This is a genomic window from Aromatoleum petrolei, assembly GCF_017894385.1.
Classification (GTDB): domain Bacteria; phylum Pseudomonadota; class Gammaproteobacteria; order Burkholderiales; family Rhodocyclaceae; genus Aromatoleum; species Aromatoleum petrolei.
Genome location: NZ_CP059560.1, coordinates 1,484,026 through 1,594,379, shown reverse-complemented (window position 1 = coordinate 1,594,379; position 110,354 = coordinate 1,484,026). Strand labels below are relative to the sequence as shown.

110 protein-coding genes and 4 tRNA genes (2 of these 114 only partly in view) are annotated in these 110,354 nt (G+C 66.6%); 69 read left to right on the top strand and 45 right to left on the bottom strand.

Features of this window, described 5'->3' with window-relative positions:
- The 18 genes from ToN1_RS07360 to rpoS all read left to right on the top strand — a co-directional run.
- Positions 1-381, top strand: the 3' portion of a protein-coding gene (locus ToN1_RS07360; protein ID WP_169207851.1) for an Lrp/AsnC family transcriptional regulator. 102 nt of this gene lie to the left of the window's left edge; only the last 381 of its 483 coding nucleotides appear in the window; its start codon lies off the left edge, out of view; the stop codon is at positions 379-381.
- On the top strand, positions 381-887 hold the full coding sequence (gene ahbB / locus ToN1_RS07355) for a siroheme decarboxylase subunit beta (RefSeq protein WP_169207852.1): 507 nt from the start codon (positions 381-383) through the stop codon (positions 885-887). The genes ToN1_RS07360 and ahbB overlap by 1 nt, the downstream gene beginning before the upstream one ends.
- 89 nt (positions 888-976) lie before the next feature.
- Positions 977-2,182, top strand: a complete 1,206-nt coding sequence (gene nirJ, locus ToN1_RS07350) for a heme d1 biosynthesis radical SAM protein NirJ (protein WP_169207853.1) — start codon at positions 977-979, stop codon at positions 2,180-2,182.
- Between the two features lie 12 nt (positions 2,183-2,194).
- Positions 2,195-3,787 (top strand): nitrite reductase, encoded by a 1,593-nt coding sequence (locus ToN1_RS07345; RefSeq protein WP_169207854.1) that lies wholly within the window; start codon positions 2,195-2,197, stop codon positions 3,785-3,787.
- A gap of 104 nt (positions 3,788-3,891) precedes the next feature.
- A tRNA-Val gene (locus ToN1_RS07340) sits at positions 3,892-3,968 on the top strand.
- 154 nt (positions 3,969-4,122) lie between these two features.
- Positions 4,123-6,039: a threonine--tRNA ligase gene (gene thrS, locus ToN1_RS07335; protein WP_169207855.1), complete on the top strand. Its 1,917-nt coding sequence runs from the start codon at positions 4,123-4,125 to the stop codon at positions 6,037-6,039.
- A gap of 28 nt (positions 6,040-6,067) precedes the next feature.
- A complete protein-coding gene (gene infC, locus ToN1_RS07330; RefSeq protein WP_169207877.1) occupies positions 6,068-6,592 on the top strand; it encodes a translation initiation factor IF-3 in 525 nt (174 codons plus the stop codon).
- Positions 6,593-6,738: 146 nt separating this feature from the next.
- On the top strand, positions 6,739-6,936 hold the full coding sequence (rpmI, locus tag ToN1_RS07325) for a 50S ribosomal protein L35 (RefSeq protein ID WP_076602261.1): 198 nt from the start codon (positions 6,739-6,741) through the stop codon (positions 6,934-6,936).
- A 12-nt stretch (positions 6,937-6,948) separates the two neighbouring features.
- Complete coding sequence (gene rplT, locus ToN1_RS07320; protein ID WP_018988925.1) at positions 6,949-7,308, top strand: 50S ribosomal protein L20; 360 nt, start codon at positions 6,949-6,951, stop codon at positions 7,306-7,308.
- A 67-nt stretch (positions 7,309-7,375) separates the two neighbouring features.
- Complete coding sequence (gene pheS, locus ToN1_RS07315; RefSeq protein ID WP_169207856.1) at positions 7,376-8,407, top strand: phenylalanine--tRNA ligase subunit alpha; 1,032 nt, start codon at positions 7,376-7,378, stop codon at positions 8,405-8,407.
- A 7-nt stretch (positions 8,408-8,414) separates the two neighbouring features.
- Positions 8,415-10,793 (top strand): phenylalanine--tRNA ligase subunit beta, encoded by a 2,379-nt coding sequence (gene pheT / locus ToN1_RS07310; protein ID WP_169207857.1) that lies wholly within the window; start codon positions 8,415-8,417, stop codon positions 10,791-10,793.
- A 7-nt stretch (positions 10,794-10,800) separates the two neighbouring features.
- On the top strand, positions 10,801-11,112 hold the full coding sequence (locus ToN1_RS07305; protein WP_076602264.1) for an integration host factor subunit alpha: 312 nt from the start codon (positions 10,801-10,803) through the stop codon (positions 11,110-11,112).
- Positions 11,093-11,473, top strand: a complete 381-nt coding sequence (locus tag ToN1_RS07300) for a MerR family transcriptional regulator (protein WP_169207858.1) — start codon at positions 11,093-11,095, stop codon at positions 11,471-11,473. The genes ToN1_RS07305 and ToN1_RS07300 overlap by 20 nt, the downstream gene beginning before the upstream one ends.
- A gap of 48 nt (positions 11,474-11,521) precedes the next feature.
- Positions 11,522-11,598, top strand: a tRNA-Pro gene (locus ToN1_RS07295).
- A gap of 167 nt (positions 11,599-11,765) precedes the next feature.
- Positions 11,766-12,509 (top strand): 5'/3'-nucleotidase SurE, encoded by a 744-nt coding sequence (gene surE, locus ToN1_RS07290; protein WP_169207859.1) that lies wholly within the window; start codon positions 11,766-11,768, stop codon positions 12,507-12,509.
- A complete protein-coding gene (locus ToN1_RS07285) occupies positions 12,506-13,162 on the top strand; it encodes a protein-L-isoaspartate(D-aspartate) O-methyltransferase (RefSeq protein ID WP_169207860.1) in 657 nt (218 codons plus the stop codon). The genes surE and ToN1_RS07285 overlap by 4 nt, the downstream gene beginning before the upstream one ends.
- Entirely contained in the window at positions 13,159-14,091 is a 933-nt protein-coding gene (locus tag ToN1_RS07280) for a peptidoglycan DD-metalloendopeptidase family protein (protein WP_169207861.1), read from the top strand. Before ToN1_RS07285 ends, ToN1_RS07280 begins: the two co-directional genes overlap by 4 nt.
- Positions 14,092-14,101: 10 nt before the next feature.
- Positions 14,102-15,037 (top strand): RNA polymerase sigma factor RpoS, encoded by a 936-nt coding sequence (gene rpoS / locus ToN1_RS07275; RefSeq protein ID WP_169207862.1) that lies wholly within the window; start codon positions 14,102-14,104, stop codon positions 15,035-15,037.
- 43 nt (positions 15,038-15,080) lie between these two features.
- Here the strand turns inward: rpoS and mltB are convergent, their stop codons facing one another.
- Genes mltB through ToN1_RS07255 form a run of 4 tightly spaced genes read right to left on the bottom strand, consistent with a single transcriptional unit; the run spans position 15,081 to position 19,975 of the window.
- Positions 15,081-16,094 carry a lytic murein transglycosylase B gene (gene mltB, locus ToN1_RS07270; protein ID WP_169207863.1) on the bottom strand — a complete coding sequence of 338 codons (1,014 nt, stop codon included), beginning with the start codon at positions 16,092-16,094 and terminating at the stop codon, positions 15,081-15,083.
- Positions 16,091-18,040, bottom strand: a complete 1,950-nt coding sequence (locus ToN1_RS07265) for a transglutaminase TgpA family protein (RefSeq protein ID WP_169207864.1) — start codon at positions 18,038-18,040, stop codon at positions 16,091-16,093. The genes mltB and ToN1_RS07265 overlap by 4 nt, the downstream gene beginning before the upstream one ends.
- Positions 18,033-19,058, bottom strand: a complete 1,026-nt coding sequence (locus ToN1_RS07260) for a DUF58 domain-containing protein (RefSeq protein WP_169207865.1) — start codon at positions 19,056-19,058, stop codon at positions 18,033-18,035. Before ToN1_RS07260 ends, ToN1_RS07265 begins: the two co-directional genes overlap by 8 nt.
- Positions 19,058-19,975, bottom strand: coding sequence for an AAA family ATPase (locus tag ToN1_RS07255; RefSeq protein ID WP_169207866.1), 918 nt, complete (start codon positions 19,973-19,975; stop codon positions 19,058-19,060). Before ToN1_RS07255 ends, ToN1_RS07260 begins: the two co-directional genes overlap by 1 nt.
- A 135-nt stretch (positions 19,976-20,110) precedes the next feature.
- Here ToN1_RS07255 and ToN1_RS07250 point away from each other — a divergent pair, with 135 nt between their 5' ends.
- From ToN1_RS07250 to bamC, 3 genes are all read left to right on the top strand, one after another.
- Positions 20,111-21,037, top strand: a complete 927-nt coding sequence (locus ToN1_RS07250; protein WP_169207867.1) for a histone deacetylase family protein — start codon at positions 20,111-20,113, stop codon at positions 21,035-21,037.
- Positions 21,038-21,170: 133 nt separating this feature from the next.
- Positions 21,171-22,049, top strand: coding sequence for a 4-hydroxy-tetrahydrodipicolinate synthase (gene dapA, locus ToN1_RS07245; RefSeq protein ID WP_169207868.1), 879 nt, complete (start codon positions 21,171-21,173; stop codon positions 22,047-22,049).
- 24 nt (positions 22,050-22,073) lie between these two features.
- Positions 22,074-23,213 carry an outer membrane protein assembly factor BamC gene (gene bamC, locus ToN1_RS07240; protein WP_169207869.1) on the top strand — a complete coding sequence of 380 codons (1,140 nt, stop codon included), beginning with the start codon at positions 22,074-22,076 and terminating at the stop codon, positions 23,211-23,213.
- A 162-nt stretch (positions 23,214-23,375) separates the two neighbouring features.
- On the opposite strand, the gene ToN1_RS07235 is transcribed toward bamC, so the two are convergent.
- Positions 23,376-23,630, bottom strand: a complete 255-nt coding sequence (locus tag ToN1_RS07235; RefSeq protein ID WP_169207870.1) for a hypothetical protein — start codon at positions 23,628-23,630, stop codon at positions 23,376-23,378.
- A 155-nt stretch (positions 23,631-23,785) separates the two neighbouring features.
- Complete coding sequence (locus tag ToN1_RS07230) at positions 23,786-24,274, bottom strand: DUF7931 domain-containing protein (RefSeq protein ID WP_169207871.1); 489 nt, start codon at positions 24,272-24,274, stop codon at positions 23,786-23,788.
- A 143-nt stretch (positions 24,275-24,417) separates the two neighbouring features.
- On the opposite strand from ToN1_RS07230, the gene rlmD reads away from it, so the two are divergent.
- The 11 genes from rlmD (at position 24,418) to motD (ending at position 35,455) form a co-directional block, all read left to right on the top strand.
- On the top strand, positions 24,418-25,722 hold the full coding sequence (gene rlmD / locus ToN1_RS07225) for a 23S rRNA (uracil(1939)-C(5))-methyltransferase RlmD (RefSeq protein ID WP_169207872.1): 1,305 nt from the start codon (positions 24,418-24,420) through the stop codon (positions 25,720-25,722).
- Between the two features lie 35 nt (positions 25,723-25,757).
- Positions 25,758-25,845 (top strand) — tRNA-Ser (locus ToN1_RS07220).
- A 60-nt stretch (positions 25,846-25,905) separates the two neighbouring features.
- Positions 25,906-26,562 (top strand): rRNA large subunit pseudouridine synthase E, encoded by a 657-nt coding sequence (locus ToN1_RS07215; protein ID WP_169207873.1) that lies wholly within the window; start codon positions 25,906-25,908, stop codon positions 26,560-26,562.
- Between the two features lie 54 nt (positions 26,563-26,616).
- Positions 26,617-27,072 carry a DUF192 domain-containing protein gene (locus tag ToN1_RS07210; RefSeq protein WP_169207874.1) on the top strand — a complete coding sequence of 152 codons (456 nt, stop codon included), beginning with the start codon at positions 26,617-26,619 and terminating at the stop codon, positions 27,070-27,072.
- A 171-nt stretch (positions 27,073-27,243) separates the two neighbouring features.
- Positions 27,244-28,383, top strand: a complete 1,140-nt coding sequence (gene flhB, locus ToN1_RS07205; protein WP_169207875.1) for a flagellar biosynthesis protein FlhB — start codon at positions 27,244-27,246, stop codon at positions 28,381-28,383.
- Positions 28,384-28,421: 38 nt separating this feature from the next.
- Positions 28,422-30,524, top strand: a complete 2,103-nt coding sequence (gene flhA, locus ToN1_RS07200) for a flagellar biosynthesis protein FlhA (protein ID WP_169207876.1) — start codon at positions 28,422-28,424, stop codon at positions 30,522-30,524.
- A gap of 120 nt (positions 30,525-30,644) precedes the next feature.
- Positions 30,645-32,102: a flagellar biosynthesis GTPase FlhF gene (gene flhF / locus ToN1_RS07195; RefSeq protein WP_169208877.1), complete on the top strand. Its 1,458-nt coding sequence runs from the start codon at positions 30,645-30,647 to the stop codon at positions 32,100-32,102.
- 1 nt (position 32,103) lies between these two features.
- Positions 32,104-32,919 carry a MinD/ParA family ATP-binding protein gene (locus ToN1_RS07190; protein WP_169208876.1) on the top strand — a complete coding sequence of 272 codons (816 nt, stop codon included), beginning with the start codon at positions 32,104-32,106 and terminating at the stop codon, positions 32,917-32,919.
- Between the two features lie 110 nt (positions 32,920-33,029).
- The gene (locus tag ToN1_RS07185; protein WP_169208875.1) at positions 33,030-33,809 is read left to right on the top strand and encodes an RNA polymerase sigma factor FliA; all 780 of its coding nucleotides are present in this window, start codon (positions 33,030-33,032) and stop codon (positions 33,807-33,809) included.
- 25 nt (positions 33,810-33,834) lie between these two features.
- Positions 33,835-34,575, top strand: coding sequence for a flagellar motor protein (locus tag ToN1_RS07180; RefSeq protein WP_169208874.1), 741 nt, complete (start codon positions 33,835-33,837; stop codon positions 34,573-34,575).
- A 10-nt stretch (positions 34,576-34,585) separates the two neighbouring features.
- A complete protein-coding gene (gene motD, locus ToN1_RS07175) occupies positions 34,586-35,455 on the top strand; it encodes a flagellar motor protein MotD (protein ID WP_169208873.1) in 870 nt (289 codons plus the stop codon).
- Positions 35,456-35,473: 18 nt separating this feature from the next.
- Here the strand turns inward: motD and ToN1_RS07170 are convergent, their stop codons facing one another.
- From ToN1_RS07170 to parC, 3 genes are all read right to left on the bottom strand, one after another.
- Positions 35,474-36,364 (bottom strand): universal stress protein, encoded by an 891-nt coding sequence (locus tag ToN1_RS07170; protein ID WP_169208872.1) that lies wholly within the window; start codon positions 36,362-36,364, stop codon positions 35,474-35,476.
- A 26-nt stretch (positions 36,365-36,390) separates the two neighbouring features.
- The gene (locus ToN1_RS24715) at positions 36,391-36,861 is read right to left on the bottom strand and encodes a cation:proton antiporter domain-containing protein (RefSeq protein WP_244860990.1); all 471 of its coding nucleotides are present in this window, start codon (positions 36,859-36,861) and stop codon (positions 36,391-36,393) included.
- 141 nt (positions 36,862-37,002) lie between these two features.
- Positions 37,003-39,357, bottom strand: coding sequence for a DNA topoisomerase IV subunit A (gene parC / locus ToN1_RS07160; protein WP_210148050.1), 2,355 nt, complete (start codon positions 39,355-39,357; stop codon positions 37,003-37,005).
- Positions 39,358-39,583: 226 nt separating this feature from the next.
- Here parC and ToN1_RS07155 point away from each other — a divergent pair, with 226 nt between their 5' ends.
- The 6 genes from ToN1_RS07155 (at position 39,584) to ToN1_RS07130 (ending at position 45,480) form a co-directional block, all read left to right on the top strand.
- Positions 39,584-40,483 (top strand): LysR family transcriptional regulator, encoded by a 900-nt coding sequence (locus tag ToN1_RS07155; protein ID WP_169208165.1) that lies wholly within the window; start codon positions 39,584-39,586, stop codon positions 40,481-40,483.
- A gap of 153 nt (positions 40,484-40,636) precedes the next feature.
- Positions 40,637-41,455 (top strand): putative hydro-lyase, encoded by an 819-nt coding sequence (locus tag ToN1_RS07150; RefSeq protein WP_169208164.1) that lies wholly within the window; start codon positions 40,637-40,639, stop codon positions 41,453-41,455.
- 72 nt (positions 41,456-41,527) lie between these two features.
- The gene (locus tag ToN1_RS07145) at positions 41,528-42,760 is read left to right on the top strand and encodes an MFS transporter (RefSeq protein WP_169208163.1); all 1,233 of its coding nucleotides are present in this window, start codon (positions 41,528-41,530) and stop codon (positions 42,758-42,760) included.
- A gap of 113 nt (positions 42,761-42,873) precedes the next feature.
- On the top strand, positions 42,874-43,641 hold the full coding sequence (gene pxpB / locus ToN1_RS07140; RefSeq protein ID WP_169208162.1) for a 5-oxoprolinase subunit PxpB: 768 nt from the start codon (positions 42,874-42,876) through the stop codon (positions 43,639-43,641).
- Entirely contained in the window at positions 43,638-44,717 is a 1,080-nt protein-coding gene (locus tag ToN1_RS07135) for a 5-oxoprolinase subunit C family protein (RefSeq protein WP_169208161.1), read from the top strand. The genes pxpB and ToN1_RS07135 overlap by 4 nt, the downstream gene beginning before the upstream one ends.
- Positions 44,710-45,480 (top strand): LamB/YcsF family protein, encoded by a 771-nt coding sequence (locus tag ToN1_RS07130; RefSeq protein WP_169208160.1) that lies wholly within the window; start codon positions 44,710-44,712, stop codon positions 45,478-45,480. The genes ToN1_RS07135 and ToN1_RS07130 overlap by 8 nt, the downstream gene beginning before the upstream one ends.
- On the opposite strand, the gene ToN1_RS07125 is transcribed toward ToN1_RS07130, so the two are convergent.
- Positions 45,481-46,272, bottom strand: a complete 792-nt coding sequence (locus ToN1_RS07125) for a TIGR01458 family HAD-type hydrolase (RefSeq protein WP_169208159.1) — start codon at positions 46,270-46,272, stop codon at positions 45,481-45,483.
- A gap of 217 nt (positions 46,273-46,489) precedes the next feature.
- Between ToN1_RS07125 and ToN1_RS07120 the strand changes: the two genes are divergently transcribed.
- Entirely contained in the window at positions 46,490-46,969 is a 480-nt protein-coding gene (locus ToN1_RS07120; protein ID WP_169208158.1) for a VOC family protein, read from the top strand.
- Positions 46,970-47,071: 102 nt separating this feature from the next.
- On the opposite strand, the gene ToN1_RS07115 is transcribed toward ToN1_RS07120, so the two are convergent.
- Entirely contained in the window at positions 47,072-49,045 is a 1,974-nt protein-coding gene (locus ToN1_RS07115) for a DNA topoisomerase IV subunit B (protein ID WP_169208157.1), read from the bottom strand.
- Positions 49,046-49,210: 165 nt separating this feature from the next.
- Between ToN1_RS07115 and ToN1_RS07110 the strand changes: the two genes are divergently transcribed.
- Positions 49,211-49,642, top strand: coding sequence for a gamma-glutamylcyclotransferase family protein (locus ToN1_RS07110; protein WP_169208156.1), 432 nt, complete (start codon positions 49,211-49,213; stop codon positions 49,640-49,642).
- A 32-nt stretch (positions 49,643-49,674) separates the two neighbouring features.
- Here ToN1_RS07110 and ToN1_RS07105 read toward each other — a convergent pair whose 3' ends face one another.
- Together ToN1_RS07105 and mutL are read right to left on the bottom strand one after the other, a co-directional pair.
- Positions 49,675-50,616 carry a hypothetical protein gene (locus ToN1_RS07105; protein WP_169208155.1) on the bottom strand — a complete coding sequence of 314 codons (942 nt, stop codon included), beginning with the start codon at positions 50,614-50,616 and terminating at the stop codon, positions 49,675-49,677.
- Positions 50,617-50,696: 80 nt separating this feature from the next.
- Positions 50,697-52,583, bottom strand: coding sequence for a DNA mismatch repair endonuclease MutL (gene mutL, locus ToN1_RS07100; protein ID WP_169208154.1), 1,887 nt, complete (start codon positions 52,581-52,583; stop codon positions 50,697-50,699).
- Between the two features lie 232 nt (positions 52,584-52,815).
- On the opposite strand from mutL, the gene purN reads away from it, so the two are divergent.
- The 5 genes from purN to ToN1_RS07075 are packed head-to-tail and all read left to right on the top strand — an operon-like array spanning position 52,816 to position 57,854.
- Positions 52,816-53,496 (top strand): phosphoribosylglycinamide formyltransferase, encoded by a 681-nt coding sequence (purN, locus tag ToN1_RS07095; protein WP_169208153.1) that lies wholly within the window; start codon positions 52,816-52,818, stop codon positions 53,494-53,496.
- The gene (locus tag ToN1_RS07090) at positions 53,475-54,665 is read left to right on the top strand and encodes a DUF3108 domain-containing protein (RefSeq protein WP_169208152.1); all 1,191 of its coding nucleotides are present in this window, start codon (positions 53,475-53,477) and stop codon (positions 54,663-54,665) included. The genes purN and ToN1_RS07090 overlap by 22 nt, the downstream gene beginning before the upstream one ends.
- A 9-nt stretch (positions 54,666-54,674) precedes the next feature.
- A complete protein-coding gene (locus ToN1_RS07085) occupies positions 54,675-55,958 on the top strand; it encodes an RsmB/NOP family class I SAM-dependent RNA methyltransferase (protein WP_169208151.1) in 1,284 nt (427 codons plus the stop codon).
- Positions 55,945-56,529, top strand: a complete 585-nt coding sequence (locus ToN1_RS07080) for a phospholipase D family nuclease (protein ID WP_169208150.1) — start codon at positions 55,945-55,947, stop codon at positions 56,527-56,529. Before ToN1_RS07085 ends, ToN1_RS07080 begins: the two co-directional genes overlap by 14 nt.
- A gap of 2 nt (positions 56,530-56,531) precedes the next feature.
- The gene (locus tag ToN1_RS07075) at positions 56,532-57,854 is read left to right on the top strand and encodes a mechanosensitive ion channel family protein (protein WP_210148049.1); all 1,323 of its coding nucleotides are present in this window, start codon (positions 56,532-56,534) and stop codon (positions 57,852-57,854) included.
- A 13-nt stretch (positions 57,855-57,867) separates the two neighbouring features.
- On the opposite strand, the gene queD is transcribed toward ToN1_RS07075, so the two are convergent.
- A complete protein-coding gene (gene queD, locus ToN1_RS07070; protein WP_169208149.1) occupies positions 57,868-58,323 on the bottom strand; it encodes a 6-carboxytetrahydropterin synthase QueD in 456 nt (151 codons plus the stop codon).
- 104 nt (positions 58,324-58,427) lie between these two features.
- On the opposite strand from queD, the gene ToN1_RS07065 reads away from it, so the two are divergent.
- Positions 58,428-59,282, top strand: a complete 855-nt coding sequence (locus ToN1_RS07065) for a radical SAM protein (RefSeq protein ID WP_169208148.1) — start codon at positions 58,428-58,430, stop codon at positions 59,280-59,282.
- Between the two features lie 24 nt (positions 59,283-59,306).
- Here ToN1_RS07065 and ToN1_RS07060 read toward each other — a convergent pair whose 3' ends face one another.
- Positions 59,307-59,609 (bottom strand): helix-turn-helix domain-containing protein, encoded by a 303-nt coding sequence (locus tag ToN1_RS07060; RefSeq protein WP_169126150.1) that lies wholly within the window; start codon positions 59,607-59,609, stop codon positions 59,307-59,309.
- 260 nt (positions 59,610-59,869) lie between these two features.
- Here ToN1_RS07060 and ToN1_RS07055 point away from each other — a divergent pair, with 260 nt between their 5' ends.
- The 3 genes from ToN1_RS07055 to ToN1_RS07045 all read left to right on the top strand — a co-directional run bounded on the left by ToN1_RS07055 (position 59,870) and on the right by ToN1_RS07045 (position 61,619).
- The gene (locus tag ToN1_RS07055) at positions 59,870-61,096 is read left to right on the top strand and encodes an aspartate kinase (protein ID WP_169208147.1); all 1,227 of its coding nucleotides are present in this window, start codon (positions 59,870-59,872) and stop codon (positions 61,094-61,096) included.
- A 51-nt stretch (positions 61,097-61,147) separates the two neighbouring features.
- Positions 61,148-61,241, top strand: a tRNA-Ser gene (locus tag ToN1_RS07050).
- Between the two features lie 180 nt (positions 61,242-61,421).
- Positions 61,422-61,619, top strand: coding sequence for an NF038104 family lipoprotein (locus ToN1_RS07045; RefSeq protein ID WP_169208146.1), 198 nt, complete (start codon positions 61,422-61,424; stop codon positions 61,617-61,619).
- A 104-nt stretch (positions 61,620-61,723) separates the two neighbouring features.
- Here ToN1_RS07045 and rplS read toward each other — a convergent pair whose 3' ends face one another.
- From rplS to rpsP, 4 genes are all read right to left on the bottom strand, one after another.
- The gene (gene rplS, locus ToN1_RS07040) at positions 61,724-62,101 is read right to left on the bottom strand and encodes a 50S ribosomal protein L19 (protein WP_169208145.1); all 378 of its coding nucleotides are present in this window, start codon (positions 62,099-62,101) and stop codon (positions 61,724-61,726) included.
- 82 nt (positions 62,102-62,183) lie between these two features.
- Positions 62,184-62,972: a tRNA (guanosine(37)-N1)-methyltransferase TrmD gene (trmD, locus tag ToN1_RS07035; RefSeq protein WP_169208144.1), complete on the bottom strand. Its 789-nt coding sequence runs from the start codon at positions 62,970-62,972 to the stop codon at positions 62,184-62,186.
- 7 nt (positions 62,973-62,979) lie between these two features.
- Positions 62,980-63,486 (bottom strand): ribosome maturation factor RimM, encoded by a 507-nt coding sequence (gene rimM, locus ToN1_RS07030; protein ID WP_169208143.1) that lies wholly within the window; start codon positions 63,484-63,486, stop codon positions 62,980-62,982.
- A gap of 22 nt (positions 63,487-63,508) precedes the next feature.
- Positions 63,509-63,760 (bottom strand): 30S ribosomal protein S16, encoded by a 252-nt coding sequence (gene rpsP / locus ToN1_RS07025; RefSeq protein WP_169208142.1) that lies wholly within the window; start codon positions 63,758-63,760, stop codon positions 63,509-63,511.
- A 197-nt stretch (positions 63,761-63,957) separates the two neighbouring features.
- On the opposite strand from rpsP, the gene ToN1_RS07020 reads away from it, so the two are divergent.
- On the top strand, positions 63,958-65,469 hold the full coding sequence (locus ToN1_RS07020; protein ID WP_169208141.1) for a hypothetical protein: 1,512 nt from the start codon (positions 63,958-63,960) through the stop codon (positions 65,467-65,469).
- Here ToN1_RS07020 and ToN1_RS07015 read toward each other — a convergent pair.
- Positions 65,466-66,671, bottom strand: coding sequence for a YihY family inner membrane protein (locus ToN1_RS07015; RefSeq protein ID WP_169208140.1), 1,206 nt, complete (start codon positions 66,669-66,671; stop codon positions 65,466-65,468). The genes ToN1_RS07020 and ToN1_RS07015 overlap by 4 nt on opposite strands.
- 87 nt (positions 66,672-66,758) lie before the next feature.
- Between ToN1_RS07015 and wrbA the strand changes: the two genes are divergently transcribed.
- Together wrbA and ToN1_RS07005 are read left to right on the top strand one after the other, a co-directional pair.
- Complete coding sequence (wrbA, locus tag ToN1_RS07010; protein WP_169208139.1) at positions 66,759-67,361, top strand: NAD(P)H:quinone oxidoreductase; 603 nt, start codon at positions 66,759-66,761, stop codon at positions 67,359-67,361.
- Positions 67,358-67,717 (top strand): DUF2069 domain-containing protein, encoded by a 360-nt coding sequence (locus tag ToN1_RS07005; protein ID WP_169208138.1) that lies wholly within the window; start codon positions 67,358-67,360, stop codon positions 67,715-67,717. The genes wrbA and ToN1_RS07005 overlap by 4 nt, the downstream gene beginning before the upstream one ends.
- 62 nt (positions 67,718-67,779) lie before the next feature.
- Here the strand turns inward: ToN1_RS07005 and ToN1_RS07000 are convergent, their stop codons facing one another.
- The 4 genes from ToN1_RS07000 to ToN1_RS06985 form a co-directional block, all read right to left on the bottom strand.
- Positions 67,780-69,315: a 2-isopropylmalate synthase gene (locus ToN1_RS07000; protein WP_169208137.1), complete on the bottom strand. Its 1,536-nt coding sequence runs from the start codon at positions 69,313-69,315 to the stop codon at positions 67,780-67,782.
- Positions 69,316-69,669: 354 nt separating this feature from the next.
- The gene (locus ToN1_RS06995; protein ID WP_169208810.1) at positions 69,670-70,398 is read right to left on the bottom strand and encodes a cytochrome b/b6 domain-containing protein; all 729 of its coding nucleotides are present in this window, start codon (positions 70,396-70,398) and stop codon (positions 69,670-69,672) included.
- Positions 70,395-70,910, bottom strand: a complete 516-nt coding sequence (locus ToN1_RS06990; protein ID WP_169208809.1) for a diheme cytochrome c — start codon at positions 70,908-70,910, stop codon at positions 70,395-70,397. Before ToN1_RS06990 ends, ToN1_RS06995 begins: the two co-directional genes overlap by 4 nt.
- A 20-nt stretch (positions 70,911-70,930) precedes the next feature.
- Positions 70,931-71,344, bottom strand: coding sequence for a DUF1924 domain-containing protein (locus ToN1_RS06985; protein ID WP_169208808.1), 414 nt, complete (start codon positions 71,342-71,344; stop codon positions 70,931-70,933).
- A gap of 201 nt (positions 71,345-71,545) precedes the next feature.
- Here ToN1_RS06985 and ToN1_RS06980 point away from each other — a divergent pair, with 201 nt between their 5' ends.
- Genes ToN1_RS06980 through ToN1_RS06965 form a run of 4 tightly spaced genes read left to right on the top strand, consistent with a single transcriptional unit; the run spans position 71,546 to position 74,897 of the window.
- Positions 71,546-71,875 (top strand): PepSY domain-containing protein, encoded by a 330-nt coding sequence (locus tag ToN1_RS06980; protein ID WP_169208807.1) that lies wholly within the window; start codon positions 71,546-71,548, stop codon positions 71,873-71,875.
- Positions 71,875-72,537, top strand: a complete 663-nt coding sequence (locus tag ToN1_RS06975) for a response regulator transcription factor (RefSeq protein ID WP_169208806.1) — start codon at positions 71,875-71,877, stop codon at positions 72,535-72,537. The genes ToN1_RS06980 and ToN1_RS06975 overlap by 1 nt, the downstream gene beginning before the upstream one ends.
- Complete coding sequence (locus tag ToN1_RS06970; protein WP_169208805.1) at positions 72,525-73,892, top strand: ATP-binding protein; 1,368 nt, start codon at positions 72,525-72,527, stop codon at positions 73,890-73,892. Before ToN1_RS06975 ends, ToN1_RS06970 begins: the two co-directional genes overlap by 13 nt.
- 54 nt (positions 73,893-73,946) lie before the next feature.
- Positions 73,947-74,897, top strand: coding sequence for a YcjF family protein (locus tag ToN1_RS06965; RefSeq protein ID WP_169208804.1), 951 nt, complete (start codon positions 73,947-73,949; stop codon positions 74,895-74,897).
- 36 nt (positions 74,898-74,933) lie between these two features.
- On the opposite strand, the gene ToN1_RS06960 is transcribed toward ToN1_RS06965, so the two are convergent.
- The 8 genes from ToN1_RS06960 to ToN1_RS06925 form a co-directional block, all read right to left on the bottom strand.
- Positions 74,934-76,202, bottom strand: coding sequence for a sensor histidine kinase (locus tag ToN1_RS06960; protein WP_169208803.1), 1,269 nt, complete (start codon positions 76,200-76,202; stop codon positions 74,934-74,936).
- A gap of 57 nt (positions 76,203-76,259) precedes the next feature.
- Positions 76,260-76,931 carry a response regulator transcription factor gene (locus tag ToN1_RS06955; protein WP_169208802.1) on the bottom strand — a complete coding sequence of 224 codons (672 nt, stop codon included), beginning with the start codon at positions 76,929-76,931 and terminating at the stop codon, positions 76,260-76,262.
- Between the two features lie 46 nt (positions 76,932-76,977).
- Complete coding sequence (locus tag ToN1_RS06950) at positions 76,978-78,858, bottom strand: sulfatase-like hydrolase/transferase (RefSeq protein WP_169208801.1); 1,881 nt, start codon at positions 78,856-78,858, stop codon at positions 76,978-76,980.
- 162 nt (positions 78,859-79,020) lie between these two features.
- The gene (gene pssA / locus ToN1_RS06945; RefSeq protein WP_169208800.1) at positions 79,021-79,824 is read right to left on the bottom strand and encodes a CDP-diacylglycerol--serine O-phosphatidyltransferase; all 804 of its coding nucleotides are present in this window, start codon (positions 79,822-79,824) and stop codon (positions 79,021-79,023) included.
- A 104-nt stretch (positions 79,825-79,928) separates the two neighbouring features.
- Entirely contained in the window at positions 79,929-80,579 is a 651-nt protein-coding gene (locus tag ToN1_RS06940) for a phosphatidylserine decarboxylase (protein WP_210148048.1), read from the bottom strand.
- 69 nt (positions 80,580-80,648) lie between these two features.
- On the bottom strand, positions 80,649-81,665 hold the full coding sequence (gene ilvC, locus ToN1_RS06935; protein WP_018988850.1) for a ketol-acid reductoisomerase: 1,017 nt from the start codon (positions 81,663-81,665) through the stop codon (positions 80,649-80,651).
- 112 nt (positions 81,666-81,777) lie between these two features.
- A complete protein-coding gene (ilvN, locus tag ToN1_RS06930) occupies positions 81,778-82,269 on the bottom strand; it encodes an acetolactate synthase small subunit (protein WP_050417078.1) in 492 nt (163 codons plus the stop codon).
- A 20-nt stretch (positions 82,270-82,289) separates the two neighbouring features.
- Positions 82,290-83,999 (bottom strand): acetolactate synthase 3 catalytic subunit, encoded by a 1,710-nt coding sequence (locus tag ToN1_RS06925; protein WP_169208440.1) that lies wholly within the window; start codon positions 83,997-83,999, stop codon positions 82,290-82,292.
- Between the two features lie 93 nt (positions 84,000-84,092).
- Between ToN1_RS06925 and ToN1_RS06920 the strand changes: the two genes are divergently transcribed.
- The 5 genes from ToN1_RS06920 to pepN all read left to right on the top strand — a co-directional run bounded on the left by ToN1_RS06920 (position 84,093) and on the right by pepN (position 88,743).
- Complete coding sequence (locus tag ToN1_RS06920; RefSeq protein WP_210148124.1) at positions 84,093-84,689, top strand: RNA polymerase sigma factor; 597 nt, start codon at positions 84,093-84,095, stop codon at positions 84,687-84,689.
- The gene (locus tag ToN1_RS06915) at positions 84,686-85,057 is read left to right on the top strand and encodes a DUF3619 family protein (protein ID WP_169208441.1); all 372 of its coding nucleotides are present in this window, start codon (positions 84,686-84,688) and stop codon (positions 85,055-85,057) included. The genes ToN1_RS06920 and ToN1_RS06915 overlap by 4 nt, the downstream gene beginning before the upstream one ends.
- Positions 85,030-85,479: a DUF3106 domain-containing protein gene (locus tag ToN1_RS06910; RefSeq protein WP_169208442.1), complete on the top strand. Its 450-nt coding sequence runs from the start codon at positions 85,030-85,032 to the stop codon at positions 85,477-85,479. Before ToN1_RS06915 ends, ToN1_RS06910 begins: the two co-directional genes overlap by 28 nt.
- A gap of 65 nt (positions 85,480-85,544) precedes the next feature.
- Positions 85,545-85,982 carry an RDD family protein gene (locus ToN1_RS06905; RefSeq protein ID WP_244861039.1) on the top strand — a complete coding sequence of 146 codons (438 nt, stop codon included), beginning with the start codon at positions 85,545-85,547 and terminating at the stop codon, positions 85,980-85,982.
- 73 nt (positions 85,983-86,055) lie between these two features.
- Positions 86,056-88,743, top strand: coding sequence for an aminopeptidase N (gene pepN, locus ToN1_RS06900; RefSeq protein WP_169208444.1), 2,688 nt, complete (start codon positions 86,056-86,058; stop codon positions 88,741-88,743).
- Positions 88,744-88,835: 92 nt separating this feature from the next.
- On the opposite strand, the gene ToN1_RS06895 is transcribed toward pepN, so the two are convergent.
- From ToN1_RS06895 to ToN1_RS06850, 10 genes are all read right to left on the bottom strand, one after another.
- Positions 88,836-89,288 (bottom strand): CBS domain-containing protein, encoded by a 453-nt coding sequence (locus ToN1_RS06895; protein ID WP_169208445.1) that lies wholly within the window; start codon positions 89,286-89,288, stop codon positions 88,836-88,838.
- A gap of 133 nt (positions 89,289-89,421) precedes the next feature.
- Positions 89,422-90,249 carry a pantoate--beta-alanine ligase gene (gene panC, locus ToN1_RS06890; RefSeq protein ID WP_169208446.1) on the bottom strand — a complete coding sequence of 276 codons (828 nt, stop codon included), beginning with the start codon at positions 90,247-90,249 and terminating at the stop codon, positions 89,422-89,424.
- Positions 90,250-90,273: 24 nt separating this feature from the next.
- Positions 90,274-91,089, bottom strand: a complete 816-nt coding sequence (gene panB, locus ToN1_RS06885) for a 3-methyl-2-oxobutanoate hydroxymethyltransferase (RefSeq protein ID WP_169208447.1) — start codon at positions 91,087-91,089, stop codon at positions 90,274-90,276.
- A gap of 78 nt (positions 91,090-91,167) precedes the next feature.
- Positions 91,168-91,809: a deoxynucleoside kinase gene (locus ToN1_RS06880; protein WP_169208448.1), complete on the bottom strand. Its 642-nt coding sequence runs from the start codon at positions 91,807-91,809 to the stop codon at positions 91,168-91,170.
- Between the two features lie 15 nt (positions 91,810-91,824).
- Complete coding sequence (locus ToN1_RS06875; protein ID WP_169208449.1) at positions 91,825-92,187, bottom strand: DMT family protein; 363 nt, start codon at positions 92,185-92,187, stop codon at positions 91,825-91,827.
- 24 nt (positions 92,188-92,211) lie between these two features.
- Complete coding sequence (gene folK, locus ToN1_RS06870) at positions 92,212-92,724, bottom strand: 2-amino-4-hydroxy-6-hydroxymethyldihydropteridine diphosphokinase (RefSeq protein ID WP_169208450.1); 513 nt, start codon at positions 92,722-92,724, stop codon at positions 92,212-92,214.
- Positions 92,721-94,079, bottom strand: a complete 1,359-nt coding sequence (gene pcnB / locus ToN1_RS06865) for a polynucleotide adenylyltransferase PcnB (protein WP_169208451.1) — start codon at positions 94,077-94,079, stop codon at positions 92,721-92,723. The genes folK and pcnB overlap by 4 nt, the downstream gene beginning before the upstream one ends.
- A gap of 87 nt (positions 94,080-94,166) precedes the next feature.
- Positions 94,167-94,829, bottom strand: coding sequence for a histidinol-phosphatase (locus ToN1_RS06860; protein ID WP_169208452.1), 663 nt, complete (start codon positions 94,827-94,829; stop codon positions 94,167-94,169).
- Between the two features lie 34 nt (positions 94,830-94,863).
- Complete coding sequence (gene hda, locus ToN1_RS06855; RefSeq protein ID WP_169208453.1) at positions 94,864-95,544, bottom strand: DnaA regulatory inactivator Hda; 681 nt, start codon at positions 95,542-95,544, stop codon at positions 94,864-94,866.
- Positions 95,541-96,632 carry an AI-2E family transporter gene (locus ToN1_RS06850; protein WP_169208454.1) on the bottom strand — a complete coding sequence of 364 codons (1,092 nt, stop codon included), beginning with the start codon at positions 96,630-96,632 and terminating at the stop codon, positions 95,541-95,543. The genes hda and ToN1_RS06850 overlap by 4 nt, the downstream gene beginning before the upstream one ends.
- A 140-nt stretch (positions 96,633-96,772) precedes the next feature.
- On the opposite strand from ToN1_RS06850, the gene purM reads away from it, so the two are divergent.
- The 4 genes from purM (at position 96,773) to ToN1_RS06830 (ending at position 103,538) form a co-directional block, all read left to right on the top strand.
- Entirely contained in the window at positions 96,773-97,819 is a 1,047-nt protein-coding gene (gene purM / locus ToN1_RS06845) for a phosphoribosylformylglycinamidine cyclo-ligase (protein WP_169208455.1), read from the top strand.
- A 154-nt stretch (positions 97,820-97,973) separates the two neighbouring features.
- The gene (locus ToN1_RS06840; RefSeq protein WP_425305828.1) at positions 97,974-99,113 is read left to right on the top strand and encodes an efflux RND transporter periplasmic adaptor subunit; all 1,140 of its coding nucleotides are present in this window, start codon (positions 97,974-97,976) and stop codon (positions 99,111-99,113) included.
- Between the two features lie 10 nt (positions 99,114-99,123).
- Positions 99,124-102,198, top strand: a complete 3,075-nt coding sequence (locus ToN1_RS06835; RefSeq protein WP_169208457.1) for an efflux RND transporter permease subunit — start codon at positions 99,124-99,126, stop codon at positions 102,196-102,198.
- An 11-nt stretch (positions 102,199-102,209) separates the two neighbouring features.
- Complete coding sequence (locus ToN1_RS06830; protein ID WP_169208458.1) at positions 102,210-103,538, top strand: hypothetical protein; 1,329 nt, start codon at positions 102,210-102,212, stop codon at positions 103,536-103,538.
- On the opposite strand, the gene miaA is transcribed toward ToN1_RS06830, so the two are convergent.
- Both miaA and ToN1_RS06820 read right to left on the bottom strand, forming a co-directional pair.
- Entirely contained in the window at positions 103,530-104,480 is a 951-nt protein-coding gene (miaA, locus tag ToN1_RS06825; RefSeq protein ID WP_210148047.1) for a tRNA (adenosine(37)-N6)-dimethylallyltransferase MiaA, read from the bottom strand. The genes ToN1_RS06830 and miaA overlap by 9 nt on opposite strands.
- Positions 104,481-104,567: 87 nt before the next feature.
- Entirely contained in the window at positions 104,568-105,758 is a 1,191-nt protein-coding gene (locus ToN1_RS06820; protein WP_244860989.1) for an MFS transporter, read from the bottom strand.
- A 164-nt stretch (positions 105,759-105,922) separates the two neighbouring features.
- On the opposite strand from ToN1_RS06820, the gene ToN1_RS06815 reads away from it, so the two are divergent.
- Positions 105,923-107,083, top strand: a complete 1,161-nt coding sequence (locus ToN1_RS06815; RefSeq protein ID WP_169207636.1) for an NnrS family protein — start codon at positions 105,923-105,925, stop codon at positions 107,081-107,083.
- Positions 107,084-107,090: 7 nt separating this feature from the next.
- Here ToN1_RS06815 and ToN1_RS06810 read toward each other — a convergent pair whose 3' ends face one another.
- Positions 107,091-108,149 carry an RNA methyltransferase gene (locus ToN1_RS06810; protein ID WP_169207635.1) on the bottom strand — a complete coding sequence of 353 codons (1,059 nt, stop codon included), beginning with the start codon at positions 108,147-108,149 and terminating at the stop codon, positions 107,091-107,093.
- 297 nt (positions 108,150-108,446) lie between these two features.
- On the opposite strand from ToN1_RS06810, the gene ToN1_RS06805 reads away from it, so the two are divergent.
- The 3 genes from ToN1_RS06805 to ToN1_RS06795 form a co-directional block, all read left to right on the top strand.
- Positions 108,447-108,839 carry a hypothetical protein gene (locus tag ToN1_RS06805; RefSeq protein WP_169207634.1) on the top strand — a complete coding sequence of 131 codons (393 nt, stop codon included), beginning with the start codon at positions 108,447-108,449 and terminating at the stop codon, positions 108,837-108,839.
- Positions 108,840-108,916: 77 nt separating this feature from the next.
- A complete protein-coding gene (locus tag ToN1_RS06800; RefSeq protein WP_169207633.1) occupies positions 108,917-110,068 on the top strand; it encodes a rhodanese-like domain-containing protein in 1,152 nt (383 codons plus the stop codon).
- Between the two features lie 16 nt (positions 110,069-110,084).
- Positions 110,085-110,354, top strand: partial view of a tetrathionate reductase family octaheme c-type cytochrome gene (locus ToN1_RS06795; RefSeq protein WP_169207632.1) — the 5' portion only. The gene runs 1,347 nt beyond the window's last position; the window shows 270 of its 1,617 coding nt (coding positions 1-270); it begins with the start codon at positions 110,085-110,087; its stop codon lies off the right edge, out of view.

Here is a 110,354-nt window from a genome sequence, read left to right as displayed (position 1 = left end):
CCGTTCGCCGACGTCGGGGCACGTCTTGGGCTCCCGGAGGAGGAGGTCCTCAGGCGTCTGCAGCGGCTCCTCGACGAGCGCGTGCTGACACGCTTCGGCCCCATGTTCCAGATCGAGCGCATCGGCGGGGCGTTCTGCCTTGCTGCGATGAGCATCCCCGAAGCGGACTTCGACCGTGTGGCCGCGCAGGTCAATGATTTTCCCGAAGTTGCGCACAACTACCGGCGCGAACACGCTCTCAACATGTGGTTCGTGCTCGCTACCGAGCGGCCCGACGGCATTGCCGACAGCGCGCGCCGCATCGAGGCGGCGACGGGGGTGCCCGTGTTCCTGTTTCCGAAGGAGCGCGAGTACTTCGTCGAAATGAAGCTGGAGGCGTGATGGCCAGGACCGCAGCAGACGAATTGGAGCGCCGCATCATCGTCGCGACCCAGGGAGGACTGCCCCTTGTGTCCGATCCTTGGGGTACGGTCGCGCGCGACCTCGGGATTACCCCGGAAGAACTGCTCGCGCAAATCCGGTCCATGCTCGATCGCGGTGTGATCCGGCGCATCGGCGCCGTGCCGAACCATTACGCCATCGGTTACACCGCCAACGGCATGAGCGTGTGGGATGTCGCCGACGGAACGATCGACGCCGTCGGTGAGTGGTTGGGTTCGCTTGCCGCCGTTACACATTGCTATCGCAGGCCGCGCAGCCTTCCTGACTGGCCCTACAACCTGTTCGCGATGCTCCACGGCCGCAGTCATGACGCCGTGCGTGCCGAACTCGAAGACATCGCTGCCCGGCTCGAGGCGCGCTTCCCGGGGGCTTGCCGTGCCCGCGACGTGCTGTTCTCGTCAGCGATCCTAAAAAAAACCGGCCTGCGCATCGCCGCATCGGGCTGATCCCCTCTGGCGGTTTCAGCCCGCTTGATGAGCGTCATTTCTGTGCCCGCATGTCCGCGCTCTAATGGCCGGGACCTCGGAGAGAAACCATGTTCCGCATCTCGAACTTCATTCGCGAACTCGACCACCCGACGCCCGTCGCGCCGCGCCGTAATCCGCCCGGCCCCGTCGTCATCTGGAACCTGATCCGACGCTGCAACCTCACCTGCAAGCACTGCTATTCGATCTCGGCCGACAAGGATTTCCCCGGCGAGCTGTCGACCGCCGATGTCTTCCGCGTCATGGACGACCTCAAGGCCTTCCGTGTGCCGGTGCTGATCCTCTCCGGTGGTGAGCCGCTGCTGCGGCCCGATATCTTCGAGATCGGCCGGCGTGCGAAGGGAATGGGCTTCTATGTCGGGCTGTCCAGTAACGGCACGCTGATCGACGAAGGCAATATCGACAAGATTGCCGATACCGGCTTCGACTATGTCGGGGTCAGCCTGGACGGTATCGGAGCAACGCACGACAAGTTCCGGCGCCTGGAAGGCGCCTTCGAGGCCTCGATGGCGGGCATTCGCCTGTGCCTCGCACGAGGCATCAAGGTCGGCGTGCGCTACACGATGACCGAGGACAACGCGTACGACCTGCCGGCGCTACTGCGCCTCGTCGAGGACGAAGGCATCGACAAGTTCTATTTCTCGCACCTCAACTACGCCGGCCGCGGCAACAAGCACCGCGCAGACGACGCCCGACACCAGACCACGCGCGACGCGATGGAGCTGCTTTTCGAAACCTGCCTCGACCTGCATCGGCGTGGTATCGAAAAGGACTTCGTCACCGGCAACAACGATGCCGACGGCGTCTATCTGCTGCACTGGGTCGCCCGACGCTTTCCGGAACATGTCGAGCATATTCGCGGCAAACTCGCGCAGTGGGGCGGCAACGCTAGCGGCGTGAACGTCGCCAACATCGACAACCTCGGCGTCGTCCATCCCGACACCATGTGGTGGCACGTGCCGCTCGGCAACGTCCGCGAGCGAAAGTTCTCGGAGATCTGGAGCGATCTTGCCAATCCGCTGATGGCAGGACTCAAGCAGCATCCGCGGACCCTGTCCGGACGCTGCGGTGCCTGCCGATACCTCGATATCTGCAACGGCAGCTCGCGCGTGCGGGCGCAGCAGATTACCGGCGACCCTTGGGCCGAGGATCCCGGCTGCTACCTGGACGACACCGAAATCGGCATTGCAGCGGGCGAGGTCGTCGGCGAGCGTGTCGTGACCACCCCTTTCGTTCCGCAGCGGCGCACCGCCTGATCCGGGGGCACCATGAAATCCATGCACGCGCTAGCGTCGCCCATCCGCCGCATCCTGATCCTGTCCGGTTTTCTCGTCGGCGCGGCGCTCGCGCTGCATGCTGCCGACTCTAAGGGAGAGGACGGCCCGGCAGCGCTCTATCGGCAGCACTGCGCCGCCTGTCACGGCCCCGACCGGCTCGGCGCCACCGGTCCCGCGCTGCTGCCTGAAAACCTCGCCCGCCTGCGCAAGGAGGAGGCGGCGACGGTGGTGCGCGACGGCCGCACTGCAACGCAGATGTTGCCCTTCGGCGCCCTGATCCCACAAGAGCAGATCGCCGCACTCGTGTCCTGGATATACACCCCCGTGGTTCCCGCGCCGAGCTGGAGCGAGGCCGACATCCGCGCCTCGCGCATCGCCCATGTCGATGCGGCCTCGCTCCCCGCTAAGCCGGTGTTCGATGCCGATCCGCTGAACCTCTTCCTCGTCGTTGAAACCGGTGATCACCACGTCTCGGTGCTTGATGGCGACAAGCTCGAGCCCATCCATCGTTTCCAGAGCCGCCTTGCGCTGCACGGTGGCCCGAAGTTCACCGCCGACGGTCGCTACGTGTTTTTCGCCTCCCGCGACGGCTGGATCACGAAGTACGACCTGTGGAACCTCAGGGTCGTCACCGAGATTCGCGCCGGCATCAATACGCGTAACATCGCCGTGTCGCCCGACGGCAAGCACGTCGCCGTTGCCAACTACCTGCCGCACACCCTCGTGTTGCTCGACGGCGAACTGAATCTGCTCAAGTCCATCCCCGTCACCGACCGCGACGGCAAGACGAGTTCGCGCGTGTCGGCCGTCTACGAGGCCACCTCGCGCAACAGCTTCGTCGCTGCGCTCAAGGACGTCCCGGAGATCTGGGAGATCAGCTACGATCGCCACGCCGAGGACATTCCCGCTGGCTACGTGCACGACTTCAAGTACCGTGAAGGCGCTTTCGTCCCGGGCTACCTCAATCCGCGCCGCACCACGCTCGCCGATCCGCTCGATGACTTCTTCTTCACCCAGGACTATTCGACCGTCCTCGGTGCCTCACGCGAGGGGGTAGGGCAGGTCGTGCATCTCGACGTGCGGCGCAAGATTGCCGACCTGGCCCTTGACGGCATGCCTCATCTCGGCTCCGGCATCTCGTGGGACTGGCAGGGTCGGCGCGTGATGGCGAGCACCAACCTGAAGGCCGCCGAAGTCACGGTCATCGATCTCAAGGATTGGAGCGTTGTGAAGCGCATCCCCACACGTGGGCCGGGCTTTTTCCTGCGCAGTCACGAGAACAGTCGTTACGCATTCGTCGATTCGATGATGAGTCGCGAAGCCAAGAACACACTGCAGGTCATCGACAAGCAGACCCTCGAGATCGTCCGGGAGCTTAAGGCCGCACCCGGGCAGACCCTCGCGCACATCGAATTCACTCGCGACGGCCGCTACGCGCTTGCGAGCCTGTGGGAGATGGACGGTGCGTTGATCGTCTATGATGCCAGGACGCTGGAGGAGGTGAAGCGTCTGCCGATGAAGAAACCGGTCGGCAAGTACAACGTCTGGAACAAGATCACGCGCGAGGAAGGCACCAGTCATTGAATGGCCGGGAATGAGGCCGGATCGACCGGGCCACGTTTTCGAAGAAATTTTCATAAGGGTGTTGCGCACCTCGAATATGGTGCCTATAATGCGCAGCTCTTAGCAGGCGCGTAGCTCAGCTGGTTAGAGCACCACCTTGACATGGTGGGGGTCGTTGGTTCGAGTCCAATCGCGCCTACCAACGTATGGAGCAGGAAGATGTTCTTCCGAACTACTACTGAAGCCGGAAACTGAAAAGTCGGGCTCCGCTGTAGTGTTCCAGGAAAAAAGTGCGGCCCGTCCGCACTTTTTTTTCGTCCACGTTTTTTGTAACTCCTGTCCGAGGCCTAGAGATCATGCCGAACATCACGCTCCCTGACGGTTCCGTACGCAGTTTTGACCATCCGGTGACCGTGCTGGAGGTGGCTGCGTCGATTGGCGCCGGACTGGCGAAGGCGTCCCTTGCCGGCAAAGTCGACGGCAAGCTCGTCGATGTCTCGCATCGCATCGAGAATGACGCGTCGCTCGCGATCGTTACCGACAAGAGCGAAGAGGGCGTGGAGATCATCCGCCACTCGACGGCTCACCTGCTGGCGCATGCGGTGAAGGAGCTCTTCCCGGACGCGCAGGTCACGATCGGGCCCGTGATCGAAAATGGCTTCTACTACGACTTCTCGTACAAGCGCCCCTTTACTCCCGAAGATCTCGAGAGCATCGAAAAGCGCATGGCCGAACTCGCCAAGCGCGAGATCTCCGTCGCGCGCGAAGTATGGTCGCGCGACAAGGCGGTCGAGTTCTTCAAGTCGCAGGGCGAGAACTACAAGGCCGAGATCATCGCGTCGATCCCGCAGGGCGAGGACGTTTCGCTCTATCGCCAGGGCGACTTCATCGATCTGTGCCGCGGCCCCCATGTGCCGTCGACGGGCAAGCTCAAGGTCTTCAAGCTGACCAAGCTTGCGGGCGCCTACTGGCGTGGCGATTCGAAGAACGAGATGCTCCAGCGCGTCTATGGCACCGCTTGGGCGAAGAAGGAAGACCTCGAAAGCTATCTCCATATGCTCGAGGAAGCCGAGAAGCGCGACCATCGCAAGCTCGGCCGTCTGCTCGACCTCTTTCACCTGCAGGAAGAGGCGCCCGGCATGGTGTTCTGGCATGCCAACGGCTGGACGCTGTGGCAGCAGGTAGAGCAGTACATGCGCCGCACGATCCTCGACAACGGCTACCAGGAGGTGAAGACGCCGCAGATCGTCGATCGCTCGCTGTGGGAGAAGTCCGGTCACTGGGGTATGTACTCCGACCTCATGTTTACGACGCAGTCGGAGAAGCGCGACTACGCTGTGAAACCGATGAACTGTCCGTGCCACATCCAGATCTTCAACCAAGGGCTGAAGAGCTACCGAGACCTGCCGTTGCGGATGGCCGAATTCGGCTCCTGCCATCGCAACGAGCCTTCCGGCTCGCTGCACGGCATCATGCGTGTGCGCAATTTCGTGCAGGACGATGCTCACATCTTCTGCGCCGAAGATCAGGTGCAGTCCGAATCGGCGGCGTTCATTAGCCTGCTCCAGAAGGTCTATGCGGATTTCGGCTTCAACGACATCCTGATCAAGCTGTCGACGCGGCCGGACAAGCGCGTCGGTACCGACGAGCAGTGGGATGCGGCCGAGGCGGCGCTTGCTGCCGCGCTCGATGCGCAGGGCCTCGCCTATGAGCTGCAGCCGGGCGAAGGCGCTTTCTACGGGCCGAAGATCGAGTTCTCCTTGAAGGACTGTCTCAATCGCGTGTGGCAATGCGGCACGCTGCAGCTCGACTTCAATCTTCCGGTCCGTCTCGGAGCCGAATATGTCGCCGAGGACAATACGAAGAAATTCCCCGTGATGCTGCATCGTGCGATCCTCGGCTCGCTCGAGCGCTTCATCGGCATTCTCATCGAGCACTTCGCCGGGGCCCTGCCGCTGTGGCTCTCGCCGGTGCAGGCGGTCGTGCTGAATATCTCGGAAGGGCAGTCGGAGTATGCGACGGAAGTCACGAAACGCTTGAAGCGGGCGGGTTTCCGGATCGAGGCGGATTTGCGTAACGAGAAGATTACCTATAAAATACGCGAACATAGCGTGCACAAGCTACCCTACCAGATCGTCATCGGCGAAAAGGAAAAGGCAGCAGGCCTCGTTGCCGTGCGTGCCCGAGGGGGCCAGGATCTTGGCCAGATGACCCTCGATACCCTGATCGAGCGTTGGCAGCGCGAAGTGGAAGCGCGGTCGGCCTCGATTTGATTTTTTGGCATTCGTGGAGAACTGAACCATCGCTCAAGAAAAAAAGCAGCGCGTCAATGAGGAGATCAGCGCGCCCGAAGTTCGTCTGCTCGGTGAAGAGGGCGAACCGATCGGTATTGTTTCCCTGAGAACGGCTCTCGAGGCTGCGGAAGAAGCAGGTCTCGATCTTGTCGAAATCGCGCCGATGGCGCAGCCGCCCGTATGTCGGGTTATGGATTTCGGCAAGTTCAAGTACCAGGAACAGAAAAAGGCCCACGAAGCCAAGCTCAAGCAGAAACAGGTGCAGATCAAGGAGGTCAAGCTCCGGCCTGCCACCGACGAAAACGACTACCAGATCAAGTTGCGCAACCTCAAGCGCTTCCTTGAAGAAGGTGACAAGTGCAAGGTGACGCTGCGTTTCCGCGGTCGGGAAATGGCGCACCAGGAATTCGGTCTGCGTCAGCTCGAGCGGATCAAGGCCGATCTGGAAGAGCAGGGTCAGGTCGAGCAGATGCCCAAGATGGAAGGGCGTCAGATGGTCATGGTTATCGCCCCGATCAAGAAGAATCGCTGATCGCGGCTGCAGGATCTGTCTCCCGTCCCCGGGTGGGAGGCAAACCCCGGCGTAAGTTTTGTGTGCCGGAAAACAAGTGGTGTCGGGTTGAAAATGCGCCGCATGGCGACGCTACCTGATGTCATTCATAAACTTTGGAGTTAGCAATGCCGAAGATGAAGACCAAGAGCGGGGCCGCGAAGCGGTTCAAGGTCCGCTCGAGCGGTGGGATCAAGCGGTCCCAGGCGTTCAAGCGCCACATCCTTACCAAGAAGACCACCAAGAGCAAGCGCCAGCTGCGCGGCATGACGGAAGTCCACGCCGCCGACGAGAAGCTGATTCGCGCCATGCTGCCGTACGCTTGATAGGAGACCGCAATGCCCCGAGTTAAACGTGGTGTAACCGCCCGCGCGCGTCACAAGAAGGTTCTCGATCAGGCCAAGGGTTACCGCGGCCGTCGCAAGAACGTATACCGCATCGCCAAACAGGCGGTGATGAAGGCCGGTCAGTATGCCTACCGTGACCGTCGTCAGCGCAAGCGCCAGTTCCGCGCCCTGTGGATCGCCCGTATCAACGCCGCTGCGCGTGAAGTGGGTCTGACCTACAGCACCTTCATGAACGGTCTGAAGAAGGCCGCCATCGAAGTCGATCGCAAGGTGCTGGCCGACCTGGCCGTCTTCGACAAGCCCGCCTTTGCGGCGCTTGCAGACCAGGCCCGGGCCAAACTCGCTGCGTAATCAAACGCAGCACGAAAAAAGGAGGCCTGGCCTCCTTTTTTTTTCCTGAATTTTCCACGGCAGGCAAATGGATAAGCTCGATCAACTCGTTCAACAGGCTGCGGCCGAGTTCGCCGCGGCAGCGGACGGCGTCCAGCTCGAACAGGCCAAGGCGCGCTTTCTCGGCAAGACGGGCGTGCTCACCGAACAGCTCAAGGGGCTCGGAAAACTCGCGCCCGAAGAGCGCCGCGCAGCCGGTGCCGAGATCAACCGCGCCAAGGACGCGATCGAGGCGGCGCTCGAAGCCCGCCGCAATGCCCTGCGCGAAGCCGCCCTGCTCGCCCAGCTGGCCGCCGAAGCGCTCGATGTGACGCTTCCCGGTCGCGGAAGCTCGGTCGGCGGGTTGCACCCGGTGAGTCGCACGCTGGAACGCATCGAAGGCCTCTTCCGCTCGATCGGATTCGTTGTTGCCGACGGCCCCGAGATCGAGACTGACTGGCACAACTTCACCGCGCTCAACACGCCGGAAAACCACCCGGCGCGTTCCATGCACGACACCTTCTACCTCGAAGGCAACGACGAGGTGTTGCTGCGAACGCATACCAGTCCCGTGCAGGTGCGCGCGATGCTCGATCACGCTGCTCGCCATGCCGGAGCCGAGCACTTGCCCGAGCTGCGCATCATTGCGCCCGGCCGGGTGTATCGCGTCGATTCGGACGCCACGCATTCGCCGATGTTTCACCAGGTCGAAGGCCTATGGGTCGGCGAGAACGTCAGCTTCGCGGACCTCAAGGGCGTGATCGCCGACTTCCTGCGCAAGTTCTTCGAAACCGAAGATCTGCAGGTGCGCTTCCGTCCCTCCTTCTTCCCGTTCACCGAGCCCAGTGCCGAGATCGACGTCGCGTTCATGAGCGGCGCGCTCAAGGGGCGCTGGCTCGAGATCGCCGGCTGCGGCATGGTGCATCCGAACGTGCTGCGTTTTGGCGGCATCGACCCCGAACGCTACACGGGCTTTGCCTTCGGCATGGGGCCGGACCGCCTCACGATGCTGCGCTATGGGGTCAACGATCTGCGCCTGTTCTTTGAAGGCGACCTGCGCTTCTTGAGCCAATTCAGGTAATCGAATCATGCAATTCTCGGAACAGTGGCTGCGGAGCCTCGTCAATCCTCCGCTCGACAGTGAGGCGCTCGGACATCTCCTGACGATGGCCGGCCTTGAGGTGGAAGAGTCCGCGCCGGTTGCGCCGCCCTTTACCGGCGTCGTCGTCGCCCGCATCGTCGAGGCGGAAAAACATCCCAATGCCGACAAGCTCAAGCTGTGCAAGGTCGACGCCGGGCAGGGCGAACTGCTGCAGATCGTCTGTGGCGCCCCCAATGCCGCCGTGGGCATGAAGGTCCCGTGCGCCATCGTCGGTGCGAAGCTGCCGGGCTTCGAGATCAAGGCCGCCAAGCTGCGTGGCGTGGAGTCCTTCGGCATGCTGTGTTCGGCTCGCGAGCTCGGGCTGTCCGAAGATCACTCCGGCTTGATGGATCTTCCCGAGGACGCGCCGATCGGCACGAACCTGCGCGACTACCTTGCGCTCGACGACACGCTGTTCACGATCAAGCTCACGCCCAACCGCTCCGACTGCCTGAGCCTGCTCGGGGTTGGACGCGAGGTCGCGGCGCTGACCGGGCAGCCCTTGTCGGCGCCGCAGATCGTGACGGTTCCGCCGACGATCGACGACCGTCGCGCCATCGTTCTGGATGCCCCGGCCGGGTGCCCGCGTTACTGTGGGCGCATCGTGCGCGGTGTCGATGCGAAGGCGCCGACGCCGGACTGGATGAAGCAGCGTCTGCAGCGTTGCGGCGTACGCTCGATCAGCGCGCTCGTCGATGTCACCAACTACGTGATGCTCGAGCTCGGTCAGCCCCTGCATGCTTTCGATGACTCGCGTCTGGCCGGTGCGATCCACGTGCGCTATCCGCGCGAGGGTGAGCAGGTGCTGTTGCTCAACGAGCAGACAGTGACCCCGGCGGCGGACACGCTGCTAATCGCGGACGAGGCGCGTGCGTTGGCGCTTGCGGGCATCATGGGCGGTGAGGAGAGCGGGATCACGCTTGAGACGACGGATATGTTCCTCGAGAGCGCCTTTTTCGCCCCCGATGCGATTGCGGGTCGGGCGCGCAACTACGGTTTCGTGTCCGACGCGTCGCACCGCTTCGAGCGCGGCGTGGACTTCGAGCTCGCCGCGGGTGCGATTGAGCGTGCGACCCAGTTGATCCTCGAGATCTGCGGCGGCGCAGCGGGGCCGGTGGTCGAGGCAGTCTCGAAAGAACATCTGCCAGCGCGCAAGCCGGTCCGTCTGCGCCCGGCACGCGCGCGCCGCCTGCTCGGCATCCGCCCCGATGACGCCGAGATTGTGAAGCTCCTCAGTGGAGTCCATCTCGGTGTCCGCCAGGAAGGGGAGGATCTGCTGGTCGAGCCTCCTTCCTTCCGTTTCGACATCGAGATCGAAGAGGATCTGATCGAGGAGATTGCGCGACTCTACGGCTACGACAACATCCCGGCCGTGCCTCCGCAGGGCGGTCTGGCGATGCTGGACCGTTCCGAGTCCGGCCGCAGTACCTGGGACGTCCGGCATCTGCTGGCCGGACGCGACTACCAAGAGGTCGTCAACTACGCATTCGTCGAAGAGGCGTGGGAGCGTGATTTCTGTGCCAACGAGACGCCGATCCGGCTTGCGAACCCGATTGCCAGCCAGATGAGCGTGATGCGCAGTAGTCTGGTTCCCGGGCTTGCCGGCACTCTCGTCGCCAACCGCAAGCGCCAACTTAACCGCGTGCGCGTGTTCGAGATCGGGCGCTGCTTTGAACGCAAGGCGGACGGTGAGCCTGTTGTGGGTTTCCATCAGCCGGTGCTTGTCGCCGGTCTCGCCGCCGGGCCGGCGCTGCCGGAGCAGTGGGGGGCGTCGACGCGCAACGTCGACTTCTATGATGTGAAGGGCGACGTCGAGGCGCTGTTCGCACCGCGCACCCTGAGGTTCGAGCCGGTATCCGACCCCGCACTTCATCCCGGCCGTGCCGCAGCGGTGCTGCTCGACGGGCGTCGCATCGGCGTCGTTGGTGAGCTGCATCCGGTGTGGGTGCAGCGTTACGACCTGGGTGCTGCGCCGGTAGTGTTCGAGTTCGACATGGATGCGGTGCTGCTCGCGGATCTGCCCGCGTATGTCGAGATCTCGCGGCAGCCCGCGGTCACCCGCGACCTCGCGCTTGTGGTCGAGCAGGCGCTGCCGGTGGGGCGCGTTATCGAGGTGCTGAACGAATCAGCGCCCGCCATGGTGAAGGGGGTCGAGCTCTTCGATGTGTACCATGGCAAGGGCATCGATCCGGGGAAAAAGAGCCTTGCGTTCAGGGTGTTGATGCAAGATACTCAGCGGACGCTTGAGGATGCAGAGGTGGATGCCGCAGTCACGGCGATTGTGCGCCACGCTGAAACTGTGCTCGGCGCCCGCTTGCGTGGATAGTCTTAGAATGAACGTGACCCTGACCAAAGCAGAGCTGGCCGACATGCTGTTCGAGCGTGTCGGCCTCAACAAGCGTGAAGCCAAGGACATGGTGGAAGGCTTCTTCGAGGAGATTCGCCTGGCTCTTGAGAAGGGCGAGTCGGTTAAGCTCTCCGGGTTCGGCAATTTCCAATTGCGCGACAAGCCGCAGCGGCCCGGACGCAATCCGAAGACGGGCGAGGAGATTCCGATCACCGCCCGCCGTGTGGTCACCTTCCATGCCAGTCAGAAGCTGAAGGCAGCCGTGGAGCAGCTGAGCGATGCAGGCAAGCAGCCATAACGAGGCCTCCGGGCCTCTGCCGCCGATTCCGGCCAAGCGCTACTTCACGATCGGTGAGGTAAGCGAGCTGTGTGCGGTGAAGCCGCATGTGCTGCGCTACTGGGAGCAGGAGTTCACTCAGCTCAAACCGGTGAAGCGGCGCGGCAATCGCCGCTACTACCAGCATCACGAAGTGCTGCTGGTGCGCCGCATCCGCGAGCTCCTGTACGACGAGGGCTTCACCATCTCGGGTGCGCGCAACAAGCTCGGCGAATCAGCAATCCATCAGCAGGAAGAGGCCGAGGAATCCGATCGGCTGCGTGAAACGCTCGCCGATGTGCGAGCGGAGATTGTTGCGACGCTCGCCGTGCTGAAAGCGTGATTTGGTGCTGGCAAATTCCGATTGTGCTGCTATAATGGCGGCTTGTGTCGGGGCGTAGCGCAGCCTGGTAGCGCACTTGCATGGGGTGCAAGGGGTCGCGAGTTCGAATCCCGCCGCCCCGACCAATAAATTCAAACAAGAACCGGCCGCTGGCCGGTTTTTGCTTTTCTGCACTCCGTCGGGCTGACCGGGTGACCGGGCGGGGGTGTGTCGGTGTGCTAAGATGCTTCGCCGCTTCTGCGATACATCCGGCCTCGCATCGTGGCTTGTATCCCTCCGAACGGAAGAAAACATGCGCATTCTGGTCAGCAACGACGACGGTTATTTTGCTCCTGGTATCGCCGCCCTGGCGGCAGCCCTTGCCGAGGTTGGGGACGTGACCGTCGTGGCGCCCGAGCGCGACCGCAGCGGCGCAAGCAACTCGCTGACCCTCGATCGTCCCCTGTCGTTGCGCCGTGCGGCCAATGGATTCCATTTCGTCAATGGCACGCCTACCGACTGCGTGCATCTTGCCGTGACCGGAATGCTCGATCACCTGCCGGACATGGTCGTGTCGGGTGTCAATCATGGCGCCAACATGGGCGACGACACGCTGTATTCAGGCACCGTCGCGGCGGCCACCGAGGGCTACCTGCTCGGCGTGCCGTCGATCGCGATTTCTCTGGTGAGCAAGCAGGCGAGCGATTTTTCCGCAGCGGCGCGGGTGGCGCGGGACCTTGCCGCGCGCTTCCAGTGCCAGCCGTTCCGGCAACCGGTGCTCCTCAACGTGAACGTCCCGGACCGACCGTACGAGGAACTGCGCGGACACAAGATCACGCGGCTGGGCAAGCGCCACAAGGCCGAGCCGGTTATCCGCAGCGTCACGCCGCGCAACGAGACGGTGTATTGGGTCGGGCCCGCAGGCCAGGCCGCCGACGCGGGTGAAGGAACTGACTTCCACGCCGTGACGGAAGGCTTTGTGTCGATTACGCCGCTGCAGATCGACCTGACGCACTACAACATGATGTCGGGGGTCTCGGAGTGGCTGGCGCGATGAGCCTGCGCCGCCCGGATGCGGGCCAGGCCGCGACGCGCGCGCGGGCCCGCATGGTGGAGCGGCTGCGCGCCCAGGGCATCCGGGATGAAAGGGTGCTCGCTGCGATGATGCAGGTGCCGCGGCACGCCTTCGTGGAAGAGGGTCTGGCGTACAGCGCGTATGACGACACGGCCCTGCCCATCGGCTATCAGCAGACTATTTCGCAGCCCTTCGTGGTGGCGAAGATGATCGAGACGCTGCGCGCCGGCCGCGAACTCGGGCGGACGCTGGAGGTCGGAGCCGGTTGTGGTTACCAGGCCGCGGTGTTGTCCTTCATTGCTACTGAGGTCTATGCGGTGGAGCGGATCCGGCCCTTGCTCGATGTCGCGCGCGAGAATCTCCGCCCCCTGCGCTTACCCAACGTTCGCCTGAAATGTGCCGACGGCACGATGGGTTTGCCCGAGGCGGCTCCATATGACACGATTATCGTTGCGGCTGCCGCGGCGAGCGTGCCGACCTCGCTCAAGGAACAGCTTGCTCCGGGCGGACGGCTGATGCTGCCGGTCGGTGGCACGGAGCAAAGGCTCGTGATGATCGAGCGGCAGGGGAATGTTTTCAGGGAGAGTCGCCTCGAAGCTGTGCGGTTCGTCCCATTATTGACTGGTACGGAATGAGTGATTCAGTGAAGTTTGGTCATGTGCGTCGTTGGCTGACGTTGTGCGGCCTCGTCGCCGTCCTGGTGGGATGTGCGGCACCTCGGCCCGCCCCCGTCAGGGACGGTACGCCCCCTCCGCCGGGAGCCGAGGCTGCCGCCGGTACCGTGTCGAAGACGGAGGCCCCGACGCACGTGGTGCGCCCCGGCGACACCTTGCTGGGAATTGCGCGCCAGTATGGCGTCACGGTGAAGGATTTGGTCGGCTGGAACGGTCTTGCGGATCCCAATCAGATCCATGTTGGTCAGGCCTTGCGGGTGGGCGCGGCGCCGGCTGCGACTCCTGCGGCTGCGGCCGGTGCGGTGTCCGGCGCCATCGCCCAGCCGATCGCCATCACGCAGCCGGTGGACGTCCAGCCGGTGAAGACACCGGGCGATGCTGTGCCCGCTGCGGGCGGCTTCAAGCAGGAACCGCGCGGAGGCAAACAGCCATATAGTGACGAGGCATGGGCCTCACTGAATCCGCGCGCGATCACGCCAGCTGCGCCGGTCCCTGCTGCGCCGGAGCCGGACAAGGCGACGGGCAACACGTCGTGGTTGTGGCCGGCTTCCGGCCAGGTGATCGAGACTTTCGACGAAAGCACGAACAAGGGCGTCGACATCGCCGGCAAGGCGGGGGATCCCGTGGTGGCCTCGGCCGGCGGCAAGGTGGTGTACTCTGGGAGCGGCTTGCGTGGCTATGGAAAACTGGTCATCATCAAGCACGATGCGAACTACCTGACAGCCTATGCGCATAACCAGCAGCTGCTGGTGAAGGAAGGTGATTCGGTGTCGAAAGGCCAGAAGATTGCAGAACTCGGAAGCACCGACACCGATCGCCCCAAGGTGCATTTCGAGATCCGCAAGCAGGGCCGTCCCGTGGATCCGTTGAAGTATTTGCCTGCACGCTGACGAGGAGGCTATGTACGATCCGGCAAGTCATGACGATGTAGAGAGTCAGGAACCGGATCTGCCCCTCGAGGTGGAGGTTTTTGTCGAGCGGGCTGCGCCGGCGTTCGAGAACGAGTTCCTCAGCGACGTTACCCAGATCTATCTCAATGAGATCGGCGCCAATCCGCTGCTGACTGCCGACGAAGAGGCGGCGTTGGCGCGGCGGGTGAGGACGGGTGATTTCCAGGCCCGCCAGACGATGATCGAGCGCAACCTGCGCCTCGTCGTCAACATCGCCAAGCATTACCTGAACCGCGGCATCCCGCTGCTCGACCTGGTCGAGGAAGGCAACCTCGGCCTGATGCACGCGCTGGAAAAGTTCGACCCCGAGCGCGGGTTCCGTTTCTCGACCTACGCGACTTGGTGGATTCGCCAGAACATCGAGCGGGCGATCATGAACCAGTCGCGCACGATCCGCCTGCCCGTCCACGTGGTGAAGGAGCTCAATCAGGTCCTGCGTGCTCAGCGCAGTCTGGAGGCGGCCGGCAATGGCGAGTTCACGCTGGAGCAGGTCGCGACGATGCTGGACAAGTCGGTCGACGAAGTGCGGGCGATCCTGTCCCTGAGCGAGCACACAGCCTCGCTGGATGCGCCGCTGGATATCGACCCGACGCTGTCGATCGGCGAGTCGCTGGCCGATGATCAGGCTGCGTCGCCCGATCTGTCCATTCAAGATGCCGAGGTCGAGGCGCTGATCCGTGAGTGGATCGGCATGCTCAACGAGAAGCAGCGCCTGGTCATCCGTCACCGCTACGGGCTGGATGAGTGCGAGGTGATGACGCTGGAAGAGCTCGCCGCACGTCTGTCATTGACGCGCGAGCGGGTGCGCCAGATCCAGCTCGAGGCGCTGAGCCAGTTGCGGCGCACGGTCAAGCGGCGCGGTATTTCGCGCGACGAACTGCTCTGACTCTTGTCCTCCGGCGCCGGCTCCCGTAGGCGGCGCGTTTCTCCTACCGCTCAGTGGTCGCGCTTGCGTACTGGTCGCGCAAGGCGCGCGCGAGTTCGTACACGGCCATCGCATAGAAGCTGCTCTTGTTGTAGCGCGTGATCACGTAGAAGTTGCGGTAGCCGAGCCAGTATTCGGTGGGGGCACCCGGGGTGGCGAGGTCGACCAGCGTTGCCGGCGCTGCCGGGGGATTGGCGCTGGCGGCGACGATCCCCGCTGCGGTGAGCGTTTCGGGCGTCAACGCGGGTTCGATGCCGGCATCGATGAGCGTCTGCGCGTTTGCATCGGAAGGCACTAGGGCGGGAACAGCGACGGCTTCGCCGCGCACCCATCCGTGGCGCGCGAGGTAGTTTGCGACACTGCCGATGGCGTCCTCGGGTTCGTTGTCGAAATCGATCTGGCCGTTGCCATCGAAGTCCACAGCATAGTTGCGGATGCTGCTGGGTAGGAATTGAGGATAGCCGAGCGCGCCGGCGTAGGAGCCGTAGTATGAGAGCGGGTCGCGGACCTGTTCGCGGGCGAGCAGGAACAATTGTTCGAGTTCCCCGCGGAAGAGCACCGCGCGTGGCGGGTAGTCGAAGGCCAGGGTGGCGAGGGCCGAGACAGTCTCGAAATTGCCCGTGTTGCGCCCGTAATAGGTTTCGACGCCGATGATGGCGACGATGATCTCGGGTGGAACCCCGTATTGGTCAGCGGCTTTCTGCAGCGCGGCTGCGTGCGCCTGCCAGAAGGCGATGCCATTTTCGATGCGCTTCCCGTCGAGGAAGCGTGCGCGGTAACGCTGCCACGAGCGGGCGCTGGGTGTTGTCGCTGGGGGGCGGATGAGTTCGATGACGCGGGATTCGTAACGGGCCTGTCCGAGTGCTGAAAGCACTGCATCGCGATCGAAGCCGTGTTTTTCCTGCATCGAATCCGCGAAGCGCTGTGCCTCGGGGTGCTCGGCATAGGTGCCGCTGGCGAGCCCCGGCAGCGATATCAGTCCGAGGCTCAGGGTTGCGGCGGCAAGGGTTCGTTTCATTTCAGCTTCAGTCTCCGGATGGATCGGGCGAGCAGGCGAACACTGCGCGGGTCGGCTGTTTGCGCGCCGTAGCGCAGCCTCGCGTAGCCTTCGCTGATCTCACGCAGCGGTTTGGCTCGCCCGGGGAAGATCGTCGCCAGCCGCTTGCCGTAATCGAGCGGCCCTTCCCACGGGTGCCTGCCGGCGCCGTGGTGGGCGAGTTTGCGGGAAAAGCGTGACCAGGCGGCGTCGAGCGGGTCGTGACGTCGGCGTTGCGCAAAGGCCCAGGCCATGAGCAGCAGCATCAGGGTTGTCGCCGAGACGCCCAGGAGCATGGCCAGCATGCGCCAGTCGGGCTGCGGGAATCCGAACCACTCGAGCAGGTCGCGCTGCCTGTCCGAATTGTATCCAAGAACCCACTGGTTCCACGTGTTCGACAGTGCTTCCCAACGGTGTCGCATGTCGCGCAGCCAGTCGAGGCCGGGGCGCCGGAGCAATGGCAGTGCGTCCCATTCCTGCAGGGCAGCGCTCAAGCCGGATTCGATGCGGGCCGGGGCGGACAGTGCGGTGGGGTCGACCCGAACCCAGCCGCGTCCGGCGAGCCACACCTCAGCCCAGGCGTGCGCATCCGACTGCCGCACGACCAGGCTGCCGTCCACGGGGTTGATCTCTCCACCCTGATAACCGGTGACGACGCGGGCCGGCACACCGGCCGCGCGCATCAGGAACACGAAGGCCGAGGCGAAATGCTCACAGAAGCCCTGTCGAGTGTCGAACAGGAACTCGTCGACCGCGTGGGTGCCGAGAAGGGGCGGGCTGAGGGTATACGTCAGGCTCATTCCGCGTAGGTGTTCGAGGGTGCCGGAGAGGATTGCCGCCGGGTCGACGCTCTTTGCCGCAATCTCGAGAGCCAGGGCCCTGCTGCGCGGGTTGAGGTCTGCCGGCAGTCTTCGCGCTTCTGCGAGCACGAAGGCGTTCTCGTCCTTGCCTACGGTTGTTGCCGGATACGAGCGCAGTTCGACGCGGGTGCGCATGCGCACCGGTTGTTCGGCGAGCAGGCGGTAGTCGCCGGCATAACGTGCCCTGGGGATGTTTGCGGCGGGGAAGTCGAGCGCGAGGAGCCAGGGCTGATTGTGCGGTTCGAGCGTGAGACGGTATTTGTAGGCGCGGCCCGAAGTTTCGTAGGGGGGCGCTGCGGCGAGCGTGCTGAATCCCGGTCGCCAGCTTCGCCCGTCGTAGCGGGAGAGCACCGGACCGCGCCAATAGCGCTGGGAAGGCGGCGGTGGCATGCCGCTGAACTCGGCGCGGAAGGCAATGGCATCGGACAGGCCGAGCTGGCTGATCGAACCCGGGCTCATGGTGTCGGAGAGGCCGGTCATGCCGCTGTAGGCGTCGGAAGGTAGGCCCCACAGCGGTCCCTGCACGCGCGGGAACAGCACGAACAGGACCAGCATGAAGGGCAGCCCCTGGGCGATGAGGACCGCGCTGGTCCGCAGTTGCGCGGCGGGCCGCGCGGCGGCGTCCTCGAGACTGAGGAGGGTCGTGGTGGTGAGTAGGGTTCCGGCAAGCGCGAGCGCGGCAATGCCCGGCGTCTGGTTGTAAAAGAACAGGCCGAGTTGCAGGAAATAGGCGAGCAGGACGGCGGCACGCAGGTCGCGCGCGGTGCGTGATTCGAGGAGCTTCAGGCACAGCAGCACGGCAAGTAGTGCAACGCCGGGATCCTTGCCGAAGAAATGGCCGAATTCGAACCGCACGCCGACCCCGGCTGCGATGGCGACCAGCAGGATGAGGAGCTGGCGGGGAGGCTTGCCGCGCCGCCACAGCAGTGCGGCGCGGATGGCGATGAGGCCGGCGCACAGGGCGATGAGCCAGTAGGGGAGTTCGACTGCGTGCGGTGCGAGGGTTGCGGCTGCTGCTGCGAGCAGCCAGCCGAACTGGGCGGAAGTGGGCGCCCGCGTGTCACGCATCGGCCGGCCCCTCCGTTCCGAAGAGGGCGAGATGGCGCAGGCAGTTCGCACTGTGCTCGGATCCTTGTCCGGGGGCGATGCTGACCGTGGGCAGCGTTAGGGCGAAGGCGAGCCCCCGCTGCTCGGCGGCCACGATCCATGCAGTCATGCGCGACAGGCGCGCTTCGGTGCCAAGGTCAGCGGGGAGATCGTTCCAGTCGAGATGGATCTTCCCCCCATCCATGCCGGTGAATTGTTTGGTGAGCATGGGGCCGCCGCGGGCGAGCGTCTTCCATGCCACTTGCCGCGGGGAGTCGGCGGGCTGGTGGCGGCGAAGGCCGGAAAAATCGTCGTCGCCGGCCGACCCAGCCCTCCGCCCCGGCGTGCTCGACGGGCCTTCCGGCAGCGGCGGCGGGCTTGGTTCGGGAGTCGGGTAGACGAGGCAGCGCTGATCGGGTACCAGCACGCTCCAGGCCCGGATCAGGCCGAGGGGGTAGGTCGTTTCGATGCGCACGCGACCGAGCGTCATCCAGCCGCGCGCCGTCGTCGCGACCGGTATGTTCACGTCGGCGCGGTCTTCCGCATCGATCTCGAATGGCACCACCGCCCCGTGTGCTCCGAGGCGCAGCGATGGCCGTCGCGCGTTCCGGTGGTTGGCTACGATGACGTGGAAGCCCGCGCGTTCGCCGGAGAAGACAGGTTCGGCGCGTCCCGGCGTGAAGGACAGGTGCAGCAAGTTGCGAAAGGCGTGGACGATGCTTGCGACCGACACTCCGCCGAGAAGGAATACCAGCGCATGGCCGAGGCTCAGGTTGTAGTTGATCGACGCGATCAGCATGACCAGGAGTGCCGCCGCGAAGGCCAGGCCGGCAGGTGTCGGCAGCACGTAGATGCGCCGCTGACCGAGCACGATCGGCGCGGGCTCCGGTGGTCCGATGTGAAAGAGCACGCGATCAAGCGTGGCGCGCAGCGTGACGAGATGGCGACGCCAATCGCCGAGGCCGTGGCGGTGACGCAAAGCGTCGGGGCGAGGGAGCATCAGATGACGGGCACGTCATGCACGAGCTGGTCGAGCACCTGAGATGTGATGCTGCGCCCGTCGCCCGCGGTGTGCAGGCGATGGGCGGCGACGTGCGGGAAAACGGTTTGGATGTCCTCGGGGAGGACGTGGTCGCGCCCCTCGAGGAGCGCCCAGGCGCGGGCCGCAGCGATCAGGCCCAGGCCGGCGCGCGGGCTCAGGCCGGTGGCGAGCTCAGGGCTGTGGCGGGTGCGGGCGAGGAGCGCCTGGACGTAATCGACGAGCCGTTCGGATACGGTGATGGCGTGCGCGGCTTGCTGCATCGCGAGCAGGTCTTCGGGCTGGATTACGGTCTGCTGGCGTTCGAGCAGTTCGCGCCGGTCCTCGCCCATCAGCAGCGCCCGTTCCGCGCTGCGGTCGGGGTAGCCCAGGCGGATGCGCAGCAGGAAGCGGTCGAGCTGGCTCTCCGGCAGCGGGAAGGTGCCGATCTGATGGGACGGGTTCTGCGTCGCGATGACGAAGAAGGGCTCGGGGAGCGGATGCGTCTCGCTATCCGCCGTGACCTGGCGTTCCTCCATGGCTTCGAGGAGGGCGCTCTGGGTCTTGGGTGTGGCGCGGTTGATCTCGTCGGCGAGGATGAGCTGGCTGAAGATCGGGCCGGGATGGAAACGGAAGCTGCCCGCTTCGCGATCGAAAATCGAAACCCCGACGATGTCTGCGGGCAGCAGGTCGCTCGTGAACTGGATGCGCTGGAAGTTCAGTCCGATGAGGCGTGCGATGACGTGCGCGAGCGTCGTCTTGCCCACGCCGGGGAGATCCTCGATCAGCAGATGTCCGCGCGCGATGAGGCAAGCCAGCGCGAGCCGCAGCTCACGATCCTTGCCGAGGATGATGCAGTTGGCGGCTTCTAGAACGCGAATTGCGTAACGATGGGGCATGGCGCGGGCGCACTGTGAAATTCACCGGGAAGCGGTGATAATAGAGCAAAGACAGACAGGACGCGCCCTTCAAGGACGCGCCGATTTCAGGGCAGGGATGCGGGACGCTTGGCCCGCACGCGAGAGAGGGGGGGTATGACGACGACTGCGTTCATCACGCACCGCGATTGCTGGCTGCACGACATGGGTACCTTCCATCCGGAATGTCCGGATCGGCTGGCGGCCATCAATGATCGGCTGATTGCTGCCGGTCTCGATATGTACCTTTCGTTCTACGATGCCCCGCTGGCGACCGAGGAGCAGATCGTCCGGGTGCATCCGGCGAATTATCTCGCGGAGCTCAATGCCAGCGTGCCCGACCACGGCATCCGCCACCTCGACCCCGATACCGCGATGAGCCCGGGAACGATGAAGGCTGCACTGCGTTCGGCCGGCGCCGGCGTGCTGGCGACGGATCTGGTGCTGAAGGGCGAGATCGAGAATGCGTTCTGTGCCGTGCGTCCGCCGGGCCACCACGCAGAGCGCGGCAAGGCGATGGGGTTCTGCTTCCTGAACAACGTGGCCATCGCGGCACGTCATGCGATCGAGGCGCACGGCCTGGAGCGCGTGGCGATCGTCGATTTCGACGTGCACCACGGCAACGGCACGGAAGACGCCTTCCGCGACGATCCGCGGGTGTTGATGGTGAGCATCTTTCAGCACCCCTTCTATCCGTACAGCGGCGCGGACTGTAATGCGCCGAACATGGTCAATGTGCCCGTGCCCGCCGGCACGCGCGGCGACGGCTTCCGTTCCATCGTCTCCGAGCGCTGGATCCCGGCACTGAGGGAGCACAAGCCCCAGATGCTCTTCATCTCGGCGGGCTTCGACGCGCATTACGAGGACGACATGGGTTCGGTCGGGCTGGTCGAATCGGACTATGTGTGGGTCACCCAGCAGATCAAGGCAGTGGCAGAGGAATGCGGGCACAAGAACATCGTGTCCATCCTCGAGGGCGGTTATTCGCTGTCATCGCTGGCGCGCTCGGTGGTCGCGCACGTCAAGGCGCTCGCGGACCTTTGAGCGCCGGATCGCGGGGCGCCCGTAGCGGATCCTGCGGGCGCGTGCCGGATCCTCGGGGCGGTCCCGAGAGCAAGCCACTGGTCGTCGGGCTTCGATCAGGTAGAATCGGTTCTTTTAATTTTCGGCCGCTTCCATGATTACCGGATCGATTGTCGCCATCGTCACCCCGATGAACGAAGATGGCAGCCTGGACATTCCGCGCCTGCGCGCCCTGATCGACTTCCACGTTGCCGAGGGGACCGACGGTATCGTCATCGTCGGAACGACCGGCGAGTCGCCCACGGTGAATGTCGAAGAACACTGCGAGCTGATCCGCGTCGCGGTCGAGCATGCCGCAGGACGCATCCCGGTCATCGCCGGTACCGGTGCCAACTCGACCGCCGAGGCCGTCGAGCTCGCCCGCTTCGCGCAGAAGGCCGGCGCCGTGGCGCATCTGTCGGTGGTGCCGTACTACAACAAGCCGACTCAGGAAGGCCTGTACCGCCACTACCGTTCGATCGCCGAGGCGGTCGAACTGCCGCTGATCCTGTACAACGTGCCGGGGCGCACCGTGGCGGATCTGTCGAACGACACCGCGCTGCGTCTGGCACAGATTCCCAACATCGTCGGCATCAAGGATGCGACAGGCAGCATCGACCGTGCCTGCGACCTGATCGAGCGCGCGCCCAAGGACTTCGCGTTGTACACCGGCGACGACATGAGCGGCATGGCCTTCATGCTGCTGGGGGGGCATGGGGCAATCTCGGTGACGGCCAACGTCGCCCCGCGCGCAATGCACGAGATGTGCGCCGCAGCCATCGCCGGCGACGCGATCAAGGCGCGCGAGATCAATGCGCGGCTGGTCGGTCTGCATCGCGACCTGTTCTGCGAGGCCAACCCGATCCCGGTGAAGTGGGCGGTCGAGCAGATGGGCCTGATCAGGTCGGGCATCCGCCTGCCGCTCACGTCGCTGTCCGAGGGCTTGCACGAGCGTGTGCGTGCGGCAATGCGTCGTGCCGGCGTGAATGTCTGATTTTTCCTGGAATTATCGAAACTCATGAATCGTACCTTGCGTACTGCGGCTTCGCTGCTCGGCGCGGCCATCGCCTTGTCGGGTTGTTCCGGCTCCCTCGTCGAATCCAAGAAGATCGATTACAAGAGCGCACGGCAGCTGCCGTCGCTGGAAATCCCGCCAGACCTCACGGCGCCGACGCGTGACGATCGTTATGTGGTGCCGGATGTTTCGCCCAAGGGCGTGGCGACCTATTCGGCGTATGCGACCGACCGCGCACAGCCTCAGGCGAGCGCCAACCAGCTGCAGGTGTTGCCCAAGGTCGAGAGCATGCGTGTCGAGCGTGCCGGCAGCCAGCGCTGGCTGGTCGTCGAGGGCTCCGCGGATGCGATGTGGCCCAAGGTTAAGGACTTCTGGCTTGAGACGGGCTTCATCCTCAACGTCGAGCGTCCTGAAGTGGGCGTGATGGAGACGGATTGGGCCGAGGATCGCGCCAAGATCCCGCAGGACTTTATCCGCTCGGCGTTGGGCAAGGTGCTCGACGGCGTGTTCTCGACACCGGTGCGCGACAAGTTCCGCACGCGGCTGGAGGCGGGCAAGGATCCCGGCACGGTCGAGATCTACATCAGCCATCGCGGCATGATGGAGATTTATCCCAACGAAGCCAAGGACACGACCGTGTGGCAGCCGCGCCCGGCCGATCCCGAGCTCGAGGCGGAAATGCTGCGTCGCCTGATGGTCCGCCTCGGCGCGGCCGAAGAGCGCGCGGCCGCGATCGTCGCGGCAGCTCCGACGACCGACCGCGCGGCGCTAAAGGGGGCGAACGGCGGCAGCGTCACGCTGGCGATGGACGAGTCCTTCGACCGGGCGTGGCGTCGCGTGGGCCTGGCGCTGGACCGCATCGGCTTCACGGTCGAGGATCGTGATCGCTCGAAGGGGCTCTACTTCGTCCGTTACGTGGATCCGGATGCGGACGTGCAGACGAAGAAGTCCGAGGGCCTCCTGTCCAAACTCGCTTTTTGGCGCAGTAATGATCAGGTGGTGCAGAAGGGTGGCGAATATCGCCTGCGAGTCCGCGGCGAGGGCGAAAAATCGGTGGTCAGCGTGATGACCCGCGAGGGGGGGGAGGATTCGTCCGAAACCGCCCGCAAGATCCTGGGGCTGCTGCAGGAGCAGTTGCGCTGAGGGGCGCGGTGCGGCTTGCGGCGCCGACAGGCCCGCAGGCCGTGCCGCGAAGCATGCGGCCAGGGGGCCGCGAGGCTTGGTCGAGGCGGCAGCGAATGCCGCGGCGGACAACAAAAAAGCCGGCTCGAGAGCCGGCTTTTTTGCGTCGCTGCGAGAGCGAAATTACTTCTGCGCGCCGTCCTTCGGAGCTTCGGCGGGGGCAGCAGCCGGAGCAGCTTCCTGAGCGGCAGCGGGGGCAGCAGCCGGGGCGGCTTCCTGAGCCGGGGCAGCGGCCGGGGCGGCAGCCGGAGCAGCTTCCTGGGCGGGAGCGGCGGCCGGGGCAGCAGCGGGGGCTTCAGCCTTCGGAGCTTCGGCCGGCTTGCCGCAGGCGGCGACGGCGAGGGCGAGCAGGGAAGCAACGAGGAGCGACTGTTTCATGTTCGATGTCCTTTCTTATGGGGCTAGGTGGGTGATCAGTTCCTGTCGGGCGGGCCAAGAAGGATTCACCACCCGATGAACCTCAAGAAATTCTAGCATGTGATTCAAGGGTGCCAATAGCCTGTTGATGCAATGCAACAACTAAAAACGACAGGTCAAAGGGCAAGCGGCGTGCCGACTGCACTCGCCTCCCCATTCATCCAGAATGTTTCAAATTGCGTAGCGAGGAGTGCCAGCCCGCCGATCGCGTCGCTGCCGATCTTTCCCCGTGGCAGATCCTGGTGGAAGCGGGTGACGACGTGGTGCTCGTCTGCGATCAGGAAGGGTTGGCTCCAGCTGCGCGCCCCCGGATCTGCCGTGCGCACGCTGGCGCAGTGCGAATGGTGGGCGAGCAGGCGGGTCAGGCGCGGGCATTCCCGCGCGATCCAGCCGGTGGTGTGCACAAGGATGCGGACCGCGTCGCGGCGCGTGCTCTGCGCGCACAGGCGCTCGAGCAGCGCGATGCCTTGCGGGCTCTCCAGTCCGGTCTCGCGCAGGTCGGGGTCGAAGATGAGCAGTGTCTGCCGTGCGCTCCCGATGGCGGCGAAGAGGGCCGCGCGATAGTCGCCATAGCTGTCGAAAGTCTGTTCGCGTGGGGTATCCATGGTCCGGGCCTGCACGTCGCGTCGGGCGGGGGCGGTGGCGGATGCGAGCGCCCGTTTGTCGTCCGGTCGGGGGAATTATAGGAGCCCGTGGCGGCAAGTACTTTGCGAGCAGGTAAAATCACGCTCTTTTGGGCGGACGCTTGATGCCTGTTGCTGTCATCGAATCTCTGGACCACGAAGGGCGGGGCTTCACCCGTGTGGATGGCAAGGCAGTGTTCGTCGATGGCGCATTGCCGGGCGAGAAGGTCGAATACCGGGTGGTGCGCGAGCGGCCGAGCTACAATTTGGCCGAGCTGGAGCGCGTGCTCAAGCCCAGCGGGCAGCGGGTGGTGCCGCCTTGCCCGCATTACGGCACCTGTGGCGGCTGCTCGATGCAGCATTTCGATTCGGTGGCGCAGGCGGCGACCAAGCAACGTGTGCTGGAAGACGCGCTGTGGCACATCGCCAAGGTGACGCCCGAAGTGGTGTATCCGGCAATCCACGGGCCGGCATGGGGCTATCGGTACCGTGCGCGTATCGGCGTGCGGATGGTTCCGTCGAAGGGCGGGGTGCTGATCGGTTTTCATGAGCGCCGCAGCAGTTACATCGCCGACCTGCAGAGCTGCGCGGTGCTGCCTGCGCATGTATCGGCATTGTTGCCGGCGTTGCACGAACTGGTCGCGGGACTTTCGATCCCGGATCGGTTGCCGCAGATCGAGATTGCGGTGAGCGAGGACATCACGGTGCTGGTGTTCCGCAACCTGCTGCCATTCACGCCGCAGGATATGGCGCGCCTCGCGGCGTTTGCCGATGCGTATGGCGTCCAGGTTTGGCAGCAGCCGGGTACCAGCCCGGCAACGGCCAAGCCGCTGCACCCGAAGAAGGGGCCGGGGCTCGCCTACACGCTGCCCGAGTTCGATGTGACGCTGGATTTCCTGCCGACCGATTTCACGCAGGTGAACGTCGACATCAATCGGCTGCTGATCCGGCGCTCGATGCAGCTGCTGGACCCTCGCCCGGGCGAGCGTATCGCCGACCTGTTCTGCGGCCTGGGGAACTTCAGCCTGCCGATTGCGCGCCGCGGCGCGCATGTGATCGGGGTCGAGGGCAGCGATGCACTGGTCGCCCGGGCGCTGAAGAACGCGCGGCGCAATGGCCTGGCCGACCGCACCGAGTTCCACGCGGCGAACCTGTTCGAGGCGACCGAGGACAGCCTCGCCGCACTCGGCCGGCTGGACAAGCTGCTGATCGATCCGCCGCGCGAGGGGGCGATCGCGGTGGTGAAGGCGCTGAGCGATCAGCAGATGCCGCCGCGCATCGTGTATGTGTCGTGCAGTCCGGCGACGCTCGCGCGCGATGCAGCGGTGCTGGTGCGCGAAAAGGGTTACGTGCTGCGCGGCGCGGGGATCGCGAACATGTTCCCGCAGACCTCGCATGTCGAGTCGATCGCGCTGTTCGAGCGGGGATGACATGCGAAGGCGGGGTGATATACTCCGCCGCTTCCGGAGGTGTGGCAGAGTGGTCGATTGCACCGGTCTTGAAAACCGGCAACGGGCAACCGTTCGTGAGTTCGAATCTCACCGCCTCCGCCAGATCCTGTCCATGTTCTCCGCATTGTCTGGCGGCCGGATCTTTCCCCCACCATTCCCCGTATGTCGCGCGTCATTCTCCTGAACAAGCCGTATGGCGTGATCTGCCAGTTTACGGCGGAGCCGGGGCGGCCGACGCTCAAGGATTTCGTGCCGGTGCCCGGTGTTTATGCGGCGGGGCGGCTCGATACGGACAGCGAGGGCCTGCTGCTGCTGACCGATGACGGTGCATTGCAGCACCGCATCGCGGATCCGCGCCACAAACTGCCCAAGACCTATGTCGTGCAGGTGGAGGGGGAGGCGGACGATGATGCGCTGGCGCACCTGCGCGCGGGACTGGATCTCGGGGATTTCGTGACGCGGCCGTGCGAGGCGCGGTGCATTGCGGAGCCGGACTGGCTGTGGCCGCGCGATCCGCCGGTGCGTTTTCGCAAGAGCGTGCCGACGTCGTGGCTGGAGATCGTGCTGCGCGAGGGGAAGAACCGGCAGGTGCGGCGGATGACCGCGAAGGCGGGTTTCCCGACGCTGCGCCTGATCCGGGTGGCGATCGGCGGGTGGTCGCTCGCAGGGCTGGCGCCGGGGGCGTGGCGCGCCGAGGAGGTGGAGGGCGAACATCCCGGCGGTGCGATGAGTTCCCGCAGGGCCGCACCCGAGCGAACTGCGCCCGACGCGAGGCGCAGGCCGCAGGCGGCAGGTTCCGCGCGCAGACGGCGTTCTTGAGCGCGGCGCGGTAGAATCGCGCTTCCCCATTTATTCTTTACGGGTTTGCCGGTGATGAAACTCCCATCCCTTTTCGGCCGCTGTGCGGTGATCGTGGCGACCGCCGTGGCGTGCCTGTCCGCTGCCCGGGCGGAATTGCCAATGGTCGAGCTGGGGGCAGGGATGCACCGCATCGAGGCGGAATTGGCGCATACCGATCAGGCGCGCCAGATCGGCCTGATGAACCGCAGGGCGATGCCGCAGCAGCGCGGCATGGTGTTCGTCTTCACGCAGGAGGCGCGCCATTGCATGTGGATGAAGAACACGCTGATTCCCTTGTCGGTGGCATTCATGGATCGCGATGGGCGCATTCTGAACATTGCTGACATGCAGCCGCAATCCGAGGTCAGCCATTGCGCCGCGGCGCCGGCGCGTTTTGCGCTGGAGATGAATGCGGGGTGGTTCGCCGCGCGCGGCATCGGTGCCGGGGCGGTGATCCGCGGCGTCGACCGGCTGCCTGCCGGACGCTGAGGCCCGGAGGGCGGGGCGTCGTCCGCCCCGTTGTTTCCAAGTCGCGATTTAGGGCTGTTTTCCCGCGCTTATCCGGCGGCGGGGCTTGCCGGTGTGCGGCGATAATTGCCGCACGTCGCCGAACGTCCGTGCTGAACGGAGCGCATCCGGCGTGCAGGCAAGGAGTCGGCCGTGGCCGAAGACAGCGATCTCGAGAAAACCGAACAGCCATCGCCACGACGGTTGGAGCAGGCCCGTGAGGAGGGCCAGGTTCCGCAGTCGCGCGAGCTGTCGACCTTTCTCGTGCTGATCACGGGTATCGGTGCGTTGTGGATGATGGGAGAGTGGATCTCGGGGCGCATCCTCGGGATGTTGCGCGCGGGTTTCGCGATCGAGCGGGAGCGTGCGTTCGACTCCACGCTGATGCTGGAGAGCTTCGGCGATCTGTTCACCGATGCGCTACTGACGATGATGCCGCTGTTCGCGATCCTGATGGTGGCGGCGATCGCGGCACCGGTGCTGATGGGCGGTTTCGTGTTCGCGCCCAAGATGTTGGGGCTGAAGCTGGAGCGCATGAATCCGCTCCAGGGTATCGGTCGCATGTTCTCTGTGCACGGGCTGGCGGAACTGGTGAAGTCGCTCCTCAAGGCGGCGGTGGTCGGCCTGATGGGTGTTTTCGCAGTGTGGCGCGAGCATGAACACATCTTTGGCCTGACCGGCGAAACGGTGGATGCGGCAGTACCGGATTTTCTTCAGATGGTGTTGTTCGCGACGCTTCTGATCATCATGGGGCTCGCGATCCTGGCGCTGATCGACGTGCCCTTCCAGTTGTGGCAGTACAACAAGAAGCTGCGCATGACGAAGGAAGAGGTCAAGCGCGAGAGCAAGGAACAGGATGGCGACCCGCAGGTGAAGGGGCGCATCCGTGCGATGCAGCGCGAGATGGCGCGTCGGCGCATGATGGCGCAGGTGCCGAAGGCGGATGTGGTGGTGACGAACCCGACGCACTTCTCGGTGGCGCTGAAGTACGACGCGAACAAGATGCGCGCCCCCATCGTGGTTGCGAAGGGGCGCGGCGAGGTCGCGCTGAAGATTCGCGAGCTGGCGAAGGAGCACAAGGTGCCGATGCTGGAGGCGCCGCCGCTGGCTCGTGCGCTGTACAAACACTGCGAACTGGAGCAGGCAGTGCCCGGTGCGCTGTACACGGCGGTGGCCGAGGTGATGGCCTACGTGTATCAGCTCAACCACTGGATGGCTCACGGCGGACTTCCGCCGGCGGCGCCCGGCAAGCTACCGGTGCCCGCCGACATGGACCCTGGCGCGCCCGATTGAGCGGGCGTGCGGAACGGACGATGCGATAGAGGCTGGCAATGAACGATGTCCTCAACCTGCGTGCGCTGCTGACGCCGACGAACCTGCGGCTGCTGGGCGCCCCGATCTTCATCATCATGGTGCTGTCCATGATGGTGTTGCCGCTGCCGCCGTTCGCGCTCGATGTGTTCTTCACCTTCAATATCGCCGTGTCAGTGATGGTGATGCTGGTGGCGATGTATACGCGCCGCCCGCTGGAGTTTTCGGTGTTCCCGACGGTGCTGCTGGTGACGACGCTGCTGCGCCTGGCGCTGAACGTCGCGTCGACGCGCGTGGTGCTGCTCGAGGGGCATACGGGACCGGATGCGGCGGGCAAGGTCATCGAGGCCTTCGGTCACTTCCTCGTCGGCGGTAACACGGCGATTGGCCTCGTCGTATTCGTGATCCTCGTGGTCATCAACTTCGTCGTCGTGACGAAGGGCGCGGGACGAATCGCGGAAGTGAGCGCCCGCTTCACCCTGGACGCGATGCCCGGCAAGCAGATGGCGATCGACGCCGACCTGAACGCAGGTCTGATCGATGAGGCCGAGGCGAAGCGCAGGCGCAAGGAGGTGGCGCAGGAGTCGGAATTCTTCGGCGCGATGGACGGTGCGTCGAAATTCGTGCGCGGCGATGCGGTGGCGGGCATCGTGATCCTGCTGATCAACATCGTCGGCGGCCTGATGGTGGGCATCGTGCAGCACGACATGCCAGCCGGTATCGCGGTCGAGACCTACACGTTGCTGACGATTGGCGACGGCCTGGTCGCGCAGATCCCGGCGCTGATCATTTCCGTCGCGGCGGGTATGGTCGTTGCGCGTGTCGGCGACGACGCCGACGTGGGTGGCTTGGTGATCAGTCAGGTGTTCTCGAATCCGCAGGTACTGATGCTCACCGCGGCGATCATCGGGGTGCTGGGGCTGATCCCCGGCATGCCGAACCTGGTGTTCATCCTGATGGCCGGTTCGCTCGGCTGGTTGGCGTGGCGGCGGCTGGGGATAGTGCGCAGGGAAGCGGCCGCGGCCGCAAGGGTGGCTCCCGAGGCCGCGGCGGCGGTGCCGCCTGCCGAAAGCCAGGAGGCGAGCTGGAACGACGTTGCGCCGGTAGACGTGCTCGGGCTGGAGGTCGGTTACCGCCTGATCCCGATGGTCGACAAGGGGCAGGATGGCGAGCTGCTCAAGCGCATCCGTGGCCTGCGCAAGAAGTTCGCCCAGGACGTTGGTTTCCTGTCGGCGCCGGTGCATATCCGCGACAACCTCGAACTCAAGCCGAACGCCTACCGCATCGCGCTGAAGGGCGTGGAGATCGGTGCCGGAGATGCCTACCCGGGGCAGTATCTGGCGATCAATCCGGGCCGGGTGACCGGGGCGCTCGCGGGGCGCGAGACGCGCGATCCCGCATTCGACCTGCCGGCGTACTGGATCGATGCGAGCCAGCGCGAACAGGCACATGCGCTCGGCTACACGGTGGTCGATGCGAGCACGGTGGTGGCGACGCATCTCAACCATCTGATCCTCAACCACGCGGCAGAGCTGCTCGGGCGTCAGGAAACGCAGGCACTGCTCGACCACATCAGCAAGACGACGCCGAAGCTCGTGGAGGATCTGGTGCCGGCGCTGCTGCCGGTGGCGACGGTGCAGCGCGTGCTGCAGAACCTGCTCGAAGAGGGGGTCAATATCCGCGACATGCGCACGATCATCGAGACGCTTGCGGAGAATGCCTCGCGCACGCAGGATCCGCTCGAGCTCACGTCGCGCGTGCGTCAGGCGCTGGGGCGTTCGATCCTGCAGAGCCTGTTCCCGGGCAATTCGGAAATCCAGGTGATGGCGCTGGATCCGGCGCTCGAACGCATCCTCATGCAGGCGATGTCGACGGGTGGTGGCGACGGCGGTGTCATCGAGCCGAGCCTCGCCGACGGCATGCTGCGTCACGCTGCCGAGGTGTCGCAGCGGCAGGAGGACATGGGGCTGCCTCCGGTACTGCTGGTGCCGCCGCAACTGCGCTGGCTGCTGTCGCGCTTCCTGCGCCGTGCCGTGCCTTCGCTCAAGGTCATCGCGAATTCGGAAGTGCCCGAGACGCGTACGATCCGCGTCACGGCGATGGTGGGCGGGGCCGCGCGCTGAGTCTTTGGCGGGCGGGATTAGCGGGGGGAAACCGGGTCTATTCCGGGCTATCGATCCACCTCCCCGCCGCCATAATCGGTTCCATGCTGCGCACAGAGCGCGGTAGTCGGGAGAACCAGCATGAACGTCAAGCGCTACTTTGCCCCCTCCGCCCGTGAGGCCCTGCGTGCCCTGAAGGCCGAACTCGGTGCCGATGCCATCGTGCTGTCGAACCGCGCGGTCGAAGGCGGCGTCGAGATTCTGGCCCTGCCGGCGGACGACGTGGGAGCGCTTCCGGGGACGCCCCGTGCGGCCGCGCCTGCCGCCCGGCCGGCTGCGCAAGCCCCCGCACCGGCAGCCGAGGATGACGACTTTCAGGTGAGTCTGTCCGGGCGCTCGCTCGCGACCCCGGTGGCGGCGAAGCCGGCGAAGATCATCCGTCCGTTCAACCCGCCGCGCATGGAGACGGCCGACTACGTGATGCGCACGCGGGCGGCGGCATTGAGCGAGCAGTATTCGATCGACGACTGGGAGGCTCCCGAGGCCGCGGCCCGTCCGCTTGCCGCGGAGAAGGCGCCTGCCCCGAGGAAGCCGGCCCCGGCCGCGCCGCAGGTCCGCGCCGCCGAACCCGCTCGCGCGATGGAAGATGAGCGCATACGTTCGCTGCAGGAGGCGAACGTCCAGCTGATGAAGGAAATGGCCGGCATCCGCAGCATGATCGAGCGCCAGCTCGCCGGCTTTGCGTGGGGCGAGACCCGGCGCCGGGCACCCGCACGCGCGGACATCGTCGGCGAGCTCCTCGAAGCAGGCTTCTCCGGCGTGCTCGCGCGTCGCCTGGCCGAATCCGTGGATGAAGAGGCATCGCCGGAGGATGCCCGTGCCGCGGTGAAGAACGCACTCGCGCGCGATCTGCGTGCGGTTGCGTCTGATGCGGACATCATTGACCGTGGGGGCGTGTATGCGCTGGTGGGGCCGACGGGCGTGGGCAAGACGACGACGACGGCGAAGCTCGCGGCACGCTGCGTCGTGCGCCACGGTGCTGACCGGCTGGCGTTGATCACGACCGACGGCTACCGCATCGGGGCGCAGGAGCAGCTGCGCATCTACGGGCGCATCCTCGGCGTGCCGGTGTTTTCCGTACGCGACGCCGCTGACCTGCGCCAGACCCTTGCCGAGCTGCGCAACAAGCACATGGTGCTGATCGACACGATGGGCATGAGCCAGCGCGACAAGATGGTCGCCGAGCAGGCAGCGATGCTGACGGGCGCCGGCGATGTTCGTCGCTTGCTGCTGCTCAATTCGACCTGTCGCGGCGACACGCTCGCGGACGTCGTGCGCGCATACAACGGGCCGGACCTGGCCGGTTGCGTGCTGACCAAGGTGGACGAGGCTGCATCGCTCGCCCCCGCCCTCGATGTGGCCGTGCGCAACGAGCTCAACGTCTTCTATGTCGCCAACGGCCAGCGAGTGCCGGAGGACCTGCACCTGCCTAATCGTGCCTACCTGCTGCATCGCGCGCTGCGCGAGCAGTCCGACGAGTCGCCGTGGAAGCTGCAGGGCGACGAGGCGGCCCTGATGCTGGCGGCCTGCGGAGTCTGACATGATCGACCCGCGTGAAGACCAGGCAGCCGGGCTGCGGCGCCTGTTCCGGCGCGCACCTCCGACGGTCGTCGCGCTGTACGCGACCGGGCGCCGGCGTGCGCATGTGGCGCTGCAGGCGGCGCACCGCATCGCGGGGCACGGCCGGCGCGTGCTGTTGCTCGACGAGGCGCAGGGCGAGGATTCGCTGGCCGGGGTGCTCGGCCTGCCTACGGGAGGCGACCTGCTGGGCGTGCTCGGCGGTCGCAGTTCGGCGCGGGAACTCGTCCAGCCGGTGCCGGGCCTGCTCGGGCGCGTGCCGGTGGCGGCCTGCGCGCTCGCACTGCCGCTTCTCGACGGCGAGCGGCGCGACTGCGTGCTCGACGCACTGCGGACGCTGCAACGCCCTGCGAGTTTCATCCTGATCCACTCGGCGTGTGAGAGCGCCGCCGATCCGTCACCCTTCGCGCTGGCGGCGCCGCGCCGTCTGGTGGTCGCCGAGGCGAGCCGCAGCGGCGCGACCGACGCCTACCAGGTGATCAAGCGCCTCGCCGCGGCTGGCGCGGGTTCGCTGCATGTGGCGGTGTGCGGAGCGCGCGGGCGAGCCGACGCCACGGCCTTCTTCCACAGCCTGAGCGAGCTCGTGCGCCGCCACGTCGGCGTGCCGCTCGCCTGGCTAGGCGAGGTCGAGCGCGATGAGTTGGCGGCGGGTTTGGGGCAGGGCGCAGCGGAGGCTTCTCCGCGCGATGCCGAGGCCGCCTTCCTGCGCCGCCTCGCGACGTTCGGCAATGTACAGGCCGGCGCGGCGGCTGGCAGGGGGGCTCCGACATGGGACTGAGTGCCTACCCGTTTGGCAAAAGCGGGCCGGCTGCGGGACAATGGACGTCCGCCGGTTTGCCCCCATGTCCGGAACCCCGTCCAGGACGGAAGAAGATACAGGCGAAGTGGATGTACGACGCAGCGGGTAATCTCGACAAGAACCATCTGGTGGAGGCCTATGCCCCGCTGGTCAAGCGCATCGCCTACCACCTGATGGCGAAGCTGCCGGCCAGCGTGCAGATGGACGACCTGATCCAGAACGGCATGATGGGCCTGCTGGATGCGATCGGCCGCTACGAGGACGGACTGGGCGCGCAGTTCGAGACCTATGCCGTGCAGCGCATCCGCGGCGCGATGCTCGATGGACTGCGCGAGAACGACTGGCTGCCGCGCAGCATGCGGCGTGACATGCGCCGCATCGAGTCAGCGGTGCACGAACTGGAACAACGCCACGGACGCCAGCCGTCCGAGGCGGAGCTCGCTGAACTGCTGGGCATGCCGCTCGCCGAGTACCAGCGCATGCTGCAGGACGCGCGCGGTTACCAGCTGGTGCATTTCGAGGACTTCACCGACGGCGAGGGCGAGGACTACTTCGAGCGGCATCTCGGCGAGCACGAATCGAATCCGGCCGACATCCTCGAGGAGGCCGACATGCGCAGCGCGCTCGTGCGGGCGATCGAGGATCTGCCCGAGCGCGAGAAGCTGATGATGGCCCTGTACTACGACGAGGAGCTCAACCTGCGCGAGATCGGCGAGGTGCTGGGCGTGTCCGAGTCGCGCGTGTGCCAGCTCCACAGCCAGGCTGTGGCGCGGCTGCGGGCGCGCATCCTGGGCAGCGCAGGGCCGGCGGGAACCCCGACCCGGGCGCGCCGCGGACGGCCGCCCAAGAATCCTCCGTCCGGCGGCTGAGCGGGCCGGCCGAGGGACTGCGGACATGGACAAGATCAGCGTCGTAGGACTCACCCTGGGCATCGCCGCCCTGATCATGGGGCAGGTGATCGAGGGGGGGCATATCGCATCCCTCCTGCAGCCCACCGCTTTCCTCATCGTGATCGGCGGCACACTGGGTGCCGTGATGCTGCAGAGCCCGCTGAAGGTCTTCCGCGAGGGCATGCGCATGACCCGGTGGGTCTTCATGCCGCCGCCGGCCAGCCATGCCGCGCTGATTCGCCAGGCGACGAGCTGGAGCCAGATCGCGCGCAAGGAAGGGCTGCTGGCGCTGGAGGCGCAGATTCCGCGCATCAGCGATTCGTTCACCCGCAAGGGGCTGCAGCTCCTCGTCGATGGCGTCGAGCCGCAGCGGCTGCGCGAGGTGCTGGAGGTCGAGATCGACGCGTGGGCGGCGCAGATGCGCCAGGGGGCGCGCATCTGGGAGGCGGCCGGCGGCTACGCGCCGACGCTGGGCATCCTCGGCGCGGTGCTGGGCCTGATCCACGTGATGGAGAACCTGACCGATCCGTCGAAGCTGGGGGCCGGCATCGCGGTGGCTTTCGTCGCCACGGTGTATGGCGTGGGTTTCGCCAACCTGGTGTTCCTGCCGATGTCGAAGAAGCTCATGGCCTACGTGGCCGACGGGGTGTCGCAGCGCGAGATGCTCGTGGACGGGCTGGTCGGCATCGCCAATGGCGACAATCCGCGCATCATCGAGAGCCGCATGCAGGGTTACATCGCCTGAGCGTGCCCCGATGCGACGCCACCGCAGACACCGCCAGCTGGACGACGCGAACCACGAGAATCAGGATCGCTGGCTCGTGTCCTACGCGGACTTCATCACCCTGCTGTTCGCCTTCTTCGTCGTGATGTATTCGCTGTCATCGGTGAATGAGGGCAAGTACCGCGTGCTGTCCGATTCGCTGATCAACGCCTTCCGCAACATCACCGTGAATGTGCCGGGCGACCCCGTCATCGCCCCGCCGCCGGCCGTCGCGCCGCCCAAGCCCGCGCCCTTGTCGCCGAACCCGGACGAGGAGGTCGAGAAGCGGCGTCGGGCCGAGTACAAGCGCATGACGACGATGGCCGAGGACATCCGTCGCGTGCTGGAGCCGCTGACCCAGGGCGGGCAGGTCCGTGTGGCGGAAGGGGCGCGCGGGATCTCGGTGGAGATCAACGCCAGGGTGCTGTTCGCGCCGGGCGATGCGGTCCTCGCGGCGCCCGCGGTGGCGGCGCTGCGGGCCGTCGCCGAGGTGCTGGCGCGTGCCGAGTTTCCGATCACGGTCGAGGGCCACACCGACAACGTGCCGATCCGCAATGGACGCTTTCCGTCGAACTGGGAATTGTCGGCGGTGCGCGCATCAACCGTGGTGCGCCTATTCATCGAGTCGGGCGTGCGCGGAGGCCGCCTCACGGCGGCCGGCTACGCGGACCAGCGGCCGCTCACCGACAATACCAACGAGGAAGGCCGCGCGCGCAACCGCCGCGTGACGATCCTGATCGAGTCGATGGTCGGCGAGCCGCCGCCACGTGCACCGGGGCAGATTCGCGAGGGCGATCCGATCCGCTCCATCCTTCCCCCGGGCGAGGCTGCGGGCAGCGCGGAAAAGCAGCCCGCCCGCTGAGTAGCGTCGCGAGCGCGCTCAGATCGACACGAGCACGTCGCACTGCGACTCGACCAGCACGTGCTTGGTGACGCTGCCGAGGATCAGGTCCTCGACGACGTTCTCGCCGTGTTTGCCCATCACGATGAGGTCGCAATCCTGCTCCTGTTCCTGCTCGATGATGGTGCGCGATGGGTCGCCGTGCATGACGATGATGCGCGCGCATTCGGGCGGAATGCCGGCTTCGTCGCGCAACCGGCGTAGCTGCTGGAGCGCCTCCTGGCGTGCGGCAATGCGATAGCGGTGGATCAGGTCCTCGTCCACTCCGGCGTAGTGGAGCTTGCCCTCGAACGGCACCTCGAAGGCATGCAGCAGGATGAGGTTGGCCTGCGGTGCGAGCCGGCGCGCGTCGTGCAGTGCCGCCACCGAGTAGAGGGAAAAGTCCACCGGCACGAGCAGCGTGCGGTACGGCTCGTGCGGAGGCTGCTTCACGATCAGCATCGGTCGTACTGTCTTGCGCACCATGCGTTCCGCGGTCGATCCGAGCAGGAGGTGGCGCATGAAGCTGCTGCCGCGCGCACCCAGCACCAGCAAGTCCGCCGCGATCGCATGGGACCCGGTCGTCAGCTCCTGCAGCAGCGGGCCGGATGCGACATGCACACCCGCGGCGAGGCCATGATGTCGCTGCAATGCCGCGGCCAGTTGATCGAGGTCTGCCTGCGCCGATTCGAGCACGCGGGCGGCGGCGTCGGGTGGAACCTCGGCGACGAGCTGGCGCAGCTTTTCGAGCGGCGCCATGCTCGCCACGTGGAGGAGGTCGAGCGCGGCACCGAGTTCGCGGGCGACGAGAGCCGCACGCTCGGCTGCGTGTCGCGCGGGCGCGGACAGATCGGTCGCCGCGAGCAGGCGGGTGAAAGGACGTTCGGTCATGGTCGGAATCCTCCCTTTCGATGTCATTATTGAGCCGCCGCGTGCGGTGTGAAGCGTTCCAGCACGTGCCCGGTCATGCCTTTCGCGAGTTCTTCCTCGCCGTAGAAGACCGTGCCGATACCCTCGCTACGCAGCAGGCGGGAGTCGGCCTCGCTGTGCGTGCGCAGGACGATCTCGATAGCCGGGTTGAGCGTGCGCGCGGTCTCGGCCATCTGCACGACCGCGCCCGGCACGACGATGCGTCGCACGGCGAGGAGATCATCGAGCGAGAAGTGCAGGCCGACGCCGAACATCAGCAGCATCACGCCGATCTCGGAGAGCTGCGAGGCGGTGTGGATGTCGGCGACGAAGCCTGGGCTGGCGGGGCCGATCGCGACGCCGGCGACGAGGTAGCCGACAAGCGCGGGGATCTTCAGCCGCTCGGCGACGAAGCCGAGGATCAGCGCGAGGCCGAAGGCCGCGGCGATGGTCGTGATGAGGGAGATGTCGTGGTCCATTCGGAGTCTTGGTCGTGCGGGGTGGGGCGCCGCAACGACGCCCGCCGGCCTCATGCGAGACGGGCGGGCGCCGGGGTGCCGCTTCCTGAAAGACTGCGTCCGGGCCGATCGGTTCCGGCCGCCGCCATCCGGGCCGGTGAATCAGGCGCTCGTGAGGGCTGCGGGCAAAACCTTGGGCGTGAGCGTCATGCCCTTGCGTGCGCGCCGATGGACGAGCGGCGCGAGCTGCGACGGTTTCAGGTCTATCGTCACGGCCTTGCCGCCGCGGCCGGTGCCTTCGACGCGCAGCGTCGCCTCGTCGGGCGGTACCGCGACGGCGACGAGCGCTTCCTTGTCGTCGAGCGCCATCACGATCACGCCGCGTCCGCCGGACTGCACCTTCATCTCGCTGCGCATGAAGACGAGGATGCGGCCGTTCTCCGACACCGCAGCGATGCGCTCGCCCACGACGCGCGCCGGCACCAGCACTTTCTCGCCCTTTTCGAGCGTCATGAAGGCCTTGCCCGCGCGCTGGCGGCTGGTCGCATCGCCGAGCGTGCAGATGAAGCCGTAGCCGCCGGAGTTGGCGAACATCCACGTCGATTCGGGTTCGGCGGTGAGCACCTGGGCGAGCTTGCCGCCGTCCTGGAAGTCGACCAAGGTTGTCATCGGCGCGCCGTCGCCGCGACCGCCGGGCAGGTCCGACACGCGCACGGTGTAGGCGCGGCCGTTGGTGTCGATGACGACGAGCGGCCAGGTGGTGCGCGTCTCGATCACCGCGAAGGCGAAGTCGCCCGCCTTGTAGCTGATCGCCGCGGCGTCGATGCCGTGGCCCTGGCGCGCGCGCACCCAGCCGTTCTTCGACACGATCACGGTGACCGGTTCGTCGGCGACGCTGATCTCGGCCGGGGCGACCGCGGCGACCGCCTCGATCACGGTGCGGCGGTTGTCGCCATACTTCTTCGCGTCGTCCTCGATCTCCTTGAGGATCAGGCGGGTCATGGCCGCGTGGCTGTCGAGCAAATGCTGCAGGCCGTCGCGTTCTTCCTTCAGCTCGTTGAGCTCCTTCTCGATTTTGAAGCCTTCGAGGCGCGCGAGCTGGCGCAGGCGGATCTCGAGGATGTCCTCGGCCTGGATGTCGGTGAGGCCGAAGGCGGCGATCAGCGCCGGCTTGGGTTCGTCCGACTCGCGGATCACGCGGATCACTTCCTCGATGTGCAGGAAGGCGATCATGCGGCCTTCGAGGATGTGGATGCGGCGATCGACCTCGTCGAGGCGGTGGCGCGTGCGGCGGTCGACGGTGACGTAACGGAAGTCGATCCATTCGCGCAGGATCTGCACGATGTTCTTCTGCTGCGGCCGGCCATCGCGGCCGATCATCGTCATGTTCACCGAGGCCGAGCTCTCGAGGCTGGTGTGCGCGAGCAGCACCGCCATGAACTCGTCGCGGCTCTGGCGGGACGAGCGTGGCTCCAGCACGATGCGCACCGGCGCCTTGTCGCTGGATTCGTCGCGTACCGTCTCGACGACGCCGAGTACGAGCTGCTTGAGGTTCTTCTGTTCCTGGCTGACTTCCTTCTTGCCGGCGCGCGGCTGCGGGTTGGTCAGCGTCTCGATCTCGGCGAGCACGCCGGCGGCGGACACGCCGTGCGGCAGTTCGTCGATGATCACGCGCCACTGGCCGCGGGCGAGCTCCTCGACGTGCCAGCGCGCGCGCACGCGCAGGCTGCCGCGGCCGCTCGCATACGCTTCGCGGATCACCTCGGGCGAGGAGATGAGTTGGCCGCCGCCGGGGAAGTCCGGGCCGGGCAGCCGCGGCAGGATGTCGTCGAGGCCGGCGTCCGGATTGCGGATCAGGTGGCAGGTGGCGTCGGCGACTTCGCGCAGGTTGTGCGGCGGAATCTCGGTCGCCATGCCGACCGCGATGCCCGAGGCGCCGTTGAGCAGCACGAAGGGCAGGCGCGCGGGCAGGAGTTGCGGTTCCTCGAAGGCGCCGTCGTAGTTCGGCACGAAGTCGACGGTGCCGCGGTCGATTTCGGACAGCAGCAATTCGGCGATCGGGGTCAGGCGGCATTCGGTGTAGCGCATCGCCGCCGCGGAGTCGCCGTCGCGCGAGCCGAAGTTGCCCTGGCCGTCGACGAGCGGGTAGCGCAGCGAGAAATCCTGCGCCACGCGCACCATCGCGTCATAGACGCTGGAGTCGCCGTGCGGGTGGTACTTGCCGATGACATCGCCGACGACGCGCGCGGACTTCACGTGTTTCGAGCTCGCCGACAGACGCATCTCGTTCATCGCGTAGAGGATGCGCCGCTGCACCGGCTTCATGCCGTCTTCGACCTGCGGCAGCGCGCGCGACTTCACGACGCTCATCGCGTAGGCGAGGTAGGCGCGCTCGGCGTAGCGGTCGAGTGCGAGGGTGCCGTCATCGGGGGGCGGGGCGTCGTTTCCGCCTGTCGCCGGTGGGGCGGGCGGGGCCGGCGGCTCGGCGTTGAAGAGGTCCAGCGTGTCTGTGGTCATGGAGCGGTGCGTCGAAAAGCTATGAGGGGTGGCATGGCGGGCGGGGCGTCGTTTCCGGATGCGGTCAGTGTATCCGCGGCGAATTGCGCCGGGGCTCCGATCGGCTTACAGTTTTCGTAAGCGCCAGCCAGCGAAAGCGCGCATTCTGGCAGCGTTCCGGGCGGAAGTTCAAGGATTCGAGCTCGGCCGCGCACGGTGGCGTACCCTTCCGGACCCGATCTCGTCCATGAACCTGCGTTTCGTCGAAGCCTTCCTGTGGGTGGCGCGCCTGAAGAGCATCACGCGTGCCGCGGACAAGCTGTGCCTGACGCAGTCGGCGGTATCGAGCCGCATCGCGAGCCTGGAGGAGGAACTGGGCGTGGCGCTGATCGATCGGCGCGAGCGCCACTTCCGCCTGACCAACTCCGGCAACCGCTTCCTCGTCTACGCCGAACGGCTGCTCGCGATCCAGCGCGAGCTGAAGGACGAGATCGGCACGCCCGAGCCGCAGGCGATGACGATGCGCATCGGCTGCATCGAGTCGGTGCTGCACACCTGGCTGATCCCGCTCGTCGAGCATCTGCGCCGTACCCAGCCGCACATCGAGTTCGAGCTGGCCGTGGAAATGACGCCGGTGATCACCGAGCAGTTGCGGCGCGGGGGCCTGGATCTCGCGTTCGCCGCCTTGCCGGCGGCGGGCGAGGGTATTCGCGTCACCGAACTGCCGTCGCTGGAGATGGTGTTCGTCGGCCGCCGCGGCGACGCGGAACGCGCCGGGAAATGGACCTTGCCTGACATCCTCGAACACGACGTGCTGACCTTCCAGCGTGGCTCGCAGCCGCATGTCGCGCTGATCGAAGTGATCCGCCGCGCGGGCCTGGAAAGCGGGCGCATTCACACGATCTCGTCGATCTCGGCGCTGGCGCGGATGGTCGAGGGCGGTTTCGGCTTCGCGACCTTGCCGCGTGCGACGGTGCCCGGCTTTGCGCGCGGGGCCGATCTCGCGGTGCTCGATGCCGAACCGCGTCTTGCGCCGCTGCCAATCCATGCGTCGTATTGGGCCTACCCGGGCGCGCCGCAGATGGAGGCTGCCGTCCAGGAGGCGATCGCCTTCGTGCGCGGCTTCCCGATCGACGGCACGACTTGACCACGCTTGTCGCGCAGCCGGATCCGCTGCGGTCGGCATCGAAAAAATCGATGAACTCACAAAGAAATTTTGCGTTTGTCTAGCTTCCACCCCCCGCCGATACTTTGATCACGACGCGATCACAGCGTCGGGCCACGGATGAGGAGACGGGCGGTGGAAAGGAATTTTGACAGCGCAGTTGCGTCCGCTTTGGAACTGACAACTGGGGTCGCCGCACGCCGTGCGATCCGCGCGGCGCTGTGGACCTCGCACACGAGCGGGATGGCGCCGGGCCATGTGCAAGGCAACGTCGCGATCCTGCGCTCCCGCGATGCCGACGAGTTCCTGCGCTTCTGCCAGCGCAATCCCAAGCCCTGCCCGCTGCTGGCGGTGTCCGAGCCGGGCGAGCCGCTGCTGCCGACGCTCGGCGCCGATGTCGACATCCGCTTCGACGTGCCGCGCTACCGCGTGTGGCGCAAGGGCGAGCTGGTCGCCGAGCCGACCGCGATCGACGATCTGTGGGAGCCGGACTTCGTCACCTTCGTCATCGGCTGCTCGTTCTCCTTCGAACAGGGGCTGCTCGAAGCGGGCATCCCGCTGCGCCACATCGCCCAGGGGCGCAACGTCGCGATGTACCGCACCAACATTCCCACCAGCCCGGCCGGCCAATTCCACGGTCCGCTGGTCGTGTCGATGCGGCCGATGACGGCGGCGAACGCGATCCGCGCGATCCAGGTGACGTCGCGCCTGCCCAACGTGCATGGCGCGCCGGTGCATTTCGGCGACCCGGCGGAGATCGGCATCGCGGACCTCGCGAAACCCGACTTCGGCGATCCGGTCGAGATCCTGCCGGGCGAAGTCCCCGTGTATTGGGCCTGCGGCGTGACGCCGCAATCGGTGGTGATGGAAGCCCGCCCGGAGCTGTGCATCACGCACGCGCCGGGCTCGATGCTGGTCACCGACCTGCTCAACAACCAACTCGCCTTTTCCTGAACAGAGCCTGTTTCGTCGCACTCCGGCACAGACCGGGGGCGGCGTGTGTCGAACCACTAAAGGAGATCCACCGTGTGGATTAACGAGACCACCAAGAACGAACGCAAGACGCTGACCGCGGCCTTCGCCGGCTATGGCGTCGATGCCTTCGACTACATGATCTACACCTTCCTGATCCCGACGCTGATGGCGGCGTGGGCCATGAGCAAGGTCGAAGCGGGCTACATCGCGACCGGGGCGCTGATCACTTCGGCGATCGGCGGCTGGGCGGCGGGCATCCTCGCCGACAGATACGGCCGCGTGCGCGTGCTGCAATGGACCGTCATCTGGTTCACGGCCTTCACCTTCCTGTCGGGCTTCACGAACTCGTTCGAGCAGCTTTTCTTCACGCGCGCCATGCAGGGCTTCGGCTTCGGCGGCGAATGGTCGGTCGGTGCGGTGCTAATCGCCGAGATGATCCTGCCGAAAAACCGCGGCAAGGCGGTCGGACTCGTGCAGAGCAGCTGGGCCGTGGGCTGGGGCGTGTCCGCGATCGCGTTCTGGGGCGTGTATGCGTTGATGCCCGCCGAATACGCGTGGCGTGTGCTGTTCTGGATCGGAATCCTGCCTGCGGTGCTGATCTTCTACATCCGTCGCAACATCCATGACCCGGAAGTGTTCCACGTCGCCCGTGCGAAGGTGAAGGCTGAGGGCGGCGGCAACTTCCTCGAAATCTTCTCGCCGCGCCTGCTGCCGACGACGATCTTCGCCAGCCTGCTGTCGACGGGCATGATGGGCGCCTACTATGCGGTCACGACCTGGCTGCCGACCTTCCTCAAGATGGAGCGCGGGCTGTCGGTGCTGGGCACGAGCGGCTACCTGCTGGTGCTGATCCTCGGTTCCTTCTTCGGCTACCTGACGAGCGCCTGGCTGTCGGACCACCTCGGCCGCCGCCGCTGCTTCATGCTCTTCGCGACCTGCGCCGGCGCCCTGGTCTACAGCTACACGCTGCTGCCGATCAACGACGCGATGATGCTCTTCCTCGGCTTCCCGCTCGGCTTCTTCCTGTCGGGCATCTTCTCCGGGATGGGCGCCTTCCTCGCCGAGCTGTTCCCGAACGAGTTGCGCGGTTCGGGTCAGGGCTTCTGCTACAACTTCGGCCGTGCGGTCGGTGCGACCTTCCCGGCGCTGGTCGGCTACCTGAGCACCAGCATGCCGCTCGGCGAAGTGATCGGCATCCTCGCCGTGGGCGGTTACCTGCTCGTGATCGTCGCCTGCCTGCCGTTGCCCGAGACGCGCGGCCGGGACCTGGTCCTGCAGAACTGAGCGGACCTGCGCGCCGCCTGCAAGGCTTCTCGCGCCGTGTCGTAGGGCAGGGTGCGGGAATTGCCGAACGCAATTCACTGGGCGCGAGCCCTCCCCAGCGGAATAATCCCGCCATGACTAATGAGCTTGCACACCCGCCGGCGCGTCTGCTGAGTGTCGGCGACGCAGCCTGGACGGTCGAGTTCGGCAACGCCATCGACCCCGCGATCCACGGTCGCGTGCTCGGCTTCTCCAGCCTGCTCGACACCTTGTCGAACGACGGCCGCCTCGACGGAGTCGTCGAATGGGTTCCGACCTTCCGTTCCGTGACCGTCCACTTCGACCCGCTGCGCACCGATGCGCTGGCGCTGCACGACCTGCTCGCCGAGCTCGCCGGCAAGAGCGGCAGCCTGTCGGCGGCCGGGTGTCGCTGGCGCATCCCGGTCTGCTTCGATGCCGATTGCGCGCCGGATCTCGACGAGGTCGCCGCCGCCAAGGGCATGTCGCGCGAGGAGGTCGTACGGCTGATGACGGAGACGGTGTTCACCGTCTACATGCTGGGTTTCCTGCCCGGCTTCCCTTACCTCGGCGGCCTGCCCGAGGCGCTCGACATGCCGCGGCTCGCCACACCGCGGAAAGTCGTGCCCTCACGTTCGATCGCGATCGCCGGTCGCATGTGCGCCGCCTATCCGTGGGAAAGCCCGGGCGGATGGCGCCTGCTCGGCCGCACGCCGCTGCGTCTCTTCGATGCGGCCAACGCGCGCCGTCCGGCCTTGCTGGCGCCCGGTGACCAGGTGGTGTGGCAGGCGGTTGACCGCGAGACCTTCGATGCGTTCGAGCGGGAATGCGCCGCCGGCCGCTTCGATCTGTCGAGCCTGCTGACCGAAGGAGAGACGGCATGAGTGCGATCCTTGAAATCATCGACGCCGGCCTCGCCGTCAGCGTGCAGGACCGCGGCCGCGCGGGCTACCGCAACATCGGCGTGCCGGTGTCCGGGGCGCTCGATCCGGTGTTGATGGCGGCGGCGAATGAGCTGGCCGGCAATGCTTCGGAGGCTGCGGTGCTGGAAGTCGGCCTGAGCGGGCCGTCGTTGAAGGCGCTGTCGGGCACCGTGCGCGTCGGGCTCTCCGGCGAGATGGGGGCGCAGCTCGTCAATACGCGTGGTCAGGTGCTGAAGGTGGCGCCGTGGCAGACGGCGACGCTGTTTCCCGGCGACGTCATCCGCATCGGTGGCGTTTCGCACGGCGTGGGCTACGTTGCGCTCTCGGGGGGTGTGCAGGTGGCCGAGCAGCTCGGCAGCCGTTCGACCTACCTGCGCGCGGCGATCGGCGGGGTGCAGGGCAGGGCGCCCAGGGTCGGCGACCGCCTGCAGTGCGACGCCGTGCGCGGCGACCCCTGGCTCGAATTCCGCGCGAGGGCACCGTGGCATCACGACACGGGCCCGATCCGCGTGATCCTCGGCCCGCAGGAAGACCATTTCACGCGCGAGGCGGTGGAAAATTTCCTGTCGCGGCCTTACGCCGTCACGCGCGACATGGACCGCATGGGTCTGCGCCTCGACGGCGAAAAGCTCGCGCACAACGAGAAGGGTGCCGAGATCGTGTCGGACGGCGTCGCGCCGGGCACGATCCAAGTGCCGGCGAACGGCCAGCCGATCGTGCTGATGGCGGATTGCCAGACCTCGGGCGGCTATCCCAAGATCGCGACGGTGATCCGCGCCGACCTGCCAAGGCTCGCCCATGTGCGTCCGGGTGACGAATTACGCTTCGTCGCGGTGAGCCATGCCGAGGCCGCGGCGGCGCTGCGCGATCAAGTGCAGCGGCTTGCCGCCTGGGTCGGCATGATCCAGAGTTTCCGCCCGCCGGGAGTCATCGACGAGGCGGCGCTGTATGGCGCGAACCTCATCTGCGGCGCCGTGCGCGGCGACGAATGGACCCTGCACGGCGTCAATCTGCAATATGGAGCACACCATGGCTGAGCGCATCAATCTCAACGCCGACCTCGGCGAAAGTTTCGGCGCCTGGAGCATGGGCGACGACGCGTCGATGCTGGAGGTCGTCAAATCGGCCAACGTCGCCTGCGGCTTTCACGCGGGCGACCCGCTCGTGATGCGCCAGACCGTCGCCACGGCCAAACGCTGCGACGTGAGCCTCGGCGCGCATCCGTCCTTCCCCGACCTGCAGGGCTTCGGCCGCCGGCGCATGGACGTGCCGGCCGCCGAACTCGAAGCGATGCTGATCTACCAGATCGGCGCGCTTGCAGGCATCGCGCGCACCGACGGCATGGAGGTGACGCACGTCAAGCCGCATGGCGCGCTGAACAACATGGCCTGCGCCGATGCGAAGCTCGCGGCGACGGTGGCGCGCGCGGTGCGTGCGTTCGATCCGAACCTGATCCTGCTCGCCCCGGCGTTGTCGCAGTTGGTGATCGCCGGGCGCGAGGCGGGGCTGCGGGTCGTCGAGGAGATCTTTGCCGACCGTGCCTACCTTGACGATGGCAACCTCGTGCCGCGCTCGCAGCCGGGCGCGATGATCCACGGCGCGGACGGCTGCCTGCACCACGTGCTCGACATGCTCGAAGCCGGCGCGCTGATCTCGATCAACGGCAAGCGCCTGCCCGTGAAGGCGCAGAGCATCTGCGTGCATGGCGACGACGCCGAGGCGGTCGCCACGGCGCGGGTCTTGCGCGAAGGCTTGCTGCGGGCGGGATACGAGCTGGTCGCGATTCCCGAGCTCGCCTGATCAGGGAAGCGCCAGCAGGCGCGTCACGGCGTCGGCGAAATCGTCGGCGATGAGGCTCGGCCGGATCGCCGGATCGGCGTCGTCGCCCGCACGGAACTTGCCGGTGCGCACGAGGATGGCCGGGATGCCGGCGGCAAGCGCCGCGCCGACATCGTCGTGCAGGTCGTCGCCGATCACGACGGCGTCCGCGGCCGACACGCCAAGTTCGGCCAAGGCGGTGTGGAAGAAGGCCGGCGCCGGTTTGCCGACGACCTCGGCCGGCACGCCGCTGCTGAATTCGAGCCCCGTCACGAAGGCCCCCATGTCGAGCGACAGGCCGTCCTCTTCCATGAAATAGCGGTTCTTCGCCATCGCGATGAAGGCGCCGCCGGCCATCAGCAAGCGGAACGCGGCGTTCAACTGCGCGTAGTCGAGATGCGGCCCCATGTCGCCCAGCACGACCGTATCGGGGGCGTCTGCGCTCGGGCCGATCTCCGCGCCAAGGTCCGGATGGACGAGGTAGAGCGGCTTCAGGCCGCGCTCGCGCACGAGTTGCTGTGCGGCGTGGGGCGCGGTCTGGAGTTCGGCCGCGTCGATGTCGAACCCCATCCTGCGCAGCCTCGCGACCAGCGTGCAGCGCGGCGTGCGCGTCGTGTTGGTCAGGAAGCGCAGCGGCAACCTCGCTGCGCGCACGCCGGCTAGGGCCTCGACCGAGCCGGGGATGGCTTGCTCGCCAACGTGCAGCACGCCGGCAAGGTCGATCAGCAGGGCTTTGGGGCGTCGGGTGAGCGGTGGTCCTGAACGGTCTTGCATGGCCGGTTCCTGGGCAGTGAGGGCGGATCGCTTAAGTTATAGCAACAAGAATGCTGCGGTGCGGCAGTGCAAGTGCCGGCACGTGCGGGACGAGACGAGACGAGACGAGACGAGACGAGGATGCTCCCATCGTCCCGAGCATGGAAAGAATTGCTGGAAACGCAGTCCGGGGGCAACATGATCGGGCATGCACTCCACGCCGTAATGGAGAACGAAAATGGCCAGCAAGAACACGATTTGTCTCTGGTACGACGGTACCGCCCTGGACGCCGCGCAGTTCTATGCCAGGACGTTTCCGGACAGCAGTGTGGGAGCCATCTTTCGTGCCCCCGGCGACTATCCCTCCGGCAAGCAGGGCGACGTCCTGACGGTCGAGTTCACCGTCATGGACATACCTTGCCTCGGACTGAACGGTGGTCCTGCGTTCAGCCACAACGAGGCTTTCTCGTTCCAGGTCGCGACCGACGATCAGGCCGAAACCGATCGCTTGTGGAACGCGATCATCGGCAACGGTGGCCAGGAAAGCGCCTGTGGCTGGTGCAAGGACAAGTGGGGCCTGTCGTGGCAGATCACGCCGCGGGCCCTCATGGCCGCGATCGCCGACCCTGATCGCGCGGCGGCCAAGCGCGCCTTCGATGCGATGATGCAAATGACGAAGATCGACATCGCCGCCATCGAAGCGGCGCGGCGGGGTTGAGGCGGCTTCCTGATTGCCCTCTCAATTACCCTTGCCAGGAGGGGGTTACACGCCGTCGGTCCACATCCCCGGCACTCGATGACCCCGGCGGCCGGCGGCCGCTCAGACGTCCGCCTCGACCGTGTCGCCCTTTTCCTCCATCCACGCGCGCCGGCCCGAGGCTTCGCCCTTGCCCATCAGCAGCGTGAACATGCGCAGCGTGTCGTCGAGCGCATCCGGCCGCACCTGCACCGGTAGCACGCGGCGGGTCGCCGGGTCCATCGTCGTCTCGCGCAACTGGTCGGGGTTCATCTCGCCCAGGCCCTTGAAGCGGCCGACTTCGATTGCCTCCGGCTTGAAGCCTTCCTTCTCGACGCGGTCGCGGATCGCCGCCAGTTCGCCGTCGTCGAGCGCATAGAGGCGCCGCGCCGGACGCTTCTTCCCCTGCGCCGGCACGTCGACGCGATACAGCGGCGGCTGCGCGACGTAAATGTGGCCACGCGCGATCAGCTCCGGGAAGTGGCGGAAGAAGAGCGTCAGCAGCAGCGTCTGGATGTGCGCCCCGTCGACGTCCGCGTCGGACATGATCACGACCTTGCCGTAGCGCAGGCCCGAGAGGTCGGGGTTGCTGCCGGCGGCGTGTGCGTCGACGCCCAGTGCGACCGCGATGTCATGGATTTCGGCGTTCGCGAGCAGGCGGTCGGGGTCGATCTCCCACGAGTTCTGCACCTTGCCGCGCAAGGGCAGGATGGCCTGCGTTTCCTTGTTGCGCGCCATCTTCGCCGAACCGCCCGCGGAGTCGCCCTCGACGAGGAAGAGCTCGTTCTCGGCGATGTCCTCCGACTCGCAGTCGGAGAGCTTGCCCGGCAGCACCGCGACGCCCGAGGTCTTCTTCTTCTCGACCTTCTGCGCGCTCTTCTGCCGCGCGAGCGCCTGCTTGATCGACAGCTCCGCGATCGCCTTGCCGGCCTCGACGTGGTTGTTCAACCAGATCTCGAACGGGTCGCGGATCATCGACGACACGAGCTTCACCGCCTCGCGCGAGTTGAGCTTCTCCTTCACCTGGCCCTGGAACTGCGGGTCCAGCAGGCGCGCGGAGAGCACGAAGCTCATGCGCCCGGCGACGTCTTCCTGCTGCAGCTTCACGCCGCGCGGCAAGAGCGCGTGGTGCTCGATGAAGCTCTTCACCGCGTCGAACACCCCGGCACGCAGGCCGCTCTCGTGCGTGCCGCCGGCGACCGTCGGGATCAGGTTCACGAAGGATTCGGACGGTACCGACTGCTCGAACCAGCCGATCACCCACGCCGCGCCTTCGCCCGGTGCGAAAGTCGCATCGTCCTTGTCGGCGTACTTCTCGGCCGTGTAGAGCGGCGCGACCGGCTCGAGGTCGCCCGCCTGCTCGCGCAGGTAACCGGCGAGGCCGTCCGGGTAGGACCACGTCTTGGTCAGCGCCGGGCCGCTCGCCTGCTCGATGTCGAGCCGCACCGACACGCCCGACAGCAGCACCGCCTTCGAGCGCAACAGGCGCTCGATCTCGTTCTGCGGCACGCGCGGGTTCTCGAAATACTTGCCGTCCGGCCACACCCGCACGCGCGTGCCGGTTTGCCGCCCGCAGTCTCCGACGATGGCGATCGCGCCGATGTTCTCGCCGCCCTCGCTGAAGTCGATGCGATGGATCTTGCCTTCGCGCTTGACCTCGACCTCGACGCGCGTCGACAGCGCATTCGTCACCGCCACGCCGACGCCGTGCAGGCCGCCCGAGAATGCGTAGGCGCCGTTGCCCTCGCGCTTGTCGAACTTGCCGCCCGCGTGCAGGCGCGTGTAGGCGAGCACGACGACCGGCACGCCTTCCTCGGGGTGCAGGCCCACCGGAATGCCGCGGCCGTCGTCCGCGACGCTTACCGAGCCGTCGAGGTGCAGCGTCACGTGGATCTTCTTCGCAAAACCGCCGAGCGCCTCGTCCGCGGAGTTGTCGATGACTTCCTGGATGATGTGCGCCGGTGAGTCGGTGCGGGTGTACATCCCGGGCCGTTCGCGCACCGGTTCGAGTCCCTTGAGGACGCGGAAGGACGATTCGTCGTATTGCTTGCCTGTCATGATGTCTGGGCTGGGTTGCGGTCCGGCCGAGCGCCGGGAGGCGTGCAAGGATACCCGCTGCGAGGGCTTCTGGCACGGCGGCGTTGGTGGGGGCGACAAGGTTGCAGCGTGTCACCGCGCTTCTGCACCTAGAATGAGCTTTGTCGTCGCCGAGGGCGCTGGGCCATGCAGCATTGCTTTACCTACGGTTCGCTGATGTGCGAGGACATCATGTCCGCAGTGACTGGCGCGCGCAGCCGCTTCGTCGCGGCCTCGCTGGACGGGTATCGGCGGCAGCCGGTGCGCGGGCAGGCATATCCGGGGATGGTGCCGGCGACGGAGGCGTGCGTACCGGGGGTGTTGTATCTGGACCTGCCGGCCTCGGCGTGGCTGCGGCTGGACCGTTTCGAGGGCGAGGAATACGAGCGCCGACAGGTCGTCGTGCGGCTGCAGGACGGGCGGACAGAAACAGCGTGGACCTACGTCTTTCGCCCGGGATACGCGGCGAGGCTCGTCGACGGGGAATGGGAATTCGAGCGCTTCCTGCGCACCGGCAAGGCGCGCTTTACGGCGCAGTACGTCGATTCTGACGCCCTGGAGGGCGACGGCCCAGCGTGACGCGAGGGGAAGGCCGCGCCCGGCGCCGTGCGCTATCGCTCCATCTGCTGCTCGTTCCTGCCGCGCCGGCCGCGTTCCTCTTCCTGCGGTTGCTGTTTGCGTCCGTGGGGCTGCGCGCCGCCACCGCGGTCCTGCGGTGCGCGCTGGTCCATGCGCGGACCGCCCATCTGACGGTCACGCATCTCCCTTTCCTGCGCCTGGTGTTCGCGCGCGGGGGCCACCCGGCGCGGTTCCATTTGTCGGGGCTCCATCTGCATTGGTTCGGCCCGCCGCTGAACCGGGCCGCCCTGGCGTGATTCCGCGTCGGGAGCCGAGCGCCGCCGATCCTGCTCCGTCGTGCGAGGCGGGCGCTCGCGGCGTGCGGCTTCGCGTTCATCCCGGTCCGGTCCCCGCATTCTCGGGGGTGCCGGCGGGGGCAGGAACTCGCGGGCTGCGGCGTCGCGCGGCCGGTAGCGGTAATGCTGGCCGCTCAGATCGCGCTGTTCGCGGATGTCGCGCGGATAACGGTCGCCGGAGTACTGTCGCTGATAGATTGGCAACGGTGCCGGCGGTGGTGCGGCGCGGCGGTCCCAGCGGTCCCAGCCGCGGCGGTGTTCTGCCCAGTCGTCGCCCCAGTGCTCGCGCCAGCGTGGCGGCGCCTCGCGGCGCCAGGTGCGGAAATAGATCGGCGGGTCGAGGTAGTAGCGGACAGGAATCCGCAGGATGAACACGGGCACGGCCAGCGGCGCAACCAGCGTCCACGGGCCGTTGTACCAGGAACTCACGTACCAGTCGTCGTCGTAGAACACCCAGTACAGCCCGTCGTAGAAGAAGAAGTTCCCCGCCACCCGCGGCGCGTAATACACCGGATAGCCGGGCACCCGCACGAGCTGCGGATATACCGGCAGGTTGATGCCGATGAACACCTGTACGGAGGCCGTTGCCGGCGTGATCCCGGCCAGCAGTAGCCACAACACCGTCAATAGCGTGCGCATGGTCCTGTCTCCTTCGGGTACGCCCCGCGAGCGCCCTATATGTTTATAGATCGCGGATGCGCCTCGGCGTTCGTGACGGCCTACTGGCCGCGCATGAAGAAGCGGTCGAGATCGCCCATCGTGAGCTGGGTCCAGGTCGGGCGGCCGTGGTTGCACTGGTCGGCGCGCTCGGTCGCCTCCATGTCGCGCAGCAGCGCGTTCATCTCGGGAACCGTCAGGCTGCGGTGCGCGCGCACCGCGCCGTGACAGGCCATCGTCGCCAGCAACTCATTGCGCCTCGCGGTAACGACCTCGGAGGCCGGGTACTCGCGCAACTCTTCGAGGAGCTTCCTCATCAGTTCCGCGACCGGCGCACTGGCGAGCAGCACAGGCACCGCGCGCACCGCCAGCTCCTGCGGTCCGGCAGGCGCCACCTCGAAGCCCATGCTCGCGAGCACCTCGCTGCACTCCTCGGCGGCGGCCATGTCCTTGGCGCTCACCGAGAACACTGCCGGGATCAACAGGCGCTGCACCGAGGGCGTGCCGTCGAGCACGGTCTTGAGCTTCTCGTAGAGGATGCGCTCGTGCGCCGCGTGCATGTCGACGAGCACGAGGCCCTTGGCGTTTTGCGCGAGGATGTAGATGCCGTGCAGTTGCGCGAGCGCATAGCCGAGCGGAGCGGAATCGTCGCCATGCTGCGGCAGCGGATTCGAGAGCGCTGGCGATGTCGCGTTCGCCGGTCGGCCGGTCGCAGGCGCGAAGGCGGTCGGACGGAAGGTGTCGACCGCGGGAGCGGGGGCCGCGCCACCCGTGGTTTCGCGTGCGCCGCCGACGAAATCGAAATAGCTGCGGCTCGCGGACTCCATCGCCAGGCGCCCCTGTACGGGCGGCGCATTGCCGTAGCCGCCGAAGGGGCGCGGGCGCCCGTCCTGCGCGCGCGCGTCGGGGGCGATCGCCGCGTCGGTGGCCGATGTTAGCGCCTGCGCCTCATCTCGCGCCGCGAGGCTCGCGCCCGACTCGGCCAGCGTTCGTGACAGCGCATGGAACACGAACTGGTGGATCGCACGCGATTCGCGGAAGCGCACCTCGATCTTGGCCGGATGGACGTTGACGTCGACACCCGCCGGGTCGAGTTCGAGGAACAGCACGTAGGCCGGGTGCCGTTGACCGTGCAGGATGTCCGTGTAGGCCTGACGCACCGCGTGCGTGAGCAGCTTGTCGCGCACGAAGCGGCCGTTGACGAAGAAATACTGTGCGTCCCGGCTCGCGCGCGAGTAGGCCGGAAGCGAGGCGAAGCCGGAGAGACGCAGTGGCCCCGCATCGGCGTCGAGCGCGCGCGCCTGCGCGAGGAAGTCGTCGCCCATCAGTGCCGCGACGCGGCGGGCCTGGTCGGCTACCGGCAGGCGATGCACGACGCGACCGTTGTGCGCGAGCTGCAGGCCGATGTCGGGGCGCGCCAGCGCGACGCGGCGGAACATCTCGTCGCAGTGTGCGTATTCGGTGCCCTCCGACTTCAGGAATTTGCGCCGCGCCGGGGTGTTGTAATAGAGGTCCGCGACATCGACGACCGTGCCAGCGCCGAGCGCCGCTGGCGCCACGCTGCGGTCCGCGCCGTCGATGCGCCACGCGTGCGCGCTGCCCTCGGCGCGGCTCGTCAGCGTCGTGCGCGCCACCGCCGCGATCGCGGCCAGCGCCTCGCCGCGGAAGCCCATCGTGCCGACGCGCTCGAGGTCATCGAGGTTGGCGATCTTGCTCGTCGCGTGGCGCTCGAGCGCGAGCGCCAGCTCCTCCTTCGCGATGCCGCAGCCGTCGTCGGCGACGCGGATGCGCCGCACGCCGCCCTGTTCGAGCTGCACGTCGATCGCGCGGGAACCGGCGTCGACCGCGTTCTCCAGCACTTCCTTGAGCACCGAGGCCGGCCGTTCGACGACCTCGCCGGCGGCGATCTGGTTGATCAGGAGGTCGGACAGCAGGTGGATCGACGGCATGGGGGCGGGGGAAAACGCGGCGCAACACGCAATTATACGGAGTCCGTTCGGGCTCCGGTCGCCGTGTGGCACCGGCCGGGGTTCGGGGCCGCGGCCCCCTTCCGGTATCATTGGCGAAATTCCATTTTTCGCGTGCAGGTGCCGGATTGTCCGGGGAACATCGTGCGCCGCTCCCTGTCCGACTCCCCCGACGTGCGTGTGCGCGTCCGAACCGAAGACCAAGAACGCCTTCATGAAGTCCATCGTCATCCTCATCTCCGGCCGCGGCAGCAACATGGAAGCCATCGTCAATGCGCGCATCCCGGGCGCGCGCATCGCGGCGGTGATCAGCAACCGCCCCGACGCCAAGGGGCTCGAATTCGCCGCCGCGCACGGCATCCCGACCACCGTCGTCGACCACAAGGCCTTCACGTCGCGCGAGGCCTTCGACACCGCATTGGCCGAGGCGATCGACGGACATGGCGCAGAGCTCGTCGTGCTTGCAGGCTTCATGCGCGTGCTCACGGATGCCTTCGTGCGCCGCTATGAGGGGCGTCTCATGAACATCCACCCCTCGCTCTTGCCGTCCTTCCCCGGCCTTCATACGCACCGGCGGGCGATCGAGGCGGGAGTGCGCGCACATGGGGCGACCGTGCATTTCGTGACGCCGCAGCTCGACTGCGGACCGGTCGTGATCCAGGCCGTCGTGCCGGTGCTGCCGGGCGATGACGAGGACAGCCTGTCGGCGCGCGTGCTGCGGCAGGAGCACCGCATCTACCCCCAGGCGGTGCGCTGGTTCGTCGAGAACCGCCTGACGATCACCGCGCAGGGCCGGGTGCTCGTGCGCGATGAAGCGGTCGATGAGGCCGGGTGGACCATCCCCTCGGTGGATCGGGCGCCCGGGGCCGGGGCGTGCGACAGCCGACAGTCCTGATCCTCGCCACGGGCGCGTCGGTGCTCGTGCACGCGCTCGTGCTGAGCCTGCCGGGCGGGCCCGCGCACGTCGATGCCGAGCCGCCGGTCCTGCATGCCACGCTCGTGATTCCCGAGCCGCAGCCGGCGGTGGATCTCGCGCCCGTCGTGGTGCCGCCGCCCCCGGTGGTCCCGGAGAAACCCCGGCCGCGACCGAAGCCGCGGCCCAAGGCGCCGCCGGTCGAGGTCGCGCCCGCGGTCCCGCTGACGGCGCCGGTCGCAGCGGGCGACGCGGTCGCAATCGCCGCGCCGCCGCCCGTCGAGGCTCCGCCGGAAGTTCAGGCGCCGCCGATCGTCGACGCGGCAGTTGGTGCCGAACCCGCGCCGGAGCTGGTCGCTGCCGGCGACCTCAAGGGCTTCAGCCTTGCCGGCTGGCCGGAACGCGGCAGCATCCGCTTTCGCGTGCATCTGGGCGATGGCGGCTTCGCGGTCGGGGAGGCGCAGCACGAGTGGTCGCATGACGGCAAGCGCTACCGCATGTCGGTCGCAGTGCGCACGACCGGCGTCGTCGGCATGTTCCGTGCCTTCCATTACGCCCAGAGCAGCGAGGGCGACGTGGGGCGGGAGGGGCTCAAACCGGAGCGCTTCAGCGTCGAGCAGACGCGCAAGACCCCGGCCAGCGCCCGGTTCGACTGGAATGCGCGCAAGGTCACGATGACGCGCGGGACCAAGGAGCGCGTCGCGGACCTGCGCCCCGGCGATCAGGACCTGCTGAGCCTGTGGCATCAGATCGGCATCGTCGGCGCGGTCAGCGGATCGACCGAGCTGAACGTTATCACCGGACGCGAGGCCACCCCCTCGACAGTCGAAGTGATGGGGCCCGAGAAGCTGCCGCTGCCGATCGGACTGCTGGAGACGCTGCGCGTGCGGGCCGAGGCGCGCAACGGCAGCCTGACCATCGACATCTGGCTTGCGCGCAACTACGGCATGCTGCCGGTACGCATCCGCGTCATCGACGACAAGGGAGAGGTGCTCGACCAGCAGGCCGTTGAGCTGCGCCTGTCGCCTCCGGGATCGGCTGGCGAAGAGCCCCCGGTGGCCGGGGTCGGCGGCGGCACGGAGGCGGAAGAAGAAATGATCGAATTGCGGGCGGAGGACAACGCCTTCGCCCATCCATACACCGGAAACTGAAGAACGAACATGGCCAGACATGAAGAGGCCGCCTCGCGCGGCCTGTTGATCCACGCCGCCCAGGTCCTGGGGGCGGTGCTTACCTTCGAACACCCGGCCGACGCCGTCCTGTCGAGACACTTCCGCGAGAACCGCGAGATCGGCCATCGCGACCGTGGCTTCATCGCCGAGGCCGTTTATGGCATCGTGCGCCGCCTGCGCTGGCTGCGCCGCCTCGTCGGCGAGGACGCCCGTCCGCGTGCGCTGCTGCTGGCATGGCTCGCGCGCGGCGAAGGGTGGCCGATGCGCAACTTCGAAGGCCTCGCTTCCGCTACCGAGCGGGACTGGATCACCGAAATCAAGGCGAAGGAGCTCGATGAGGGCACATTCGCCGAACGGGCCGACATGCCCGACTGGCTCGCCGAGCGCCTGCTCGCGACGCACGACGCGGCGGCGCTGCTCGAACTCGCGCAGAGCCTCAACCGCCCGGCGCCACTCGACCTGCGCGTGAACGTGCTGAAGACCGACCGCGAGGCCGTGCTCGAAGCCTTCAAGGTGAATGGCATTGCCGCCGCGCCCTGTCCGTATTCGCCGCAGGGCATTCGCCTCGCCGGCAAGCCCGCACTGCAGAAGCATCCTCTGTTCCTCGACGGCTCCTTTGAGGTGCAGGACGAAGGCAGCCAGCTGCTCGGCTTCCTCGTCCAGCCCAAGCGCGGCGAACTGGTCGTCGACTTCTGCGCCGGCGCTGGCGGTAAGACGTTGCAGCTCGGTGCGCTGATGCGCTCGACCGGCCGCCTGTATGCCTTCGACGTGTCGGAAAAGCGTCTCGCCAAGCTCAAGCCGCGCTTCGCCCGCGCCGGGCTGTCGAACGTGCATCCGGTGCTGATCGCCCACGAGCGCGACGCCAAGGTGAAGCGCCTCGTCGGCAAGGCCGACCGCGTGCTGGTCGATGCGCCGTGCAGCGGGCTGGGAACCGTTCGCCGCAACCCCGACCTCAAATGGCGCCAGTCGCCCGAGTCGGTCGCCGAGATGGTCGCCAAGCAGGGCGCCATCCTCGACTCGGCCGCACGTCTCGTGAAACCCGGCGGCCGTCTCGTGTATGCCACCTGCAGCCTGCTCGCCGAGGAGAATGACGGCATTGTCGATGCCTTCCTCGCCGCGCACCCCGAGTTCCGCCCGGTGAGTGCCGCCGACGTGCTCGCCAAGCAAGGCATCGCGCTCGACACCGGGGAGCGCCTGCGCCTGACGCCGCGCGTGCATGACACCGACGGCTTCTTCGCCGCGGTGCTGGAGCGTGTGGATGCGGAGGCTTGATTCAGTGGTGCGCCTGCTGGCGGCAGGTGCCTTCGCGCTCGCCGCGGCGGCACCGCAACTCGTCGCCGCGAGCCAGCGCCTCCCGGCGCGCGGCTCGGTCGAAGTGGCGTTCTCGCCGGCCGATCGTCCCGAGGAGCTGCTCATCGAGGTCATCAACTACGCGCGCAAGACCCTGCACGTGCAGGCCTACGCCTTCACTAGCAGGCCGATCGCGCGCGCACTGATCGCCGCGCATCAGCGTGGCGTGCGCGTCGAAGTGCTCGCCGACGCGAAGATGAACAAGCGCGGCAAGGGCAATGTGCTGCCCGAACTGCTTGCCGCCGGCATCCCGGTGTCGCTCGAGACGCGTTTTGCCGCTGCGCACAACAAGGTCATGATCGCCGACGCCGAAGGACCCGCCTGCGCGCTGGTCACCGGTTCGTTCAATTTCACCAAGTCCGCCGTCAAACGCAACGCCGAGAACCTCCTAGTGTTGCGCGACAACTGCACGCTGACGCAGATCTACCTCGACAACTGGCGCCGCCACCGCGCCGACGCCACCCGCATAAGCCGTCTCCCCTGGAAACCCTGAACGTGACAGAAGAGATTCGTTTCGCAGCGATGCTCATGGATACCTGGAGCGACCTGCAGAGTCCCTCACTCCTGTGGCAACTCGGCGCCTTGGCCGGCTGCCTGGCGCTCGCGTGGCTGATCGAACGCGCCATGCTCGAGCGCGTCGCGCGCCGCGGCGATGCCGCAACGGCGGCGCAGCGCTTCGGCCGCAGCGGCCTGCGCCGCGTGCTGTTCCCCCTTTTGGCGCTGATTTTCGTGTTCGCCGCGCGCGCCGTGCTCGCCAAGTACCAGACCGTGCATCTGCTCAATCTCGCGGTGCCGCTGCTGACCTCGTTTGCGGCAATCCGCTTCGTGGTGTTCACGGTGCGCCAGGGTATCGGTCGCTCGAGTTGGCTGGGCAACTTCGAGCGCATCTTCGCCTCGCTCGCCTGGGCTGTGGTCGCGCTGCACATCCTCGGTTGGCTGCCCGAGGTAATCGACGCGCTCGAGAGCGTCTCGTTCAAGATCGGCAGCCAGCGCCTTTCCTTGTGGACCCTGATCCAGGGCCTCGGTTTGGTGATGTTCACGCTGCTCATCGCGCTGTGGGCGGCCGGCGCGCTCGAGCGCCGCCTGAGTGTCGCCGCGGGGCTGGACGACAGCATGCGCCTCGTGCTCATGCGGGTCGCCAAGGCGCTCCTGATCGTCGTCGCCGTGCTGGTCGCCTTGCCCATGGTCGGCATCGACCTCACCACCTTGTCAGTGTTCGGCGGTGCGCTGGGCGTGGGCCTGGGTTTCGGTCTGCAGAAAATCGCAGCGAATTACGTGTCAGGTTTCATCATCCTGCTCGACCGCTCGCTGCGCATCGGCAACCTCATCTCGGTCGGTACCGAGCGCGGCATCGTCACGCAGATCAACACCCGCTACACGGTACTGCGCGCGGGCAGCGGCATCGAATCGCTGGTGCCGAACGAAACCCTGATCGGCTCCGTCGTGCAGAACGAAACCTACAGCGACACGCGCATTGTCGTGCCGATCAACATCCAGGTGAGCTACGCCACGGATCTGGAACGCGCGATGCAGATCCTCGTCGAGGCGGCGACGACGCATGAGCGCGTGATCGCGGAGCCGGCGCCGAAGGCTTTTGTCGTTGCCTTCGGCGAGAGCGGTATCGACCTGCGCCTCACGGTGTGGATCGCTGACCCGCAGGAAGGCACGCTCGGCGTGATCTCGCACATCAATCTGCAGGTATGGAAACGCTTTCGTGCCGAGGGTATCGAAATCCCCTATCCGCAGCGGGAAGTGCGCGTGGTGCACAGCGAGGCCGGGTTGGCGCAGGCGGTGGTCGACGCCGCAGCCGCAGACTGATCCTGTTGCGACGTCAGAGGCCGGCGTCGCCGCGCACGGCGTCGGCCCAGCAGTTCGGGGTCTCGTACAGGCGCACGCGCTCGAGGCGCAGGTGGTTGCCGTAGCTGTCGTGGTAGCGCGGATCGAGGATGCGGAACGCCTCGCGCGCCAGGTTCTCGGCGGTCGGCACGCAGTCGAGCACCACCGTCTTGTGTCCCGGCATCGCGCCCAGAAACTGCATCACCTGCGTGTCGCCGCGAAACACCAGGAAGGCATGGTCCCAGACATCCACCACATGCGTCTTGGCAATCGTCTTCACCTCGCCGAAGTCCATCACCATGCCATTGACCGGCTGGCCGGCGGCCTCGATGATCCCGCCCGACAGGGTGATCTCGATCGCGTAACGGTGGCCGTGCAGGTGGCGGCATTGGCTGGCGTGGTCCGGAATCCGGTGTCCTGCGTCGAATTCCAGGCGGCGGGTGATGCGCATGATTGACCTCGGGAGTGCAGGGCGCGGATTATAGCACCCGTCCCGATCGGCCCCTTTGGGCTCCCGTCCGCCTCTACCGACCGCGATTCGCGGCACTTGCTCCCATGGCTTCCAGCGACCGCCAACTCACGATCCGCAATCACGACCGCGACCTCGCGGGCCTCACCTACGTCTATCCGGTGCTGTCGCGCCGTGCGGGCGGGGTGTCGGTCGGCATCAACCTGAATCCGAACAACGCCTGCAACTGGCATTGCGCCTACTGCCAGGTGCCCGGTCTCGTGCGCGGCAGCGCGCCGCGCATCGACCTCGCACAGCTCGAGGCCGAGCTGGCCGGTTTCCTCGACGCGCTCGTCAATGGCGACTACCTCCAGCGGCACGTGCCGGACGGCCTGCGCCAGGTCCGCGACATCGCCTTCTCGGGCAACGGCGAACCGACCAGCGCCGCCGAGTTCGCCGATGCGGTCGCGATCGCGGTGCGGCTGCACGCGCATTTCGGATTCGGCAGTGAGGTGCCGCTACGCCTCATCACCAACGGCAGCCTGATGGGACAGGCGGCGGTGCGCGAAGGCGTGCGGCGCCTGGGCGAAGCGGGTGGGGAGATATGGTTCAAGCTCGATGCGGGCACGCGCGCCGGCATGCGGCGCATCAACGGCGTCGGTCCTGATCCCGAAGCGGTCGCGCGCCGCCTGCAGGCGAGCGCCGAACGCTGCACGACCTGGGTGCAGACCTGCATGTTCCGCTGGGATGGAGAAGCGCCCTCGGAGGCGGATATCACCGCGTATCTGGCGGTGCTGGAAAAGGCCGGCGTCGAACGATTGGCCGGAGTGCTGCTCTACGGCATCGCCCGCCCCTCGATGCAGCCCGAGGCGCCGCGTCTGTCGCCGCTCACCGCGGACGAACTCGAGGCGATCGCCGAGCGCATAAGAAAAACGGGGCTGACGGTTCGCGTCAGCCCCTGATCACCATCTGCTACTCCGCCCGGGTTAGCGCGACGTGCGCTCCTTGCGTTTCGCGCGGGCTTCCTTCTTCAGCGTCTTGAACAGGTCCGGATTCGAAGCCTTCAGGAACTCGGCCACTTCGACGTCTTCCTTCTTGACCTTGTTGATGTCGATCTGCTCGATGTGAACGAGGCGCAGCAGGGCCTGCACGGGACGCGGGATGTTGCGGCCGCTCTCGTAGCGCGATCCCCCACTTTGGGTAACGCCGATCTTCGACCAGAACTGCGACTGGTTCAGGCCGAGCTTGCGGCGGATCTCGCGAACATCAATGGTTTCGGTGCTTTTCATCTCTTTGGCCTCTGTTGTGAAGTCGGTTGTGCTATGAGGATTAGCTGCGCCCGAAGGCGATCATACGACTTAAGTCATATGGTACTCAAAGTATAGATTACTATTCCGGACAAATACAACGGGAAAATCAAAAGTCCTAGGGTTAACCGCAATCCATAAGTGCCCAAATTGGGTTTGACGGCGCGAGATACGCCGCTCTGCAAAGTCCACTGGCTTTCGCTAGAATTGCGTGTTTTATCCACGGCTATTTGGATACGACGATGGCACTGATAGTTCAGAAGTACGGCGGCACCTCCGTTGGCAATCCGGAACGCATCAAGAACGTCGCCCGCAAGGTCGCGAAGTTCCAGGCGGCCGGCCATCAGGTGGTGGTGGTGGTGTCCGCGATGAGCGGCGAAACCAACCGTCTGATCGCGCTCGCGAAGGACGTGGCGAGCAATCCCGATCCGCGCGAACTGGACGTGGTCGTATCGACCGGCGAACAGGTCACCATCGGCCTGCTGTGCATGGCGCTGCAGGACATTGGCGTCAAGGCCAAGAGCTATACCGGCGGGCAGGTGCGCATCCTCACCGACAGCGCGCACACCAAGGCGCGCATCCTCAACATCGACGAGGCGCCGATCAAGAAGGACCTCGACGAGGGCAACATCGTCGTCGTCGCCGGCTTCCAGGGTGTGGACGAGCACGGCGCCATCACCACGCTCGGTCGCGGCGGCTCCGATACCACCGGCGTTGCGCTGGCGGCCGCGCTGAAGGCCGACGAGTGCCAGATCTACACGGACGTGGACGGCGTCTACACCACCGATCCGCGCGTCGTGCCCGAAGCGCGCAAGCTCGACACCATCACCTTCGAGGAGATGCTCGAACTCGCCAGCCTCGGCTCCAAGGTGCTGCAGATTCGCTCGGTTGAATTCGCCGGCAAGTACAAGGTCAAGTTGCGCGTCCTCTCCAGCTTTCAGGAGGAAGGCGAGGGCACGCTCATCACTGTTGAGGAAGATCAGAACATGGAACAACCCGTCATCTCCGGTATCGCCTTCAACCGCGACGAAGCGAAGCTCACGGTGCTCGGTGTGCCTGACAAGCCGGGTATCGCGTACCAGATCCTCGGTCCGGTTGCTGATGCCAACATCGAAGTCGACATGATCATCCAGAACGTGAGCAAGGATGGCACGACCGACTTCTCGTTCACCGTCGCCCGTGGCGAACTCGACAAGGCGGTGAAGGTTCTCGAGGCCGTCAAGGAGCATATCGGCGCCCGCTCCATCGTCACCGACCGGACCATGGCCAAGGTTTCCATCGTCGGCGTTGGCATGCGCTCGCACGCCGGTGTTGCCTCGCAGATGTTCCGCACGCTCGCCGAAGAGGGCATCAACATCCAGATGATCTCGACGTCCGAAATCAAGATCTCGGTCGCGATCGAGGAGAAGTACCTTGAGCTGGCCGTGCGCGTGCTGCACAAGGCCTTCGGCCTCGACGTTGCTGCATAATTAAGTTTGACCGGCAAGCCCGCAGTCGCTATGATGTCGGGCTCAAAGGTTGGAGAGTTGGCCGAGAGGTCGAAGGCACTCCCCTGCTAAGGGAGCATACGGGCTAAAACTCGTATCGAGGGTTCGAATCCCTCACTCTCCGCCAGCCATATGGAAAAAGCCGCCGAATTTCGGTGGCTTTTTTCTTTTGTGCGCGGATTCGTGGGGATATTAGCGGAAACACCTCTCGATCGGGCTGTCGTCAACAATCCAGGGGCATTGCGGCGAAACGAGGGGCTGTTTGCCCGTGGCTGCGTGGTCGCTAACGGAATGAGGGGCGGGTGGAATGGGCTTGAAGAATGCGATGTTCGCGATGGGTTGCGCCGCGATGCTCGGTGGGTGTGCCGTGTTTGCCGTCGCCGATGCCGCCGTCACGGTGGTGGCGACAACGGTGAAGGTTGGCGCCAAGGTCGTCGGTGCCGGGGTCGATGCCGTGATTCCGGACGACGATGAGGGCGACGGCAAGGATGCGAAGCAGGAGTAGGTGGCTGCGGTGTCTTATGCCGGCGCCTTGCGGTGCCGGTCGTCCGAGACGAAAAAACGGGCCCCGCGGGGCCCGTTTCATTTGCTGCTGGCTGAATCGCGCGATCAGCCCTGCTTTGCGGCGCTCTTGTAGTTGAGCTTTTCCTTGATGCGTGCGGACTTGCCCGAACGCTCGCGCAGGTAGTAGAGCTTGGCACGACGCACGTCACCGCGGCGCTTGACTTCGATGCTGTCGACCAGCGGGGAGTAGGTCTGGAACGTACGCTCCACGCCTTCGCCCGACGAAATCTTGCGCACGATGAAGTTGGAGTTCAGGCCACGGTTGCGCTTGGCGATCACCACGCCTTCATAGGCCTGCAGACGCTCGCGCGTGCCTTCCTTGACCTTCACCTGCACCACCACGGTGTCGCCGGGGGCGAACTCGGGGATGGTCTTGTTCAGGCGGGCGATTTCTTCCTGTTCGAGCTGCTGAATCAGGTTCATTGTGCGACTCCTGTCGATTCAATGGCACTTGGCCTTGCGGCAGAGCAGGACGTGCCTGATGCGCGCGGTTTGTATTCGGGCTTCAGGCTCGGCCTTCCGCCCCTGCTTGCTCCTGCTTGAATTCACCAAGCAGTGACAATTCTTCCTTGCTCAGTCTGCGCCCTTCCAGTAGGTCGGGGCGCCGGCGCCAGGTCGTTCCCAGCGCCTGCTTCAGTCGCCAGCGACGAATCGCGGCGTGGTTGCCGGAGAGCAGCACTGCCGGCACCGGCTCGCCTTCGTAGATCTCGGGCCGCGTGTAGTGCGGGCAGTCCAGCAGCCCGTCCACAAACGAGTCCTCGATCGCCGATACGGCGTCATTCAATGCCCCCGGCAACTGGCGCACGATCGCATCGAGCAGCACCATCGCCGGCAACTCGCCGCCCGACAGCACGAAGTCGCCGAGCGAAATTTCCTCATCGACGCAGCGGTCTATGAGTCGCTGATCGACGCCTTCATAGCGCCCGCACAAGAGGGTCAGTGCGGGCAGCTCCTTCAGTTCCAGCACTTTCGCGTGGTCCAGCGGCCGGCCTTGCGGCGACAGGTAGATCACGCGTCCTGCGGCGCCCAGCCGCGCCTCTTGCGCCGCTTTCGCGCGGCCGATCGCCTTTTCCAGCGGCTCGGCCATCATCACCATTCCGGGCCCACCGCCGTAGGGGCGGTCATCCACGGTACGGTGCGGGTCGTCCACGAAATCCCGCGGGCTGTGAAAGGCGATTTCATAGAGACCGCGATCCAGCGCGCGCCGCGTGATGCCGCTGGCGGTCAGCGCCGCGAACATCTCGGGAAACAGGGTGATCACGTCGAAGCGCCTCGCGGCGGCTGGTGTGCTCACCCCGTCTTCACCAATCCTTCTGCCAGTCGACCCGGATCGTCCGGTTCGGCAGGTCCACATCCATCACATAGGCGGCGACGAAGGGAATCAGTCGCTCCTCGTCGCCGTCGCGCAGCTGCAGTACATCATGGGCGCCGGTAGACATCAGGGCTTCGACCGTGCCGAGCGATTCGCCCGACTGGTTTACGACCGCAAGGCCTACCAGGTCGCCCCAGTAGTATTCGTCTTCGTCGGTGCCGGGCATGGCCTCGCGCGGCGCGGCGATGTAGCGGCCTTGCAGCGCTTCCGCGCCGCTGCGGTCCGTTACGCCTTCGAACGAGGCGATGAGGCCTGCGCCGTGTTCGCGGAAGCCGGTCAGCTTCACCGGCTGCCACGTCTCATCGGGAGCTTCGGCCTTGTCGGCCAGCCACCATTGAGGCATTTCACGCCAGGAGAGCGGGTCATCCCCGAAGGGGTGTACCTTGACCCAGCCCTTGACGCCAAAAGGGGCGACAATGCGCCCCAGTACTATCATGACTGCGATGAGTCAGGCAGGATCAAGCGGCGACTTTCGCGGCCTGCTTGGCCAGGCGCTCGACCGTCGGCGACAGTTGGGCGCCGTTCTGTTTCCAGTAGGCCAGACGCTCGGCGTTGATCACGAGGCCCTTCTCGGACTCGGCTGCCATCGGGTTGTAGAAGCCAACGCGCTCGATGAAGCGGCCGTCGCGGCGGTTGCGCGAGTCGGCTGCGACGATGTTGTAGAACGGGCGCTTCTTGGCGCCACCACGGGCAAGGCGAATGACGACCATTGGGGTGTCCTGATGAGTAGATGCGAAAAGCAGGCGATTGTAAGGCAAGCGGGCGGGCGAGACAAGTGCGGATAAGGATTTGCCAAGGAAAGGGGAAGGCCGATCCTGGCGCAAGGTCCGCAGGCTGCGGGCCTCCGCTCAAAAGGTGTGATTCTTGAATAGAATGGCAACACGTCTCAAAGCGGAAGTTTTCCCCGATGCCTGCATCCGATCCGGTCACCGAACAGTTGGCTCCCGTGCTGGAGTGGCTGGCGAGCGAGCCGGCCGACGATCCGCGCGTGGAGCTGAATACGCTGCGGGGGCATATGGGGCGGCTGTCGGAAGCGGTCGCCGGACAGTGCATGGAGGAGTTCGAGGCGCGGGTCCTCGATGTCTGCGGCCGTCTGAAGCCGCGTCTTCTCAGCGCTGCATTGCCGCTTTCTCATGAACTCCATGTGGTCGCGGGCGAGCTCGTGGAGGCGCTGCTCGAAGTCGCCGGAAAGCTCGGGGAAATGGCCGCAGCGACACGCGAGCGTTGGCGTCCGGTGCGCCGCGGCGATCCGCTGGCGATGACGGGACGCGCCTTGAGCCTGGTGCATGAGGCCTTCGTCGTCGCTGCGATGGGCGGTGCAGTCACACCGCCCGGTCTCTGGCTTGCGGCGTATGGCATCGTCGCAGCGGGAGGTGGCTTCGGTTCGCTGGGGTCTGCGAAGCCCGATACGGCCGCAGCCGATGCCCTACATGCATTGAAGCGACTTTTCGCGCTGGCCGTGCTGCAGCCCGAGAGCCTGACGGCACGCGAGCTGGTATGGGCGAACGATTATCTGGAAGGGGTTGCGGATGAGGGTGCGCTGTCGCCAGAAGCCCCGCAGCCTGCGGCCTCGTCCTTCTGGATCGATCCGGGCGAGGATCTCCCGCCGATTGCGACGATCCGCAGCGTGGCGCCTGCGGCCGAAGGGCTGGTGTATTTCTCGGCTTTCGGTGTGTCGCGCGCGCTTTCGGGGCAACTTGACTGGCTCAAGGAGCGCATGGCCCAGGCCGAGACCGTAGGCTTGGAGCTCGACGGCGAGTTGCTCGAACCGGATGCATCCGGGCTGCCGGTGGGGCTGACGCCGATGGAAATGGTCTCGCTGCTGCAGCGCATGCGGGATCGCTGGGCGCTGCCTCCGAATCGCGGTCAGTCGCGCCGTGCGTACCGGTATTCGGTGCAGGTGTGCGTGGGCCTGCGCGCGGTGTGGGAGGCTGCGCGATTGGGTGGTGCCACGGAACGCGTCTCCGAGTGGATGGTGTACAACGAGAGCCCCGGTGGCTACGCGCTGATGTCCGTCGAGGGCGTGGCGGGCAGCCTGAGCGCCGGCATGGCCGTCGCGCTGCGGCGGGATGCGGGACACCCTTGGGCCGTGTGCATCGTGCGCTGGATCCGCAGCGACAGCCCCGGGCAGGTGGAACTGGGCCTGCAGGTGGTGGCGCAGACCTGCACGCCGGTGACGATCGGCTTCCGTGGTGCCGAGGTGAGTTCCACGACGCATGCCCTCATCCTGCCGCCGCTGCCCGCGCTGCGCCGCAACCAGGCGATCCTCGCCCCGGCGGGAACGTATGCGTCGCGGCGCTTCGTGCTGGTGCACGAGGGCGAACATCTCTATGTGGCACAGGCCCGCGTGCTCAGCCTCGACATGCAGACGGCGAACGTCGAGCTGTTCCAGTACGAGGTCGATCCTTACCCGATCTAGGTGCTCTGCTGCGCGGCCAGCGCCGCGATCGAGATGTCGGTTGCGCGCAGCGCGTTCTCGATGCGTTCTGCCGTGTAGCGCGACAGGTCGTTGCGGCCGGCCTTGCGCCAGCCTGTCGGCGATAGCGCGAGCCGGCAAAGGACATCGGCGAGTCCGATGCTGGCGGCGTCGCACGTGAGCAGCCAGTTGCCGTCCTCGGTGCGCGCGACCCAGCCCGCTTCGCACAGTTCGCCGAGCAGGCTTTCCCCTTCGTCGCCGTTGAGACGAGCTGCCTGGATCAGCGGCTCGAAGGCGACCGTGCGGCCGTCGGCCTGTGCGCGCGCGAGCATCGTCAATACCGTCGTTGCGGCCCATGCGCGGTCGCCGGCGAAGGGCGCGAGCACGCGCGTGCGCTCGAAAAATCCGGGCAGCGATGCGCTCAGGATCGCGCCGAGCAGGATCACGACCCAGGACAGGTAGAGCCACAGCAGGAAGATCGGCACGGTCGCGAAGGTGCCGTAGATCAGGGTGTAGGTCGGGATGCGTGTGAGGAAGAAGGCGAAAAGCTGCTGCATCAGCAGGAAGGCCAGCGCCGCGGTGGTGCCGCCGGCGAGCGCATGGCTCGGGCGCACCTTGTGGTTGGGCACGGCGAAATACAGGAAGGTGAACACGACGCACAGCAGTGCAGCCGACACCAGCGTCGAAAAGGCTTCGACAACCCACGATTCCTTTCCGGCAAGGGCGACGGAGCTGGCGACGAGGTGGCCCGTGGCGAGCGCGCTGGCGCCGAGCGCGACCGGGCCCAGCGTCAGCGTGGACCAGTGTACGGTCAGGCGCGTGAGCAGCGGCCGCGGTCGGCGTATGCCCCAGATCTGGTTAAACACGCGGTCTATCGTCATCAGCAGCATCAGCGCGGTGACGACCAGGGCGGCGGTGCCGATCAGCGTGAGCTTGGCGGCCTTCTGCGAGAACTGGAAGGCGTAGGTGGCGATGATCTTGCCAGCGCGGTCGGGCAGGAGGTTTTCCAGCAGGAAGACCTTCAGCGAGGCGCCCAAATCGGAGAAGGCCGGGAAGTTGCTGAAGAGCGCGATCACGACGGTGACGAGCGGGACGAGGGCGAGCAGCGTCGTGAAGGCGAGGCTGCCGGCGACCTGCGGGCAGCGGGTGGCAACGAAACGCTGGGCGAGGAGGCGCAGGAAGTCGCGTGCGGGATGCAGAGGCATGACGGACATGCGGTGGATACGATGGGTGGGACCGGGGCGGCGCCGGAGGGGCGGCTATAATGCCGCAATTCGATCCAGACCGTTCAGATGAAAGAGATTCTCGTACTGTATTACAGCCATCGCGGCTCGGTGAGGGCGCTTGCCGAGCAGATCGCGCTGGGAGTCCATCAGGTGCCGGGTGTGGCGGCGCGGGTGCGCACGGTGCCGAGACTGTCGACGGTGTGCGAGGCGGTCGAGGACGACATTCCCGCGTCGGGGCCGCCCTACGTAGAGGTGCGCGACCTGGAGGAATGCATCGGGCTCGCGATCGGCAGTCCTACGCGCTTTGGCAACATGGCAGCGCCGATGAAGTACTTTCTCGACGGGCTGGCGGGGCCTTGGGTCAACGGCACGCTGGCCGGCAAGCCGGCGTCGGTGTTCACGTCGACGGCGAGCCAGCACGGGGGGCAGGAGTCGACGCTCTTGTCGATGATGCTGCCGTTGCTGCACCACGGCATGCTGGTCATGGGCCTGCCCTACACGGAGCCGGCGCTCAACCGCACGCGCACGGGCGGCACGCCGTATGGGGCGAGCCACGTCGCCGGGGCGGACGGCAATCCCGCGTTGAGCGCCGATGAGATCGAACTTGCGATCGCGCAGGGGCGGCGGCTCGCCGAGACCGCGCTGACGCTGGCGGCGGGGCGGGCATGATCGTGCGGACCCTGAACCTTGCAGCGACGATCCTGCTCGTCGCGCTCATCGCGCTGTGCGTGCTGTGGGAGGCGTGGCTTGCGCCATTGCGGCCGGGCGGCTCGTGGATGATCCTGAAGGCGCTGCCGCTCATGGCGGCCTTCTTGGGAGTGTTGAAGGGGCGGCGCTACACTTACCAGTGGCTGTCGATGATGGTGCTGCTGTACCTGGTCGAAGGCGTCGTGCGCGCGATGGACGCTGGACTCGCCGGAATACTCGCGATCGCGGAGGCGGTACTGGCAGCGCTGCTGTTCGCCTGCGCGGTGTGGTATGCGCGGGTATCCGCGCCGTCGCGGCAAGGGCGCGCACAGGCCTGACGCCGGCCAGATCCAGTGCGCCCGGTGCCAGCCGCGGGCCCGTCGCCCGCGGCTGCGGCGGATCAGAGCTGCGGGTTCAGCTTCTCGAGCTTGCCGTGGAGCTTGTTGAGGGCGTTGAGGTAGGCCTTTGCCGACGCGACGATGATGTCGGTATCGGCGCCCTGGCCGTTCACGACCTTGCCATCCTGCGACAGGCGCACGGTCACTTCGCCCTGGGCGTCGGTGCCGGTGGTGATCGCATTCACTGAGTACAGCAGCAGCTCGGTACCGCTCTTCGCGACTGCTTCGATGGCCTTGAAGGCGGCATCCACGGGGCCGGACCCTTGGGCGCTGGTGCGCGTCTCCTTGCCGCCGACGGCGATCGTGAGTTCGGCCTGCGGCGTCTCGCCGGTCTCGGAGTGGAAGCGTGAGGCGAGCAGGCGGAAGTGCTCATGTTCGGGCGTGACGACCTCGTCGCTCATCAGCGCGTTGAGGTCCTCGTCGAAGATCTCGTGCTTCTTGTCGGCGAGTTCCTTGAAGCGCGCAAAGGCGTGGTTGAGCTGGTCCTCGGACGACACGACGATGCCGATTTCCTGCAGGCGGCTGCGGAAGGCGTTGCGGCCCGAGTGCTTGCCGAGCACGAGCTTGTTGGCGCCCCAGCCCACGTCCTCGGCGCGCATGATCTCGTAGGTCTCGCGGTGCTTGAGCACGCCGTCCTGGTGGATGCCGGATTCGTGCGAGAAGGCGTTGGCGCCGACGATGGCCTTGTTGGGCTGCACGGGGAAGCCGGTGACGCCGGACACGAGTTTCGATGCGGGCACGATCTGCGTCGTGTCGATGCGCGTGTCGCAGGCGAAGACGTCCTGGCGGGTGCGCACGGCCATGACGATCTCCTCGAGCGCGGCGTTGCCGGCACGTTCGCCGAGTCCATTGATCGTGCATTCGACCTGGCGTGCGCCGGCCAGCACCGCGGCCAGCGAGTTGGCGACCGCGAGCCCGAGGTCGTTGTGGCAGTGCACGGACCAGATTACCTTGTCGGAATTGGGCACGCGCTCGATCAGCGTGCGGAGGGTGTTCGCATACTGGCTGGGCACGTTGTAGCCCACCGTGTCGGGCACGTTGATCGTCTTCGCGCCGGCGTCGATGACCGCGTTGAAGATGCGCACGAGGAAGTCGATCTCCGAGCGGCCGGCGTCCTCGGCCGAGAACTCGATGTCGTCGGTGTATTCCTTGGCCCAGCCGATCGCCTTCACCGCCTGTTCGACGACCTGGTCGGGCGTCATGCGCAGCTTCTTCTCCATGTGGATGGGGCTGGTCGCGATGAAGGTGTGAATGCGGCCTCGCGCGGCAGGGCGGATCGCCTCGCCCGAGCGCCGGATGTCGTTCTCGTTGGCGCGGGCCAGCGCGCACACGGTCGATTCCTTGATCGTCTCGGCGATGGCGCGGACCGACTCGAAGTCGCCGTTCGACGCCGCAGGGAAGCCGGCCTCGATCACGTCGACGCGCATGCGTTCGAGCTGACGGGCGATGCGCAGCTTCTCGTCCTGCGTCATCGAGGCGCCGGGACTCTGTTCGCCGTCACGCAAGGTGGTATCGAAAATGATCAACTGGTCTTTCATCGTCGGCTCCTGTTGGGATGTTGGAATACCGGATATGACAAGCGGCCTGCGTCGGGACGCGGGCGGAGTCTGACAACACGAGGGGGAGGGGTTCGATTTAGCGCGCGGGGCGCAGCAGCGGGCCGAGCAGCAGCAGGTCCACCGGGAGAAGGCGTAGCGACAGGAGGAGGTGGCCGCTGACGGGGTTCATGCACACGACTATAAACCGCGCATTTGGCCTAGCGCAAGGACGCGGCTGCGCCCGGCCGGATATCGGCGGGATTGCCGCGGACTATCGGGGGCGTGTCGATACGTGACAGGCCGCCGGGGCGGGGAAGCCCGGGCGGCCAGGGAGGGGGCGGGCGCGACGTCGCTCTAATCGGCGTCGTGATGCCGGTCTGCGGTCGTAGTCAACTGCGGCAGCCAGGCGTCGGTTGCGCCGGTCTGATAGGACCACCAGAAACCGAGTACGGCCGCAAGGAGAACTGCGCCGACGATCCTGTGTGTTTGCCGGATGCCCTGCGCAGGCGTGCCGGGCTTGTTGCCGGTGAGCATCGCGCGCACGAGGTTCTCGCGGTGCAGCAGGCTGCTGACGCCGACTCCGGCGATATGCACGAAGACGATCGCGAGCATGGTGCTGGCGGCCCCTTCATGCAATTCCTCGAGCCATTCGCCGCCGATGTCCTGATAGGTCGCAAAGCCGCTCAGGGCGATCAGCGCAGCCAAGCCCAGCATCGCGAAGATCGCGATAGCGCCGGCGGGATTATGGCCCAGATAGTGCCGGGGCTTCATCGCGAGCAGCGATTTCACGTAGGCAACGAGTTCGCGCGGCGAGAAGATGAAGCTCGCGAATCGCGCGTAGCGGGTGCCGACGAGTCCCCATAGGACGCGGAACGCGGCGAGTCCGGCGAAGGTGTAGCCGAGCATGACATGCAGGTCGCGCAGGCGTTCGGAATCGGACGTCAGCCAGGCGCCGGCGAAGCACAGCGCGAAGGTCCAGTGAAAGACGCGCGTCGGGACGTCCCACACGCGCACCCTGGTTGCCGCGTCGGCGGCGCGGGTCGCTCCGCCTGCGGCACTGGGGGAGCTAACGCTGGTGTTCACGAGCGTGCTCCGTTCTTCGGTATGCGAATGTCACGTTCGCTAAAGTCGCCATCGGCGGCATTGCGGTGGCAGGCCGCACAGTTGGAAGCACTCTTGACGGCCTCGCTGCGGAAGATGCCCGGCGTGATGCCGTCGTGGCCGTCGCGGTGCTCCTTCCGGAACCAGCCGGTATCGCTGATCCGCAGGAGCGGGCGCCCGTCGCTGCCGGCGGTGTCCCGCCGCGCGGCGTTTGCGACGAGAAATTTCGTGATCGTGGCCGCGGTTTCTGCGTCGAGGCTGGCGTCGGAGCCGAAGTGCTTGTCGAGTCCGGCCATCATCGTGCGCCACGATGTTGCGCCCAACAGTGCTGGCGGGAAGGCGATATGGCAGCTGCCACATTCGCTGCGAAACACCGGGTGATTGATGTTCATCTGCTTGTCTTCGTCGTCGTCGGCAAATGCGGCATTGGTCGTGCAGGCGACAGCGGCGAGGGCAAGGGCGCGCAGGGCGCGGGCGGGAAAGGAGGCTTTCATTTCTTGGGGCTCCATGCGGATCAGCGGGGGGAGGTCATCAGCCAGGCGACTATGTCGGCCTTCTCGCCGGGCGTGCAGGCGCGGGCGAGCACGTCCTTGCAGTTGCGGCCGAACCACTTCTCGACCGATCGCGTGCTTGCGAGGCGCTCCGGGTTCGCGGTCGGCGCCATCGGTTCGATCGCCTTGCCGGTGCTGGCGTGCTTGCCGCGCGCCGCGGGGTTCTTCGTATGGCAGGTGGAGCAGCTCCACTCGCCGCCATGCGTGGTGGTGAAAAATTTTTCGCCGCGTTCGGCCGACGCGTTGAAGCCCGGCGTGGATTGCCGCGCCTCGGTCTGGTAGCGGGCGAGGAAGTCGGCTGGAGTCTCCGCGCTGGCGAATCCGCTTGTGAGCAGGGCGGTGCCGCCGAGTAAGATCCACAGGCTGGGGCGTTTCATGTTTGCTCCTTCTGCTGATGGTGGAACAATGTCCTTGGAATCGGATCCCGGGAGTGTCCGCTCCGGTTTCGGGATGTACTTTGCGCGGCGCAGCCTGAACGCAAGGTGAAGGCGTCGTTCAGCTGGGGTTCAGTCTGGCGGCCGTACAAGGGATGCCGGAAAGCAGCGCGTACAGTGCGCGCCGCATGAAAGGAGGAATCGATGCGCACGCTGTTGACATCGTGTGTCGTGGGGGTGGTCGTCGCGGTCTTGTCGATCGGTCCGGCGGCCGCCGGCGGGGATGATCACGACCGTGCGCGTGCGGCTCTCGAGCGCGGGGAGGTGCTGCCGTTGCGCACGATCCTCGACAAGGTCGAGCGGGAATATCCGGGAAAGGTCGTCGACGTTGAGCTCGAACGCGAGCAAGGGCGGTGGATCTACGAGATTCGCCTGCTGCGCAGTGGTGGCGCACTCGTGCGGCTGGATGTCGATGCGCGCGACGGCACGGTGCTCGGCATTCGTGCGAAGGGCGACAACGGAGGGAAGCCCTGATGCACATCCTGGTCGTGGAAGACGAACCGACGCTCGCCGCGCAACTCGCGCAGGCCTTGCGCGAAGCCGGTTACGCGGTTGACTGCGCCGAGAACGGCCGCGATGCGCATTTCGTCGGCGAGGTCGAGGCGCTCGACGCGGTCGTGCTGGACCTCGGCCTCCCGCAGATGGACGGGCTCACGGTGCTGAAGAAATGGCGCGCGGCGGGTCGGACAATGCCGGTGCTGATCCTGACAGCGCGCGACAACTGGCACGAGAAGGTGGCCGGGATCGATGCCGGCGCCGACGATTACCTGACCAAGCCCTTCCACATGGAAGAGCTGCTCGCCCGCGTGCGTGCATTGATACGGCGTAGCGCGGGGCACGCGAGCCCGGAACTGCGTTGCGGGCCGGTGCTGCTCGACACGCGTGGCGGGCGTGTCACGGTAGACGGGCAGGCGGTCACGCTGACCAGTCACGAGCTGAGGGTGCTGAGCTATCTGATGCACCGAAAGGGTGAGGTCGTTTCGCGCGCCGAATTGACGGAGCATATCTACGCACAGGACTTCGAGCGTGATTCGAACACCATCGAGGTCTTCGTCGGGCGCCTGCGCAAGAAACTGCCGCCGGGCCTGATCGAGACCGTGCGCGGAATGGGATACCGCCTCGCATGTCCGGAATGAGCGTGCGCGGCTCCCTGCGTGCGCGGCTGCTGGCGGGCAGCGTAGTGTGGGTCCTGGGGGCGCTGACGGTTACCGGTTGTGTGCTCGGCGATCTCTTCCGCCGTCACGTGGAGGATCGCTTCCAGGCCGAACTGCGAATCCACCTCGATCAGCTTACCGCGAGCATCGAATTCGCCCCCGAGGAGGGGCCGCGCCTGCGTACCGACCTGAGCGACCCGCGCCTGCATAAACCGCTGTCGGGCTTCTACTGGCAGGTCGATCGGGAGGGCTCGGACTCGGTGCGCGGCGTGCTGCGCTCGCGTTCGCTGTGGGATGCGACGCTTGCCGTGCCCTCCGACGGTCCGCGCGACGGCGAGGTGCATCTGCATCGCATCGAAGGGCCCGATCGCGAACCCCTGGTGATGATGGAGCGCATCGTGCGGCCGGAGGAAGCCGCGGGGTTGCCATTGCGACTGATCGTTGCGGCCGACGAGCGCGGCATGACAAACCCGGTGCGCGAATTCGTCGGGCTGCTCGTCACCGCGCTGGGTGTGCTCGCGGCCGGGGTGATTGCCGCGGTGCTGCTACAGGTATCGGTGGGGCTCGCTCCGCTAAAGCGTTTGCGTGCCCAACTTGCCGAGGTGCGCGACGGGCGCAGCCGGCGACTGCAGGGCGGCTTTCCGAACGAGGTCCAGCCGCTCGTCGACGAGCTCAACGCGGTGCTGCAGCACGATGCAGAGGTCGTCGAGCGGGCACGAACACAAGCGGGCAATCTCGCACACGCGATCAAGACGCCGCTCGCGGTGCTGGGCAATGCCGCGCTGCGTGAGGAGGGGCCGCTTGCGCGCCTCGTGGCCGAGCAGGTCGCGACGGCCCAGCGCCAGGTCGATTACCACCTTGCGCGTGCGCGTGCCGCCGCGGCGACCCAGGTCCCCGGCCTGCGCAGCGCGCTGCGGCCCGCCGTCGAGGGACTGGTGCGAGTGATGCAGCGCGTGCATGCGGAACGGAATCTGCACATCGCAATCGAAGCGATTCCCGATGACGCGGCCTTTCGTGGCGAGGAGCAGGATCTGCAGGAGATGCTTGGCAATCTCATTGACAACGCGTGCAAGTGGTCCCGCACGTCGGTCGGTGTGAGTGCGACGGTGCGTGCCGGCGAGCTCGTCGTCACCGTCGATGACGACGGCCTTGGTCTGCCGCCGGAGACGCGTGAGGCCGTGTTCGCCCGAGGCATGCGCGCCGACGAGGCTGTGCCCGGATCGGGATTGGGTCTCGGCATCGTGCGCGACCTCGCCCAACTCTACGGCGGGCGCATCGAGCTGGGCCAAGCTCCCGCCGGAGGGCTGCGCGCGACCTTGTATCTGCCGGCCGCGTGAGATCGTCCGGTCGGAGCCCGACTGAACCCCTTTGTTGTTGCGAGAAGAGAAACGATGACTCCCGAACAGAATCGCTCCCTGACCACCGTCTGCCTGATGGCGGCCTTCGCCGACGGCCACAACGACCCGCGCGAGCGCGAGCATGTGCGCCGCACGGCCGAATCACTGTCGGCCGGTGCCGGCGTGGACGTGATGTCGCTGTATCAAGACGTCCTGCTGAAGCGCGTGACGCTCGAGCAGGCTGCTGCCGGGCTGGACACGCCCGAGTTGCGTCAGCTCGCTTTCGAGATGGCCGTCGGCGTGTGCGATGCAGACGGCGTGCACAACGCGGCCGAAACCGCCTTCCTCGAGCGCCTCGGATCCCTGCTGCAGCTCGGGCGCAGCGATGCGGCGGCAATTGTGAACGCCGCTGATGCGCTCGCCGGGGCCCCGGTCGACAGACCCCTCCCGGAGATGCCGGCTGCCGTGCCATCGGCAGCACCTGCGGGGCCGGATCAGGCCGAGCTCGACAAGATGATCCTCAATGCCGCGATCCTGAATGGAGCGCTCGAATTGCTGCCCGAGTCGCTTGCATCGATGGCGATCATTCCGCTGCAGACCCGCCTCGTGTATCGCGTCGGCAAGGCTTATGGCTTCGAGCTCGACCGAGGCCACATTACCGACTTCCTCGCAACGGTCGGTGTGGGCCTGACCTCCCAGTATGTCGAGCAGTTCGGTCGCAAACTCGTCGGCGGCCTGCTGGGCAAGGTGCTTGGCAAGGTCGGTCGCACGATAGGCAGCGAGGCGACCGGGTCGGCGTTCTCCTTCGCGACGACGTATGCGCTGGGACATGTCGCGAAGCGATACTACGCGGACGGGCGGCGCCTTGACGGGGCTGCGCTCAAGGCCTCTTTCGGCCAACTCTTCGACAACGCCAAGGGCTTGCAGCAGCGCTACTCGCCCGATATCGCCGAGCGCGCCCGTACGCTCGACCTGAAGAAGCTCACCGCCGAGCTTACGCGCTGATCGGCGGTCGCACCTCGGCGGCGCTTCGGCGCCGCATCAGGAGGTGCGCAGCTCCACGCGGAATTCGCAGCCGCAGCCCTCGCGGGCAGACAGGGTGATCTTCCACCCCTGCCTGTCGCAGATGCGCTTCACCAGCGACAGGCCGATGCCGATGCCGTCCCCCCGCGTGCTGCCGCCACGCGCGAACGGACGGAATACCAGCGCGCGCTCCGCCTCCGGAATGCCAGCGCCCGAATCCAGCACCGAGAAGCCGCCATCGCGCAGTACCACGCGCACGAAGCCTGCATCGGTGTAGTGGATCGCGTTGCGCACCAGGTTCGTCAGCACCGCGCGCAAGAGGGGGGCCGGATAGACGCCCTCGTCAACGCCTTCGCTCACAAGATCCAGTGCGAGACCGCGCTGCGTCGCCTCGGGTTGCCAACGATGGAGCTGCTCGGTCGCCACGGCGGCGAGCGAGGTGCCCGCGAGCTTCGTGCCGCGCTCCTGCGGCGCACGCGCGAGGCCGAGGAAGGTCTCCACCAGCTCCTGCATCTCCGCGCAGGCGCGGGAGATCCGGTCGGCCTGCGCGCGCTGCGGCGGTGCCAAGGCCTGCGCCTCGAGCAGCTCGCAGGAGCTGGCGATCACCATCAGGGGCGTGCGCAGCTCGTGGCTCACGTCGCTGGTGAAGAGCTGTTCGCGTTCGAGCGCCGCACGCAGGCTTCCCAGCGTCTCATCAAAGGCAGCGGCGAGCTTGCCGACCTCGTCTTCGGCGTACTCTGTTGCCAGTGGCGGCGCAAGCGGCAGCTGTTGTTCACGGTGTTGCACCTGTCCGGATAGGCGCACGACTGGCGAGATCACCGTGCGTGCGAGCGCCCGGCCGAGCAGTGCCGCGGCGAGGATGGAAATCACGACCCCAGCCGTCACTGCGACGAACAGCATGGTTTCGCGTCGCTCGAAATCGTCCTGGTCGAGGACGAGGACGTGGCGCATGCCGTTGCGATCGCGCACCAGCACGTGATACGCCTCGTCGTCGTTCTCCGTTTCGTGCAGACCCGGCCGCATCGGCGCGAGCCACGCGGGCAGCGACGCACTCGCGCCCACAGGCGCGACATAGAAGTCCAGACCAGGGCCGAGCGCCGGAAACCGTCCGGCGTCCGCTTCGTCGATGATGAAATCGAGCTGGCGGTTCATCGCATCGCTGACGAGGCGCGTTTCCACGGTGTCGATGGCGTTGACGACGATCAGCGCGAAAACGCCCGCCACGACCGCGGCCATCAGCACGAATGCTGCGACGATGCGCGAAGCAAGGCTCTGCGGCGCCCTCATCTCAGCCCTCGGGCCACGTTTCGGTGCGCGCATGCCTGCGCGGGGTTCCGTTTCATCCTATGCTTCGGCCAGCCGGTAGCCGACGCCGTGTACGGTGTGCAGCAGCGGGGTGCCGAAGGGCTTGTCGATCTGCTGCCGCAACGTGTGGATGTGGCTGCGCAGACTGTCGCTGTCCGGCGGCGAATCGCCCCATAGTGCGCTCTCCAGTGCCTCGCGACGCACGACGCCGGGGCTCTTCTGCATCAGCACTTCGAGGAGCTTGAGACCGATGGGACCGACGTGCAGCGCCTGCCCTGCACGTACGACCGCGAGCGTGTCGAGGTCGTATTCCAGATCCGCGACGCTGAGCACACGCCGCCCGCCGCCGCGCGTTCGCTTGAGCACCGCGGCGATGCGCGCAGCGAGTTCCGACAGGGCAAAGGGCTTGGTCAGGTAGTCGTCTGCGCCGGTGCGAAAACCCTGCAGCCGGTCGTCGAGCGTGTCGCGCGCGGTCAGCATGATCACGGGCACGTGGCTGCGCTCGCTGTCGCGCAAGCGCTGGCACAGCGTGAAGCCGTCCATTCCAGGCAGCATCACGTCGAGCACGATCAGGTCGTAGTGCTGGGTCGCGGCGAGATGCAGGCCGGTCAACCCGTCCTGTGCGCAATCGACCTCATAGCCCTTGAGCGCAAGGTAATCCGCGAGATTCGCAAGAATGTCGCGGTTGTCTTCCACCAGCAGTAGCCGCATGCGGATTTCAGTCTCCAGTCGGGGGCAGGGCGTGACGCCCCCGTCATTATCCGCGGTGTCGGCTGAATCGCGCCAGATTGGCCATGATTTCCACCATCGCCGAACGGATCGAGGCGATCGCCTCGTCTGCGCTCGCGAGCGGGTGATCGTCGCCGTCGGTCGCCTCATTGCGTACGGCGCCGATCGCGTTGACCGGGAAGGTCACCTTGACGTCGTCGCCGATGTAGGCGAGGCGATTCCAGTCCGCGGCCACTGCGTAGTCGCGGTGATAATCCGGCGATAGCAGATCGTGGCCCAGCGAATAGTCCTCCGGCGGGTTCTGCACGCCGAGCAGCGGCATGAGGGTCGCGGGAATGTCGAGATGGCTGGTGATGCCGGTCACGACCCGCGGTGCGCGGCTGGGAACGCGAATGACTGCCGGCGTGCTCGTCTGGAAACGGTTGAACTCCGCACTGTGGCCCCAGCGGCTGCGCTCCATGAACTCCTCGCCGTGGTCTCCGAGGACGATCACGATGGTGTTCTCGAGCAGGCCACGCTTCTCGAGGTGGTCGATCATGCGCCCGATCTGGCTGTCTACGTGGTGTGCGGCGTTGATGTAGCGGTTCTTGATCTGCCCGATCTGCAGGCCGAAATCCGCCGTCAGGTAGTTGAAATCCTGCAGCACCGGCTTTGCGATTTCGGCTTCGGGCGGATAGTCGTAGTTCGCGTGCGTGGACTCGAAGAACATGTAGGTCATGAACGGGCGTGCCGGATCGCGCTTGTCGATGAAGTTGATCAGTGCGTCGATGTTGCGCACGTCGCGCTGCCACGCCGGCGCGCCGCCTTCGAGCGGGTGCAGGTCCTCCGCCCGCATGTTGGCAAACACCGTCTTGTCGAAGGCCGGATAGGTGAAGCGCTGGCTCGTGTTCAGGCTGAACTGGTATTGCTGCTGTTGCAGTACGTCCATCAGTACCGGCGCGCGACGCGCGGCGAGCATCGGGAACCAGTAGTTGCCGTACAGGCCGTAGAACATCGAGAACACGCCCATCTGCGTCATGTTGCCGCCGCTGAAGTGCTTTTCCAGGCGCAGGGCGTCGTTCGAGAACGCCCAAAGGCGCGGCATGATCTTCGGGTCGAGCATGTCGAAACGCAGCGACTCGGCGACCAGCCACACGATGTTCAGGGGCCTTTCCGGGGCGGTCACGCGCAGCGGCTGCTGCGGATAGCTGAGGCTTTCTTCCCGGACCTGCATGCTGCGCGCCTCTGCCTGATCCACCTTGAAGCCGAGCTTCTGTGCGAAATTGCGAAAGGTCAGCGGCTGATACAGGGGGAAGCGCTCGCTGGCGAACAGGATGGGCTGGTAGTTCGACATCTCGCTGTAGCCATAGGCGATGCGCTCGCCGGTGGTCAGCATGATGAACAGCGCCACGGCCCAGGCCCCGCGCAGCCGCCAGACGGTTGTCCCGGCGCGGGGACGCGTGAGCCACAGCCATGCGGCGGCCTGCAGTGCGCACAGTGCAAGGATGATCGCGCCGGCAGTGAGTTCGGTACTGCGGCTGGCGCCGAGCGACGCGATGCCGCCCGGCGTGAACACCAGGTTCACGACGAAGCCATTGATGTGGAAGCCGTACATTTCGTGGATCACGCGGTCCGCGAAGAGCAGCACCTGCGTGAGTCCGGTCAGCACGATCATTGCGGCAGCGAGGACCGCGGGCGCGCTGCGAAGCGTCCGGCGGCCGTCCAGAAGCCGGCGCAGTGCATGCCCGAGCGCGAGGCTCGGCAGAACATACATGAAGGCGTAGGAGAGCGTCGCCGCGAGCGTCCAGCCCGCCACCGCGAGGCTCGCGTACTCGCGCGCACCCTGCTGCGAGAACAGCTGCGCAAGCGCGACCAGCCAAGTGACCAGGAAGTACGCGTTGAGCTGGCGGGACGAGGGCAGGGCGGACATGCAGGACTCCGGATGCGGGCAGACGTGGATGCTCGCAGTCCGGCCGTCAAGCGGCGCTCAAGGCCCGGTGAAGAATTCGTGAAAACCCGCAAAGGGTGTCCGGCCTCGCGAGGGCGGACGAGGAGGGAACGCGGCTCCCGGGATTCCGCGTTCCAGCCGTACCTATTTCGCAGCGCTGTCCGCTTCGTCCTCGTCGTTGCCTGACGTGTCGGGTGTCGGTGCGGGGGCAGCGGCCTGTTCGCGCCGCTGCTTCATCCAGCGCATCGCATACACGACGTAGCCGGATCCGGCGTAAACGAGGAAGAGTCCGAAGAGAACTCCCGGCGGGTAACTCGATACCAGCGCGAACGCCATCACCAGGGCGATGACGACGATGAAGGGTACGCTCTTGCGCAGGTTGATGTCCTTGCCGCTCCAGAACAGCACGTTGCTGACCATAGACACGCCGGCGAAGATCGTCAGCATGCCCGCAAGCCAGCGCACGTCCTGCCCCGCGAGGCCGAGGTCGGTGACGACCCACACCAGTCCCGCGACCAGCGCCGCCGCCGCCGGGCTCGGCAGGCCCTGGAAGAAGCGCTTGTCGACGACGTCGATGTTGGTGTTGAAACGGGCCAGGCGCAGCGCGGCGCCCGCGCAGTAGATGAAGGCCGCGATCCAGCCGAATTTGCCGGTGTCCTTGAGCGCCCACTCATACACCACGAGGGCGGGGGCCGCCCCGAAGGACACCATGTCGGATAGCGAATCGTACTCCGCGCCGAAGGCACTCTGCGTGCGCGTCAGGCGCGCAACACGGCCGTCCAGGCCGTCGAGCACCATCGCCACGAAGATCGCCACGGCCGCCACTTCGAAGCGTTGATTCATCGCCTGAACGATCGCGTAGAAGCCGGCGAACAGGGCGGCGGTGGTAAACAGGTTGGGCAGGATGTAGATGCCGCGGCGGCGTTTTTCGTTCGAGATCAGTGGCATGGAATATGACGTTCCTGCGCAGGGCCGGTGCGCGTGGTGGCCGGTTGCCGATTCTAACGCAGCGACGGGGCGGCAGGGATGGCCGCCCCGTCGGTGGCGCGCGATCAGGGAAGCTCGGCGAGAATGGTGCTCGAGGCCGAGACCTTGTCGCCGATCGTCACGCGCGCGCGCGTTCCCGGCGGCAGGTACAGGTCCACGCGCGAACCGAAGCGGATGAAACCGTAGCGCTGCCCGCGCGCCACCTTGGCGCCCGGTTCGACATAGCACAGGATGCGGCGCGCCACGAGGCCGGCGACCTGCACGCAGGTGACGTCCTGGCCGTCGCGCGTCACCAGGTGCAGCGCGTTGCGTTCGTTCTCGACCGAAGCCTTGTCCAGCGCGGCGTTCACGAAGCGGCCCGCGTTGTACCAGCGCTGCTTGACCTCACCGTCGACGGGGATGCGGTTCGAATGGACGTTGAAGACGTTCATGAACACGCTGATCTTCACGCAGTCGCGGTCGAGGTAGGGGTCGCGCACCGGCTCGATCGCCACGATGCGGCCATCGGCCGGCGACAGGACATCCTTGGCGCCTTGCGGGATCGGGCGGGGCGGGTCGCGGAAGAACTGCACGACGAACGCGAACACGATCCAGAAGGGCAGGGCCCAGCCGAAGCCTGCCGAGGTGTTGATCACCAGCGCCACGACCAGCGCGATCGCGATGAACGGCCAGCCTTCGCGAGCCAGGATGGGATGAGGATAATTGCTGTTGGCCATGGTGAATCCGATATGAAAAAGGCCGGGCCCGCGCGCACGGCGCAGCCCGGCCTGTTATGCCGATGCGGCTCAGTTCTTCGACTGGTCGACCAGCTTGTTCTTCTTGATCCAGGGCATCATGTCGCGCAGCTGCCCGCCGACCTGCTCGATCGGGTGGGCTGCATTCAGACGGCGACGCGCGGTCATCGACGGGTAGTTGGTCTTGCCTTCCTGGATGAACATCTTGGCGTACTCGCCGGTCTGGATGCGCTTCAGCGCGGCGCGCATGGCTTCGCGAGATTGTGCGTTGATGACTTCCGGCCCGGTCACGTACTCGCCGTACTCGGCGTTGTTCGAGATCGAGTAGTTCATGTTCGCGATGCCGCCCTCGTACATCAGGTCGACGATCAGCTTGAGCTCGTGCAGGCACTCGAAGTAGGCCATCTCCGGCGCGTACCCGGCTTCGGTCAGCGTCTCGAAGCCCATTTTCACCAGCTCGACGGCGCCCCCGCACAGCACGGCCTGTTCGCCGAAGAGGTCGGTTTCGGTCTCTTCACGGAAGTTGGTCTCGATCACGCCACCCTTGGTGCCGCCGTTGGCCGCCGCGTACGACAGCGCGATGTCCTTGGCCTTGCCGGAGCGGTCCTGATGGATGGCGATGAGCGAGGGCACGCCGCCGCCCTTCAGGTACTCGGAGCGCACGGTGTGGCCGGGGCCCTTGGGGGCGACCATGATCACGTCGAGGTCCTCGCGCGGCACCACTTGGTTGTAGTGCACGTTGAAGCCGTGCGCGAAGGCGAGCGTGGCGCCCTTCTTGATGTTCGGTTCGATGTCGTTGTAGTACACGCCCGGGATGTTCTCGTCCGGCAGCAGGATCATGACGATGTCGGCGCCCTTGACGGCCTTGGCGACTTCCTCGACCTTCAGTCCGGCCGCTTCAGCCTTCTTCCACGAGGCGCCGTCCTTGCGCAGGCCGACGGTGACCTTGCAGCCCGAATCCTTCAGGTTCTGCGCGTGGGCGTGGCCCTGCGAGCCGTAGCCGATGATGCTGATCTTCTTGCCCTTGATGAGGGAGAGGTCGGCGTCCTTGTCGTAATAGACTTTCATGCTTTTCCTTTTTGCTTTCGGTGGGGATGTTTTCCGGCGGCCGCCATCATGACGGCGGGCATGCCGGTGGCAAACGCTTGGGTGCTTGTCCGGAAGGGGCGCGGGGCCGGGGTCAGACCTTCAGGATGCGGTCGCCGCGGCCGACGCCGCAGACGCCGGAGCGCACCGTTTCAAGGATCAGCGCCGGGTCGATTGCGCTGATGAAGGCATCGAGCTTCGACTGGTTGCCGGTCAGTTCGATGACGTAGGACGTGTCGGTGACGTCGATGATGCGCGCGCGGAAAATCTCCGCCATGCGCTTCATCTCCTCGCGGTCCTTGCCGGTTGCGCGGACCTTGGTGAGCATCAGCTCGCGCTCGATGTGCGCGGCCTCAGAGATATCGACGACCTTGACCACCTCGACGAGCTTGTTCAGCTGCTTGGTGATCTGTTCGATGATGTCGTCCGATCCGGTGGTGACGATGGTCATGCGCGACATCGAGGCATCCTCGGTCGGCGCGACGGTCAGGGATTCGATGTTGTAGCCGCGGGCGGAAAACAGGCCCGACACGCGCGACAGGGCGCCCGATTCGTTCTCGATCAGCAGGGAGATGACGTGTCTCATTTAGTGTCTCTGGTCGATGCTTACAGGTCTTCGGCGGACAGGATCATCTCGGTGAGCCCCTTGCCGCCCTGAACCATGGGGTACACGTTTTCGGTCTGGTCGATCTGGAAGTCGAGGAACACCAGATCGTTCTTGCGTGCGAAGGCCTCGCGCAGCGCGCCCTCGACGTCCGCCGGGCGTTCGATCTTCAGCCCGACGTGGCCATAGGCCTCGGCGAGCTTCGCGAAGTCGGGCAGCGAATCCATGTAGGACTCGGAATAGCGCTCGCCGTGGAAGAGCTGCTGCCACTGACGCACCATGCCGAGGTAGCGGTTGTTCAGGTTGCAGATCTTGATCGGCAGGCGGAACTGCTTGCAGGTCGACAGCTCCTGGATGTTCATCTGGATGGAGGCTTCGCCGGTCACGCATGCGACCTGCTTGCCCGGATTGGCGAGCTGTGCGCCCATCGCGTAAGGCAGGCCCACGCCCATCGTGCCCAGGCCGCCGGAGTTGAGCCAGCGACGGGGCTTGTCGAAGCGGTAGTACTGCGAGGCCCACATCTGGTGCTGGCCCACATCGGAGGTCACGATGGCGTCTCCGCCGGTGACTTCCCACAGTTTCTGGATCACGAACTGCGGCTTGATGATCTCGTCCGAGTTCTTGTACTTCATGCACTCGCGGCTGCGCCATTCGTCGACCTGCTTCCACCACGAGCCGAGCGTTTCGGGGTTCGGGCGGGCGGCATTGGCCTCGAGCTGGCGGATCATCTCGTCGAGCACTTCCTTGAGGTCGCCGACGATGGGCACGTCGACCTTCACGCGCTTCGAGATCGACGAGGGGTCGATGTCGACGTGGATGATCTTGCGCGGCTCTTCGGCGAAGTGGTCCGGGTTGCCGATCACGCGGTCGTCGAAGCGGGCGCCGACGGCGAGCAGCACGTCGCTGTAGTGCATCGCCATGTTGGCTTCGTAGGTGCCGTGCATGCCGGGCATGCCGAGGTACTGGCGGTCGCTCGCCGGGTAGCCGCCCAGGCCCATCAGGGTGTTGGTGATGGGGAAGCCCAGCATGCGCGTGAGCTTGGTGAGCTGCTCGGCCGCGTTCGCGAGCACCACGCCGCCGCCGGTGTAGATCATCGGGCGCTTGGCTTCGAGCAGCAGCTGCACGGCCTTGCGGATCTGGCCCTGATGACCCTTGATGACGGGGTTGTACGAGCGCATCGAGACCTCCTTCGGGTACTCGAACTCGCACTTGTGCATAGACACGTCCTTGGGAATGTCGACCAGCACCGGACCGGGACGGCCCGTCTTCGCCAGGTAGAAGGCCTTCTTCATCGTCGCGGCGATGTCGCGCACGTCCTTGACGAGGAAGTTGTGCTTCACGCAGGGGCGGGTGATGCCGACCGTGTCGACTTCCTGGAACGCGTCCTGGCCGATCGCGGCGGTCGGGACCTGGCCGCTGATGATGACCATCGGGATCGAGTCGCAGTAGGCGGTGGCGATGCCGGTGACCGCGTTGGTCGCGCCCGGACCCGAGGTCACCAGCGCGACGCCGACATTCTCGGTGCTACGGGCATAGCCGTCGGCGGCATGCACCGCGGCCTGCTCGTGGCGCACCAGCACGTGGCGCACCTTGTCCTGGTTGAACAGCGCGTCATAGATGAAGAGTACCGCTCCGCCCGGATAGCCGAAGACGTAATCGACCTTTTCTTCCTGCAGACACCTGATTACAATTTCCGCTCCAGTCAGCACCATCGCAAACTCGCTATTCTTACGTTCCGAAACGCTGAACGTTACCGGTCAGGCGCAGTTTGGTCAAGGCTGCTGCGGCATCGCACAATGGCCTGAATAACCGGTTTTCATAAGGATCCAGAACTGGCTAACCGGGCAGAACTCTCCGCCTTTCTCCAGGGTGTCGAAAAGCGCGCTTTCAAGCAGGCGGTGTATGCGCTGCGCAACGACGACGCGGCCCTGGATGCGGTGCAGGATGCGATGCTCAAGCTCTCGGTCAGCTATGGCGAGCGTCCCGCGAGCGAATATCCGATGTTGTTCCAGCGCATCCTGCAGAACGTCATCTACGACGCGCTGCGGCGGCAGAAGGTGCGCAACACCTGGACGACGCTGCTGTCGTCGTTCGTCGGCGACGACGAGCAGGACAGCGACAACGATCCGCTCGACACCCTTGCCGGTACGCCCGACGACGCCAAGGCCGACACCCCGCACGGGCAATACGAGCGTGCGCGCATGCTGGCGGCGATCGAGCGGGAGATCGAGCGCCTGCCGCCGCGTCAACGGGAAGCGTTCATCATGCGTTATTGGGAGGAAATGGACATTTCCGAGACGGCCGCCGCGATGGGGTGCTCGGAGGGGAGCGTGAAAACCCATTGTTCGCGCGCCACGCAGACGCTGGCGGCGGCCCTGAAAGCGAAGGGAATCGAGCTATGAACGAGGAGGCTTTTGCCCGCAAGGTCGCAGCCCAGCTCTCGGCTGCGGCGCGCGGCGTGGACGGCGACGTCGCTGACCGCCTGCGGCTCGCGCGCGAGCGCGCGCTCGCCGCGCACAGGCCGGCGCTGCCCGGCTTTGGCGCAAGGATCGCCAGTGCGCTGCGGCGCTTGTTCCCGCCCATGATGAGGCCGGCAGCAGTTGCCGCCGCGATCCTCGTCGCGGTGCTGGCCGGCGATTACTGGGTCACCTGGCTGCGCGTGAGCGAGATGGAGGAGGTCGATACGGCGCTGCTGATCGACGACCTGCCGATCGACGCCTATCTCGATTCGGACTTCAAGGCATGGCTGCAGGACGACTCGCGATCCTGATCCTGGTCGCCGCGCTGAGCGGTCCGGTTCTCGCGGTCACGCCGATCGGTGCGCCTTCGTGGTCCGGCCTGACAGCGGCGCAGCGTTCGGTGCTCGCGCCGCTGTCGGACGACTGGAATTCGATGAGCGAGGTGCAGCGCCAGCGCTGGCTGGGCGTTGCCGACCGTTATTCGCGCCTGACTCCGGAAGAACAGGCGCGCATCAGTGCCCGCATGCGCGACTGGGCAAACTTGCGCCCCGATCAGCGCGAGCGCGCCCGCGACCAGTATCGCGCGCTGCGCAGCATGCCGCGCGAGCGGCGCGAATCGCTGCAGGAACAGTGGCAGCGCTACCGCAGCATCCCACCCGAAGAGCGCCAGCTCAAGTCCGGCCCGCGCATCGTGCGCCCCCTTCAACGACCGCCTGTGCGCGGCAACAAGTAATGAAGAAAACAGACTCGAGGCGCAACATCCAGGATTCGTCACGCAAGCTTCAATCCCGTTCGGCAATGCAGACGCAGCCGGCGCCGCAGGTGGTAGAGCTCGCCGGCCTGCGCCGCCGACTCGCCAGCATGTTGTATGAGGGCTTGCTGCTGCTGGGCGTGCTCGCGCTGGTCTTCATGGTTCCGTATCTGCTGCTCGGAGTCTTCTTCGGCATCACGCCGGCGGGGTGGGTCGCATGGCTGCACATCTATCTCGCGTTGGGGGCGTATTTCATCTGGTACTGGCGGCGGCGCGGCCAGACCCTGGCGATGCAGACCTGGAAGCTGTGCCTCGTGACCGCCGATGGTCACGCCCCCAGCGTCGCGACCGGCTGGCTGCGCTACACGCTGGCATGGCCGTCGCTGCTGTGTTTCGGCCTGGGGCTGGCGTGGGCGCTGGTCGACCGCGATCGCCAGTTCCTGCACGACCGGCTCGCCGGCACGCGCATCGTCCTGCTGCCCTGACGCGGGCGTCGGATCCCACGGGCGGCGTATACTCCCGGCTTGTCCCCATTGCGGCCGGACAGCCGGAGAAACAATGAAAAGCGAACACGCCCCGACCATCCAACGATCCGATTACACGCCCCTGGCGTGGAACATCGAAAACATCGAGCTGCATTTCGCGCTCGACCCCGCGGCAACCCTGGTGACGAGCCGGATGCGCTGCGTCCGGCGCGCCTCGGCGGCCGATCCCCTGCGCCTGTTGGGGGAGGAACTCGAACTGGTGAGCGTGAGCATCGACGGCCGCCCGGCCGAAGACAGTCGGCTCAAGCGGGGCGAGGGCTGGCTGGAGATCGCGCTCGATGACGATCGCGCCGAAGTCGGCATCGTCACGCGCATCAACCCGCAGGCGAACTCCGCGCTCTCGGGCCTCTATGTGTCGCGCGGCGGGTTCTTCACGCAGTGCGAGGCCGAGGGCTTCCGGCGCATCGCCTTCTTCCCCGACCGCCCCGATGCGATGACGCGCTTCACGGTGACGCTGGAGGCGGACGCGGCGGATTATCCGGTGCTGTTGTCGAACGGGAACCTCGTCGAGGAGGGGGCGCTCGCCGGCGGGCGCCATTTTGCGAAGTGGGTCGATCCCTTCCTCAAGCCGTCGTATCTTTTCGCGCTGGTGGCAGCGAAGCTGGTTGCTCTCGAGCGCCGCGTCAAGACGGCGTCGGGGCGCGAGGTGCTGCTGCAGGTGTGGGTGGAGGAGGGCAACCTCGACCGCACGCCGCACGCGATGGATTCGCTGGTGCACTCGATGCGCTGGGACGAGGAAGTGTTCGGCTTGGAACTCGACCTCGACCGCTTCATGATCGTCGCCGTCAGCGACTTCAACATGGGCGCGATGGAGAACAAGGGGCTCAACATCTTCAACGCGAAGTACGTGCTGGCGAAGCCCGACACGGCGACCGACGTCGACTACGAGAACATCGAGAGCGTCGTCGCGCACGAGTACTTCCACAACTGGACCGGCAACCGCGTGACCTGCCGCGACTGGTTTCAGCTCACGCTCAAGGAAGGTCTGACGGTGTTCCGCGACCAGCAGTTCTCGGCGGACATGCTGGCGCAGGCGGCGGGTGAGGCGGGCGCGGCGTCGGCGCGGGCGGTCAAGCGCATCGACGACGTGCGTGTGCTGCGCGCGGCCCAGTTCCCCGAGGATGCGGGGCCGATGGCGCACCCGATCCGGCCGGAGAGCTATCAGGAGATCAACAACTTCTACACTGCAACGGTGTATGAGAAGGGCGCGGAAGTCATCCGCATGCTGCATACGCTGCTCGGGGCCGAGGGGTTCCGCAACGGCATGGACTTGTACTTCAGCTACCACGACGGCCAGGCGGTGACCTGCGACGACTTCGTCGATTGCATGGCGGAGGCAAACGGTTACGACCTCGACCAGTTCATGCTGTGGTACAGCCAGGCCGGCACGCCCCGCGTGAAGGCGGCGGGCGCGTGGGACGCGGCGAGCGGCAGCTACACGCTGACCCTGTCGCAGCACACGCCGCCCACGCCGGGTCAACCGGACAAGGCGCCGCTGGTGATCCCCGTCGCGGTCGGCCTCATCGGACCGGACGGCAAGGACCTGCCGCTGAGCCTGGAGGGCGAGAACCACGGCGGTGCGACGACGCGGGTGCTGGTCCTTTCCGAGGCGGAGCAGACGTTCCGCTTCACCGGACTTGCTGCCGAGCCGGTCCCGTCGGTGCTGCGCGGCTTCTCGGCGCCGGTGATCCTGGAACTCGAGGAGAGCGACGAGCGGCTGGCCTTCCGCATGGCGCATGACGCGGATGCCTTCAACCGCTGGGATGCCGCCCAGCGTTACGCGGAGCGCGTGATTTTCGCACTCGCGGCGGATGTCGCCTCGGGTCGTGCGCTGGTCCTGCCAGAGGCCTTCGCCGCGGCATTCCGCGCCCTCCTGAACGACGGGGCGCTCGACCCCGCCTTCCGCGCGCAGGCCGCGGCGCTGCCGTCCGAGACCTATCTCCTCGAGCGGATGGAGCCTGCCGATCCGGCCGCGCTGCGTGTCGCGATGATGCACGTGATGCGCGAACTGGGCAAGGGGCTCGCGGCAGACTGGCTGGCGATCGAGGCGGCAATGGAGGTGCCGGGCGAGTATCACTATCACCCCGGCGACGCGGGCCGGCGCGCACTGGGCAATCTCGCGCTGAAGTATCTCGCGGCCGGAGGTGTCACCGAGGGGCTGGCGCGCGCCGAGACGCGGTTCGCACGCTTCGGCAATATGACCGAGGGCTTCGGTGCGCTCGCCGCCCTGGTCCAGAGTGCGAGCCCCGCGCGCGAGGTGGCACTGTCGCGCTTCCACGAGCGTTACCGCGACGATGCTCTGGTGCTGGACAAGTGGTTCGCGCTGCAGGCCTCCGTCTGGCGCTGGGACGCAAGCGCTGCGCCGGTGCTCGGGCGCGTGCGCGCGCTGATGGACGATCCGGCCTTCAGCCTCGCCAATCCGAACAAGGTGTATGCGCTGCTGGGGAGTTTCTTCCGTGCGAACGCGGCCGAATTCCACGCGCCGGACGGCAGCGGGCACGCGTTCTGGGCCGATCAGGTAATCGCACTGGATGGCCGCAACCCGCAGGTGGCGGCGCGCATGGCGCGAGCGCTGGAGAACTGGCGGCGCTTCACGCCTGCCCTGCGGCAGAGCATCCGCGCGCAGATCGCGCGGGTCGCCGCCGCGCCCGGGCTTTCGCCCGACGTCGCGGAAATCGTCGGCAAGGCGCTGGCGGATTAAAACCCCTCAACCAGGCGACGCCTCAATCCGGGCCGCTGGTTGATCGGCTCGTTGAAAAGGCCGGAGCGCGGCGTCTGCGTCCCGGCCGGGAATCAAGTCGTCAGTTCGCCGGCAATGTAGTTCGACAGGTGGTTGATCGTCTTTTCCTGCTGGTCGATGATGGACTTGACCACGTCGCCGATCGTGACGATGCCGACGATACGGCCGTGCTCGACCACCGGCAGGTGACGGAAGCGGTTTTCCGTCATGATGTTCATCACCGAGTCGATCGCCAGCGACGGGGTGATCGTGCACACGTTCGGCGTCATCACGTCGCCTACGGTGGCTTCGCGCGAATTGAGGCCCTTGAGGACGAGTTTCCGCGCGTAGTCGCGTTCGGTGAAGATGCCGACGAGGCGCTCGTTTTCGATCACCAGCACCGAGCCGATGTCGTGTTTCGCCATCATCGCAAGGGCGTCGAGGACGCTGACGCCGGGTGTCACCGAGTGCGTCGTCGAGCCTTTCTGTTCGAGAATCTGCCGCACTGTCACTGTCGTCGCAAGCATCGTGTCCCTCCGTTCGTGTTAGGCATTCACGCGGCTCTCCCGCCGATCGGGAGCATACTGGCATAGCTTGAAACGAACCGCGCGCGGATGCAAGTGCGCAATGTCCGGCAGGGCCGCTACGGCCCTGCGCGCGTCAGATTTCGAGGTTGTCGATGAGGCGGGTGCGCCCGAGCTTGGCGGCGGCGAGCACCACCAGGGGGTCGTCGGCGTGCAGGGGCGGCTGCAGATCCGCGCGGCGGCGCACGGCGATGTAGTCGGGCTTCCAGCCGTGTGCGGCGAGTTCGGCAACGGCTTCGGTCTCGAGCTTGAGGAAGTCGTGATCGCCGCGGCGCACGGCCTCGCAGATGCGCGCGAGCTGGCGATAGAGGCGCGGAGCCTCGGCACGTTCTTCGGGGGAGAGGTAGCCGTTGCGCGAGGATAGCGCGAGTCCGTCTGCGGCACGCACGGTTTCGCCGGGCAGCACTTCGACGGGAATCGCAAGCTGGCGCACCATGTTGCTCAGCACCATGAGCTGCTGGTAATCCTTCTTGCCGAATAGCGCGACGTCCGGCTGCACGATGTTGAGCAGCTTGAGCACGACGGTGGCGACGCCGCGGAAGTGATCGGGGCGGAATTCGCCTTCGAGGATGCTGATCTGTGCCGGCGCCGGATCGACGTGGTAATGCTGCGGCTCGGGGTACATGACCGTCTCGTCGGGCGCGAACACGTGTGCGACGCCCGCGGCTTCGAGCCGCTCGCAGTCCGCGGCGAGCGTGCGCGGATAGCTGTTGAAATCCTCGCTCGGCCCGAACTGCAGGCGGTTGACGAAGATGCTGGCGATGACGGCGTCGGCCTTCTGGGCTGCCTGGCGCACGAGGTCGATGTGGCCGTCGTGAAGGTTGCCCATGGTCGGAACAAAGGCGACCTTGCCGGAGGCCCTGCGTGCGGCGCGCAGGCTGTCGATGGAGTGGTGGATCTGCATGGCGTATCCCCTGCGGGTGGGCAGTCAGTAGCAGTGTTCGGCGGCGGGGAAGCTGCCGTCCTTGACCGCGCTTACGTAGTGGGCGACGGCTTCGTCGATGCTTGCGGCGCCGGGCATGAAATTCTTGACGAAGCGCGCCTTGCGCCCGGGATAGACGCCGATCATGTCATGCAGCACCAGGACCTGGCCGTCGCAGGCGGGGCCGGCACCGATGCCTATCGTGGCCATCGAGGTGAGGCTGGCAGTGACTTCGCCGGCGAGGGGGGCGGGCACCATTTCCATCACCATCAGCGCGGCGCCCGCCTGCTCAAGCGCGAGCGCATCCGCCTTGAGTTGCGCGGCGCCCGCTTCGCTGCGGCCCTGCACGCGGTAGCCACCGAGCTGGTTCACGGACTGCGGCGTGAGGCCGATGTGCGCGCACACGGGCACACCGCGTTCGACGAGGAAGCGCACGGTCTCGGCCATGAAAGCTCCGCCTTCGAGCTTGACCATGTGGGCGCCGGCCGCCATCAGGCGCGCGGCGTTGCGCAGCGCCTGTTCGGGGCTTTCCTGGTAGCTGCCGAAGGACATGTCGGCAACGATGAACAGGCGGGTGTTGGCGCGGGCCACGCACTCGGTGTGGTAGACCATCTGGTCGAGGGTTACCGGCAGGGTCGATTTTTGCCCCTGCACCACGTTGCCGAGGGAGTCCCCGACCAACGCGACGTCCACGCCGGCGCGTTCGAGCAGCGCGGCAAAGCTCGCGTCGTAGCAGGTGAGCATGGCGATCTTGCGCCCTTCGCTGCGCATCTTGGCAAGCTCGGACAGGGTGACGGGTTTTTCGTCCTGGAGGTAGCTCATCGGTGTTCCTCGGAAGAGGCGCGGGTCATTCTTGAATTGCGCGCTTGTGCAGGCCGTATGGTTCCGCCGGCCGTTGGCTCAGGCGGCGTAGCCGAAGAATTCTCGATAGCTGCGCATGTTGCGCAGGCGATCGAGGAGGAGTTCGAAGTCGTCATCGTGATCGACCGGGTTGAGGACTTCGGCATCGACGATGAACAGCGGCGCGGCGTCGTACTGGTAGAAGAAGCGCGCGTAGCGTTCGGCGACACGCTCGAGGTACTGCTCGGTGATTCGCCGCTCGGTATCGAGGCCGCGCCGGCGCACGCGTTCGACCAGCGTTTCGGGCTTGGCCTGCAGGTAGATGATGAGGTCCGGCTTCGGCGGGCTTGCGGGCTTCATTGCATCGAACACGCGCTGGTAGAGCGCGAGTTCGTCGGAGGCGAGGTTCAGCGCCGCGAACAGCGGATCCTTGTCGAGCACGAAGTCGGACACGACGCGCTGCTGCTTCTCCATCTCCTCGGCAACGATGCCGAGCTGGTCAAAGCGCTGGAACAGGAAGTGCAGCTGGGTCGACATCGCCCAGCGATCGGCGTCCTGGTAGAAGCGGCCGAGGAAGGGGTTGAGTTCGGGCTGCTCGAACAGCGCCCGCGCGTCGAGACGTTCCGCAAGCCGCCGGGCGAGCGAGGTCTTGCCCGCGCCGATGGGGCCTTCGACCACGATGTAGCGTGCCTTGTCGAACATGCAGCAAAGTCGCCTTTAGTTTCTGAAAATGAAATATACCGCGCCAAGCATACACAGGGCGGCCCAAAGGTAGTCAAGCTTGACCGGCTGCTTCATGTACAGCACGACGAAGGGGACGAAGACCAGCAGGGTGATGACTTCCTGCATTATCTTGAGCTGGGCGAGGCTTAGTTCGGTTGCGCCGATGCGGTTCGCGGGCACCTGTAGCAGGTACTCGAAGAGGGCGATGCCCCAACTGACGATGGCGGCGACGAACCAGGCCTTCGACTGCATGTTCTTGAGGTGCCCGTACCACGCGAAGGTCATGAAGACATTCGATGCGGTGAGCAGCATCGCGGTCTGCACCCAGGCGGGAAGGGTCTGCATCCAGGCAGTCATGGGCGACTCGGTGTTACAGGTGGATCAGGAAATGCGCTCGATGCGCTGGTCGCCCACGGCGTCGAGCAGGTCGGCGGCGCGGCCATGGCCGGGAATCGCCGTGTCCGGCGCGATCTCGGCGAGCGGGACGAGAACGAAGGCCCGCTGGTGCATGCGCGGGTGCGGGATCTCGAGGCCCGGTTGGGAGATCGACGCGTCGCCGTAGAGGAGCAGGTCGAGATCGAGCGTGCGCGGAGCGAGCTCCGTTTCGCGCGTGCGGCCGTGCAGCGCTTCGAGGGTCAGCAGGGTGTTGAGGAGCTTTCGCGCGGGCAGCGTGGTTTCCACTTCGGCGACGGCGTTCAGGTAATCCGGGTGGGCGGTGACGCCGATCGGTGCCGTGCGATAGAGGCCGGAACGCGCGATGAGGCGGGTGCCGGGCAGGGCGTCCAGGGCGGCGAAGGCGCTGTCGAGCGTCGCGGCGGCATCGCCCAGATTGGCGCCGAGGGCGATGAACGCGCGCACCGGGCCGCCTTCCGGCGGCGGGCGGTGGGTGGTCATGACGCGTCGCTGCTCGCGGTGGCCTCGGCTGCGGCCGGTTTGCGCCGGCGTCGGCGCCGTTTGCGCTCGGCGGTTTCGCCGGCGGACGGCGCCTCGGCGAGCAGGGCTTCGCGCGCGTCGTGGCCGGCGTGGGCGAAGCGATCCCACCATTCCGGCAGCGCCGTGTCGATCTCGCCGGACTGGGCGCGCAGGCGCAGGAAGTCCCACGCGGCGCGGTAGCGCGGTTGTTCGATGAGGCGATAGGGCGTCTTGCCGGTGCACTTGTCGAAGCGCGGCTGCAGGGCCCAGATTTCCTTGATGTCGCCAACGATGCGCTTGGTGATCGCGAGCTTGCCGGCCTGCTTGTCGAGCACTTCGTCCATCGCCGCGAAGAGCGCGGGCTGGTTGTGCTCGCCGGTCTTCCGGCGTGCTTCCCAGTTGGCGAGCACTTCGTGCCACAGCAGGGTCGCGAACAGGAAGCCGGGAGAGACGGGCTTGTCAGTGCGCACGCGTTCGTCGGTGTTCTCCAGCGACAGCCACACGAAGCGCTCGCCCAGGGGCTGTTCGAGGATCACGTCGAGCAGCGGCAGAAGGCCGTGGTGCAGGCCTTCCTCGCGCAACTGTTTCAGGCATTTGACGGCGTAGCCGGAGAACAGCAGCTTGAGCATCTCGTCGAAGAGGCGTGCCGCGGGCACGTTCTCGAGGAGTTCGGCCATCTCGCGGATGGGGTTGCGCGCGGCGGGGTCGAGTGTGAGTCCGAGCTTGGCGCCGAGGCGCACGCCGCGCAGCATGCGCACGGGGTCTTCGCGGTAGCGTGCGCGCGGGTCGCCGATGATGCGCAGCGTCTTCTGCTTGAGGTCGGCGACGCCGTGGTGGTAGTCGAGGATCTGTTCCGTGGTCGGGTCGTAGTAAAGCGCGTTGACGGTGAAGTCGCGGCGTGTGGCGTCCTCGGCCTGCGAACCGTACACGTTGTCGCGCAGGACGCGTCCGTGCTCGTCGGTGTCGGCGTCCTCGGCGGTCTGGCTGGCGCGGAAGGTCGAGACTTCGATCGTTTCCGGGCCGCTCATGACGTGCACGATCTTGAAGCGGCGGCCGATGATGCGCGAGCGGCGGAACAACGCGCGCACTTCCTCGGGCGTTGCGCTGGTGGCGACGTCGTAGTCCTTGGGGGGATGGCCGACCAGCAGGTCGCGTACCGCACCACCGACGACAAAGGCCTTGTGACCGGCTTCCTGCAGCACGGTGCACACCTTGCGGGCGGCGGGCGAGATCTGTTCGCGACGGATGCCGTGCTGGGTGACGGGGACCAGGGCAGGTTCGGTGTTGATGGGCGAGGCGGCGCGGCGGAAGACCTTGCGCAGCAGCTTGCGGATCATTGGAGGAAGGGGCTTGCGGTCAACATAAGCCGTGAATCATAACCGATGCGGCGCCTGCCCGCAGCCATGGCTGCGGGCGCGGGCCGTTCAGCGCAGCGAGATGACCGGCCAGCCGGCGGTCTGTGCGTGGGCGCGCAGGGTGTCGTCGGGGTCGACGGCGACAGGGTCGGTCACGCGCGACATCAGCGGCAGGTCGTTGTGCGAGTCGCTGTAGAACCACGAGCGCGCGAAGCTGCCGGTATAGAGGCCGAGCGATTCGAGCCAGGCGTCGACGCGCTCGATCTTGCCGGCCTTGAAGGCGGGCATGCCGCGCGGCTTGCCGGTGAAGGCGCCGTTCTCCTGCGCGGGGATGGTCGCGACGAGGTGGGGGATACCGAACTCGCGCACGATGGGACCGGTGACGAAGCTGTTGGTGGCGGTGACCACGGCGACCATCGCGCCGCTGTCGATATGTTGGCGCACCAGTGTGCGGGCCTTGTCGGTGATCATCGGTGCAATCGAGGTGGCCATGAATTCGCGGTGCCAGGCGTCGAGTTGCTCGCGCGGATGGCGGGCGAGCGGGGCGAGTTGGAAGTCGAGGAACTCGAAGATGTCCAGCGTGCCGGCCTTGTACTGCTCGTAGAACCGGACGTTCCTGGCTTCCTGCACTTCGCGGTCGAGGACGCCCTTGGCGATCAGGAACTGGGCCCACTCGAAGTCGGAGTCGCCGGCGAGGAGGGTGTTGTCGAGGTCGAAGAGGACGAGATCCACTGTGTTTCCTTGGAGTTTGGGGTGTGCGGCCGGCTCAGATTTCGAGGCCGGCCTGCATCATTTCGCGCAGCAGCGGGAGCGTGACGGCGCGCTTGCGTTCGAGGGAGGCGTTGTCGAGGGCGTCGAGCACGGCGAGCAGGCTGGGCAGGTCGCGGCGGCCGTGGCGCATCAGGAAGTCGATGACTTCGTCGGCCAGCCGCAGGCCGCGGCGGGCGGCGAGCGTCGCGAGGATGGCCGTGCGCGATTCGTCGTCGAGCGGACGTACCTCGTAGATCAGGCACTGGCCGATGCGGGTGCGCAGGTCCTCGCGCAGGGCGAGCTGGCGCGGGGCTTCCTTGCCTGCAAGCAGCAGGGTCTGGCCGAGGCTGCGTGAGCGGTTGAAGGCGTTGAAAAGGGCGATCTGGGCCGCGTCGTCGAGGCGGTCGACGTCGTCGACGGCGAGGAGCAGGCCCGGCGTCTGCGGCAATTCGTGGCCGGCCTCGGCGGCGGCGATGCAGGCCGTCGGCCGGTCGCCGGCGGCGGCGAGCGTGCCGCGCAGCAGGTGGCTGCGGCCGCTGCCGGTCGGGCCCCACAGGTAGAGGTGGCCGGGCTGCGAAGCGCCTGCAGAGGCGGCGATGGCGGCCAGTGCGGCGACGAGTTCTTCGTTGCCGCCGACGACGAAGTTGTCGAGGGTGGGCGGTGCGTCGGGGCGAATGTCGAGGACGAGCTGTTTCATTGCGGGGGGGCGTCGTCAGGAGGGGCGCCGAGATAGACAGGGCTCGTGAGCCAGGCCGTGCGCACTTCGCGCAGGCCGACCAGGATCGCGGCGCTCGCAGGCAGGGCGACGAGGATGCCGACGAAGCCGAAGAGCTGGCCGAAGGCCATCAGCGCGAAGATCACGGCGAGCGGGTGCAGGCCGATGCGTTCGCCGACGAGGTAGGGAGTGAGCACGAAGCTCTCGAGGAGCTGGCCGAGGCCGAACACGATGGCGACGCCGATCAGCGGCGGCCAGCCTTCGGCTTGCAGCAGCGCGGAGAGGATGGCGAGCAGCAGACCGCCGCCGAAGCCGATGTAGGGAATGAAGACGAGCAGGCCGGTAACGACGCCGACGGGCAGCGCGAACTTGAGGCCGGCGATCCACAGGCCGACGCTGTAGAAGACGGCCAGCAGCAGCATCACCGAGAGCTGGCCGCGCAGGAATTCGGAGAGCACGCGGTCGATGTCGTTGATGATGCGCATCGTGCGTTCGAGCATGGGGCGCGGGATGACGGTCTGCAGGCCGCCGAGGATGTGCGGCCATTCCTGCAGCAGGTAGAACATCACGACCGGTACAAGGAAGACGCTGGCGGCGGCGCCCGCGAGCGCGAGGCCGCCCTGGCGCAGCTGGCCGAGGATCACGGGGACGAGGTCCTGGGCGCTGTCCCAGTGTTCGGCGATCCAGGTGCGTACGAAGGCGGCGTCGAGCTGGAAGTCGAGGTCGAAGCGCGCCTGCAGGACGGGGGCGACGCGGGCGTTGAGGAGTTCGATGAGGTCGGGCAGGCGGCGGATGAGCGCGATCGCCTCGCGCCAGATCATGGGGGCGAGGATCAGGAACAGCAGCACGAGCAGCAGGCCGGCGCCCAGGATCACGAGCAGCACCGCGGCCGGGCGCGGGATGCGCCGGGCGACCATCCAGTTGACCGCCGGATCGCAGATGTAGGCGAAGACGGCGGCGATCGCGAAGGGCGCGAGGATGGGCGACAGGGCGTAGAACAGGGCGACCAGCGCCAGCGCGACGCCGGCCCAGGCGGCGGTTTGCAGACGGTCGGCGCGGGAAGGGTTCATTTCGAGTAAAATCGCGGACTTGACGCGGGCGCAGGGTGGCCCGCGAAACCCGTAAATGTAGCCACTTGGCGTGGCGGCCTCAAGTTCGGCCGTCAGTCGAAGCGGCCCGAACGCGCATTCCGCAAGCCTGAGGAACGATCTTGAGCTCCCCGAAACCTTCGCTTTCCTACCGTGATGCCGGTGTCGACATCGACGCCGGCGACGCCCTCGTCGACCGCATCAAGCCGCTCGCGAAACGCACCATGCGCCCCGAGGTGCTGGGCGGTATCGGCGGTTTCGGGGCGCTGTTCGAGCTGTCGAAGAAGTACCGCGAGCCGGTGCTGGTGTCGGGCACCGACGGCGTGGGCACGAAGCTGAAGCTCGCCTTCCAGCTGAACAAGCACGACACGGTGGGCCAGGATCTGGTAGCGATGAGCGTGAATGACATCCTCGTGCAGGGTGCCGAGCCGCTGTTCTTCCTCGATTACTTCGCCTGCGGCAAGCTCGATGTCGACACCGCCGCGGCGGTCGTGGGCGGCATCGCGCGCGGCTGCGAGCTGTCGGGCTGCGCGCTGATCGGCGGGGAGACCGCCGAGATGCCGGGCATGTATCCGGACGGCGAGTACGACCTCGCGGGCTTCGCGGTCGGCGCGGTGGAGAAGTCGGAGATCATCGACGGCTCGACGATCAAGCCGGGCGACGTGGTGCTGGGCCTCGCGTCGAGCGGCGCACATTCGAACGGCTACTCGCTGATCCGCAAGATCCTCGATCGCGCGAAGCCGGATCTGGATGCCGATTTCCACGGTCGCCCCTTCCGCGATGTGGTGCTGGAGCCGACCCGCCTGTACGTGAAGTCGATGCTGGGCCTGATGCGTGCGATCCCGGGCGTCGTGAAGGGCATGGCGCACATCACCGGCGGCGGCCTGACGGAGAACGTGCCGCGCATCCTCGCCGACAACCTGACGGCGAAGATCGACGCGTCGTCGTGGACGCTGCCGCCGCTGTTCCAGTGGCTGAAGCAGGAAGGCAACGTCGATGCCCAGGAGATGTATCGCGTGTTCAACTGCGGCGTCGGCATGGTCGTGATCGTGTCGCCGGAGCAGGCCGATGCGGCCGTTGCGAAGCTCGAGGCGGCGGGCGAGACGGTGTATCGCCTCGGACGCATCGAGGCGCGCGCGGAAGGCGTGGCGCAGACGACGGTCGGCTGAAATTCTCCGCCCGGAGTGCGCCTTGCGCGCTCCGCCCGCTCGCGAACTTTGTTCGGGGGCGGCGTGTCTGCCGTAGCAGGGAGCGCACCAGTGAGGGGTGCGCTCGTTTTTTTTCCGGATCACGTCCCTGTTTGAGCGTTCGTCGAAGATGCCCATGCCCCGCCGCCTGATCGCCGCACTCAGCCTTGCCGGAGTCGCCGCCCTTGCGGGCTTTGCGTATTACGCGAATCGCAGCGTGGGCACGGCGCAGCCGGGGCCCGGCGCGAAAGCGACGGGAAGCGCCAACGTGGCCGCCGCGCAGGGGGCAGCGGACGTCGAGACGGCAACGGTCACGGGCGAAACGATGGCGGACGATGTGACTGCGATCGGCACGTTGCGCTCGAACGAGTCGGTCGTGCTGCGCCCCGAGGTCGCGGGGCGGATCGAGGCGATCCGCTTCCGTGAGGGCAGCCCGGTGCGTCGCGGCGATGTGCTGGTCGACTTCGATGCCGCCGTGCAGCGGGCCGAGGTGCAGCAGGCGAAGGCGAACCTTGCGCTCGCGCAGGCGAACTTCGGCCGCACCGAGGATCTCTTCAACCGCAAGTTCCTCAGCCAGAGCGCACGCGACGAGGCGGCGTCGCGCCTGGAAGTGGCGCGCGCGAACATGGCGCTGGCCGAGGCGCACCTCGACAAGATGCGTATCCGTGCGCCCTTCGCCGGCATCGTGGGTATCCGCAACGTGAGCGCAGGCGACTACGTCAAGGAAGGCGAGGATCTCGTCAATCTGGAGGACATCGCGACGCTGAAGGTGGATTTCCGCCTTCCCGAGATCTACCTTGCGCAGATCCGCCCCGGGCAGAAGCTGGAGCTGGCGTCCGATGCGGTCGAGGGCAGGTTTTTCGTCGCGGCGGTCAGCGCGATCGATCCGCTCGTCGACGAGCAGGGGCGGGCGGTGGTGATGCGCGCGACGCTGCAGAACGACGGGCTGCGCCTGCGTCCGGGGATGTTCGCGCGTGTGCGGCTGATCCTGGAGGAGCGTGCGAATGTCGCGACCGTGCCCGAGGAGGCGCTGGTGCCGGCGCCGGGGGACGTGCAGTTCGTGTATCGGGTCGTGGATGGCAAGGCGCAGCGCGTCGAGGTGAAGACCGGCGTGCGGCGCGGTACGCGGGTGGAGATCGTTAGGGGCGTGCAGGCGGGCGACGTCATCGTGACGGCGGGGCAGCAGAAGCTGCGCGACGGGGCGGCGGTCAGGGTCGTCGGCGCGGGCGAGGCTCCGGCCGCGCCGGCAGTCGGCACGGCCAAGCCGGCAAGCTGAGGGGGCAGCCATGGTCCTGTCGGAAATCTGCATCAGGCGCCCGGTCTTTGCGACGGTGCTGTCGCTATTGGTGCTGCTGATCGGGCTGATGTCGTATTCGCGCCTGACCGTGCGCGAGTACCCCAACATCGACGAGCCGGTCGTGACGGTCGATACGACGTATACGGGTGCGAGCGCGGAGATCGTCGAGTCGCAGGTCACGAAGCCGCTGGAGGACTCGCTCGCGGGGATCGAGGGCGTCGATGTGCTGCAGTCGATCAGTCGCCAGGAGCGCAGCCAGATCACGGTGCGTTTCCGCATCGAGCGCAATGCCGACAGCGCCGCGGCGGACGTGCGCGATCGCGTGTCGCGCGTGCGCCGGCGCCTGCCGGACGATGTCGATGAGCCGGTGATCTCGAAAGTGGAGGCGGACGCGAACCCGATCATCTGGATCGCGTTCTCGTCGGACCGCCATTCGCCGCTGGAGCTGTCGGACTTCGCCAGCCGCGTCGTCAAGCCGCGCCTGCAGACGCTGTCGGGGGCGGCGGACGCGCGCATGTTCGGCGAGCGTCGCTATTCGATGCGCATCTGGCTGGACCGCGACCGGCTGGCGGCCTTCCGCCTGACGCCGCAGGATGTCGAGGACGCGATCCGGCGCCAGAACGTGGAGCTGCCGGCCGGCCGCATCGAGAGCCGCGAGCGTGAGTTCGCGGTGGTGGCGCAGACCGATCTCGATACGCCGCAGGAGTTCGAGGCCATCGTCGTGCGCGAGCCGCAGGCGCCGGGCGGCTACGCGGTGCGCATCCGCGATGTGGGCCGCGTGGAGGTCGCGGCGCAGAACGAGCGCACGCTGGTGCGTTTCATGGGCAAGCCGGCGGTGTCGATCGGCCTGATCAAGCAGTCGGTGGCGAATCCGCTGGACCTCAAGCGCGGCCTCGTCGAGATGCTGCCGGTGCTGGAGGCGGAGCTGCCCGAAGGCATGCGCATGAACATCGCCAACGACACGACGGTGTTCATCGACCGCTCGATCGAGTCGGTGTTCAGCACGATCTGGGAGGCGGTGCTGCTGGTCGCGGTGATCTGCTTCTTCTTCCTGCGCAACTGGCGCGCGATGCTGATTCCGCTGGTGACGATCCCGGTGTCGCTGGTCGGCGCGTTCGCGCTGATGCTGCTGTTCGGCTTCTCGATCAACACGCTGACGCTGCTCGCGCTGGTGCTGGCGATCGGCCTCGTCGTCGACGACGCGATCGTCGTGCTGGAGAACATCTACCGCCATGTCGAGGAGGGCATGGAGCCGCTCGCGGCGGCCTTCCGCGGGGCGAAGGAGATCGGCTTCGCCGTGGTGGCGATGACGATCACGCTGGCGGCGGTGTATGCGCCCGTGGCCTTCATGACGGGGCGCACGGGCAAACTGTTCACGGAGTTTGCGCTGACGCTCGCGGGCGCGGTGATCGTGTCGGGTTTCGTCGCGCTGACGCTGTCGCCGATGATGTGCTCGAAGCTGCTGCGCCACGAGAAGAGGCACGGGCGCCTGTACAACGCGATCGAGGGCTTTCTCGGCTGGCTGACGGCGGGCTATCGGCGCGCGCTGGGCGTGGCGCTGAATGTGCGCTGGCTGGTGATGCTGGCTTTCGCGCTGGTTGCAGGAACTTCGCTGCTGCTGCTGAAGACGCTGAAGACGGAGCTCGCGCCGGTCGAGGACCGCGGCCGTGTCGTGGGCATCTTCTCGGGGCCGGAAGGGGCGACGATCGACTTCATGGCGCGCTATGCGGCGCAGCTGGAGGGCATCTACGCGAAGGTGCCGGAGGTGGATCGCTACCTCGTGATCTCGGGCAATCCGACGGTGTCGCAGGGGATCTCCTTTGCCGGGTTCAGCGACTGGGCCGAGCGCCGCCGCAACTCGACGGCGATCGCGACCGAGATCCGCCCGAAGATGGCGGCGATCCCCGGCCTGCAGACTTTCCCGGTGCTGCCCGCGTCCTTCGGGCAGAGTCCGCGCACGCGGCCGATCAGCTTCGTGATCACGACATCGGAGTCGTACGACGAACTCGCGCGCTATACGGACATGATCCTCGACGAGATGCGCAAGCAGCCGGGCTTCGTGTCGCCGGACACGGACCTCAAGCTCACCAAGCCCGAACTCGCGGTGGATGTCGATCGCGACAAGGCGGCCGACCTGGGCATTCCGGTGGATGTGATCGGGCGTACGCTGGAGACGATGCTGGGCGGGCGCCAGGTGACGCGCTACAAGCAGGACGCAGAGCAGTACGACGTGATCGTGCAGGTGGAGGCGCCGAGCCGGGCCGTCGCGCGCGACATCCGCGAGATCTACGTGCGGGCGAAGAATGGCGAGATGGTGCCGCTGGCGAATCTGGTCAAGGTGCATGATCGAGTGAGCCCGCGCGAACTCAATCATTTCGGCCAGCGGCGTTCGGTGACGATCTCGGCCAACCTCGCACCCGATTTCGCGATGGGCGAGGCGCTGGAGTGGCTCGAGGGGGCGGCGGGCCGCATCCTGCCGGCCGGCTACGCGATCGACTACGACGGCCAGTCGCGCGAGTTCAAGACCAGCTCGGCCAGCCTCGCGCTCACCTTCGTGCTCGCGCTGGCCTTCATCTACCTCGTGCTGGCGGCGCAGTTCGAGAGCTTCCGCGATCCCTTCATCATCATGCTGACGGTGCCGCTGTCGATGACCGGCGCGCTCGCGGCGCTGTATTTCGCCGGGGGTACGCTCAACGTGTATAGCCAGATCGGGCTGGTGACCCTGGTCGGCCTGATCACCAAGCACGGCATCCTGATCGTGGAGTTCGCGAACCAGTTGCGCGACCAGGGCGCGGCGCTGCGCGAGGCGGTGATCGAGGCGTCGGTGCTGCGCTTGCGCCCCATCCTGATGACGACCGGCGCGATGGTGCTGGGCTCGATTCCGCTCGCGCTGGCGACAGGGGCGGGGGCCGAGAGCCGCCAGCAGATCGGTTGGGTGATCGTCGGCGGGCTGCTGCTGGGCACCTTCTTCACGCTCTTTGTCGTGCCGACGGTGTATACGCTGCTCGCGCGGCGCGAACGCAACCGCCTGGCGGTCGAGGACGGTGCGCCCGCGTCGGCGTGAGCATCCGCGGCGTGTCCGAAGCGCATCTCCACTCCCTGTCCCGACCGCGTGCGGTCCTCGCCGCCTGGCTGATTGCGGGCTTGGTGCTGCTGGCGTTTGCCCACGGCGCACGCACGGGGCTGCCCGCCTGGCCGGCGGGTGTCGCCGCGTGGGGAGCGGGTATCGCGCTGTGGCCGCGACTCGATGCGGGCCAGCGGCGCTTCGCGCTGATCCTGTGCGGGCCGGGGGCGCTCGCGCTCGGCGCTGCGGTATGGCGCGGGGCGCAGCCGGCGTGGAGCGGCTTGCTGACGCAGAACACGGCGCTGCTCGGGATGCTGGCGGCGGTGAGCTTCCTGCAACTCGTCGGTGTCGGCAAGGACGGGGACCGGCCGCTGCCGCGCGGCCGGCGCGCGCTGTGGCAGACGCTCGCGGGCGTGCATGTGCTCGGGGCGGTGATCAACATGTCGGTGGTGTTCATCATCGCCGAGCGCATCGCCCGGAGCGGTCGCCTGAGCACGCCGCAGGCGGCGCTGCTGGCGCGCGGATTCCTCCTCGCGGCGCTGTGGTCGCCGTTCTTCGGCGCGATGGCAGTGGCGCTGACGTATGCGCCGGGGGCGCGGCTGGAGGATCTCGTCTTCGCCGGCGTGCCGCTGGCCGTGGTGCTGTTGTGGTTGATCACGCGCACGCTGCCGGTGTCGGCGGACGGGGGCGAGGGGGGATTCGTCGGCTTCCCGATGCGTGCATCCTCGCTGTGGCTGCCGCTGGCGCTCACGGCGATGGTGTCGGCGGGGCTGAAGTGGCTGCCCGGCTGGTCGTCGCTTGCGGTGATCAGCGGGTCGGCGTTGATGATCAGCGTCGTGTCGGTGCTGGCCGCGCACGGGCCGGCGGATGGGGTCGAGCGGCTTGCGGCCCATGCATTGCGTCGTCTGCCGGCGATGTCGGGGGAGCTGATGCTGTTTTTGTCGGCGGGCGTGTTCGCCACCGGTCTGCAGGCGCTGATGCAGGGCGATGCGCACTGGACGCCGTTTGCGCGCTTCGGGCCGGTGGAGGCCGCGCTGGTGCTGGGCGCAATGGTCGCGCTCGCGGCGATCGGCGTGCATACGGTGATCACCATCGTGATCGCGGCGACTTGGCTCGCGCCGCTGTCGCCCGATCCGATGCTGCTGGCGCAGATCTTCCTGATGGCGTGGAGCATCGGCCTCGCGCTCAATCCGATGGCGGGCGTGCACCTGTCGCTGCAGGGGAGATTCGGGCTGTCGGCCGTGGCGCTGGCGCGCGGCAATCTGCGCTATTGCCTGGCGAGCTACGTGCTCGCGTCGCTGTGGCTGATCGTCGTGGGGGCGTGGCGGGGCCTACTGTGAGGCGGCGAGCAGGCGTTGCGCCGTCGCGGCAACGGCGTCGGCGAGATCCGGGCGTAGGCAGTCGAGTTCGACCAGCTCCGGCCAGGTGTCGCGGAACTGGCGTTGCCAGGTGAGCTGGCGCTTCGCGAGCTGGCGCGTCGCGGCAATGCCCTTGAAGCGCATCGTGTCGTAGTCGTCCGTGCCGTCGAGGTATTCCCACGCCTGCCGGTAGCCGACGCAGCGCATCGAGGGCATCGACAGGTCGAGTCGGTAGCGTTCGCGCAGGCCGCGCACCTCGTCGATGAGGCCGGCCGCGAGCATCGTGTCGAAGCGCTGTTCGATGCGCGCGTGCAGTACCGCGCGATCGGACGGCGCGAGCGCGATCGGCAGCAGGCGGAAGGGCGGCGGCGCCATCTCGCGCCGCGCGTAGCTGTCGGCGAGCGGGCGGCCGGTGAGTCGGACGATCTCGAGTGCGCGCTGGATGCGCTGCGAGTCCGTCGGCTCGAGGCGCGCCGCGGCGTCCGGGTCGAGGCGGGCGAGTTCGGCATGCAGCGCCGGCCAGCCGTGCTGTTGCGCTTGCGCGTCGATCTCGGCGCGCAGGGAGGCATCCGCCGCGGGCAGGTCGGACAGCCCGTCGCGCAGCGCCTTGAAGTACAGCATCGTGCCGCCGGCGAGCAGCGGGATGCGGCCGCGCGCGGTGATCTCTTCCATCAGGCGCAGCGCGTCGGCGCGAAATTGCGCGGCCGAGTAGCTTTCCTCGGGCGTGACGATGTCGATCAGGTGATGCGGGCAGGCGGCAAGCTCCTCCGCGGTCGGCTTGGCCGTGCCGATGTCCATGTCGCGATACACGAGGGCCGAATCGACGCTGACGATCTCGACCGGCAGGCGACGTGCAAGCGCGAGCCCGGAGGCGGTCTTGCCACTGGCGGTGGGGCCGAGGAGGAGTAGGGCGGGCGGGAGCATCGGTGGGGCGTGCGAAAAGGGGTTGAGGTCGCGATTGTAGCGATGAAACGTGCTGCGCCTGAGGGGGTGGCGGCCTGGCGCGGCTGCTCAGCTCCGCCGCAGCAGGACGACGAGCAGCGTCGCGGCGGCGAGCGCGGCGCCGGTGTGGAAGGTCCAGGCTGCGCCGAACCGTTCCCATAGCAGGCCCGCCAGCGCGCTCGCGAACAGCAGGCCGATACCGCTGACGAGGTTGAAGACGCCGTAGGCGGTGCCGCGCAGCGCGGCGGGGGCGGTGTCGGCGATCATCGTCGCGAGCAGGCCTTGGCTCATGCCCATGTGCAGGCCCCACAGGGCGATGCCGGTGATGAGCCAGGGCCAGGTGTCGCCGCGCGCCAATGCGAGGTCGGCCGCCACCAGCACGACGAGACCGAGCGCGAGCAGGCGCGCGTGGCTCATGCCGTCCGCAAGGCGGCCGAAGGGGTAGGCGGTGAGGGAATAGACGACGTTCATGCCGATCAGCACCAGCGGCGTGTACGCGACCGGCAGGCCGGCGTCGAGGGCGCGCAGCACGAGGAAGGCCTCCGAGAAGCGCGCCAGCGCGAAGAGCGCGCCGATGCCGACGACCCACCAGTAGGCGCGCGGCAGCAGGCGCAGGTTCTCGCGCCGGATCGGGTTGAGCACCGGCGTGCCGGCCGGGCGCTCGGGGTCGCGCACGCCGAAGAAGAGCAGCGCGACCGACAGGAAGCCCGGGATGATCGCGACCCAGAACACCGCGCGGAAGTCGTTCGCCCACAGCACCATCAGGCCCATCGCGAGCAGCGGGCCGAGGAAGGCGCCGACGGTGTCGAGCGACTGGCGCAGCCCGAAGGCGGCTCCGCGCACTTCGGGCGGGGCGATGTCGGCGACCAGCGCGTCGCGCGGTGCGCCGCGGATGCCCTTGCCGACGCGGTCGATCAGGCGTGCGGCGAGCACCATGCCGGAACTCGTCGCCAGCGCGAACAGCGGCTTGGAGATCGCGCCGAGACCATAGCCGAGGACGGCGAGTGGTTTGCGCTTGCCCCAGTAATCGGACAGCGCGCCGGAGAAGACCTTGACGATCAGCGCGGTCGCTTCGGCTGCGCCTTCGATGAGGCCGACCGCGAGGGCGCCGGCGCCCAGCGAGGTGACGAGGAAGACCGGGAGCAGGCTGTGAATCAGCTCGGAGGACACGTCCATGAGCAGGCTGACGAAGCCGAGCATCCAGACTGCGGCTGGCAGCTTCGGTCGGGTCGAGGGGGCCGCGCGCGGGGCGTCTTGCATGGTCCGGTACCGGGTCGGGGCGTTGCAGGCATTCTGTCATGCGCCGTGGTGCAGCGAAATGACAGACGCGACATGTCGCAGATCAAGGAGATGCCTGCCGACCTCGCCCAGAATCGCCCGCGGGTTCTTCCCGTCACCCGTTCTCCGCTCCTCCGGTCCTTCGCATGAAGCTCGCCTCCCACCCCCTCTGGCTCGTCGGTTTCCGCCCCTTCTTCAGCCTCGCGTGCCTCGCCGGCCTGAGCCTGCCGCTGCTGTGGGCGCTGATGTTCGGTGGCGCGCTGCCTGCGCCGGCGGGGCGGTTCACGCCGGTGCAGTGGCATGCGCACGAGATGTTCTTCGGCTTCGGCTGGGCCGTGATGGGTGGTTTCCTGCTCACCGCGTCGAAGAACTGGGTGCAGATCCGCGGCTACCACGGGGCAGCCTTGATGTGGCTGGTTGCGGCGTGGCTGTTCGAGCGCGTCGGCATGGCCTGGGGCGGCGCGTGGCCGGCGGCGCTGTTCTGGCTGTCGAACACGGTGTTCCTCGGTTCCATCGTCGCGATGCTGCTGTGGACGCTGATCCGCTACCGCAGCCGGGACAGCTTCCGCGACAACTATTTCTTCCTCGTCGCGCTGCCGCTCTTCCTCGCCGCCAAGCTGCTGCTCCTCGACGGTGCGCACTTCCAGGCCGGCGTCGCGATGGCGGTCGGACTCTTCCGTGTCGCCTTCCTCGTGATGCTCGAACGTACGCTGACGCAGTTCATGAAGGGGGTGTTCCAAGTCGATATCCTGCGCGACCCGATGCTGGACTTGCCGATCAAGCTGATGGCGCTGTCGCTGGTGTTCGTCGCGTGGATGCCGAAGGCAATGGCCGGTGCGCTGCTGGTCGCACTCGCCTTTCTTCTCGTTGCGCGCCTGGTCTTCTGGAAGCCGCAGTTCGCAATGCGCAGGATCGAGCTCGCGGTGATGTACCTCGGCTATGCGGCGATCGCTTCGCAGCTGCTGCTTGAATTCATCGCGTTGCACTGGTCGCCGGGCTGGGTCGGGAGCCTGCCGGTACACGTGTTCACGTTCGGCGTGATGGGGCTGATCATCCCCGCGATGCTGGTGCGCATCTCGAAGGGGCACACGGGGCGCAAGGTCGTGTTCGACGCCGGCGACAAGCTCGTGCTGTGGCTCATGATCGGCGCCTTCGTCGCGCGCGTCGTGTTACCGCAGCTCGCGCCGGGCATGTACACCGGGTGGATCCACTTGTCGGCGACCGCGTGGTTCGCATGTTTCGCGATCCTCGGCTGGCGCTACATCCCTTTCCTGCTCGCGCCGCGCGTGGACGGCAAGGAGCACTGAGGCCGGATCAGTCCGCCCGCAGGTCCGCGTCGGTTGCGGGAACACGTCGCAGCACGGCCGACGTGCGAGGCGCGACGATGCGCGCGCGCAGCTGGCCGCAGCCGCCGTCGACGTCCTGTCCCGCGGACTGGCGCAGTTTGGTCAGCACGCCGCGTGCGTGCAGCCGACGTGCGATGGCTTCGGCGTGTTCGCGTTCGGGCCTTGCGAAGCCGAAACCTTCCACGCTATTCCACGGGATCATGTTCATGATCGCGTACTTGCCCGCGAGCAGGCGCACGATGCCGTCGATCTCCTCGTCGGTGTCGTTGATGCCGGCGAGCAGCGTCCACTGGTACTGGATGGGATAGCCGGTCGCGCGCGCGTAGTCCTCGCCGCGCTCGACGAGTTCCTCGGGGGTGATGCGCGGGGCGCGCGGCAGCAGCTGCTCGCGCAGTTCGGCGCGCGTCGTGTGCAGCGACAGCGCCAGCGCGGGCTTCACGCGCCCCTGCGGCAGGCGCTCGAACACGCGGTGGTCGCCCACTGTCGAGAACACCAGGTTCTTGTGCCCGATGCCGCCCTCGGTACCGAGGAAGTCGATCGCTTCCAGCACGTTGTCGATGTTGTGCGCCGGCTCGCCCATGCCCATGAACACGACCTTCTTCACGAAGCGGCGGGCGCGCGCGAGCACGACCTGGGCGACGATCTCGGCGCTGCCGAGCTGGCGGATGAGGCCGTCTCGGCCGGTCATGCAGAAGGTGCAGCCAACCGCACAGCCGACCTGCGAGGATACGCACACGCCGTCGCGCGGCAGCAGGACGCTTTCCACCGATTGCCCGTCGGCGAGCTGCACGAGCAGGCGCGCCGAGCCGTCGTCGCCGGGATGTTCCGAAAGCACCCGCGCCAGTCCTTGCAGCTCTTCGCCGAGCGCGGGCAGGGCGCCGAGGATGCGCGGCGAGAGGAAGCCGTCGGCACGCTTGCGGCCGCTGTCGAGCGGTCGCGCCTGCGCCCATGCGCGCAGGATCGCCTGTTCATGGCAGGGCTTGGCGCCGAGGTCGCGCAGTCGCTGGCGGAGGTGTTCGATACGCATGGAAGGGGCGGTGCTGGTGACGGCCGGTGGGCACATGAGCCGGGTGGGGCTGCCGTTTCCGGCGGGCTCGTTGCGGTGCACAAGGACTCGAAATTTTACACCCGATCCCAGGAGTTTGCCGCGAGAACGCGCGCCCGAGTGATCTGGGTCACAGTTAAATAAGAGAATCATTAAATGCGAATTTAATGCTGATAGAATGGCTCCAGATTTCGTATGCCCTTGGGTTCCCCGGGCTGCGACCTGGAAGCGGGCCGACGGGCAGGCGAAGACAGTTTCCGCAAGCAGGAGTGTCACGTCATGAAAACCCGTCAACTGTTGTTTACGGCCCTCGCGGCAGGTCTCATCGGCGCGAGTTTCGGCGCCGCCGCCTACGACGCCGACTGGAAGCGCGGCCGCATCTACTACCGCAGCGTGTGCACGGCCTGCCACGCCGCCCAGACAGGCGGCTCCATCGCGCCCAGCACGATGACGATGGCGCAGTGGGAGAGCTACCTCAAGGCCGACAAGCATGCCGCCGGCAAGGACTCGCTGAAGAAGTACATCGGCAAGGACTACCGCGCCAGCATCCGCGCGCAGAACAAGGCGGCCGACAAGTTCGCCGACGTGCCCGATGCCGAACTGCTCGAGGACGTCAAGGCCTTCGTCATCAAGGGCGCCAAGGACGGCGACGCCCCGGCCAGCTGCAGCTGACCACCCGCTTTCACTCATCTTCGGACGTCCGCCCGCGCGCGCCGCGGGCGGCGCCCGCCATCGTTCAGGGAGCCATCATGAAACTCCATCGCACCGTGGCCTTCGTGGCCATGCTCGCGGCGCTGGGCGCCGCCCCGTCTCCGTTCTCCACTGCGCCCGCCCTCGCCGCGGAGGGCCCGGCCCCCTCTGCCACCCCGGAGGCCAAGGCCGGCTGGTACAGCCAGCTCGTCGATGCCGACTTCGTCGCCCGCCATGCCGTGCTGCCGAAGCCCGAAGGCGTGCAGATCATCGACTCGCGCCCGACGGCGCGCAAATACGATCCCGGCCACATCCCGACCGCGCTCAGCCTTCCCGACAGCCAGTTCGACAAGCTTGCCGACAGGCTGCCGCAGGACAAGTCCACGCTGCTGATCTTCTACTGCGACGGGCTGGAGTGCATGCTCAGCCACAACTCGGCCTTCCGTGCCGAAAAACTCGGCTACACCAACATCCGCGTGTATGCGGCGGGCTTCCCGGACTGGGTGAAGAACGGCCACATGGCGGCGATGTCGGTGTCCCATCTCAAGAAGCTGATGGACGAAGGCTCTCCGCTGACGCTGATCGACTCGCGCCCGAAGGAGCGCAAGTACGACAAGGGCCACATTCCCGGCGCGACCAGTATTCCCGACTCGCAATTCGACAAGCTCGCCGACCGCCTGCCGGCCGACAAGGCGAGCCCGCTGTACTTCTACTGCGAGGGCCTCAGCTGCAAGCTGAGTTCGGATTCGGCCGCGAAGGCGGTGAAGCTGGGTTACACGCAGGTGAAGGTGGTGCCCGAAGGCTATCCCGAGTGGGTGCGCCTGTACGGCGCCGGGCCGACCGCGGAAGGCGGCGCTGCGAAGCCCGCGATCCAGGCCGGCAAGGAGAGCGGCACGATTACGGTGGCGTCCTTCGAGAAGATCTACAGGGAGGCGCCCGACACGATCCAACTGATCGATGTGCGCGAGCCCAGCGAGTTCGCCGCGGGCACCTTCAAGGGCGCGCTCAACGTCCCGGTCAATATGCTCGAGAAACGCATCGACGAGCTGCCGGCGGACCGGCCCATCGTCTTCTTCTGCGGTGCCGGCGGGCGCAGCGGCGAGGCACACGACATGGTGCAGCTCTACAAGCCCGCCCTGAAGACCTTCTTCCTCAACGCCGACATCAAGTGGGCACGCGACGGCAGCTACACCATCGTCGAGAAGAACTAGCCAGCGGGGAAACGCCATGAAGACGAATCGATCGGGTCCGCATGCCTCGTTCCGGCGGGCTGCGCTATTGGCCGTCATGCTGTTCGGCAGCGCGCTCCACGGGGGTGAAGTGCTCGCGGTGTCCAAGGCGAGCACGGCCGACCACAGCAAGTTCAAGGAGCTGCAGCAGAGTTTCGCGTCCGGCCCCGAAGTCACCCGGACCTGCCTGATCTGCCACACGGAGGCGGCGAAGCAGGTGCACGCGACAAAGCACTGGAGCTGGGAATTCCTCAATCCCGCGACCGAC

What these genes read in the sequence shown, in the direction of transcription:
- ahbB (WP_169207852.1), top strand. Translation starts at nt 381, where the DNA reads ATGGCCAGGACCGCAGCAGACGAATTGGAGCGCCGCATCATCGTCGCG.
- nirJ (WP_169207853.1), top strand. Translation starts at nt 977, where the DNA reads ATGTTCCGCATCTCGAACTTCATTCGCGAACTCGACCACCCGACGCCC.
- ToN1_RS07345 (WP_169207854.1), top strand. Translation starts at nt 2,195, where the DNA reads ATGAAATCCATGCACGCGCTAGCGTCGCCCATCCGCCGCATCCTGATC.
- thrS (WP_169207855.1), top strand. Translation starts at nt 4,123, where the DNA reads ATGCCGAACATCACGCTCCCTGACGGTTCCGTACGCAGTTTTGACCAT.
- rpmI (WP_076602261.1), top strand. Translation starts at nt 6,739, where the DNA reads ATGCCGAAGATGAAGACCAAGAGCGGGGCCGCGAAGCGGTTCAAGGTC.
- rplT (WP_018988925.1), top strand. Translation starts at nt 6,949, where the DNA reads ATGCCCCGAGTTAAACGTGGTGTAACCGCCCGCGCGCGTCACAAGAAG.
- pheS (WP_169207856.1), top strand. Translation starts at nt 7,376, where the DNA reads ATGGATAAGCTCGATCAACTCGTTCAACAGGCTGCGGCCGAGTTCGCC.
- pheT (WP_169207857.1), top strand. Translation starts at nt 8,415, where the DNA reads ATGCAATTCTCGGAACAGTGGCTGCGGAGCCTCGTCAATCCTCCGCTC.
- ToN1_RS07305 (WP_076602264.1), top strand. Translation starts at nt 10,801, where the DNA reads ATGAACGTGACCCTGACCAAAGCAGAGCTGGCCGACATGCTGTTCGAG.
- ToN1_RS07300 (WP_169207858.1), top strand. Translation starts at nt 11,093, where the DNA reads ATGCAGGCAAGCAGCCATAACGAGGCCTCCGGGCCTCTGCCGCCGATT.
- surE (WP_169207859.1), top strand. Translation starts at nt 11,766, where the DNA reads ATGCGCATTCTGGTCAGCAACGACGACGGTTATTTTGCTCCTGGTATC.
- ToN1_RS07285 (WP_169207860.1), top strand. Translation starts at nt 12,506, where the DNA reads ATGAGCCTGCGCCGCCCGGATGCGGGCCAGGCCGCGACGCGCGCGCGG.
- ToN1_RS07280 (WP_169207861.1), top strand. Translation starts at nt 13,159, where the DNA reads ATGAGTGATTCAGTGAAGTTTGGTCATGTGCGTCGTTGGCTGACGTTG.
- rpoS (WP_169207862.1), top strand. Translation starts at nt 14,102, where the DNA reads ATGTACGATCCGGCAAGTCATGACGATGTAGAGAGTCAGGAACCGGAT.
- mltB (WP_169207863.1), bottom strand. Translation starts at nt 16,094, where the DNA reads ATGAAACGAACCCTTGCCGCCGCAACCCTGAGCCTCGGACTGATATCG.
- ToN1_RS07265 (WP_169207864.1), bottom strand. Translation starts at nt 18,040, where the DNA reads ATGCGTGACACGCGGGCGCCCACTTCCGCCCAGTTCGGCTGGCTGCTC.
- ToN1_RS07260 (WP_169207865.1), bottom strand. Translation starts at nt 19,058, where the DNA reads ATGCTCCCTCGCCCCGACGCTTTGCGTCACCGCCACGGCCTCGGCGAT.
- ToN1_RS07255 (WP_169207866.1), bottom strand. Translation starts at nt 19,975, where the DNA reads ATGCCCCATCGTTACGCAATTCGCGTTCTAGAAGCCGCCAACTGCATC.
- ToN1_RS07250 (WP_169207867.1), top strand. Translation starts at nt 20,111, where the DNA reads ATGACGACGACTGCGTTCATCACGCACCGCGATTGCTGGCTGCACGAC.
- dapA (WP_169207868.1), top strand. Translation starts at nt 21,171, where the DNA reads ATGATTACCGGATCGATTGTCGCCATCGTCACCCCGATGAACGAAGAT.
- bamC (WP_169207869.1), top strand. Translation starts at nt 22,074, where the DNA reads ATGAATCGTACCTTGCGTACTGCGGCTTCGCTGCTCGGCGCGGCCATC.
- ToN1_RS07235 (WP_169207870.1), bottom strand. Translation starts at nt 23,630, where the DNA reads ATGAAACAGTCGCTCCTCGTTGCTTCCCTGCTCGCCCTCGCCGTCGCC.
- ToN1_RS07230 (WP_169207871.1), bottom strand. Translation starts at nt 24,274, where the DNA reads ATGGATACCCCACGCGAACAGACTTTCGACAGCTATGGCGACTATCGC.
- rlmD (WP_169207872.1), top strand. Translation starts at nt 24,418, where the DNA reads ATGCCTGTTGCTGTCATCGAATCTCTGGACCACGAAGGGCGGGGCTTC.
- ToN1_RS07215 (WP_169207873.1), top strand. Translation starts at nt 25,906, where the DNA reads ATGTCGCGCGTCATTCTCCTGAACAAGCCGTATGGCGTGATCTGCCAG.
- ToN1_RS07210 (WP_169207874.1), top strand. Translation starts at nt 26,617, where the DNA reads ATGAAACTCCCATCCCTTTTCGGCCGCTGTGCGGTGATCGTGGCGACC.
- flhA (WP_169207876.1), top strand. Translation starts at nt 28,422, where the DNA reads ATGAACGATGTCCTCAACCTGCGTGCGCTGCTGACGCCGACGAACCTG.
- flhF (WP_169208877.1), top strand. Translation starts at nt 30,645, where the DNA reads ATGAACGTCAAGCGCTACTTTGCCCCCTCCGCCCGTGAGGCCCTGCGT.
- ToN1_RS07190 (WP_169208876.1), top strand. Translation starts at nt 32,104, where the DNA reads ATGATCGACCCGCGTGAAGACCAGGCAGCCGGGCTGCGGCGCCTGTTC.
- ToN1_RS07185 (WP_169208875.1), top strand. Translation starts at nt 33,030, where the DNA reads ATGTACGACGCAGCGGGTAATCTCGACAAGAACCATCTGGTGGAGGCC.
- ToN1_RS07180 (WP_169208874.1), top strand. Translation starts at nt 33,835, where the DNA reads ATGGACAAGATCAGCGTCGTAGGACTCACCCTGGGCATCGCCGCCCTG.
- motD (WP_169208873.1), top strand. Translation starts at nt 34,586, where the DNA reads ATGCGACGCCACCGCAGACACCGCCAGCTGGACGACGCGAACCACGAG.
- ToN1_RS07170 (WP_169208872.1), bottom strand. Translation starts at nt 36,364, where the DNA reads ATGACCGAACGTCCTTTCACCCGCCTGCTCGCGGCGACCGATCTGTCC.
- ToN1_RS24715 (WP_244860990.1), bottom strand. Translation starts at nt 36,861, where the DNA reads ATGGACCACGACATCTCCCTCATCACGACCATCGCCGCGGCCTTCGGC.
- parC (WP_210148050.1), bottom strand. Translation starts at nt 39,357, where the DNA reads ATGACCACAGACACGCTGGACCTCTTCAACGCCGAGCCGCCGGCCCCG.
- ToN1_RS07155 (WP_169208165.1), top strand. Translation starts at nt 39,584, where the DNA reads ATGAACCTGCGTTTCGTCGAAGCCTTCCTGTGGGTGGCGCGCCTGAAG.
- pxpB (WP_169208162.1), top strand. Translation starts at nt 42,874, where the DNA reads ATGACTAATGAGCTTGCACACCCGCCGGCGCGTCTGCTGAGTGTCGGC.
- ToN1_RS07135 (WP_169208161.1), top strand. Translation starts at nt 43,638, where the DNA reads ATGAGTGCGATCCTTGAAATCATCGACGCCGGCCTCGCCGTCAGCGTG.
- ToN1_RS07130 (WP_169208160.1), top strand. Translation starts at nt 44,710, where the DNA reads ATGGCTGAGCGCATCAATCTCAACGCCGACCTCGGCGAAAGTTTCGGC.
- ToN1_RS07125 (WP_169208159.1), bottom strand. Translation starts at nt 46,272, where the DNA reads ATGCAAGACCGTTCAGGACCACCGCTCACCCGACGCCCCAAAGCCCTG.
- ToN1_RS07120 (WP_169208158.1), top strand. Translation starts at nt 46,490, where the DNA reads ATGGCCAGCAAGAACACGATTTGTCTCTGGTACGACGGTACCGCCCTG.
- ToN1_RS07115 (WP_169208157.1), bottom strand. Translation starts at nt 49,045, where the DNA reads ATGACAGGCAAGCAATACGACGAATCGTCCTTCCGCGTCCTCAAGGGA.
- ToN1_RS07110 (WP_169208156.1), top strand. Translation starts at nt 49,211, where the DNA reads ATGCAGCATTGCTTTACCTACGGTTCGCTGATGTGCGAGGACATCATG.
- ToN1_RS07105 (WP_169208155.1), bottom strand. Translation starts at nt 50,616, where the DNA reads ATGCGCACGCTATTGACGGTGTTGTGGCTACTGCTGGCCGGGATCACG.
- mutL (WP_169208154.1), bottom strand. Translation starts at nt 52,583, where the DNA reads ATGCCGTCGATCCACCTGCTGTCCGACCTCCTGATCAACCAGATCGCC.
- purN (WP_169208153.1), top strand. Translation starts at nt 52,816, where the DNA reads ATGAAGTCCATCGTCATCCTCATCTCCGGCCGCGGCAGCAACATGGAA.
- ToN1_RS07085 (WP_169208151.1), top strand. Translation starts at nt 54,675, where the DNA reads ATGGCCAGACATGAAGAGGCCGCCTCGCGCGGCCTGTTGATCCACGCC.
- ToN1_RS07080 (WP_169208150.1), top strand. Translation starts at nt 55,945, where the DNA reads ATGCGGAGGCTTGATTCAGTGGTGCGCCTGCTGGCGGCAGGTGCCTTC.
- queD (WP_169208149.1), bottom strand. Translation starts at nt 58,323, where the DNA reads ATGCGCATCACCCGCCGCCTGGAATTCGACGCAGGACACCGGATTCCG.
- ToN1_RS07065 (WP_169208148.1), top strand. Translation starts at nt 58,428, where the DNA reads ATGGCTTCCAGCGACCGCCAACTCACGATCCGCAATCACGACCGCGAC.
- ToN1_RS07060 (WP_169126150.1), bottom strand. Translation starts at nt 59,609, where the DNA reads ATGAAAAGCACCGAAACCATTGATGTTCGCGAGATCCGCCGCAAGCTC.
- ToN1_RS07055 (WP_169208147.1), top strand. Translation starts at nt 59,870, where the DNA reads ATGGCACTGATAGTTCAGAAGTACGGCGGCACCTCCGTTGGCAATCCG.
- ToN1_RS07045 (WP_169208146.1), top strand. Translation starts at nt 61,422, where the DNA reads ATGGGCTTGAAGAATGCGATGTTCGCGATGGGTTGCGCCGCGATGCTC.
- rplS (WP_169208145.1), bottom strand. Translation starts at nt 62,101, where the DNA reads ATGAACCTGATTCAGCAGCTCGAACAGGAAGAAATCGCCCGCCTGAAC.
- rimM (WP_169208143.1), bottom strand. Translation starts at nt 63,486, where the DNA reads ATGATAGTACTGGGGCGCATTGTCGCCCCTTTTGGCGTCAAGGGCTGG.
- rpsP (WP_169208142.1), bottom strand. Translation starts at nt 63,760, where the DNA reads ATGGTCGTCATTCGCCTTGCCCGTGGTGGCGCCAAGAAGCGCCCGTTC.
- ToN1_RS07020 (WP_169208141.1), top strand. Translation starts at nt 63,958, where the DNA reads ATGCCTGCATCCGATCCGGTCACCGAACAGTTGGCTCCCGTGCTGGAG.
- ToN1_RS07015 (WP_169208140.1), bottom strand. Translation starts at nt 66,671, where the DNA reads ATGCCTCTGCATCCCGCACGCGACTTCCTGCGCCTCCTCGCCCAGCGT.
- wrbA (WP_169208139.1), top strand. Translation starts at nt 66,759, where the DNA reads ATGAAAGAGATTCTCGTACTGTATTACAGCCATCGCGGCTCGGTGAGG.
- ToN1_RS07005 (WP_169208138.1), top strand. Translation starts at nt 67,358, where the DNA reads ATGATCGTGCGGACCCTGAACCTTGCAGCGACGATCCTGCTCGTCGCG.
- ToN1_RS07000 (WP_169208137.1), bottom strand. Translation starts at nt 69,315, where the DNA reads ATGAAAGACCAGTTGATCATTTTCGATACCACCTTGCGTGACGGCGAA.
- ToN1_RS06990 (WP_169208809.1), bottom strand. Translation starts at nt 70,910, where the DNA reads ATGAAAGCCTCCTTTCCCGCCCGCGCCCTGCGCGCCCTTGCCCTCGCC.
- ToN1_RS06985 (WP_169208808.1), bottom strand. Translation starts at nt 71,344, where the DNA reads ATGAAACGCCCCAGCCTGTGGATCTTACTCGGCGGCACCGCCCTGCTC.
- ToN1_RS06980 (WP_169208807.1), top strand. Translation starts at nt 71,546, where the DNA reads ATGCGCACGCTGTTGACATCGTGTGTCGTGGGGGTGGTCGTCGCGGTC.
- ToN1_RS06975 (WP_169208806.1), top strand. Translation starts at nt 71,875, where the DNA reads ATGCACATCCTGGTCGTGGAAGACGAACCGACGCTCGCCGCGCAACTC.
- ToN1_RS06970 (WP_169208805.1), top strand. Translation starts at nt 72,525, where the DNA reads ATGTCCGGAATGAGCGTGCGCGGCTCCCTGCGTGCGCGGCTGCTGGCG.
- ToN1_RS06965 (WP_169208804.1), top strand. Translation starts at nt 73,947, where the DNA reads ATGACTCCCGAACAGAATCGCTCCCTGACCACCGTCTGCCTGATGGCG.
- ToN1_RS06960 (WP_169208803.1), bottom strand. Translation starts at nt 76,202, where the DNA reads ATGAGGGCGCCGCAGAGCCTTGCTTCGCGCATCGTCGCAGCATTCGTG.
- ToN1_RS06955 (WP_169208802.1), bottom strand. Translation starts at nt 76,931, where the DNA reads ATGCGGCTACTGCTGGTGGAAGACAACCGCGACATTCTTGCGAATCTC.
- ToN1_RS06950 (WP_169208801.1), bottom strand. Translation starts at nt 78,858, where the DNA reads ATGTCCGCCCTGCCCTCGTCCCGCCAGCTCAACGCGTACTTCCTGGTC.
- pssA (WP_169208800.1), bottom strand. Translation starts at nt 79,824, where the DNA reads ATGCCACTGATCTCGAACGAAAAACGCCGCCGCGGCATCTACATCCTG.
- ToN1_RS06940 (WP_210148048.1), bottom strand. Translation starts at nt 80,579, where the DNA reads ATGGCCAACAGCAATTATCCTCATCCCATCCTGGCTCGCGAAGGCTGG.
- ilvC (WP_018988850.1), bottom strand. Translation starts at nt 81,665, where the DNA reads ATGAAAGTCTATTACGACAAGGACGCCGACCTCTCCCTCATCAAGGGC.
- ilvN (WP_050417078.1), bottom strand. Translation starts at nt 82,269, where the DNA reads ATGAGACACGTCATCTCCCTGCTGATCGAGAACGAATCGGGCGCCCTG.
- ToN1_RS06925 (WP_169208440.1), bottom strand. Translation starts at nt 83,999, where the DNA reads ATGGTGCTGACTGGAGCGGAAATTGTAATCAGGTGTCTGCAGGAAGAA.
- ToN1_RS06915 (WP_169208441.1), top strand. Translation starts at nt 84,686, where the DNA reads ATGAACGAGGAGGCTTTTGCCCGCAAGGTCGCAGCCCAGCTCTCGGCT.
- ToN1_RS06910 (WP_169208442.1), top strand. Translation starts at nt 85,030, where the DNA reads ATGGCTGCAGGACGACTCGCGATCCTGATCCTGGTCGCCGCGCTGAGC.
- ToN1_RS06905 (WP_244861039.1), top strand. Translation starts at nt 85,545, where the DNA reads ATGCAGACGCAGCCGGCGCCGCAGGTGGTAGAGCTCGCCGGCCTGCGC.
- pepN (WP_169208444.1), top strand. Translation starts at nt 86,056, where the DNA reads ATGAAAAGCGAACACGCCCCGACCATCCAACGATCCGATTACACGCCC.
- ToN1_RS06895 (WP_169208445.1), bottom strand. Translation starts at nt 89,288, where the DNA reads ATGCTTGCGACGACAGTGACAGTGCGGCAGATTCTCGAACAGAAAGGC.
- panC (WP_169208446.1), bottom strand. Translation starts at nt 90,249, where the DNA reads ATGCAGATCCACCACTCCATCGACAGCCTGCGCGCCGCACGCAGGGCC.
- panB (WP_169208447.1), bottom strand. Translation starts at nt 91,089, where the DNA reads ATGAGCTACCTCCAGGACGAAAAACCCGTCACCCTGTCCGAGCTTGCC.
- ToN1_RS06880 (WP_169208448.1), bottom strand. Translation starts at nt 91,809, where the DNA reads ATGTTCGACAAGGCACGCTACATCGTGGTCGAAGGCCCCATCGGCGCG.
- ToN1_RS06875 (WP_169208449.1), bottom strand. Translation starts at nt 92,187, where the DNA reads ATGACTGCCTGGATGCAGACCCTTCCCGCCTGGGTGCAGACCGCGATG.
- folK (WP_169208450.1), bottom strand. Translation starts at nt 92,724, where the DNA reads ATGACCACCCACCGCCCGCCGCCGGAAGGCGGCCCGGTGCGCGCGTTC.
- pcnB (WP_169208451.1), bottom strand. Translation starts at nt 94,079, where the DNA reads ATGATCCGCAAGCTGCTGCGCAAGGTCTTCCGCCGCGCCGCCTCGCCC.
- hda (WP_169208453.1), bottom strand. Translation starts at nt 95,544, where the DNA reads ATGAAACAGCTCGTCCTCGACATTCGCCCCGACGCACCGCCCACCCTC.
- ToN1_RS06850 (WP_169208454.1), bottom strand. Translation starts at nt 96,632, where the DNA reads ATGAACCCTTCCCGCGCCGACCGTCTGCAAACCGCCGCCTGGGCCGGC.
- ToN1_RS06840 (WP_425305828.1), top strand. Translation starts at nt 97,974, where the DNA reads ATGCCCCGCCGCCTGATCGCCGCACTCAGCCTTGCCGGAGTCGCCGCC.
- ToN1_RS06835 (WP_169208457.1), top strand. Translation starts at nt 99,124, where the DNA reads ATGGTCCTGTCGGAAATCTGCATCAGGCGCCCGGTCTTTGCGACGGTG.
- miaA (WP_210148047.1), bottom strand. Translation starts at nt 104,480, where the DNA reads ATGCTCCCGCCCGCCCTACTCCTCCTCGGCCCCACCGCCAGTGGCAAG.
- ToN1_RS06820 (WP_244860989.1), bottom strand. Translation starts at nt 105,758, where the DNA reads ATGCAAGACGCCCCGCGCGCGGCCCCCTCGACCCGACCGAAGCTGCCA.
- ToN1_RS06815 (WP_169207636.1), top strand. Translation starts at nt 105,923, where the DNA reads ATGAAGCTCGCCTCCCACCCCCTCTGGCTCGTCGGTTTCCGCCCCTTC.
- ToN1_RS06810 (WP_169207635.1), bottom strand. Translation starts at nt 108,149, where the DNA reads ATGCGTATCGAACACCTCCGCCAGCGACTGCGCGACCTCGGCGCCAAG.
- ToN1_RS06805 (WP_169207634.1), top strand. Translation starts at nt 108,447, where the DNA reads ATGAAAACCCGTCAACTGTTGTTTACGGCCCTCGCGGCAGGTCTCATC.
- ToN1_RS06800 (WP_169207633.1), top strand. Translation starts at nt 108,917, where the DNA reads ATGAAACTCCATCGCACCGTGGCCTTCGTGGCCATGCTCGCGGCGCTG.